86 protein-coding genes, 1 tRNA gene, 1 pseudogene and 1 riboswitch (1 of these 89 running past the window's edge) are annotated in these 115,343 nt (G+C 71.4%); of the genes and pseudogenes, 30 read left to right on the plus strand and 58 right to left on the minus strand.

Going from position 1 to position 115,343, the window contains the following annotated elements; translation table 11 throughout:
* Positions 1-366: 366 nt before the first annotated feature.
* Positions 367-1,374: a stage II sporulation protein M gene (locus tag OTB20_RS13220; RefSeq protein WP_267817358.1), complete on the minus strand. Its 1,008-nt coding sequence runs from the start codon at positions 1,372-1,374 to the stop codon at positions 367-369.
* Positions 1,375-1,489: 115 nt separating this feature from the next.
* Between OTB20_RS13220 and OTB20_RS13225 the strand changes: the two genes are divergently transcribed.
* A complete protein-coding gene (locus OTB20_RS13225) occupies positions 1,490-2,401 on the plus strand; it encodes an RDD family protein (RefSeq protein WP_267817359.1) in 912 nt (303 codons plus the stop codon).
* On the opposite strand, the gene OTB20_RS13230 is transcribed toward OTB20_RS13225, so the two are convergent.
* Positions 2,398-3,015, minus strand: a complete 618-nt coding sequence (locus tag OTB20_RS13230; protein ID WP_267817361.1) for a hypothetical protein — start codon at positions 3,013-3,015, stop codon at positions 2,398-2,400. The two genes, OTB20_RS13225 and OTB20_RS13230, sit on opposite strands and share 4 nt — an antisense overlap.
* Before the next feature lie 102 nt (positions 3,016-3,117).
* Positions 3,118-4,569 carry an adenosylhomocysteinase gene (gene ahcY, locus OTB20_RS13235; RefSeq protein ID WP_267817363.1) on the minus strand — a complete coding sequence of 484 codons (1,452 nt, stop codon included), beginning with the start codon at positions 4,567-4,569 and terminating at the stop codon, positions 3,118-3,120.
* Between the two features lie 354 nt (positions 4,570-4,923).
* Here ahcY and OTB20_RS13240 point away from each other — a divergent pair, with 354 nt between their 5' ends.
* Entirely contained in the window at positions 4,924-7,008 is a 2,085-nt protein-coding gene (locus OTB20_RS13240; RefSeq protein WP_267817365.1) for a fructose-specific PTS transporter subunit EIIC, read from the plus strand.
* A gap of 87 nt (positions 7,009-7,095) precedes the next feature.
* On the opposite strand, the gene OTB20_RS13245 is transcribed toward OTB20_RS13240, so the two are convergent.
* The 6 genes from OTB20_RS13245 to OTB20_RS13270 all read right to left on the minus strand — a co-directional run bounded on the left by OTB20_RS13245 (position 7,096) and on the right by OTB20_RS13270 (position 12,915).
* A complete protein-coding gene (locus OTB20_RS13245) occupies positions 7,096-8,061 on the minus strand; it encodes a cation diffusion facilitator family transporter (RefSeq protein ID WP_267817367.1) in 966 nt (321 codons plus the stop codon).
* A gap of 93 nt (positions 8,062-8,154) precedes the next feature.
* The gene (gene manA, locus OTB20_RS13250; protein ID WP_267817368.1) at positions 8,155-9,327 is read right to left on the minus strand and encodes a mannose-6-phosphate isomerase, class I; all 1,173 of its coding nucleotides are present in this window, start codon (positions 9,325-9,327) and stop codon (positions 8,155-8,157) included.
* Between the two features lie 39 nt (positions 9,328-9,366).
* Positions 9,367-10,500 carry an SIS domain-containing protein gene (locus tag OTB20_RS13255; RefSeq protein ID WP_267817370.1) on the minus strand — a complete coding sequence of 378 codons (1,134 nt, stop codon included), beginning with the start codon at positions 10,498-10,500 and terminating at the stop codon, positions 9,367-9,369.
* Between the two features lie 98 nt (positions 10,501-10,598).
* The gene (locus OTB20_RS13260) at positions 10,599-10,787 is read right to left on the minus strand and encodes a Trm112 family protein (protein WP_215031305.1); all 189 of its coding nucleotides are present in this window, start codon (positions 10,785-10,787) and stop codon (positions 10,599-10,601) included.
* Positions 10,788-11,087: 300 nt separating this feature from the next.
* Positions 11,088-12,458, minus strand: coding sequence for a phosphomannomutase/phosphoglucomutase (locus tag OTB20_RS13265; RefSeq protein ID WP_267817372.1), 1,371 nt, complete (start codon positions 12,456-12,458; stop codon positions 11,088-11,090).
* 79 nt (positions 12,459-12,537) lie between these two features.
* Entirely contained in the window at positions 12,538-12,915 is a 378-nt protein-coding gene (locus OTB20_RS13270) for a DUF3499 domain-containing protein (protein WP_267753781.1), read from the minus strand.
* 115 nt (positions 12,916-13,030) lie between these two features.
* Between OTB20_RS13270 and OTB20_RS13275 the strand changes: the two genes are divergently transcribed.
* On the plus strand, positions 13,031-13,525 hold the full coding sequence (locus tag OTB20_RS13275) for a metallopeptidase family protein (RefSeq protein ID WP_420716384.1): 495 nt from the start codon (positions 13,031-13,033) through the stop codon (positions 13,523-13,525).
* A 141-nt stretch (positions 13,526-13,666) separates the two neighbouring features.
* Here the strand turns inward: OTB20_RS13275 and OTB20_RS13280 are convergent, their stop codons facing one another.
* The 3 genes from OTB20_RS13280 to OTB20_RS13290 form a co-directional block, all read right to left on the minus strand.
* On the minus strand, positions 13,667-15,154 hold the full coding sequence (locus OTB20_RS13280) for a DUF5719 family protein (RefSeq protein WP_267817374.1): 1,488 nt from the start codon (positions 15,152-15,154) through the stop codon (positions 13,667-13,669).
* Positions 15,151-18,804: a glycosyltransferase gene (locus tag OTB20_RS13285; RefSeq protein ID WP_267817376.1), complete on the minus strand. Its 3,654-nt coding sequence runs from the start codon at positions 18,802-18,804 to the stop codon at positions 15,151-15,153. The genes OTB20_RS13280 and OTB20_RS13285 overlap by 4 nt, the downstream gene beginning before the upstream one ends.
* A 334-nt stretch (positions 18,805-19,138) precedes the next feature.
* Entirely contained in the window at positions 19,139-19,402 is a 264-nt protein-coding gene (locus OTB20_RS13290; RefSeq protein ID WP_112450237.1) for a WhiB family transcriptional regulator, read from the minus strand.
* 658 nt (positions 19,403-20,060) lie between these two features.
* Here OTB20_RS13290 and OTB20_RS13295 point away from each other — a divergent pair.
* From OTB20_RS13295 to OTB20_RS13305, 3 genes are all read left to right on the plus strand, one after another.
* The gene (locus tag OTB20_RS13295) at positions 20,061-20,612 is read left to right on the plus strand and encodes a cysteine dioxygenase (protein WP_267817377.1); all 552 of its coding nucleotides are present in this window, start codon (positions 20,061-20,063) and stop codon (positions 20,610-20,612) included.
* 83 nt (positions 20,613-20,695) lie between these two features.
* Positions 20,696-21,655, plus strand: a complete 960-nt coding sequence (cofD, locus tag OTB20_RS13300) for a 2-phospho-L-lactate transferase (RefSeq protein ID WP_267753788.1) — start codon at positions 20,696-20,698, stop codon at positions 21,653-21,655.
* Positions 21,652-22,956, plus strand: a complete 1,305-nt coding sequence (locus tag OTB20_RS13305; RefSeq protein WP_267817378.1) for a coenzyme F420-0:L-glutamate ligase — start codon at positions 21,652-21,654, stop codon at positions 22,954-22,956. Before cofD ends, OTB20_RS13305 begins: the two co-directional genes overlap by 4 nt.
* A gap of 84 nt (positions 22,957-23,040) precedes the next feature.
* On the opposite strand, the gene OTB20_RS13310 is transcribed toward OTB20_RS13305, so the two are convergent.
* Together OTB20_RS13310 and OTB20_RS13315 are read right to left on the minus strand one after the other, a co-directional pair.
* Positions 23,041-24,123 carry a DNA-3-methyladenine glycosylase family protein gene (locus OTB20_RS13310; protein WP_267817380.1) on the minus strand — a complete coding sequence of 361 codons (1,083 nt, stop codon included), beginning with the start codon at positions 24,121-24,123 and terminating at the stop codon, positions 23,041-23,043.
* 409 nt (positions 24,124-24,532) lie between these two features.
* Positions 24,533-25,960 (minus strand): peptidoglycan recognition protein, encoded by a 1,428-nt coding sequence (locus OTB20_RS13315; protein ID WP_267817382.1) that lies wholly within the window; start codon positions 25,958-25,960, stop codon positions 24,533-24,535.
* A 149-nt stretch (positions 25,961-26,109) separates the two neighbouring features.
* Between OTB20_RS13315 and OTB20_RS13320 the strand changes: the two genes are divergently transcribed.
* The 3 genes from OTB20_RS13320 (at position 26,110) to OTB20_RS13330 (ending at position 30,285) form a co-directional block, all read left to right on the plus strand.
* Entirely contained in the window at positions 26,110-26,859 is a 750-nt protein-coding gene (locus OTB20_RS13320) for a TIGR03089 family protein (protein ID WP_267817384.1), read from the plus strand.
* A 180-nt stretch (positions 26,860-27,039) separates the two neighbouring features.
* Positions 27,040-28,329, plus strand: a complete 1,290-nt coding sequence (locus OTB20_RS13325) for an LCP family protein (protein WP_267817386.1) — start codon at positions 27,040-27,042, stop codon at positions 28,327-28,329.
* A gap of 222 nt (positions 28,330-28,551) precedes the next feature.
* The gene (locus tag OTB20_RS13330) at positions 28,552-30,285 is read left to right on the plus strand and encodes an LCP family protein (RefSeq protein WP_267817388.1); all 1,734 of its coding nucleotides are present in this window, start codon (positions 28,552-28,554) and stop codon (positions 30,283-30,285) included.
* Positions 30,286-30,639: 354 nt separating this feature from the next.
* On the opposite strand, the pseudogene OTB20_RS42745 reads toward OTB20_RS13330, so the two are convergent.
* Positions 30,640-30,819, minus strand: a pseudogene (locus OTB20_RS42745) (hypothetical protein); the annotation flags it as partial.
* Positions 30,820-30,830: 11 nt separating this feature from the next.
* Between OTB20_RS42745 and OTB20_RS13335 the strand changes: the two are divergent.
* Positions 30,831-32,063, plus strand: a complete 1,233-nt coding sequence (locus OTB20_RS13335) for an LCP family protein (protein ID WP_420716390.1) — start codon at positions 30,831-30,833, stop codon at positions 32,061-32,063.
* A gap of 101 nt (positions 32,064-32,164) precedes the next feature.
* On the opposite strand, the gene OTB20_RS13340 is transcribed toward OTB20_RS13335, so the two are convergent.
* Positions 32,165-33,190, minus strand: coding sequence for a glycosyltransferase family 2 protein (locus tag OTB20_RS13340; RefSeq protein WP_267817391.1), 1,026 nt, complete (start codon positions 33,188-33,190; stop codon positions 32,165-32,167).
* A 279-nt stretch (positions 33,191-33,469) separates the two neighbouring features.
* On the opposite strand from OTB20_RS13340, the gene OTB20_RS13345 reads away from it, so the two are divergent.
* Positions 33,470-34,852, plus strand: coding sequence for an LCP family protein (locus OTB20_RS13345; RefSeq protein ID WP_267817393.1), 1,383 nt, complete (start codon positions 33,470-33,472; stop codon positions 34,850-34,852).
* Between the two features lie 21 nt (positions 34,853-34,873).
* Here the strand turns inward: OTB20_RS13345 and OTB20_RS13350 are convergent, their stop codons facing one another.
* Positions 34,874-35,413, minus strand: a complete 540-nt coding sequence (locus OTB20_RS13350; RefSeq protein WP_267753803.1) for an acyl-CoA thioesterase — start codon at positions 35,411-35,413, stop codon at positions 34,874-34,876.
* A 106-nt stretch (positions 35,414-35,519) separates the two neighbouring features.
* Between OTB20_RS13350 and OTB20_RS13355 the strand changes: the two genes are divergently transcribed.
* Positions 35,520-36,854 (plus strand): LCP family protein, encoded by a 1,335-nt coding sequence (locus tag OTB20_RS13355; RefSeq protein WP_267817395.1) that lies wholly within the window; start codon positions 35,520-35,522, stop codon positions 36,852-36,854.
* A gap of 83 nt (positions 36,855-36,937) precedes the next feature.
* Here OTB20_RS13355 and OTB20_RS13360 read toward each other — a convergent pair whose 3' ends face one another.
* Both OTB20_RS13360 and OTB20_RS13365 read right to left on the minus strand, forming a co-directional pair.
* The gene (locus OTB20_RS13360) at positions 36,938-38,020 is read right to left on the minus strand and encodes a nucleotidyltransferase family protein (RefSeq protein ID WP_267817396.1); all 1,083 of its coding nucleotides are present in this window, start codon (positions 38,018-38,020) and stop codon (positions 36,938-36,940) included.
* Between the two features lie 349 nt (positions 38,021-38,369).
* Positions 38,370-39,542, minus strand: a complete 1,173-nt coding sequence (locus OTB20_RS13365) for an acyl-CoA dehydrogenase family protein (protein WP_267753807.1) — start codon at positions 39,540-39,542, stop codon at positions 38,370-38,372.
* A 217-nt stretch (positions 39,543-39,759) separates the two neighbouring features.
* Between OTB20_RS13365 and OTB20_RS13370 the strand changes: the two genes are divergently transcribed.
* Positions 39,760-41,103, plus strand: a complete 1,344-nt coding sequence (locus tag OTB20_RS13370; protein ID WP_267817398.1) for a UDP-glucose dehydrogenase family protein — start codon at positions 39,760-39,762, stop codon at positions 41,101-41,103.
* Positions 41,104-41,249: 146 nt separating this feature from the next.
* Positions 41,250-42,530: a glycosyltransferase family 87 protein gene (locus OTB20_RS13375; RefSeq protein ID WP_267817399.1), complete on the plus strand. Its 1,281-nt coding sequence runs from the start codon at positions 41,250-41,252 to the stop codon at positions 42,528-42,530.
* A 12-nt stretch (positions 42,531-42,542) separates the two neighbouring features.
* Here OTB20_RS13375 and OTB20_RS13380 read toward each other — a convergent pair whose 3' ends face one another.
* The 4 genes from OTB20_RS13380 to OTB20_RS13395 all read right to left on the minus strand — a co-directional run bounded on the left by OTB20_RS13380 (position 42,543) and on the right by OTB20_RS13395 (position 46,663).
* Positions 42,543-43,619 carry a membrane dipeptidase gene (locus OTB20_RS13380; protein WP_267817401.1) on the minus strand — a complete coding sequence of 359 codons (1,077 nt, stop codon included), beginning with the start codon at positions 43,617-43,619 and terminating at the stop codon, positions 42,543-42,545.
* Positions 43,620-43,782: 163 nt separating this feature from the next.
* Positions 43,783-44,994: a dipeptidase gene (locus OTB20_RS13385; RefSeq protein WP_267817403.1), complete on the minus strand. Its 1,212-nt coding sequence runs from the start codon at positions 44,992-44,994 to the stop codon at positions 43,783-43,785.
* Complete coding sequence (gene purE, locus OTB20_RS13390; RefSeq protein ID WP_267817405.1) at positions 44,991-45,527, minus strand: 5-(carboxyamino)imidazole ribonucleotide mutase; 537 nt, start codon at positions 45,525-45,527, stop codon at positions 44,991-44,993. Before purE ends, OTB20_RS13385 begins: the two co-directional genes overlap by 4 nt.
* Positions 45,524-46,663 carry a 5-(carboxyamino)imidazole ribonucleotide synthase gene (locus OTB20_RS13395; protein WP_267817406.1) on the minus strand — a complete coding sequence of 380 codons (1,140 nt, stop codon included), beginning with the start codon at positions 46,661-46,663 and terminating at the stop codon, positions 45,524-45,526. The genes purE and OTB20_RS13395 overlap by 4 nt, the downstream gene beginning before the upstream one ends.
* Before the next feature lie 198 nt (positions 46,664-46,861).
* Here OTB20_RS13395 and OTB20_RS13400 point away from each other — a divergent pair, with 198 nt between their 5' ends.
* On the plus strand, positions 46,862-47,392 hold the full coding sequence (locus OTB20_RS13400) for a GtrA family protein (RefSeq protein ID WP_267817407.1): 531 nt from the start codon (positions 46,862-46,864) through the stop codon (positions 47,390-47,392).
* 19 nt (positions 47,393-47,411) lie between these two features.
* On the opposite strand, the gene OTB20_RS13405 is transcribed toward OTB20_RS13400, so the two are convergent.
* Positions 47,412-48,677: an ATP-binding protein gene (locus tag OTB20_RS13405; RefSeq protein WP_267817410.1), complete on the minus strand. Its 1,266-nt coding sequence runs from the start codon at positions 48,675-48,677 to the stop codon at positions 47,412-47,414.
* Positions 48,678-48,715: 38 nt separating this feature from the next.
* Positions 48,716-49,393, minus strand: coding sequence for a response regulator transcription factor (locus tag OTB20_RS13410; protein WP_267753822.1), 678 nt, complete (start codon positions 49,391-49,393; stop codon positions 48,716-48,718).
* A gap of 492 nt (positions 49,394-49,885) precedes the next feature.
* On the opposite strand from OTB20_RS13410, the gene OTB20_RS13415 reads away from it, so the two are divergent.
* On the plus strand, positions 49,886-51,403 hold the full coding sequence (locus OTB20_RS13415; RefSeq protein WP_267817412.1) for a peptide MFS transporter: 1,518 nt from the start codon (positions 49,886-49,888) through the stop codon (positions 51,401-51,403).
* 66 nt (positions 51,404-51,469) lie between these two features.
* On the opposite strand, the gene OTB20_RS13420 is transcribed toward OTB20_RS13415, so the two are convergent.
* From OTB20_RS13420 to hutU, 8 genes are all read right to left on the minus strand, one after another.
* On the minus strand, positions 51,470-52,741 hold the full coding sequence (locus OTB20_RS13420) for a hypothetical protein (RefSeq protein WP_267817414.1): 1,272 nt from the start codon (positions 52,739-52,741) through the stop codon (positions 51,470-51,472).
* On the minus strand, positions 52,738-53,850 hold the full coding sequence (locus tag OTB20_RS13425) for a hypothetical protein (RefSeq protein ID WP_267817585.1): 1,113 nt from the start codon (positions 53,848-53,850) through the stop codon (positions 52,738-52,740). Before OTB20_RS13425 ends, OTB20_RS13420 begins: the two co-directional genes overlap by 4 nt.
* Positions 53,851-53,930: 80 nt before the next feature.
* Complete coding sequence (locus OTB20_RS13430; protein ID WP_267817415.1) at positions 53,931-54,950, minus strand: hypothetical protein; 1,020 nt, start codon at positions 54,948-54,950, stop codon at positions 53,931-53,933.
* Positions 54,951-54,967: 17 nt separating this feature from the next.
* Positions 54,968-55,645, minus strand: coding sequence for an LPXTG cell wall anchor domain-containing protein (locus OTB20_RS13435; protein ID WP_267753831.1), 678 nt, complete (start codon positions 55,643-55,645; stop codon positions 54,968-54,970).
* Positions 55,646-55,832: 187 nt separating this feature from the next.
* Complete coding sequence (hutI, locus tag OTB20_RS13440) at positions 55,833-57,020, minus strand: imidazolonepropionase (RefSeq protein WP_267817416.1); 1,188 nt, start codon at positions 57,018-57,020, stop codon at positions 55,833-55,835.
* Between the two features lie 121 nt (positions 57,021-57,141).
* Positions 57,142-58,506: a formimidoylglutamate deiminase gene (locus OTB20_RS13445; protein WP_267817418.1), complete on the minus strand. Its 1,365-nt coding sequence runs from the start codon at positions 58,504-58,506 to the stop codon at positions 57,142-57,144.
* Positions 58,497-59,687: an allantoate amidohydrolase gene (locus OTB20_RS13450; RefSeq protein ID WP_267817587.1), complete on the minus strand. Its 1,191-nt coding sequence runs from the start codon at positions 59,685-59,687 to the stop codon at positions 58,497-58,499. Before OTB20_RS13450 ends, OTB20_RS13445 begins: the two co-directional genes overlap by 10 nt.
* 35 nt (positions 59,688-59,722) lie before the next feature.
* The gene (hutU, locus tag OTB20_RS13455) at positions 59,723-61,387 is read right to left on the minus strand and encodes a urocanate hydratase (RefSeq protein ID WP_267817420.1); all 1,665 of its coding nucleotides are present in this window, start codon (positions 61,385-61,387) and stop codon (positions 59,723-59,725) included.
* A 104-nt stretch (positions 61,388-61,491) separates the two neighbouring features.
* Here hutU and OTB20_RS13460 point away from each other — a divergent pair, with 104 nt between their 5' ends.
* The gene (locus tag OTB20_RS13460) at positions 61,492-62,910 is read left to right on the plus strand and encodes a diaminopimelate decarboxylase (RefSeq protein ID WP_267817421.1); all 1,419 of its coding nucleotides are present in this window, start codon (positions 61,492-61,494) and stop codon (positions 62,908-62,910) included.
* A gap of 321 nt (positions 62,911-63,231) precedes the next feature.
* On the opposite strand, the gene OTB20_RS13465 is transcribed toward OTB20_RS13460, so the two are convergent.
* On the minus strand, positions 63,232-63,828 hold the full coding sequence (locus OTB20_RS13465; protein WP_267817422.1) for a TetR family transcriptional regulator: 597 nt from the start codon (positions 63,826-63,828) through the stop codon (positions 63,232-63,234).
* A 153-nt stretch (positions 63,829-63,981) separates the two neighbouring features.
* Between OTB20_RS13465 and OTB20_RS13470 the strand changes: the two genes are divergently transcribed.
* The gene (locus OTB20_RS13470; protein ID WP_267817424.1) at positions 63,982-65,121 is read left to right on the plus strand and encodes an FAD-dependent oxidoreductase; all 1,140 of its coding nucleotides are present in this window, start codon (positions 63,982-63,984) and stop codon (positions 65,119-65,121) included.
* Between the two features lie 50 nt (positions 65,122-65,171).
* On the opposite strand, the gene OTB20_RS13475 is transcribed toward OTB20_RS13470, so the two are convergent.
* A complete protein-coding gene (locus OTB20_RS13475) occupies positions 65,172-66,014 on the minus strand; it encodes a MurR/RpiR family transcriptional regulator (RefSeq protein ID WP_267753843.1) in 843 nt (280 codons plus the stop codon).
* Between the two features lie 387 nt (positions 66,015-66,401).
* Between OTB20_RS13475 and OTB20_RS13480 the strand changes: the two genes are divergently transcribed.
* Together OTB20_RS13480 and OTB20_RS13485 are read left to right on the plus strand one after the other, a co-directional pair.
* Positions 66,402-67,664, plus strand: a complete 1,263-nt coding sequence (locus OTB20_RS13480; RefSeq protein WP_267817426.1) for an MFS transporter — start codon at positions 66,402-66,404, stop codon at positions 67,662-67,664.
* A 9-nt stretch (positions 67,665-67,673) separates the two neighbouring features.
* Positions 67,674-68,057, plus strand: coding sequence for a hypothetical protein (locus OTB20_RS13485; RefSeq protein WP_267817428.1), 384 nt, complete (start codon positions 67,674-67,676; stop codon positions 68,055-68,057).
* 348 nt (positions 68,058-68,405) lie between these two features.
* Here the strand turns inward: OTB20_RS13485 and OTB20_RS13490 are convergent, their stop codons facing one another.
* Positions 68,406-69,791 carry a cystathionine beta-synthase gene (locus OTB20_RS13490; RefSeq protein WP_267753930.1) on the minus strand — a complete coding sequence of 462 codons (1,386 nt, stop codon included), beginning with the start codon at positions 69,789-69,791 and terminating at the stop codon, positions 68,406-68,408.
* A 167-nt stretch (positions 69,792-69,958) separates the two neighbouring features.
* On the opposite strand from OTB20_RS13490, the gene OTB20_RS13495 reads away from it, so the two are divergent.
* The 3 genes from OTB20_RS13495 to OTB20_RS13505 all read left to right on the plus strand — a co-directional run bounded on the left by OTB20_RS13495 (position 69,959) and on the right by OTB20_RS13505 (position 73,428).
* Positions 69,959-71,017 carry an SGNH/GDSL hydrolase family protein gene (locus OTB20_RS13495; protein ID WP_267817430.1) on the plus strand — a complete coding sequence of 353 codons (1,059 nt, stop codon included), beginning with the start codon at positions 69,959-69,961 and terminating at the stop codon, positions 71,015-71,017.
* A gap of 67 nt (positions 71,018-71,084) precedes the next feature.
* Positions 71,085-72,305 carry an acetyl-CoA C-acetyltransferase gene (locus OTB20_RS13500; RefSeq protein WP_267753848.1) on the plus strand — a complete coding sequence of 407 codons (1,221 nt, stop codon included), beginning with the start codon at positions 71,085-71,087 and terminating at the stop codon, positions 72,303-72,305.
* A 316-nt stretch (positions 72,306-72,621) separates the two neighbouring features.
* Complete coding sequence (locus tag OTB20_RS13505; protein WP_267817589.1) at positions 72,622-73,428, plus strand: hypothetical protein; 807 nt, start codon at positions 72,622-72,624, stop codon at positions 73,426-73,428.
* Here OTB20_RS13505 and OTB20_RS13510 read toward each other — a convergent pair.
* Positions 73,412-73,828: a hypothetical protein gene (locus OTB20_RS13510; RefSeq protein WP_267817431.1), complete on the minus strand. Its 417-nt coding sequence runs from the start codon at positions 73,826-73,828 to the stop codon at positions 73,412-73,414. The two genes, OTB20_RS13505 and OTB20_RS13510, sit on opposite strands and share 17 nt — an antisense overlap.
* Before the next feature lie 101 nt (positions 73,829-73,929).
* On the opposite strand from OTB20_RS13510, the gene OTB20_RS13515 reads away from it, so the two are divergent.
* Positions 73,930-74,160 carry a DUF4287 domain-containing protein gene (locus OTB20_RS13515; RefSeq protein WP_267753851.1) on the plus strand — a complete coding sequence of 77 codons (231 nt, stop codon included), beginning with the start codon at positions 73,930-73,932 and terminating at the stop codon, positions 74,158-74,160.
* A 152-nt stretch (positions 74,161-74,312) separates the two neighbouring features.
* On the opposite strand, the gene OTB20_RS13520 is transcribed toward OTB20_RS13515, so the two are convergent.
* On the minus strand, positions 74,313-75,170 hold the full coding sequence (locus OTB20_RS13520; RefSeq protein WP_267817432.1) for a Bax inhibitor-1/YccA family protein: 858 nt from the start codon (positions 75,168-75,170) through the stop codon (positions 74,313-74,315).
* Positions 75,171-75,348: 178 nt separating this feature from the next.
* Positions 75,349-75,430, minus strand: a tRNA-Leu gene (locus OTB20_RS13525).
* A 489-nt stretch (positions 75,431-75,919) separates the two neighbouring features.
* Here OTB20_RS13525 and OTB20_RS13530 point away from each other — a divergent pair.
* Both OTB20_RS13530 and OTB20_RS13535 read left to right on the plus strand, forming a co-directional pair.
* Positions 75,920-76,693 carry an ABC transporter ATP-binding protein gene (locus OTB20_RS13530; protein WP_267817434.1) on the plus strand — a complete coding sequence of 258 codons (774 nt, stop codon included), beginning with the start codon at positions 75,920-75,922 and terminating at the stop codon, positions 76,691-76,693.
* 64 nt (positions 76,694-76,757) lie between these two features.
* Positions 76,758-79,310 (plus strand): ABC transporter permease, encoded by a 2,553-nt coding sequence (locus OTB20_RS13535; protein WP_267817436.1) that lies wholly within the window; start codon positions 76,758-76,760, stop codon positions 79,308-79,310.
* Positions 79,311-79,408: 98 nt separating this feature from the next.
* Here the strand turns inward: OTB20_RS13535 and OTB20_RS13540 are convergent, their stop codons facing one another.
* Positions 79,409-80,725: an SAM-dependent methyltransferase gene (locus OTB20_RS13540; RefSeq protein ID WP_267817437.1), complete on the minus strand. Its 1,317-nt coding sequence runs from the start codon at positions 80,723-80,725 to the stop codon at positions 79,409-79,411.
* A 222-nt stretch (positions 80,726-80,947) separates the two neighbouring features.
* On the minus strand, positions 80,948-82,336 hold the full coding sequence (locus OTB20_RS13545; RefSeq protein ID WP_267817438.1) for an NAD(P)/FAD-dependent oxidoreductase: 1,389 nt from the start codon (positions 82,334-82,336) through the stop codon (positions 80,948-80,950).
* A 452-nt stretch (positions 82,337-82,788) separates the two neighbouring features.
* On the opposite strand from OTB20_RS13545, the gene OTB20_RS13550 reads away from it, so the two are divergent.
* Positions 82,789-83,880, plus strand: coding sequence for a MerR family transcriptional regulator (locus OTB20_RS13550; RefSeq protein ID WP_267817440.1), 1,092 nt, complete (start codon positions 82,789-82,791; stop codon positions 83,878-83,880).
* Positions 83,881-84,019: 139 nt separating this feature from the next.
* Here OTB20_RS13550 and OTB20_RS13555 read toward each other — a convergent pair whose 3' ends face one another.
* The 7 genes from OTB20_RS13555 to OTB20_RS13585 form a co-directional block, all read right to left on the minus strand.
* Complete coding sequence (locus OTB20_RS13555) at positions 84,020-84,961, minus strand: Ppx/GppA phosphatase family protein (RefSeq protein WP_267817442.1); 942 nt, start codon at positions 84,959-84,961, stop codon at positions 84,020-84,022.
* Positions 84,958-85,533 carry a DUF501 domain-containing protein gene (locus OTB20_RS13560; RefSeq protein WP_267817443.1) on the minus strand — a complete coding sequence of 192 codons (576 nt, stop codon included), beginning with the start codon at positions 85,531-85,533 and terminating at the stop codon, positions 84,958-84,960. Before OTB20_RS13560 ends, OTB20_RS13555 begins: the two co-directional genes overlap by 4 nt.
* A 40-nt stretch (positions 85,534-85,573) precedes the next feature.
* Positions 85,574-86,062: an FtsB family cell division protein gene (locus OTB20_RS13565; RefSeq protein ID WP_267817444.1), complete on the minus strand. Its 489-nt coding sequence runs from the start codon at positions 86,060-86,062 to the stop codon at positions 85,574-85,576.
* Positions 86,063-86,178: 116 nt separating this feature from the next.
* Complete coding sequence (eno, locus tag OTB20_RS13570; RefSeq protein ID WP_267817445.1) at positions 86,179-87,474, minus strand: phosphopyruvate hydratase; 1,296 nt, start codon at positions 87,472-87,474, stop codon at positions 86,179-86,181.
* A 309-nt stretch (positions 87,475-87,783) separates the two neighbouring features.
* On the minus strand, positions 87,784-88,470 hold the full coding sequence (locus tag OTB20_RS13575) for a transglycosylase family protein (protein ID WP_267817446.1): 687 nt from the start codon (positions 88,468-88,470) through the stop codon (positions 87,784-87,786).
* 2 nt (positions 88,471-88,472) lie between these two features.
* A riboswitch (cyclic di-AMP (ydaO/yuaA leader) is annotated at positions 88,473-88,644 on the minus strand.
* A 275-nt stretch (positions 88,645-88,919) separates the two neighbouring features.
* Entirely contained in the window at positions 88,920-90,050 is a 1,131-nt protein-coding gene (locus OTB20_RS13580) for a transglycosylase family protein (protein WP_324290364.1), read from the minus strand.
* Positions 90,051-90,192: 142 nt separating this feature from the next.
* The gene (locus OTB20_RS13585; protein WP_267817590.1) at positions 90,193-91,437 is read right to left on the minus strand and encodes a cytochrome P450 family protein; all 1,245 of its coding nucleotides are present in this window, start codon (positions 91,435-91,437) and stop codon (positions 90,193-90,195) included.
* A 199-nt stretch (positions 91,438-91,636) separates the two neighbouring features.
* Between OTB20_RS13585 and OTB20_RS13590 the strand changes: the two genes are divergently transcribed.
* Positions 91,637-92,821 carry a globin domain-containing protein gene (locus tag OTB20_RS13590; protein WP_324290365.1) on the plus strand — a complete coding sequence of 395 codons (1,185 nt, stop codon included), beginning with the start codon at positions 91,637-91,639 and terminating at the stop codon, positions 92,819-92,821.
* A 34-nt stretch (positions 92,822-92,855) separates the two neighbouring features.
* Here the strand turns inward: OTB20_RS13590 and OTB20_RS13595 are convergent, their stop codons facing one another.
* On the minus strand, positions 92,856-93,845 hold the full coding sequence (locus tag OTB20_RS13595) for a nucleoside triphosphate pyrophosphohydrolase (RefSeq protein ID WP_267817452.1): 990 nt from the start codon (positions 93,843-93,845) through the stop codon (positions 92,856-92,858).
* 30 nt (positions 93,846-93,875) lie between these two features.
* A complete protein-coding gene (locus OTB20_RS13600; RefSeq protein WP_267817453.1) occupies positions 93,876-94,496 on the minus strand; it encodes a SurA N-terminal domain-containing protein in 621 nt (206 codons plus the stop codon).
* Positions 94,497-94,672: 176 nt separating this feature from the next.
* Between OTB20_RS13600 and OTB20_RS13605 the strand changes: the two genes are divergently transcribed.
* A complete protein-coding gene (locus tag OTB20_RS13605; RefSeq protein ID WP_267817455.1) occupies positions 94,673-97,042 on the plus strand; it encodes a YfhO family protein in 2,370 nt (789 codons plus the stop codon).
* 176 nt (positions 97,043-97,218) lie between these two features.
* Here the strand turns inward: OTB20_RS13605 and OTB20_RS13610 are convergent, their stop codons facing one another.
* The 7 genes from OTB20_RS13610 to OTB20_RS13640 all read right to left on the minus strand — a co-directional run bounded on the left by OTB20_RS13610 (position 97,219) and on the right by OTB20_RS13640 (position 112,824).
* Positions 97,219-97,740 carry a hypothetical protein gene (locus tag OTB20_RS13610; protein WP_267817456.1) on the minus strand — a complete coding sequence of 174 codons (522 nt, stop codon included), beginning with the start codon at positions 97,738-97,740 and terminating at the stop codon, positions 97,219-97,221.
* On the minus strand, positions 97,737-108,362 hold the full coding sequence (locus OTB20_RS13615; protein WP_267817457.1) for a LamG-like jellyroll fold domain-containing protein: 10,626 nt from the start codon (positions 108,360-108,362) through the stop codon (positions 97,737-97,739). The genes OTB20_RS13610 and OTB20_RS13615 overlap by 4 nt, the downstream gene beginning before the upstream one ends.
* A gap of 234 nt (positions 108,363-108,596) precedes the next feature.
* On the minus strand, positions 108,597-109,205 hold the full coding sequence (locus OTB20_RS13620; RefSeq protein ID WP_267817458.1) for a BMP family ABC transporter substrate-binding protein: 609 nt from the start codon (positions 109,203-109,205) through the stop codon (positions 108,597-108,599).
* On the minus strand, positions 109,202-109,546 hold the full coding sequence (locus tag OTB20_RS13625) for a hypothetical protein (RefSeq protein WP_267817460.1): 345 nt from the start codon (positions 109,544-109,546) through the stop codon (positions 109,202-109,204). Before OTB20_RS13625 ends, OTB20_RS13620 begins: the two co-directional genes overlap by 4 nt.
* A gap of 116 nt (positions 109,547-109,662) precedes the next feature.
* On the minus strand, positions 109,663-111,198 hold the full coding sequence (locus OTB20_RS13630) for a serine/threonine-protein kinase (RefSeq protein ID WP_267817462.1): 1,536 nt from the start codon (positions 111,196-111,198) through the stop codon (positions 109,663-109,665).
* A complete protein-coding gene (locus tag OTB20_RS13635) occupies positions 111,195-111,785 on the minus strand; it encodes a hypothetical protein (RefSeq protein ID WP_267817464.1) in 591 nt (196 codons plus the stop codon). Before OTB20_RS13635 ends, OTB20_RS13630 begins: the two co-directional genes overlap by 4 nt.
* Positions 111,786-112,098: 313 nt before the next feature.
* Positions 112,099-112,824, minus strand: a complete 726-nt coding sequence (locus OTB20_RS13640; protein WP_267817466.1) for a 2-phosphosulfolactate phosphatase — start codon at positions 112,822-112,824, stop codon at positions 112,099-112,101.
* A gap of 238 nt (positions 112,825-113,062) precedes the next feature.
* Here OTB20_RS13640 and OTB20_RS13645 point away from each other — a divergent pair, with 238 nt between their 5' ends.
* A complete protein-coding gene (locus tag OTB20_RS13645; protein WP_267817468.1) occupies positions 113,063-113,236 on the plus strand; it encodes an Rv0909 family putative TA system antitoxin in 174 nt (57 codons plus the stop codon).
* Between the two features lie 93 nt (positions 113,237-113,329).
* Here OTB20_RS13645 and mfd read toward each other — a convergent pair whose 3' ends face one another.
* On the minus strand, positions 113,330-115,343 hold the 3' portion of the coding sequence (mfd, locus tag OTB20_RS13650) for a transcription-repair coupling factor (RefSeq protein ID WP_267817471.1). Its footprint extends 1,523 nt past the window's final position; only the last 2,014 of its 3,537 coding nucleotides appear in the window; the start codon falls outside the window, past its right edge; it ends in the stop codon at positions 113,330-113,332.

The following is a 115,343-nucleotide window of genomic DNA, read 5'->3' on the forward strand; positions in this document are numbered from 1 at the left end:
CCCTCTCGGGCTTTCCTCCGGGCGCTTCCTTCGTTCTTGTGTCTCCGACTCTATCAGACTCTTTCGTGTCCGATTCCCAGTCAGCGGGTTTCGCTTTCCAGTTCTTCGCTTTCGCGTTTCCCTTTCCAGCGAGTCCGACTCTATCAGAAGTTTTCCACCGGATTTCCCGGCTTCAGATTCCTGAATGAGGAGTCGAATGTGCCCACGTGGAATTCAATTCCTGGGGGGCGAGAAAGACTTTAAACCATCGCTGCCGAACTTGTCCAGTTCGAGGCAACCGTTCGAATCTACCTCCCCGCAGCCACTGTGTCAACAGCGTTTGCGGGACGACGAGGAGACTAGCAGCTCAGCATGCTCGTGCGCACATCAAGCGGCGGTAGGGAGCGTCGCCGTCTGGTCGGCCTGCTCCACGTCGCCGGTGTCTCCTGCCCGGGCAGCGCGGCCGCCCAGGACGTAGACGTAGATCAGGAAGGCCGCCTCGGCGGCGACGCCGATGGTGATGCGGGCCCACGTGGGCAGGCCGGAGGGGGTGACGAAGCCTTCGATCAGGCCCGAGAGGAAGAGGACCGCCGCCAGGCCGATGGCCATGCCGAGGGCGGCGCGGCCCTGTTCGGCCAGGGCTACTCGGCGGGTGCGGTGGCCGGGGTCGATGACCGTCCAGCCCAGGCGGAGGCCCGTACCGGCGGCTACGAAGACGGCGGTCAGCTCCAGCAGGCCGTGCGGGAGGATCAGGCCGAGGAAGACGTCGAGGCGGTCGGCCGAGGACATCAGGCCGATGCCGACGCCCAGGTTCAGCATGTTCTGCCACAGGATGTACAGGACCGGCAGGCCCAGGAAGCCGCCCAGGACGAGGCAGATCGCGGCCGCCTGGGCGTTGTTCGTCCAGACCTGGGCCGCGAAGGAGGCCGCGGGGTGGCTGGAGTAGTACGTCTCGTACTCGCCGCCCGGCTTCGTCATCGCCTTCAGGTCCTCCGGAGCGCCGAGGGCCCCCTGGATCTCCGGGTGCGTCGCGATCCACCAGCCGACGAGCACGCCGACGGCGGTCGAGATCAGTGCCGTGGGTATCCACCAGCGGCGGCTCAGGTAGACGGCGGCCGGGAAGCCGGACGTGAAGAAGCGGGCCGCGTCGCGCCAGCCGGCCCGGCGGGTGCCCGTCACCGTGGCGCGGGCGCGCGCGACGAGCTGGGTCAGGCGGCCCGTGAGCATCGGGTCGGGAGTGCTGGACTGGACGAGGGAGAGGTGGGTGGCCGTGCGCTGGTAGAGCGCGACGAGCTCGTCGGCCTCGGCTCCGGTGAGGCGGCGGCCCCGGGCGAGGAGCTGTTCCAAGCGCGCCCACTGCGCCTGGTGGGCCGCAACGAAGACGTCGAGATCCATGCGGTTGGCGCTCCCCTGCCCCTGGTCAACCCCTGATTTTCCTGACTCCTGCCTCGTCAGCTTGGCAGACTGGAGGTCAAAGGGGCGGGGCAGGTCACGTGAAGGGTGTGCAGCAGTGAGCGATCTGGTGACGGGGGACGCGGTAGTCCTGGGCCTACGGCCGGCGAGGCTGCCGAGCCGGGCGCTGGCGATCCTGCTCGACCTGCTCGTGTACGTCGCCGGGTACCTGCTCATTTCGGTCGGGCTGGTCCTGGCCACCGCCTCGCTGGACGGGGCGGCCCGGGCCGCCGTGTCGGTGGCCTCGTTCGTGCTCATCCTGGTCGGTGTGCCGATCGCGGTGGAGACGCTGAGCCACGGGCGGTCGTTGGGCAAGCTCGCCTGCGGGCTGCGCGTGGTGCGCGACGACGGCGGGCCGATCCGGTTCCGGCACGCTCTGGTGCGCGGGGCTTTCGGGGTCTTCGAACTGCTGATGACCTTCGGGTCCGTGGCGTGCATCGCTTCGCTGTTCTCCGAGCGGGGGCGGCGGCTCGGGGACGTGTTCGCGGGGACGCTGGTCGTCCGGGAGCGGGTGCCGGGAGCTCGGGTGATGCCGGTGCCGCCGCCGCCACCGTGGCTGGCCGGGCGGTTCGGGGGGCTGGACCTGTCCGCGGTGCCGGACGGGCTGTGGCTGGCGGTACGGCAGTACCTGACGCGCATGGACCAGCTGGATCCGCAGGTGGGCGCCTCGATGGCGGCTCGGCTCGCGGACGATCTGGTGGCGCGTACGGGGGCTCCGCCGCCGGTCGGGGTGCCCGCCGCGGCGTTCCTGATGGCAGTGGTGCACGAGCGGCAGTCGCGGGACGCGGCTCGGGCCTTCCGGCAGCCGGCTCCCGGGGCGCAACCGGTCCCCTACGGGCCGCCCGGGCCCGTGGTCATGCCTGCCGTGGTGCCCGTCGCACCGCCGGTGGTTCCGGTCGCGCCGGTGGTTCCCGCGCACGGGACGCCAGTACAGCCGCCGAAGGCGACCGGGTTCGCTCCGCCCGCCTAGGCGAAGGCGGACGGCGGGGTTTCCAGGTGCTCCAGTTCGATGCCGGGGGCCGAGAGGACCACGTCGCCGGCGATGTGGACCGTGTGGACCTCGCCGGTGTCCAGGGCGGTGACCCGGTATTCGTCGACGCGGAGCGGGCCGCTGTCCGTGGGGTGTTCCGCGCGGCGCAGCAGGGCCCAGGCCTGGTCGGTCGTGCGGGCCGCCAGCACCGGGTCGGTCAGGGCCACGAGGCGTACCCGGGTGGCAGGTGCGCCGGGGGCCAGGCGCAGCAGCCGGGCCGTGGCGATGAGGAAGGCCGGGGAGGTGCCGGTGAAGCCGGCGGCCCCGGGGACGTTGCCCTCGGTGGCTTCGGCTCCGGCGGGGTCGGTGCGGACCCAGGTGACGCCGTCGATGGCGGCGCCGCGGACCTGCCAGCTGGAGGCGTTGACCTCGAGCCGGATGGGGCGGCCCAGTTCGTCGACGGCCAGGTCCACGGAGCCGCGGTGTGCGCCGTCGGGCGCGGTGAACTGGGAGACGTAGCGCCAGCCGGAGGGGCCCGGGGCGCAGTGGAAGTGCTCCTCGCCGAGGGGGGTGTGGTCGTGCGGGTCGTGGAGCGCGTAGCGGCCGCGGGGCATGGGGCGTCTTCCTGGGTTTCGGGCGGGTACGGGGCAGGCCCCCGGCACGGATGCCGGGGGCCTGACGCGTGAGTGCTGCGGATCCGCGGGGATCGGGAGAGATCAGTAGCGGTAGTGGTCCGCCTTGTACGGGCCCTCGACCGGGACGCCGATGTAGTCGGCCTGCTCCTGGCGGAGGGTGGTGAGGCGGACGCCGAGGGCGTCGAGGTGCAGGCGCGCCACCTTCTCGTCCAGGTGCTTGGGAAGCACGTAGACCCCGGTGGGGTACTCCTCCGGCTTGGTGAAGAGCTCGATCTGGGCCAGCGTCTGATCCGCGAAGGAGTTCGACATCACGAAGGACGGGTGACCCGTCGCGTTGCCCAGGTTCAGCAGACGACCCTCGGACAGCACGATGAGGACCTTGCCGTCGGGGAACTTCCAGGTGTGGACCTGGGGCTTGACCTCGTCCTTGACGATGCCCTCGATCTTCGCCAGACCGGCCATGTCGATCTCGTTGTCGAAGTGGCCGATGTTGCCCACGATCGCCTGGTGCTTCATCTTGGCCATGTCCGCGGCCATGATGATGTCCTTGTTGCCCGTGGTCGTGATGAAGATGTCGGCGATCTCCACGACATCGTCCAGCGTCGCGACCTGGTAGCCGTCCATCGCCGCCTGGAGCGCGCAGATCGGGTCGATCTCAGTGATGATCACACGCGCACCCTGGCCACGCAGGGACTCCGCGGAACCCTTGCCGACGTCGCCGTAACCGCAGACCACCGCGACCTTGCCGCCGATCAGGACATCGGTGGCGCGGTTGATGCCATCGATGAGGGAGTGACGGCAGCCGTACTTGTTGTCGAACTTCGACTTGGTGACGGCATCGTTCACATTGATCGCCGGGAACAGCAGGGTGCCTTCGGCCATCATCTCGTAGAGACGGTGGACGCCGGTGGTGGTCTCCTCGGTGACGCCGCGGATCTCGGACGCGAGCTGCGTCCACTTCTGCGGGGACTCGCCCAGGGTGCGGTTGAGGAGCGTCAGGATGTACGCGTACTCCTCGGCGTCCGCGGTGGACGGGTCCGGAGCGGCGCCGGCCTTCTCGAACTCGACGCCCTTGTGGACCAGGAGGGTGGCGTCGCCGCCGTCGTCCAGGATCATGTTCGGGCCGCCGGTGGGGGTGTTCGGCCAGGTCAGCGCCTGCTCGGTGCACCACCAGTACTCTCCCAGCGTCTCGCCCTTCCAGGCGAAGACGGGGACGCCCTGCGGGTTGTCGACGGTGCCGTTGGGGCCGACGGCGATGGCGGCGGCCGCGTGGTCCTGCGTGGAGAAGATGTTGCAGGAGGCCCAGCGGACATCGGCGCCGAGGGCGACGAGGGTCTCGATGAGAACGGCGGTCTGCACGGTCATGTGCAGCGAGCCGGTGATCCGGGCGCCGGCCAGCGGCTGGGTGGCCGCGTACTCCCGGCGGATCGACATCAGACCCGGCATCTCGTGCTCGGCCAGGGTGATCTCCTTGCGCCCGAAGACGGCGAGGGAGAGGTCCGCGACCTTGAAGTCGGTGAATGCGGCAGTCATGTGGTGCTGCTCCTCGTGACGTAGAGAGGTGGGTACGGCTGAGCCGCGCACCGTTCGTGGGAACGGCGCACATGGCGCTCAGTCCGTCGGGGGTCCTCTCTCCCCTCGGCCGGTCTCTGGGACCGCCCGACCGCCATCAGCAGCGACGCCTGACACTCATGACGAATCTACACCGATCGGCGGAGCGGGGCCCAGGCGACCTGAAAGCAAGCCTCGGCTGAACTTCGGGGCCTCTGGCGGAGGATTGGGGGCCTTTCGGACTTTTGATCCGCCCCTTACATGTTGGAGGATGCCGTTGGGTCGGGTTGTACGCGCGATCCCGCAGGACAACGCACGTGTCGTGAGGAGATTCCAGTGACCAGTCCGGCAGGCCCTCCCGCAGGCGGGGACACGAGCGGGCGGAAGCCCGTGAAGGTTGTCGCCGTTACCGCGTGCCCCACCGGTATCGCGCACACGTACATGGCCGCGGAGAAGCTCCAGCAGGCCGCCGACCGCCTCGGCGTCTCGATCAAGGTGGAGACCCAGGGTTCCATCGGGGCCGAGAACGTACTCTCTGACAACGATGTCAGGGAGGCGGACGCGGTCATCATCGCCGCGGACAAGGAAGTCGACCTCGAGCGGTTCGCGGGCAAGCGGGTCCTGTCCACGGGCGTCGCGGACGGCATCCACAAGCCGGAGGAGCTGATCCGGCGCGCGCAGAGCGCGCCGGTGCAGGCCGGGACCGCGGCGGCCGCGGGCAGCGGTGGTGGCGGCAAGCAGCGCAGTCAGGCGTACAAGGCGCTGATGAACGGCGTCTCGCACATGATCCCGTTCGTGGTGGTGGGCGGTCTGCTGCTGGCCGTTTCGCTGTCGCTGGGCGGGCACGCGGACGCCAAGGGCGGGCTGGTCATTCCCGATGGGACCTTCTGGTTCTACGTCAACAAGCTCGGCGTGACCGGCTTCTCGCTGATGCTGCCGATCTTCTCCGGCTACATCGCCTACGCACTGGGCGACCGCCCGGCCCTCGTACCCGGCATGATCGGCGGATTCCTCGCCGCCGACGCCGTGCACATCTACGGGGCCGACGCGAACGCCGGCTTCCTGGGTGCCATCGTGACGGGCTTCCTCGCCGGCTATCTGGTCGTGTGGATCAAGAAGGTCAAGGTCCCCAAGGTCATCCAGCCGATCATGCCGATCATCGTGATCCCGATCGCGTCGACATTGGCCCTGGGGCTGTTCTACATCTATGTGATCGGGCAACCGATCTCCTGGGTCTTCACGAACCTCACCAACTGGCTGAACGGGATGACCGGCTCCAGCGCGATCGTGCTGGGCACCCTGATCGGTCTGATGATCGCCTTCGACATGGGCGGCCCGGTCAACAAGACGGCCTTCCTCGTCGCCGTAGGCCTCATCGGCACCAACAACCACGTCATGGGCATGGCCGCGGCGGCCATCCCCGTCATGCCGCTCGGCCAGGGTCTCGCGACGCTGCTGCGCCGCAAGCTCTACAGCGACGAGGAGCGGGAGACCGGCCTCGCCGCCCTGTTCATGGGCTTCTTCGGCATCTCCGAAGGAGCGATCCCCTTCGCCGCCGCCCGGCCCGCCCAGGTCATCCCCGCGAACATGCTCGGTGGCGCGGTGGCCGGTGCGATCGCCGGTGTCGCCGGAGTCCAGGACTCGGTGCCGCACGGCGGTCCGATCGTCTCGCTGTTCGGTGCGATCAGCGGGGTCGCGATGTTCTTCGTGGCCATCGCGGCCGGTGCGGTCGTGACGGCGCTGACGACGAACGCCCTGATCGAGTTCAAGCAGCGCCGGGACGGCGTGGCCGCCGGCTCCGCGGTCCTCGCGCCGCAGCCGGTCCTCGTCGGCGCGGGTGCCCCCGTAGGCGCCGGTGGCGGTGGCCGCACGGGCTCCGTCGCGGCGGCCGCCGGCGCGGGAGCGGGGACGGCCGTACGGGCTCAGCCCGCTGCCGCGGCTCCGGTGGCCACGGGCGGGCCTGCGGAGGTGCTGTCCGGGTACCTCACCGAGCAGACCGTGAAGACGGAGCTCGCCTCGGGTTCCAAGGAGGCGGCGATCCGCGAAATGGCCGAGATGCTGGCCTCCACCGGCAACGTCACCGACGTAAACGAGCTCGTACGGGTCGCCCTGGCCCGGGAGGCGCAGGGGACGACGGGTCTCGGCGAGTCCATCGCCATCCCGCACGCCAAGACGGACGCGGTGACCCGCCCGACGGTGGGCTTCGCCCGGTCCGACGAGGGCATCGAGTGGGGTGCGCTGGACGGGACGAAGGCCCGGCTGGTCTTCATGATCTCCGTACCGGAGGCCGCGGCCGGGGACGAGCACCTGCGGATCCTGGCGCTGCTGTCGCGCAAGCTGATGGACACCGGTTTCCGGGAGCGGCTGCAGGCCGCACCGGGCAGGGCCGAGATCCTGGACGTGCTGCGCGAGATCCGGTAACCGCTGCAGGACGACTCCGGACCCTCCACGACGAGGCCCCCCTGCGCCGGCGCAGGGGGGCCTCGTCGTGGAGTGGGTGCGGTGCGGTCAGTGGTCTTCGCCGCCCGGGGACGTGGCCGGGTTGGTGCCCGCCGCGGCGGCCTCGGCGCTGTAGATGTCCGGCTCCAGGTAGATGACCCGGGCGATCGGGACCGCCTCGCGGATGCGGGCCTCGGCGGCGTTGATGGCGCGGGCCACCTCCGATGCCGTGTCGTCGCTCTGGACGGCGATCTTCGCGGCGACCAGGAGCTCCTCCGGGCCGAGGTGCAGGGTCCGCATGTGGATGACGCCGGTCACCACGTCCCCGTCGACGAGGGCGGCCTTGATCTTCTCGACGTCCTCGGTGCCGGCGGCCTCACCGAGGAGCAGGGACTTGGTCTCGGCGGCCAGCACGAGGGCGATGATGATGAGCAGGATGCCGATGCACAGGGTGCCGATGCCGTCCCAGACCCCGTTGCCGGTCAGCAGGGCGAGGCCGACGCCCGCGAGGGCGAGGACCAGGCCGATGAGGGCGCCGAAGTCTTCCAGGAGGACCACGGGCAGCTCGGGGGCCTTGGCGCGCTTGATGAACTGGCTCCACGACAGGTTGCCGCGGATCTCGTTGGACTCCTTGATCGCGGTGCGGAAGGAGAAGGACTCCGCGACGATCGCGAAGATGAGGACGCCGACCGGCCAGTACCAGTGCGAGATCGCGTGCGGCTCGTGGATCTTCTCGTAGCCCTCGTAGATGGCGAACATGCCACCGACGGTGAACAGCACGATGGAGACGAGGAAGGCGTAGATGTAGCGCTCGCGCCCGTATCCGAAGGGGTGTTGGGGGGTCGCCTCGCGCTGGGCCTTCTTGCCGCCCAGGAGGAGCAGGCCCTGGTTTCCGGAGTCCGCCAGCGAGTGGACGCTCTCCGCGAGCATCGACGACGAGCCGCTGAAGACGAAGGCCACGAACTTGGCTACCGCAATGGCCAGATTGGCGGCGAGTGCCGCCACGATCGCCTTGGTACCGCCCGACGCGCTCATGGTTGCGAAGTGTCCCTTCCTCGGTGCGGCGCCCCGGGCCGGGGAGCCGCGCTACGGCCGCAGATTCTCACAGCCACCGAGAAGGACGGTACGTCAGAGCACCATGGTGGCGCGGAAGACGGTGCCGGTCCCGGACAGTTCGACCTTCTCGCCGGCCGGTACGAAGACCGACTCACCGGGGGCCAGGGTCAGTTCGCCGGACTTCACGGAGGCCGCCTTCGGGGAGCCCGCCGTGCACAGCAGGATCTGCGCGGTGGTGTCGGGGACCGTCCGGGGGGCACCGCCGGGGGCCAGGACGAAGCGGGAGAGCCGGAACTCGTCGATGGGGGTCTCGTAGACCTCCTCGCCGTTGCCCTCCGGGCGCAGGATGCCGGGGTCGCCGGGTTCGAAGACGACGACCTTCAGCAGCTCCGGCACGTCCACGTGCTTGGGGGTGAGCCCGCAGCGCAGCACGTTGTCGGAGTTGGCCATGAGCTCGACGCCGAGGCCGTCGAGGTAGGCGTGCGGAATGCCGGCGCCGAGGAACATTCCCTCCCCGGGCTGGAGTCGTACGTGGTTGAGCAGCATCGCGGCGATGACGCCCGGGTCGCCCGGGTAGTGGTGGACGAGTCCGGCGTACGGGGCGTACGGGCCCCCGAGACGCTCGGCGGCGGCCGCGGCCTCGGTGACCGTACGGGCCATCTCGGCGCGGTCGGCGGTCAGGACGGCGGTGAGCACCTCGCGCAGGGCCGCCTCCTCGGGGTGTGCCCGCAGGAGGTCGGCGTAGGGCTTCAGCGAGTTGACGCCGAGGCCCTCCAGGAGGGCGGCGGCCTCCAGCGGTGGGCGGAATCCGGACAGGCCCTCGAAGGGGGTGAGGGCGCAGACCAGCTCGGGCTTGTGGTTGGCGTCCTTGTAGTTGCGGTGCGGTGCGTCGATCGGGACGCCGCGGTTCTCCTCGTCCTCGAACCCGCTCTTCGCCTGGGCGAGGTCGGGGTGGACCTGAAGGGAGAGCGGGGCGCCGGCGGCGAGGAGCTTGAAGAGAAAGGGGAGTTGGGGACCGAACTTGCGGACCGACGCGGCTCCCAGCTCGCCTTCGGGGTCGGCCGCGATGACGTCCGAGAGGGCCCTCTCGCCGGCTCCGCGGTCGAGGCGGGAGGGGGCGCCGGGGTGGGCGCCCATCCACAGCTCGGCCTGGGGTTCGCCGGTGGCAGCGACTCCGATGAGTTCGGGGATCGCGGTGGTCGATCCCCAGGCGTAGGGGCGGATCGTGTTCGTGAGGCGGTCCATCGGTCGTCTTCCTGGGTGAGAGAGGCGCGGGTACGCGCCTCAGCTGTATCCCCCGGAGGCCAACGCCAGGTAGGCGGTGGCGAAATCCGTGACGGCGAGGAGCTCGGCGAGCTGTTCCAGCTCGGTGCCCTCCTCGGGTTCGAGCTCGCTGATGGCCGTGTCGTGGCTGTTGGCGAGCTCTCGTGCGGCAGGGGCGGCTGTCAGTCCGCCTGCGGGCCTGTCGCGCAACAGGACGATGCGTGCGCGAAGGGCCTGCGGTTCTTCCACTCGGTCGCGGAAGAAGTCGTCGGGGTCGGCGCCGGCGGCGAAATCGCCGGAGAGCAGGACCCCGTGGGCCGGTAGTGCCTCGGGAAGGTCGGCGGCGAGTGCGGGTCGCCCGGCGAGTTCGGCGAGGGTGGCGGCGAAGCGGCGCCCGGCGGGTCCGGCGCCGGCGCCCTCGCTCCAGATGAGCGGGAGGGAGTCGGCGAGCTCGGAGGCGAGGGTCTTGGCCGGGTTGGAGTAGGTGGCGACGGCGGGTCCGCAGCGTTCGGCCGTGCGGTCGAGGCGGTCGGCGACGAGCTGCAGGGTGTGCGGGGCGGCGGCGATCAGCCCGACCCGGTCGAGGAGCACCAGCAGCGGGGTCAGCAGGGCCCAGAGGGCGCCGGGGCCGGCCGCGGCCGACTCGTCGTACTCCTGGTACGGGGCCTTGGCCATCGGTACGAGGAGCCCGTGCGCGCCGTCCACCGCCTCACTCAGCGGCGAGCGCTCGGGGGCGACGGCCACCACGGTGCAGCCGCGTCGGTAGGCCTGCTCGGAGAGGGCGGCGAGGCCCGGCTCGGTCCCGTCGGTGGTGGCGATGAGCAGCAGGTCGACGGGGCCGGCCCAGCCGGGCAGCGCCCAGCGCAGGGCCCCGGCGGCGTGCGCGACGCCGGTCGGGTGCAGCCGGATGACGGGCGCGGAGGCTCCGGCGAGGGCGCCGAGCAGGTCGGCGACCCCGGTCGCGGCGGTGCCGGGCCCGGCGATGAGGACCGCGCGGGGGCGGCCGTCGGGCTGCAGGTCCGCGAGGCCGGCCTCGGCGGCGTGCCGGGCCGCGGTGCGCACCCGGGCGCCGGCGTCGGCGGCACCCCGGAGCAGGCCGCGGCGGTCGGCGCGGGCGAGAGCATCAGGTGCGTCGAGGAGTGACTCGTCGAGCAAAGCGGCCTCCGGCTATGTCCATGACGTGTCCAGTGGTGACGGAACCTCTGTGGTGACGGAACCAGTCTCAGCTGTTGCGCGGGATGGCGGTAGGAGGCTCAGGCGGGACGGCGTGCCTCGTCCACGAGGAGCACCGGGATGCCGTCGCGGACCGGGTAGGCGAGACCGCAGTCCTGGCCTCCGGTGCAGATCAGCTCGGGGGCCTCCGCGTCGGCCGACTTGTCCTCGAGGGGCGAGTGGCAGGCGGGGCAGGCGAGGATCTCCAGCAGGCCGGCTTCGAGCGGCATGGGGTGGGTCCCTTCGGGGGTGTGGATCGGGCCAGGTCAGCCTACCGCCGAGTGCCCTCCGGTGCGGAGTGGAGGGGGACCTCCTGGACGGAGGGGAGGTGGTGGTCCCGTCCGGAGGGAGCGGGGGCTCGGCGGTACGGCCGTGGTCACGTGCGGCGGCGCTCCTGGGGCTCCGCCCCGGACCCCGCGCCTCAAACTCCCCCGGCTACCGCTGGGAGGGACTCCCGGGCGGGGCTGGATTTGCGCCGGTGGGACTGAGGAGGCACCCGCGGGGCTGGGGGCGGCGGAAAGGCTGGACTGTCAGGCGCGGATGAGGGCCAGGACCTCGTCGCGGACCTTGGCCAGGGTGGCGGGGTCCCGGGCTTCGACGTTCAGGCGCAGGAGGGGCTCGGTGTTGGAGGCGCGGACGTTGAACCACCAGTCCGCGCTGGTCGCGGTGAGGCCGTCCAGTTCGTCCAGGGTGACGCCCTCGGCGGAGCCGTACTCGGCCTTGACGGCGGCGAGGCGGGCCGCCTGGTCGGCGACGGTCGAGTTGATCTCGCCGGAGCCCGCGTAGCGGTCGTAGGACGAGACCAGGGCCGAGAGGGGGCCGTCCTGGCCGCCGAGGGCCGCCAGGACGTGGAGGGCGGCGAGCATGCCGGTGTCCGCGTTCCAGAAGTCCTTGAAGTAGTAGTGCGCCGAGTGCTCGCCGCCGAAGATGGCGCCGGACTTGGCCATCTCCTCCTTGATGAAGGAGTGGCCGACGCGGGTGCGGACCGGGGTGCCGCCGTTCTCGCGGACGACCTCGGGGACGGACCAGGAGGTGATCAGGTTGTGGATCACGGTGCCGGTGCCGCCGTTGCGGGCCAGTTCGCGGGCTGCGACCAGGGCGGTGATGGCGGAGGGGGAGACGCCCTCGCCACGCTCGTCGACGATGAAGCAGCGGTCGGCGTCACCGTCGAAGGCGATGCCGAGGTCGGCGCCCTCGGACTTCACGCGGGCCTGCAGGTCGACGATGTTCTTCGGGTCGAGGGGGTTGGCCTCGTGGTTGGGGAAGGTCCCGTCCAGCTCGAAGTACATGGGGACGAGGTCCAGCGGGAGGCCCTCGAAGACGGTGGGGACGGTGTGCCCGCCCATGCCGTTGCCCGCGTCGACGACGACCTTGAGGGGGCGGATGGCGGCGAGGTCGACCAGGCCCTTGAGGTGGTCGGCGTAGCCGGTGAGGGTGTCCTGCTCGGTGACGGTGCCCGGGACGGTGCCGGCGGGGATCTCCGGGGCGCCGTCGTCGTTCCACTTCTCGGCGAGCTCGCGGACGGTGGACAGACCGGTGTCCTGGCCGACCGGGGCGGCGCCGGCCCGGCAGAGCTTGATGCCGTTGTACTTGGCCGGGTTGTGCGAGGCCGTGAACATCGCGCCGGGCAGGTTCAGCTTGCCCGAGGCGTAGTACAGCTGGTCGGTGGAGCACAGGCCGATGAGGGTGACGTCCACGCCGCGGGCGGCCGCGCCGCGGGCGAAGGCGCCGGACAGGGCCGGGGAGGACGGGCGCATGTCGTGGCCGATGACGATGGCCGACGCACCGGTCACCTCGACGAAGGCGGCACCGAACAGTTCGGCCAGGTGCTCGTCCCACTCGTCCGGTACGACGCCTCGTACGTCGTACGCCTTGACGATGTTCGAAAGATCGGTGGCCACTGCGTGCCCTCCTGAGGGGTGATGTGCGGTGAGGCAAACCTACCGTGCACGCTGTGCGACTTTTCGGATCATCCGAATGTCAGGAGTCCGGTGATCGCAGGACGCGCAGGTGTCCGCGGCGGGTCTCCCCGGTGTTCGGGCCGCCCTGGCCGTTGCCGCCGCCGGCCCCGGCCGCGCGTTCCGGCGGACGGGCCGCCTCGCGTACGGCGTTGGCGAGGGCTTCGAGGTCGTCCCCGGTGGGACGGGAGGGCGACGAACCGCCGGTGAGGCGTACGACGTCCCAGCCGCGCGGGGCGGTCAGGCGCTCCGAGTGCTCGGCGCAGAGGTCGTAGCAATGGGGTTCGGCGTAGGTGGCGAGCGGGCCGAGAACTGCGGTCGAATCGGCGTAGACGTACGTCAGAGTCGCGACGGCAGGGCGGCCGCACGCGGTGCGCGAACAGCGACGTACAAGGCTCACGACGTTGGACCGTACCGCACTCTTGACCGGGCCGCGACGAGGCTCCCCCCGGCCGCTCGCCCGTGTCGTGCGATCTTCCCCGCCCCGGTGGGGACGTGCGGGCTACCCTGCGGGGGTGACGGACAGCACTCTGCCTCCCCCTCCCGCGCCCCCTGCCGCCTCCCTGCCCGGCGACTCCCCCGCCGGTGAGCCACGGGTGCGGCGGCGCGATCGGCACGGACGGGGGATGCGCGGGCCGGTGGCACCGCCGCAGGTGCCGCTGTCCGCCAGCCGGGGGGAGCTCTTCGGCGACCTCGTACGGGACTCCGTGGAGCGGCTGGAACGGCGCTTTCCGCAGCTGGCGGAGGTGGAGTTCATGGTCGGCGACGTGCCTGGTCCGCCGGGCGGGGTGGACGCCGGGTGGAACGACGAGGCGGTGCCGCTGGGGGTGATGGTGGAGGCCGTGGACGGGCGGGCCGCGCGGATCGTGGTGTTCCGGCGGCCGGTGGAGATTCGGGCGAAGTCCCGGGACGAGCGGGCGATGCTGGTGCACGAGATCGTGGTGGAGCAGGTCGCGGAGCTGCTGGGGCTGTCGCCGGAGACCGTGGACCCCCGGTACGGGTCGGACTAGGCACGCGGAGCGGCCCCGTTCCCCGGGCGCTGCCCGGACCCGGTCCTCAAACGCCGGCGAGGCTGAATCTGGCCGCCCGGGCTGGGAGCGGCAGACGGGCTGCACTGCCCCGGGGCCCCGGGCGGGGCCGGATCGGGCGGGTTACTGGGTGAGGACCGAGAGGTCTTGGCGTGCCTTGGGGACCGAGACCGTGGAGTGGTCGTCCGCAAGGGTTTGGATGGTGAACATGGGGATTCCGTCGCGCGGGACCGACAGGGTGCGGGACGCGTGGACGGGACCGCCGGAGAGGGTTTCCACCGTGAGGGCGTAGGCGCCCTTGCCGCCTGCCGGGGCCAGGGTCAGGGTCTGCGTGGTGCCGCCCTTGACCGTGACCTCCTGGGAGGCGGGTTCGCCACCGTCCGTGCCGGGCGAGGCCGTCACCTTGACCTTCGCGTCGGCTCCGGCCGGGGCCGTCAGCGACAGCAGCGTGGCCTTGTCCTCGGGGCGGTTGTCGGCCACGGTCGCGCGCGCGCCGACGGGGGCGGACGCCGGGATGAAGCCGGTCTCCTGCTTGGTGCCGCTGCCGCGGACCACCCGTAGCGCCGCGACCACCGGGACGGGCTTCTTGCCGTCGGCCGGGGACAGGACCAGGGAGCCCGGTTCGCCGCGGGTGACGTCCTTGAGGTCGAGGCTCGCGGTCATGCCGGCCTTGACGTGGAGCTGCTCGCTGCCCGCCGGGCTGATCGAGCCGGACGGTCCGGCCAGCTTCACCTTGAGGTCCGCGTCCTCCTCGCCGGGGGCGAAGGCGACCAGCCGTACCGAGGTGGCGTCCGCCGGGATGCCGGGCAGGACCAGGGTCCCGGCCGGGTCCACGGAGGCGGGCAGCCAGTCGGAGCCGATGCCTTCCTCGCCCGCCTGGGCGGTGGCCCCGACCCGGCCCGCGCGGGTGGTCACATGGGCGGTGACGTCCGCGAGCTGCGCGCCGGGGGCGAGGGAGGCCAGGGAGATGGCCTTGGTGGACTTCGGGTCGATGCGGATGTTCTCGCTGGTGCCCGCTTCGGCCTTGATCGCGCCGTCCGGGCCGAACAGCTTGATGTCCACCACGGCCGCGGTGTCATCGGGGTTGGTGAGGTGGACGTAGTCCTCGCGGCCCTTGGCGGTGCTCACGCCGGGGAACCAGAAGTCGGTGCCGGGCGCGGTGCAGCCGACGCCGAGCAGGCCGCGATTACGGCCGACCGAGACCATGGTGGTCTGCTGCGCGCTCCAGCCGGGGGCGAGGAATCCGTCGGCGACGCCGGTGAGTGCGGGGGCCTCGGCCCCGGAGGCCTTGGCTCCGACCGGCTTGCCGGGCTCCTTGAGTTCCAGGACGGGCTTGGCTTCCTTGGTCGCGCCCAGCAGCCGGGCGGTGCCCTTGCCGCCCGCGGCGGCCGCGCCCGGGGTGATCGCCGTGTACAGGGTCTCGGCGATGTCGGAGGTGCTGGGTGCGGGGCACACCAGCAGGGACCGCTCCACCGGCATCCGGGCCGCCGGCTTGCCCTCGGCGGCCGCGGAGGCCCCGTCGGCAGCGGGCGCGGTGAGGGTGGCGAGGCCGGTGACGGCGGCCAGGGCGGCCGTGACCGCGGCGAGCGTCAGGGGTACGCGCTGCTTCACTGCTGGGGGCTCCCGTCCGGACGCGGGGCGTCGTGCTGCCCGTCCTGCTGTCCGTCGTACGGTCCGTCGTGCCGGCCGTAGGTGTCGTAGGGCTCGTGCGGCTGCTGGTAGGGCGGGTACGGCGGCTCGTAGGGCGGGTACTGCTCGTACTGCGCGCCCTGGTTCTCGGTGTACTGCTGCTGCGGCTGCTGTTCGTACGCCGGGTACTGCTCGTACGACTGCGGCTGCTGCGGCTGGTGTGCCTCCTGCCCGCCGTAGGCGTAGCCGCCCTGGTCCTCGTAGGCCGCCTGCTGGTAGGCGTAGGCGTCCTCCCCGTACACCGGCTGCGCCGGGATCTGCGCGTACGGGTCGGCCACCACGGCCGCCTCGGCGGGGGCTTCGGTCTCCGTCTCGGACTGCTCGCGCAGCCGGCGGGCCCGGCGGCCCTCGCCGGCCTCCTCGGCGGCGGGGGCGTCCTCCTCGGGGAGGTCGTCGTCGAGGCGGGCGCGGCGGCCCGGCAGGGCCATCACGAGGAGCACCAGGGCGAGGAGGCCCTGGGCCCAGTGCCAGGCGGTCAGGGTGAGGGCGTCCTCGTGGACGAGATCGAGCTCGCCGGCGTCCGCGGGGAGTTCGAAGCCCTGCGCCCAGCCGTCGAGCGTCTTGGCCTTGAGCGGCTTGCCGTCGAGGGTGGCCTGCCAGCCGGGGTCCGCCTTGTCCGCGATGCGCAGGACGCGTCCGGATTCGCCCGCCGGGACCTTGGTGTGGGCCTCGACGGGGCCGGAGGCGACGGGGATGGACGCGTCGCCGGGCTTGCCGGGGACGATGACGGCGCGGGCGACCTGCCGGTCCACGCGCCACAGGGCGCTGCCTTCGAGCTTGCTGAGGCGGCTGAGGCCGGGGGTGGCGTCGAGGACGCGGCCGATCTCCTGCGGGGCGCCGTCGCGGACCAGGACGTAGCGGATGGCGAAGCCGCCGAGCTGGTCGGTCTGGTCGGCGCCGGAGCCGGCGACGAGGCTGGAGACGACCTTGTCGAGGCGGGTGTCGCTGCCGGCCCGGGTGGCGAGTTCGGCGTCGCCGAGGCGGCCGCCGGAGCCGCGGACCAGGCTGTATGAGAGGGCGGACGGGGAGTCCGCGCCGATGACGAGGGTGCGGGCCTGGTCGCGGGTGCCGCTCTCCTCGGCGACGAAGGCGGGGACCTGTACGGGGTCGCGGCGCTCCAGCGGTCCGGCGGCTCCGCTGAGCATCCAGCCGGCCGCGCCGGCGACGGGGCCGACGGCGGCGGCGAGCGCGATCAGGGCGGCGAGGGGCTGGCGCCAGCCGAAGCTGCGGGCGGCCACGCGGTCCTTGGCTCCGTCGGCGCCGATGGCGGCGGCGGCCAGCAGGGCGAGTCCGTAGACGAGGGTGGCGGGGCCGGCCCAGGTGGTGCGGTTGACGAGGCCCCCGAGAGCGAGCGCGGCGAGCGCGGCGGCCCAGGCGGTGCGGACGGCGAACTGCCGGTCGGCGCGCAGCAGGGCGGCCAGGGCGGCGAGGACGACGCCGATGAGGATCAGCCCGCCGGCGGTACGGGGTCCGCCGGGGCTGATGCCGAGCAGGTCGAGGCCGGTGGCCGAGCCGGCTCCGTAGGGCAGTCCGGCCTCGCGCAGGAAGTTCGCGGGGTGGGTGAGCAGGCTCAGCGACCAGGGTGCGAGGACGAGGAGCGGGACCCCGAGCGTCGCGAGGAAGCGCGGTGCGTACGTCTTCCAGTGCGCGCGGCGCAGGACCAGCGCGGCGGCTCCGAGGACGGCGGCGAGCGGCCAGACGATGGGGGTGAAGGCGGCGGCCAGGGTGAGCAGGAGCGTGTAGGTCCAGGCGGAGCGCCAGCTCGCCGCGGTGCCTTCGGGGCCGCCGAACCCGAAGGCGGCGACGGCCGAGCGGGCGATGAGCGGGAGCAGGATCGCGAGGACCGCGGTGCCGAGGCGGCCGCCGGCCAGGGCTCCGGTGACGGCGGGGAGGAAGGCGTAGGCGACGGCGGCCCAGGCGCGCAGCAGCCGGGATTCCACCAGGGGCCGGGAGGCGAAGTAGGCGGTGAGTCCGGCGAGCGGGACCGAGCAGACGAGCAGCAGGGTCAGGGCGGCGTTGGTGGATCCGAGGAGCAGGGTGGAGAGGGCGCCGAGGACGGCGATGTAGGGCGGTGCTCCCGCGGTGGTGCCGGTGCCGACGGGCTGCCAGTCGTCGGCGTAGACGCGCCAGAGGTCGAGTCCGCCGTCGGGGGCGGGGAGCAGGGCTCCGCCCATGAGGGAGCCGCCGCCGAGGAGGGAGCGGCAGCCGATGAGGGAGACGAGCAGGAGGAGGCCGAAGAGGACGGGCGCGGGTTTGCGGGCGATCCGCTTGAGGCGTGCGAACTGTTCGATGTCCAGGTAGTCGGCGTCGTCTCCGCCGGGTCCCGATTCGACGGCGCCGCCGTGCCGGCCGGCGGCGCTCTCGGTGTCGCCGTCGGCGCCGAAGTAGCCGGCGAGCTGTTCGGCGTTGGCGCGCAGGCTGGCGCCGGGCGGCGGGAAGAGGGGGCGCAGTTCCTTGGCGGGGACGGCCGCGCGGCCTCGTCTGCGGCGGGCTCCGAGGATCCGGCCGGGGCGGAGCAGGGCGGCGAGGAGGCCGGTGACCTCGTCGACGGCCTGTCCGGGGGCCTTGCCGACGAGGTAGGCGAGGGTGCGCAGCACGGTGCCGAAGAGGATGCGCAGCAGGACGTACGGGAGGGCGCGGACGGAGCTGTTGGCCAGCATCGTGTAGACGGCGCCGGCCTTGTCCACGCGGTGCGGGCTGGCGGCGGAGCGGCCGACGCAGTCGACGGTACGGCGTTCGCGGGCGGAGGCCTCGGCGTGCCGCAGGACGGCGTCGGGGGCGATGAGGACGGTGTGGCCGGCGCTCTGGACGCGCCAGCACAGGTCGACGTCGTCGCGCATGAGGGGCAGGCGGCGGTCGAAGCCGCCCAGTGCGTCGTACACGTCGCGGCGGATCAGCATGCCGGCGCTTGAGACGGAGAGGACGGGCTGGACCTGGTCGTGCTGGCCCTGGTCCTGTTCGCGCCGGTCGAGGCCGGTCCAGCGGCGGCCGCTGCGGGCGATGGTGACGCCGACTTCGAGGAGCTGCTTCTTGTCGTACCAGCCGCGCAGCTTGGGGCCGATGACGGCGGCGTCGGGGTTCTCGTCGGCTACGCGCAGCAGTTCGGCGAGGGCGTCGGGCTCGGGTGCGCAGTCGTCGTGGAGCAGCCAGAGCCACTGGACGGGTTCGCCGTGGGGCAGGTCGGGGAGGTCGTAGGTGTCATCGCGCCAGGTGCGGCTGACGGGGTCCCAGCCGGAGGGGCGCTTGAGGTACGGGAGTTCCTCGGGGGTCAGGGTGCCGGCGTTGCGGGCGGCTTCGTCGACGGCCGCGCCGAAGCCGGTGCGGCGGGCGAGGTGCAGGACCCGGTCCTCGCCCAGGGCTTCGCCGAGGAGGCGCGCGGAGTCGTCTGCGCTGCCGGTGTCGGCGGCGATGTGGCTCTGGGCGGGGCGTTCCTGGCCGAGGAGACCGGCGAGGGTCCGGGGCAGCCAGCGGGATCCGTCATGGGCGACGAGGACCGCGGTGACGACGTGCCGGGGGAACTCTGGGGCGGCGGCAGCCTGGTGGGAGGCGCTCGACTGGCTGTGCAGGGACATCGCGGTACGGGCCCTCCGGCCGGGGGTCCGGGGGTGGTGTGCCCTCGGAGGCTGCTGGACAGCGCCCCACACTAACGGCTGGGAACACAGCGGTCCGCCTCCTGCGGGGAAGGTGCGGGAGGCGGACCGTTTGCTCTGCTCGTCGTGCTGCTCTCGATGCCGTTCGCTGTACTGCGGTTTGTGCCGTTGCGTGCAGTTCGGCCACTGCCGTGCGTGAGGCCTGGTGCACGGGCGGCTATGCCTTCGGGTGGGCCGCCGGATATGTCTCGGGCCGTACCGCGGGCCGTACCGCGGGCCCTGCCGTGGGCGCCGTTCGGTGCGCGCCTCCGGCGCTTCAGACGGCGGCCTTCTTCAGGCGTCGCCGCTCGCGCTCGGACAAGCCGCCCCAGATGCCGAATCGCTCATCGTTGGCGAGGGCGTACTCGAGGCATTCGGAGCGGACCTCGCATGCGAGGCAGACCTTCTTGGCCTCGCGGGTCGAGCCGCCCTTCTCGGGAAAGAAGGACTCGGGGTCGGTCTGGGCGCAGAGAGCTCGCTCCTGCCATCCGAGCTCTTCGTCCGCCTCCTCGACCAGCAGTTCCTGAACCAGCTCGGTCATGTGCGCCCCTCGCTCTGTCTGTGCGTCCCCGTGGTCATGCCGTCACTCTTCGCTACGTAACGACACGAGTGAAAGTACAAGTGCGGGGCTCCGGCGCAGTCAAGCCAAGATCTGCTATTGGGCCCCTTATTCACTCTGCGGAACCAAGCCTATGCAGAAAGTGTTCATATCGCCAAAAATCGTGACACATGCCACACGTGTCACATGTGGGGCCCCCTACCCCGTAATCGACGACTCAAGCTGTGGCGCGGTTCCGATCCGGCCGAAGCGGCGGCACAGATCACATTTCAGCCACGGAGGGAGATCGCACAGCTTTACGGGTTTGAGAGCCGCCACAGCGGTCTGCAGCGCGACTCGAAGCGCCACATCCCCTGGTGCCGACTGCACAAACCTTTCTCCGGGCACGGTAACCGGATGAGGTGAAACTTTTCCACCAAATCGGACATTGGGTTGACAGTCCGGCCCCCACCGGGTCTTCTTGTAGCCATGTCAGCGCCTTCAGCCGCCACCCGGACCCCCATTCGTGGGTTCCTGTGCGCTGGCCAGGTTCGCTGTTGCTGTTGCAGCTGTTGATGCCTCGGGAGCTCCGGCTCCTCAGAGCTCCAGCTCGCCCCCACAGCAACCGCCGCACGACTGACATCCGTCGAGGAACCCCCCGATGAACAGCACCAGCACCCTGAACGCCACCCCCGCCACCGCCGCAGCCACCGCGTCGGCGAGTGTCGAGAGCGACCTCCAGATCGCCGGCGACATCCTCTCCGTCCAGCACCTCCTGCAGCCCGCCCGCGAGCACCCGGCCACCATCGCCGAGTTCGTGGGCCTCGCGCGTTCCATCGCCGCCGACCGCTCCGAATGGGAGCACCTGGTCCAGTACGACACCACCACCCGCTGGTACCACCGGCTGCGCACCGGCCCCGGCTACGAGGTCTGGCTGCTCAGCTGGGTCCCCGGCCAGGGCAGCGGCCTGCACGACCACGGCGCCTCCTCCGGCGTGCTGACCGTCCTGGACGGCGAGCTCACCGAGCACACCGCCCGCGGCCCGCTCGCCCTCGGTGCCGGCTCCCAGCGCGTCTTCGCCCCCGGCTACGCCCACGAGGTGCAGAACGACAGCCTGGACGGGGCCGTCAGCCTGCACGTGTACTTCCCCGGCCTGACCCAGATGCCGATGCACAGCTGCTCCCCGGCCCGGCCCGAGGCCCTCTCCGTCTGACCCGGACGCCGCCCCGCAGTCCCGCCCGTCGCCCGACCGCCACCCCCCAACGACAGCCCGCGGCCGACTGACAGACTGGCCGCATGCGCATTGTTGTTCTGGCCGGCGGCATCGGCGGCGCCCGTTTCCTCCGTGGTCTCCAGGCCGCGGCTCCCGACGCGGACATCACGGTCATCGGCAACACCGGTGACGACATTCACCTGTTCGGGCTCAAGGTCTGCCCCGACCTGGACACCGTGATGTACACCCTCGGCGGTGGCATCAACGAGGACCAGGGCTGGGGCCGTACCGACGAGTCCTTCACCGTCAAGGAGGAACTCGCGGCGTACGGGGTCGGACCCACCTGGTTCGGTCTCGGCGACCGCGACTTCGCCACCCACATCGTCCGTACCCAGATGCTCGGTGCGGGCTACCCGCTCAGCGCCGTCACCGAGGCCCTCTGCGACCGCTGGCAGCCCGGGGTCCGGCTGCTCCCCATGTCCGACGACCGGGTCGAGACGCACGTCGCGATCACCGACCCCGAGACCGGCGAGCGCCGCGTCATCCACTTCCAGGAGTACTGGGTCCGGATGCGTGCCGCGGTGGACGCCGAGGCCGTCGTCCCCGTGGGCGCAGAGCGGGCCAAGCCCGCGCCCGGCGTACTGGAGGCCATCGCTGCCGCCGACGTGATCCTCTTCCCGCCCTCGAACCCCGTGGTGTCGGTGGGGACCATCCTCGCCGTACCCGGCATCCGCGAGGCCGTGGCCGCCGCCGGGGCGCCCGTCGTGGGGCTCTCCCCCATCGTCGGAGGAGCTCCCGTGCGGGGCATGGCCGACAAGGTGCTGGCCGCCGTGGGCGTCGAGTCCACCGCCGCGGCCGTCGCCCGGCACTACGGCACCGAACTGCTCGACGGCTGGCTCGTCGACACCGCCGACGCCGACGCCGTCGCCGAGGTGGAGGCCGCCGGCATCACCTGCCGGGCGGTGCCGCTGATGATGACCGACCTGGCCGCCACGGCGGAGATGGCGCGGGCCGCGCTGGAACTGGCGGAGGCCTCCCGGTGACCGCCCCGCGCGGGGCCTCGTACGAGGTCCGGGCCGTCGGCGGGATGCCGGAGGTGCGGCCCGGCGACGACCTGGCGGCGCTGATCGCGGCCGCCGGGCCCGAACTGCGGGACGGCGACGTCCTGCTCGTCACTTCGAAGATCGTCTCCAAGGCGGAGGGCCGGATCGTCCGCGCCGATTCGCGCGAGGCCGCGATAGACGCGGAGACCGTACGGGTCGTCGCACGCCGGGGCACGCTGCGGATCGTGGAGAACCGGCAGGGGCTGGTCATGGCGGCGGCCGGGGTCGATGCCTCGAACACCGAGGCCGGCACCGTCCTGCTGCTGCCCGAGGACCCCGACGCCTCGGCCGCCGCCATCCGGGCCGGGCTGCGGACGCTGCTGTCCGTGGACGTGGGCGTGATCGTGACGGACACCTTCGGGCGGCCGTGGCGCACCGGCCTCACCGACGTGGCGATCGGGGCGGCCGGCGTACGGGTCCTCGACGATCTGCGCGGCGGCGCCGACGCCCACGGGAACCCGCTGAGCGCCACGATCGTCGCGACCGCCGACGAACTGGCCGCCGCCGGCGACCTGGTCAAGGGCAAGGCCGAGGGCCTGCCCGTAGCGGTGGTGCGCGGGCTGGCACACGTACTGGGCGAGGGCTCCACGGCGGCGGACCTGGTGCGCTCGCCGGCCGACGACATGTTCCGGCTGGGCACCTCGGAGGCGGTACGGGAAGCCGTGACGCAGCGACGTACCGTACGGGCCTTCACCTCCGCCCGGGTCGACCCGGGCGCGGTCCGGCGCGCGGTGGCGGCGGCCGTGACTGCCCCGGCCCCGCACCACACGACGCCCTGGCGGTTCGTCCTGCTGGAGTCGGCGGGCGCGCGGCTGGAGCTGCTGGACGCGATGCGCGACGCCTGGACCGAGGACCTGCGGCGGGACGGGAAGTCCGAGGAGTCCATCGCGAAGCGGGTCCGGCGGGGCGACGTCCTGCGAGGCGCGCCCTACCTGGTGGTGCCCTGCCTGGTCACCGACGGCGCGCACGACTACGGGCACGCGCGGCGGGACGCCGCCGAGCGGGAGATGTTCGTCGTCGCGATGGGCGCCGGCGTGCAGAACTTCCTGGTCGCGCTGGCCGGGGAACGGCTGGGCTCGGCATGGGTGTCCTCGACCATGTTCTGCCGCGACGTGGTGCGCAAGGTGCTCGGGCTTCCGGAGGACTGGGATCCGATGGGAGCGGTGGCCGTGGGGCACGCCGCGGTCGCTCCGGCGGAGCGGGCCTTGCGGGCGGCGGAGGAGTTCATCGAGGTGCGGTGACCCTCTGGGGCGGGCAGGGCGGGGAATCCTGGGCTGTGGCCGGAGGAGAGGCTCTTACAACGCCGCGAGGTGCCGGTCACAGCCCTAGAGCCTGCCGATGTCTCCCCGGGGCATCCGGGGGGCCCGGCGGGGCGGGGCGGCGCCGGCCAGGAGGACGAGGCGGGCCGCGCGGTGGCGCTGGCCGGCGTACGGGGTGAGGAGCTCCAGCATGGCCGCGTCGTCGGCGTCCCGGTCACCTGCCAGGGCGTAGCCGATGATGCCGGGCAGGTGGAGATCGCCGGTGGTGACCGCGTCGGCAGCGCCGTTGCTGCGCTGGAGGGTTTCCGCGGAGGTCCACGGGCCGATGCCGGGAACCGCCTCCAGACGGGCGGCGGCCGCCGGCAGGTCCATGGCGGCGGCCTCTTCCAGGCGGGCGGCCAGGCGGGCGGCGCGGACGATGGTGGCGGAGCGTTTGGCGTCCACTCCGGCCTTGTGCCAGTCCCAGGAGGGGATGAGGGCCCAGGTGCGAGGGTCGGGCATGACGTAGAGGCCCTGGTCCCTGCCGTGGCCCGGGCCGGGAGTGGGGCCGGGGGCGGGCTCGCCGTACTGCCGTACGAGGCGGCGCCAGGCGCGGTAGGCCTCGTCGGTGGTGACCTTCTGCTCCAGGACCGTGGGGATCAAGGACTCCAGGACCAGGCCGGTACGGGTCAGGCGCAGACCCGGCCGGCGGCGGTGGCTGGCGTGCAGCAGCCGGTGGCGAGGGACGAAGGCGGCCGGGTCGTCGACGGAGCCGAGCAGTTCGGGCAGGCCGTCGAGAATCCAGGCCGCGCCGGGGCCCCAGGCGGTGGCGATCACCTCGGTCCCCTGCAGCGTGACACGGAGCGTGGCCGGGCCGGCGGGGGTCCGGGTGGCCCGCCAGACCGCTCCCGCGGCGGCGCGGAAGGTGGGGTCTGCGGGGCCTCGACGGAGGGGGCCCAGGGTGAGGCCGAGGTTCAGGGGGCCGGGTGGGGTCCACGTGCGGGTGTGGGGGGCGGGGGGTGTTTGGGTGGCGTTGCCGCTGCCGTCGCCGTTGCCGTTGCCGGGGGGTGTGGGGGTGGTCTTGCCGGTGCCGTCGGCCGCGGGTGGGGGCACGGGGGTGCGGCCGCCGCGGATCGCGGTGCGGGTGAGGGAGTCGTGGGGGCCGGCCATGCCCTTGAGCGTAGCCCTGCGGGGCGAAGTCCCCTCCCCGCCCTTCCACCGTTCCCAGGGCCCGGCCCTGACCCGGTCCTCAAACGCCGGACGGGCTGAACAGACCCTGGGGCTCCGCCCCGGACCCCGCGCCTCAAACGCCGGACGGCTGGGTTCGCTGGGGCGGCCCCAGAACCAGGTCCAGAAACGGCGGACGGGCTCAATACAGCCCCGCCGGCGTTTGGGGGGCGGGGTCTGGGGCGGAGTTCCAGGGTTTCTCAGCCCCGCCGGCGTTTGAGGGCGAGGTCTGGGGCAGAGCCCCAGGGTTTTCAACCGCGGGGGCTGGGGCGGCGTCCCGGGGGGCTGCTGCGGCGCTGGAGGCGCAGGAGTGGGCGGCCCGGGACGGCCCCCCTTTTTCAGGCCGGCCAGGTCACGGGCGGCCCTGGAGTTTGGCGGAGCTGGTTCGGGTGGGGGGGAGTTTGCCGTAGAGAAGGCGGCCCGGGCATTCTGTGGCGAAGCCGTCGCGGTGGCCGGAGATGACGTTCAGGCGGACGTTGCTGCCCTTCTTGTAGAGGTTGCCGCCGCCCGAGCGGAGGGTGGTCTTGGCGCGGGGGTCCGCTCCGAAGAGGCCCAGTTTCCAGGCCGTGAGGCGGGCCACCGAGTCGACCGCGGCCTTCGGCGGGGCGGTCGAGCTGAACGTGCCGATGAGGGCCACGCCCATGCTGTCGGTGTTGAAGCCCATGGTGTGCGCGCCGAGCACCGCCTTGGCGACTCCGCCCGCCCGGCCCTCGTAGACCGTGCCGCACTTGTCGATGGCGAAGTTGTAGCCGATGTCCCGCCAGCCGCTGCTGACCACGTGGTAGCGGTACAGGCTGCGCAGCACCGCCGGAGCGTCCTTGCACGCGTAGTTGTTGCCCGAGGCGGTGTGGTGGACGAAGGCGGCCTTGACCGTGCTCGTGTAGACGAAGCCCTTCTCCCGGAGGTTTTCGTCCGCGCCCCATCCCATCCGGGTGACGATCCGCGGGCGCGGGCCGATGTACGGGCGGGCGGCGGCTTCGAGTGAGCCGTCGGCGAGGACCGCGTCGGCCGTGGAGTCGGCCTTGTTGAGGGCGCCGATCTCCTGCGCGCCCATGGGGGCCATCGGGGCGTTGGCGGAGGAGGACTCCGCCATCTCCATCGTCATGCCGGGGAGCAGGGCCAGGTCGCCCTTGTCGTCATCGTCCGCCGGGGAGTTGTCGGGGGCCGCGTCGGGGGTGCCGTTCTTCGCGTCCGTTTGGGGGTGGGGCGCCTCGCCCGGGTCGACGAGTTCGATGCGCAGGCCCGTCGGGAGTCCGCCGCTCGCCGCACGGCCCCCCGGTTCGGCCTGGACGCGGATCTCGATGCCGTCGGACTGCCCGACCCACAGGGGGGCGGTGCTGCCGCGGACCCGGCCGGAGCCGCGTTCGGCCGTGTCGAGGTCGGCGGCGTGTTCGCTGTCGTGGGTTTCGACGTCCTGCCACTCGGACCAGGCCGAGGTGTCGACGGAGCGGGTACGGACCTGGACGCGGCCGGCGAGCTGGGTGCCCGCGTCGTCCCAGACGACGCCGACCAGGGAGAAGGTCTTGACGTCGCGCGCCGACAGGCCCCGTGTCTCGGGCAGCCGGGGCGAGGTGCTCATGCCGGGGACCCCGGGGGTGCGGTCCGCCGCGGGCCCGACGGGTTCGAGCGGCAGGGACTGGGTGGATCCGGCGGGGGCCGCGGGGGTGGCTGACCCCGTGACCGCTGCCGGGTGTGCGAGGGCCGGGGAGGTGAGTGCGAGCGGCAGGGCCAGTGCGGCAGCCGTCGCGACGCCGATCGAGGAAGCAAGGAATGCACGCATGGAAAGGATGCTGAGGACTCCCGGGAGCCGGCGCCATCCGAGAACTGACGTACCGTCCGGCCGAGCGGTCACACCCCTCCCCCGTACGGAGGACCGTGCTGCCGCCGAACGGAGCAGGGGCGCATGTGCTCCCGCGTAGGCTCTGGTGCGTGAACGCCACTGACCGCACCCCAGCCGACCTGCTGCGATCCGCGCTCGCCGCCGATCCCGGCCGCCCGCTCGTCACCTTCTACGACGACGCCACGGGCGAGCGCGTCGAATTGTCCGTCGCCACCTTCGCCAATTGGGTGGCCAAGACCGCCAATCTGCTCCAGGGCGACCTGGGCGCCGAGCCCGGCGACCGGCTCGCCCTGCTGCTCCCCGCGCACTGGCAGAGCGCCGTGTGGCTGCTCGCCTGCGCCTCGGTCGGGGTCGTCGCCGAGGTCGGCGGGGATCCGGCCGGTGCGGACCTGGTGGTGAGCGGGCCGGACACCCTCGATGAGGCCGCCGCGTGCTCCGGTGAGCGGATGGCGCTCGCGCTGCGGCCGCTGGGCGGGCGGTTCCCCCAGCCGCCGGCCGGCTTCGCCGACTACGCCGTGGAGGTGCCGGGGCAGGGCGACCGGTTCGCGCCCTTCCAGCCCGTGGACGCGGACGGCCCGGGCCTGGTGGTCGGCGGCGAGGAGCTCTCGTACGCGGGGATCTGCGAGCGGGCCCGTGAGGACGCGGCGAAGCTCGGCCTCGGCGAGGGTGCGCGGGTGCTGTCCCGGCTGGGCTACGACAGCTGGGAGGGGCTCTCGGCCGGGCTCTACGCGGCGCTGGCGACGGGCGGCTCCGTCGTGCTGTGCCGCAACGCCCGGGAGCTCGACGAGACGGCGCTGGCCCAGCGGGTCGAGAGCGAGCGGGTCACCCACACCGTCTGAGTCCGCCTCCACCCCGCCGTCACCCAGACCACCCAACGCCGGATCTGGGCGATTTGTCACCCACATGGCCCTATACACGGCCGTGCCCCCGGGCCGCATCGATCACCCGGGGGCAGGATCGGCACAGGCCGTACTCACCCGTACGGCCCGTACCTCGACGGGTGAGGGGACGGACCTCCAGTGACGGACAGCGCCGGCATACCGGGCGGCACCGATGCGGCCGGAGGCACCGAGAAGCCTCCGAGCGGCCGCAGGCGGCGCCGGCTGCTGCGCTGGGCCGGGCTCGGAACCGGCATGCTGGTCGTCGCGGGCACGGCCGCGGGCTGGTGGGTCTACTCCAAGCTCGACGGGAACATCGCCGAGGACACCTCCGCCGCCGCCGAGCTGCGGCGCTACGACAAGGAGCGCCCGGCCCACCTGGCGGGCGGCGCGCAGAACATCCTGCTGATCGGTTCGGACTCCCGCACCGGGAAGGGCAATGCCCGCTACGGGCAGGACAAGGGCACGCAGCGCTCCGACACCACGATCCTGCTGCACCTGCCGGCGGACCGGAAGAGCGCGACGGCGGTGTCGATACCGCGGGACCTCATGACCGAGATACCCGCATGCCTGAAGCAGGACGGCAGCCGCTCCAGTGAACAGTTCGCCCAGTTCAACTGGGCCTTCGAGTGGGGCGGCACCGCCTGCACGGTCCGTACGGTGGAGGCACTGACCGGGATCCGGGTCGATCACCACATGGTGCTGGACTTCAGCGGCTTCAAGAAGATGGTGGACGCGGTCGGCGGGGTTGAGGTGTGCCTGCGGCAGCCGGTGTCCGACACCGAGGCCAAGCTGAAGCTGCCGGCCGGCCGGCAGACCTTGCAGGGCGAGCAGGCGCTGGGCTTCGTACGGGCCCGCCACAGCCTGGGCAACGGCAGTGACACCGAGCGGATGGAGCGCCAGCAGGCGTTCCTCGGGTCGCTCGTGAAGAAGGTGCAGAGCAACGGGGTGCTGCTCAATCCGGCACGGCTCTACCCGCTGCTGGACGCGGCGACCTCCTCGGTGACCACCGACCCGGGGCTGTCCTCGCTGCGGGGGCTGTACGAACTCGTAAGGGGCGTACGCGACATACCGACCGACCAGATCAAGTTCCTCACGGTTCCGCGCCGGCCGTACGCCGCCAACCTCAACCGGGACGAACTGCGGGAGCCGGACGCGAGCCAGCTCTTCCGGCGGCTGCGGGCGGACGAGCCGCTCACGATCGCCCCGCCCGAGGCCACGGCCACGCCCGCTCCGGCCTCCCGGCCGGGCGAGGACCGGGAAGAAGCGGCGGCGGACGACAACGGGGCGGACGACAAGGCGGACGGCGCTACGGACAGCGCCACGGACGGCACGGCGAGCGACACCGGGGACGTCCCGGGAACCGCGGAGCCCTCCACTCCCGTCCCCACCTTCACCGGCACCACGGCCGGTGTGGCCGATTGCCGGTAAAGCAATCCCAAAAGCCGGTGCCCAGGCCGAGCTTGTTGGGGCGATTGCCCCGTTGTAAGGGCGTGGAATTCATCACCAGCATGGTTTACGGCGAACCTGTCCGGATAAGGTGAGCGATCCGGCGCCCGGCCAGCACAGAGGCCGTGTGCCAGCAGCCGGATCGTTGACCGTGCGCCTGGGGGAGGCGCGTCGCGAAGCACCGACGGAGGATTCGAGTAAACCGTGGATGCGCAAAGCCGTGGACGGGCCGACGAGATCGACCCCGCAGACCAGTGGGTACTCAACCCCCGCACCGGCAACTACGAACTGCGACTGGAAGATTCCGCTGCGCAAGCACCGCCGCAGCGGTCCGCTCCTCGCACGGCCCCTCGCAGGGCCCCCGTTCCTCCCCGCTCCCCCGCGGCCCCGTCCCCCGCGGTCCCCGGGCCGCGCCGCGGTGACGGCCCTCCGCCCGGCGGCCGGCGCGGCGGGCGCTCGCGCAAGGTCGGCGGTGGGGGACGCAAGAGGGCGCTGACCATCACCGGCGGGACCCTGGCGGTGCTGCTGGTCGGCGGCTCGGTGGCGGGGTACCTCTACTACGACCACCTGAACGGCAACCTCAGGGTCACCGACATCGGTGACGCGGGCACGAGCGGCGGCTTCAAGAAGGACCAGGCGATCAACATCCTGGTGATCGGCACGGACAAGCGCAGCGGCACCGGCAACGAGGGCTACGGGGACGCCGGCAGCGTCGGCCACGCCGACACCACGATCCTCTTCCACGTGTCCAAGGACCGCTCCAACGCCACGGCGCTGTCCATCCCGCGCGACCTGATCACCAATGTGCCGGACTGCCCGACGAAGCAGCCGGACGGCTCGACGAAGACCGTCGGCGCCGAGCGCGGGGTCCGCTTCAACACCAGCCTCGGCCAGGGGGGCCGGGACCCGGGCTGCACGATGCGCACGGTCAAGGAGCTCACCGGGGTCCAGGTCGACCACTTCATGATGGCCGACTTCAACGCGGTGAAGAACCTGAGTACGGCGGTCGGCGGAGTGCCGGTCTGCGTGGACAAGAACGTCGACGACAAGGATTCCAAGCTCAAGCTGACGGCGGGCGAGCACCGGCTGCAGGGAGAGCAGGCGCTGGCCTTCGTACGGACCCGGCACGCCTTCGGCAATGAGAGCGACCTCGACCGCATCAAGACCCAGCAGCAGTTCCTCAGCTCGATGATGCGCGAGATGAAGTCGAAGGAAACGCTGACGAGCCCGCAGAAGTTCCTCTCCCTCGCGGAAGCCGCCACGAAGTCGTTGAGCGTGGACTCGGGGATAGGGTCGATCGGGAAACTCACCGATCTTGCCAGTGAGTTGAAGAGCATAGACCTCAAGAACATCACCTTCACCACGCTTCCGGTGCTCGACAATCCGGCGGAGAAGGTCAAGGCCACCGTGGTGGTCAACCAGGCGCAGGCCGAACCGCTGTTGCAGATGATCCGCGGGGACGTCTCCCTCACCGAGGTCGAGCAGAAGGAGCAGGCCGCCAAGGAGGCGGCGAGCGCCGATGCGAAGGCCCAGCTGGACGCCCTACTGCAGGGCAGCCGCGCACCGGCCAAGGACGTCCGGGTGGACGTCTACAACGGCGGCGGCCCGGCCGGATCCGCTTCCGGCACCCTGAGCTGGCTGCAGAACACCAAGGGCGTGCCGAAGTCCAGCAACCTGGGCAACGCGTCCGCCAAGGTGGACGCCACACAGCTTGAGTACGCACCCAACCAGGCCGACCAGGCCAGGGCGTTGGCGGACATGATGGGGCTGCCGGCGACAGCTCTGAAGGTGGGCACGGCCGACGCCGCGCCCAAGACGCCGATGAAGCTCACGCTCGGCGCGGACTTCAAGGGGGCGGGGGTCTCCATGACGGCGCCGCAGCAGGCGCCCGAGGGCGTCCAGCGGGTCGAAGCGGACAAGTCCGTCTGCGCCAAGTGACCGACAGGGGGGCCGACCGGCCCTCCGCGGTCGCGCAATGACGTGCCGGAATGCGTCGGACCGGCACAGTACCGACACAGAGTGATCGTGATGGGGGACGCGTGAGGCACAAAAACGTGCAAGGGGAGGGGGCGGGGGGCCGGGCCGGCAGCGGCATATCCGGGCCCGGCACCCGTCCGACGGCGACCAGCGCCGTACCCGCGCCGAGGTCCGGCTCCGGCCGCCGCGGCGAGGGCGGGGGCAAGCGCCCGACCGGGCGGGGGCGGCGGCGGCGCGCTCTGCGCTGGACGGCCTCCATCGTGGCGCTGCTCATACTCGGGACGGCGGCCGCCGGTTACCTCTACTACCGCCACCTCAACGCCAACATCCGCAGCGGCCAGCGCCTGAGCGGCGACAGCGGGGTCGCCAAGAGCGATGCCGACGCCGCGGGCCGGCGTCCGCTGAACATCCTGATGCTCGGCTCCGACAGCCGCAACAAGCCGGAGAACGTGGCGCTCGGCGGCAACTGGGACAGTGTCGGCTCAGACCCGCTGGCCGACGTGCAGATGCTGATCCACATCTCGGCCGACCGGAAGAACGCCTCGGTCACCTCCGTTCCGCGCGACACCATCGTGGAGATCCCGGAGTGCACCGAGCCCAAGACCGGTAAGAAGTTCAAAGCCACCAAGGCGACGATCAACCGGACCCTCGGGCGCGGGGGGGCCGGCTGCACCCTGGCCACCTGGGAGAAGCTGACCAACATCTACATCGACCACTGGATGACGATCGACTTCTCCGGTGTCGTGAAGATGGCCGACGCGATCGGCGGCGTCGACGTCTGCGTCAACCAGGACGTCTACGACGGTCCGAAGCCCGGGGTGGGCGGCGGCTCCGGCCTCAAGCTGAGGGCGGGCACCACCAAGGTCCAGGGTGAGCAGGCGCTCCAGTGGCTGCGTACCCGGCACGCCTTCGGCAGTGACCTCGGTCGGGCCAAGGCGCAGCACATGTACATGAACTCGATGATCCGCGGGCTCAAGAGCCAGAACGCCTTCACCGACATCCCCCGCCTCACGAACCTGGCGGAGGCGGCGACGAAGTCGCTGGAGGTGTCGGAGGAGATCGGGTCGGTCAAGAAGCTCCTCGACCTCGCTCTGCTGCTCAAGGACGTACCGGTCAACCGCATCACGATGGCCACGATCCCCGTGCTGGAAGCTCCGTCGGACCGCAACCGGGTGGTCATCGACACCGCGGACGCCGAGAAGATGTGGACGATGCTCCGCAAGGACGTCGCCCTGGACGCCAACGGCGACCCGGCACCGGCCGGCAGCGGATCGCCCTCGGCGCCCGCTCCCGGGCCGACTCCGGAAACGTCCCCGCCGCCGGCCTCCGACCCCGCGAAGACCACCGTGCAGGTGGTCAACGGCACGGGCGTGGGGGCTCCGCCCGTGAGCAAGCGGGCCACCGCCATCGCGGGCCAGCTGGTCTCCAAGGGGTTCGCACTGGCCAAGGCGGACAGCACGCTCACTCCGGAGAAGACGACGCTCGTCCGCTACGCCACGGACACCCAGGCCGCCGACGCACAGGCCGTGGCCGCGGCGCTCGGGATTCCGGCCGGCGCCGTACAGAAGTCGGCCGCGATATCCAAGATCACGGTCGTGGTGGGCGCGGACTGGCGCGAGGGCAACGCCTACCCGCAGCAGCCGGCGCCCGAGGCCGGGGCGGTCCCGGAGACGGCCGAGGTGCTCAACGGCACGGACACCAGCTGCATGGACGTGTACGGGCCGTACCAGAAGTGGTGACCTGACCGCCCGCGAGGCGCGTACGAAAGGGGTGACCCGGTCCGAGGACCGGGTCACCCCTTTCGGTTGTGTACGGGTACGGGGCTGCGCGCCCCGAGGGCTCAGAGCCCTGCCGGGTCCCGGCGCACCGACGGGCGGCGGCTCGCGATGACCTTGGCGGCGAGGGAGCGGGGGCTGGTCAGGAAGCCGTAGCCCCAGCACAGGTGCATGGTCGCCAAGGCGACGGGAATCCGCAGCCGGGCCTTCGGCGACAGCCCCTTGCCGGCCGGGACGGACCCGACGGCGATCGCCGCGAGGTAGCCCGCCGGGACCACGAAGGCCCACGGGGTGACGGCCGCTCCGAGGACGACACCGGCGGCGATCGCGCAGACGGCGGCCGGCGGGGCGAGGTAGCGCAGGTTGATGGAGCCCGCGTGGTAGCGGGCCACCACGTGGCGCCAGCGCCCGTAGTCCTTGTACTGCTTGGCGAGTGCCCGTACCGAGGGCCGCGGACGGTACTGGACCTTCAGCTCCGGCGAGAACCAGATCAGGCCGCCGGCCTCGCGGATGCGGAAGTTCAGCTCCCAGTCCTGGGCGCGGATGAACTCCACGTTGTAGCCGCCGGCGGCCTCCAGGGCCTCGCGGCGGAACACCCCGAGGTAAACGGTGTCGGCCGGGCCGGCCTTGCCGCCGGTGTGGAAGGCTGCGTTGCCGACACCGATCCGCGAGGTCATCGCCGCGGCGACGGCGTCCTCCCAGGCGTTCTCGCCCTCGGCGTGCATGATGCCGCCGACGTTCTGCGCGCCGGTCTCCTCCAGGAGGCGGACCGCGGTGGCGATGTAGTTCGGGGAAAGCATTCCGTGGCCGTCCACGCGCACCACGATGGGATGGCGGGAGGCCTGGATGGCCGCGTTGAGAGCGGCGGGGGTCCGGCCGGTGGGGTTCGGTACGGTGACGACCCGGGGGTCTTCCCGTACGAGCTCTGCGGCGATCTCGTCGGTACGGTCCGTGGACGGCCCGAGCGCGATCACCACCTCCATCTCACCCCCGTACTCCTGTCCGAGGATGTGGCGGACCGAGTCGCGCAGATGGCGCTCCTCGTCGAGTACCGGCATGATCACCGAAACTGCGGGCTGCTGGGCGGGCATGTGGTCCTTCAAGGTCGGGTATCGGTGTCACGTTACCGCGTACGGGGGACCCGGGTGCGCGCCGGATGAGCAGTACGGACAGAGGCTGATCGTATGGACCTACTGTTCTGACGAATCAGCCGAACGTGCGAGGTGTCCTCCGTGCCCCAGCCGCACCGTCCCACCCGACCCGCCCTGCCTGCCCGGCCCGCCCGGCCGTCGCAGCGCGCGCCGCGGCCCGGCGGTGCGGGCGGCCCACGGACGGGCGGCCCACGCCCGGCGGACAGACCCCGCTGGGGGGTGCGGCTCGCGGCCGGGCTGTCGGTGGTGGTCCTGGGTTCGGGGGCCCTCGGGCACGCCGTGATGACCGGGCTGGACACCGGTATCCAGCGCGTGGACCCCTTCAAGGATATGAAGAACCGCCCGCAGGCCGGGCACGGGGTGAACTTCCTGCTCGTCGGCACCGACGGCCGCGACAAGATCACCGCCGAGCAGAGGCGCGAGTACCGCCTGGGCGGCGCGCCCTGCCACTGCACCGACACCGTCATGCTGGTCCACCTCTCGGCGGACCGGACGCGGGCCAGTGTGGTCAGCCTTCCCCGCGACAGCTACGCGGAACTGCCCGCGCACGTGGACGGGTCCAGCGGCAAACAGCACGGGGCGCACCCCGTGAAGCTGAACGCCGCCTACGCCGAGGGCGGCCCCCACCTGACCGTGCGCACCGTCGAGAACATGACCCGCGTGAAGATCGACCACTACCTGGAAGTCGACTTCACCAGCTTCATGAAGACGGTCGACGCGATGGGCGGCGTGGAGATCTGCACCGCCAAGACCATGCACGACCCCAACACCGGCCTCGACCTGCTCCCCGGCACCCACCGGCTGAGCGGCGGCCAGTCCTTGCAGTACGTGCGCTCGCGCCATGTGGACGGGGCCTCGGACCTGGGCCGGATGCAGCGCCAGCAGCGGTTCGTCGCCGCCCTCATCAAGCAGGCCACGGGCGGCGGGGTGCTGCTCAACCCAGTCAAGTTCAAGGAGGTCAGCTCCACCCTGCTGGGTTCGGTCCGGGCCGACAAGGGCTTCGGCTCGGAGCAGATGCTGGCCCTCGGGCAGGCGATGCGCGATTTCACCCCGTCCTCCTCGGAGTTCGCCTCCGTGCCCGTCGGCAACCCCTCCTTCCCGGTCAAGGGCATCGGCTCCACCGTGAAATGGGACCAGGGCAAGGCCGCGAAGCTCTTCGAGGCGCTGCGCAACGACCGTCCGCTGGCCCCGGCACCCGCCCCCGGCAAGCCGGTGCGCCGGCAGCAGGCCGTGCCGGTGGACGTGGCCCCGCAGCAGGTCCGGGTCCAGGTGGAGAACGGCACCCGGATCGACGGGCTGGGCACCCGGGTGGACTCGGCGCTGCGCGCCACCGGCTTCGACACCACCCGGGCTCCGGGGAACGGCGCGAGCCGGGACGTCAAGCGCACGGTGATCACGTACGACCCGCGCTGGGACCGGTCGGCCCGTACGGTGTCCACCGCGCTGCCCGGCAGTGAGCTGCGGGCCGTGCCGGGGCAGGGGCGGACCGTCGTGGTGATCGCGGGCGCCGACTACCGCAAGGTGGTGGCGGTGCGCCCGGAGGACCCGCAGCACGGCGAATTCGGTGTGGTCACCGGTGACCAGGTGGTCTGCGGGAAGTAGGACCGGCCCGCCGGGAGCCGCTCAGAGCTCGTCGAAGCCCTGGGCGGCGCGCTGCTCGCGCAGTTCCGTGATCGCCTGGCGGCGGGCCAGCCGGTGGGTGCGCCGGATCTGGGCCTCCTGGTAGCGCCGCTCGTCCTGCTCCGTCTCCGGGAGGACCGCGGGGACCTGGCGGGGCTTGCCCTCGGCGTCGACCGCGGTGAAGACGAGGTAGGCGCTGCCGACCTGGGTGGCGGGGGTGGATTCGTTCCACCGCTCCGCGAGGACGCGTACGCCGATCTCCATGGAGGAGCGGCCGGTCCAGTTGCACTGGGCCTTGACGTGGACGAGATCGCCGACGCGGACCGGGGCGAGGAAGGCCATCTCGTCCATTGAGGCGGTGACCGCCGGGCCGCCGGAGTGGCGGCCGGCCACGGCGCCGGCCGCGTCGTCCACCAGCTTCATGATCACGCCGCCGTGCACGGTGCCGAGGAGATTGGTGTCGTTGGCGGTCATGATGTGGCTCAGGGTGGTGCGGGATGCCGAGATCGGCTTTCCCGGCAGCTCGCCCGGTATTTCTGTCATGGAGACAGCTTAAGTGCGGTGCGCGGGCATCAGCTCTGCAACAGCACCGGTACGAATGCACCCCCGGGCTGTTCCGCGACACGCCCGGCCAGGCATTCTTGGGCGCATGAGTGACTGGGACGGGTTGAGCGGCGAGCAGGACCAGCGCGGCCGCCGCGATGACGGGTACGGCCAAGGCAGCGGCCAGGCGCAGCCGGAGGGCGCACGGCGGATGAGGCACGTCCAGCGGCCCGGCCCCCAAGCGTCCCGGCAGCAGCCGCAGCAGCCCCCGCACCGCCCGGCCCAGGCCCCGGCCGTGGCGCCTTACGTGCCTCCGCAGCAGGACGGCTCGTACAACCCCGCGGGCGGCTACGACAGCGGCTACAACACCGGCCAGGTCTACGGCGGCGGCCAGCCGCCCACCGGGCCGCACGGACGCGGACCGGGCGGCCCCGGCGGCCCGGCCCGACCGGCGGGACCGGCCCCGGACTGGCGCAAGCGGATCAAGATCGGCTCGATCGTGCTGGTCTCGGGCCTGCTCGTGACGGGCATCGGCACCTACTTCTGGGCCGACTCCAACGTGCGCCGCGAGGTCGACCTCTCCAAGGTCATCGAGCGCCCGAAGGAGGGCGACTGCACGACCTACCTGATCGTGGGCTCCGACAGCCGCGAGGGCATGTCCGCCGAGGAGAAGAAGAAGCTCCACACCGGCTCGGCCGAGGGCAAGCGCACCGACTCGATGATGATCCTCGCCAAGTGCTCCAGCGGGAACACGATGATCTCCCTGCCGCGTGACTCCGACGTGGAGATCCCCTCCTTCATCGGCTCCGAGTCGGGCACGAAGTTCGCGGGCAAGGGCAAGCGGACCAAGCTGAACGCGGCGTACGCGCAGGACGGCCCGGAGCTGCTGGTGCGGACGGTGGAGTTCAACACCGGCCTGCGCATCGACCACTACGCCGAGATCGGCTTCGCCGGCTTCGCGAACATCGTGGACGCGCTGGGCGGGGTGGAGCTGAACATCGAGAAGGGGTTCAAGGACGAGAAGTCCGGGGCCGACTTCAAGGAGGGCACCCAGACGCTGAACGGCGAGCAGTCGCTGGCCTACGTACGGACCCGCTACGCCTTCGCCGAGTCGGACCTGCAGCGGACCAAGAACCAGCAGAAGTTCCTGTCGGCGCTGGCGAGCCAGGCGGCGACGCCCTCGACGATCCTGAACCCGTTCTCCCTGTACCCGATGCTGGGCGCGGGGCTGGACACACTGATCGTGGACAAGGACATGTCGCTGTGGGACATGGGCCAGATGTTCTTCGCGATGAAGGGCATCAACGGCGGTGACGGCCTGTCCATGAACATGCCGATCTCCGGGCAGCGCGGCGGCAACCTCGTCTGGGACAAGACGAAGGTTCGCCAGCTGGTCCAGCAGATCCAGAAGGACGAGAAGGTCACCGTCCGCGGGAACTGATCACGCGGCGGGCCGGGCCGCTCCCCCGCGCGGGGAGGGTCCGGCGCCGGCCCGGCACCGGCCCGGACCCGGTCAGGCGTCGCTCAGGCGTCGGAGGAGAAGCGGATCGCCGCGTCGGGCAGCTGCGCCCCGCACCAGACCCGGGCGCCGGCGCGCAGCTCGTTGTCGGCCCCCACGACGGCTCCGTCACCGATGACGGCGGCGTCCAGTACGGTCCGTGCGCCCACCGAGGCGCCGGCGCCGATCAGGCTGGCGGCCACCTGTGCGTCGGGGCCCACGACCGCGCCGTCCAGCAGGATGGAGCCCTGGACGACCGCCCCCGCCTCGACGCGGGCGCCGGCGCCCACGACGGTGCCCCCCGACAGCTTGGCCCCGGCCGCGACGTGGGCTCCGGGCAGTACGAGGGACTCACCGCGGCGTCCGGGGACGGCCGGGGAGGGGACGACGCCGCGGACCAGGTCGGCGGAGGCCTGGATGATCGCCTCCGGCTTGCCGAGGTCCATCCAGTAGGTGTTCTCGGTGACCCCGTGCAGGGTGGCTCCGGAGGCGAGCAGGCCGGGGAAGGTCTCGCGCTCGACGGAAACGGACCGGCCGGCCGGGATGGTGTCGATCACGCTGCGCCGGAAGACGTAGCAGCCGGCGTTGATCTGGTCGGTGATGATCTCCTCGGGCGTCTGCGGCTTCTCGGTGAAGGCCAGCACCCGCCCGTGGGCGTCGGTGGGGACCAGGCCGAAGGCGCGCGGGTCGTCGACCCGTACCAGGTGCAGGGAGACGTCGGCGTCGGCCGCCTTGTGCGATTCGACGAGGCCGGCGATGTCCAGGCCGGTGAGGATGTCGCCGTTGAAGACGAGCACGGAGGAGTCGGGGCCGCCGGTGAGCAGCCGTGCCGCGTTGCGGATGGCGCCGCCGGTGCCGAGGGGTTCGTCCTCGACCACGTACTCCAGGTGGACGCCGAAGGCGGATCCGTCGCCGAAGTAGGGCTCGAAGACCTCGGCGAGGTAGCAGGTGGCCATCACGATGTGCGTGACGCCGGCGGCGGCGGCCCGGGCGATCTGGTGGGCGAGGAAGGGAACGCCTGCCGTGTGGACCATCGGCTTCGGTGTGTTCACCGTGACGGGACGCAGCCGCGTCCCTTGTCCGCCGACCAGCAGGATCGCTTCCGTCATTGCGTTCTCCCCAACCGATTCCGGCGTACGAAGGTCCAAATTTAGCCCATCCGGGTCGTCCCCAGAGGCCGGTGCCGATGTGTGCGTGCGCCTGCGCCGCTGCTCAGGGCGGTGCGGAGGCGAACGGGGCGTCGTGGCCGGGTGGCTGCCGGCCGGGGCGCGGGAAGCGCCTGCTCCCGCGCTCGTCCCGCACCCGTGAGGTGCCGGCGCTCGTCCGCCGCCGAGTGCGTGGCGTCGGACAGGATCGGCGACCGGTCGGGCGCACAGCCTAACCACGCGGCGCGCAGTACACGAGGCGCCCCCGGGCATGTCCCGGGGGCGCCTCATGTTCGTGCAGGTCAGGGGCCTGCTAGGGCAGGTTGCGGGCCATGACGATGCGCTGGACCTGGTTCGTGCCCTCGTAGATCTGGGTGATCTTCGCGTCGCGCATCATGCGCTCCACCGGGTAGTCCCGGGTGTAGCCGTAGCCGCCGAGGAGCTGGACCGCGTCCGTGGTGACCTCCATGGCCACGTCCGAGGCGAAGCACTTGGCCGCGGCGCCGAAGAAGGTGAGGTCCTCCTTGTCGCCACCGGCGGAGACGCGCTCCGACTTGGCGGCGGCCGAGTACGTCAGCTGGCGGGCGGCCTCGATCTTCATGGCCATGTCCGCGAGCATGAACTGCACGCCCTGGAAGTCGCCGATCGGCTTGCCGAACTGCTTGCGCTCCTGGACGTAGCCCTTGGCGTAGTCCAGGGCGCCCTGGGCGATGCCGAGGGCCTGGGCGGCGATGGTGATGCGGGTGTGGTCGAGGGTCTTCATCGCGGTGGCGAATCCGGTGCCCTCGGCGCCGATCATGCGGTCGGCGGGGATGCGGACGTTGTCGAGGTAGACCTCGCGCGTCGGAGAGCCCTTGATGCCGAGCTTCTTCTCCGGGGCGCCGAAGGAGACGCCCTCGTCGGACTTCTCGACCACGAAGGCGGAGATCCCCTTGGAGCGCTTCTCGGGGTCGGTGACGGCCATGACCGTGTAGTACTCGGAGACGCCGGCGTTGGTGATCCAGCGCTTGACGCCGTTGAGCACCCAGAAGTCGCCGTCGCGGACCGCGCGGGTCTTCATGCCCGCGGCGTCCGAGCCCGCGTCGGGCTCGGAGAGGGCGTACGAGAACATCGCGTCGCCCTTGGCCAGCGGGCCGAGGTACTTGGCCTTGAGCTCCTCGGATCCGGAGAGGATCACCGGGAGCGAGCCGAGCTTGTTCACGGCCGGGATGAGGGAGGAGGACGCGCAGACGCGGGCCACCTCCTCGATCACGATCACCGTGGCGAGGGCGTCGGCGCCCGCGCCGCCGTAGCTCTCGGGCACATGGACTGCGTGCAGGTCGCTGGCGACGAGGGCGTCCAGGGCCTCCTGCGGGAAACGGGACTCCTCGTCGACCGCGGCGGCGAAGGGCATGATCTTCGCCTCGGCGAGCGCGCGGACGGACTCGCGGAGCATGTCGTGCTCCTCGGCCGGGCGGTACAGGTCGAAGTCGGCAGAACCCGCCAAGATCTCTCACTCCCCAGGTGGTGCGTGATGCTAACTACCGTTAAGTAACCCAAGCTTAGTGTCCGGCCGCCGACCGCGACATGGGCGTCCTACGTGAGTTGCGTGACAACGGGGCCGTACGGGCGACGGCCGGGCAGCCATAGCCGGAATGCAACCCCGGCCACCGGCCCGACTATGCTCGGTTGCCGCGAACGGCCCAGCACCTCCAGGAGCACTCATGGCCCCCCTCAAGATCACTGTGATCGGCACCGGATACCTCGGCGCCACTCATGCCGCGGCAATGGCAGAGCTGGGGTTCGAGGTGCTCGGACTGGACGTCGTGCCCGAGAAGATCGCCATGCTGGCCGCCGGGCGCGTGCCCATGTACGAGCCGGGGCTGGAGGAACTGCTGGCCACGCACGTGGCCGGACTGCCGGGCTCCTCGGGCCGGCTGCGCTTCACCACCTCCTGGGAGGAGGTCGGCGCCTTCGGCGACATCCACTTCGTCTGCGTGAACACCCCGCAGAAGCACGGCGAGTACGCCTGCGACATGAGCTACGTCGACTCCGCCATGGAATCGCTCGCCCCGCACCTGACCCGGGCCGCCCTGGTCGTCGGCAAGTCCACCGTGCCCGTCGGCTCCGCCGAGCGCCTCGCCACGAAGCTCACCGCGCTCGCCCCGGCCGGCGAGGACGTGGAACTCGCCTGGAACCCGGAGTTCCTGCGCGAGGGCTTCGCCGTCCAGGACACCCTGCACCCGGACCGGATCGTCATCGGAGTCGACGGCGAACGCGCCGAGAAGCTCCTGCGGGAGGTCTACGCGACCCCCATGGGCGAGGGCACCCCGCTCGTCGTCACCGACTTCCCCACCGCCGAACTCGTCAAGACCGCCGCCAACTCCTTCCTCGCCACGAAGATCTCCTTCATCAACGCCATGGCCGAGGTCTGCGAGGCCGCCGGCGGCGACGTGGCGAAGCTGGCCGAGGCCATCGGCCACGACGAGCGCATCGGGAAGAAGTTCCTGCGCGCCGGCATCGGTTTCGGCGGCGGCTGCCTGCCCAAGGACATCCGCGCCTTCATGGCCCGGGCCGGCGAGCTCGGCGCCGACCAGGCCCTGACCTTCCTGCGCGAGGTCGACTCCATCAACATGCGCCGCCGCGGCCACATGGTCGAGCTGGCCCGCGACGCCGTCGGCGGCTCCTTCCTCGGCAAGCGCGTCGCCGTACTGGGCGCCACCTTCAAGCCGGACTCCGACGACGTCCGCGACTCCCCCGCACTGAACGTCGCCGGCCAGATCCACCTCCAGGGCGGCCAGGTCACCGTCTACGACCCCAAGGGCATGGACAACGCCCGCCGCGTCTTCCCCACCCTCGGGTACGCCGACACCGCCATCGACGCCGCCCGGGGCGCCGAGGTCGTCCTGCACCTCACCGAGTGGCGGGAGTTCCGCGACCTGGACCCCGCCGCCCTCGGCGAGGTCGTCACCGACCGCCTCGTCCTCGACGGACGCAACGCCCTGGACCCCGCCCTGTGGCGCGCCGCCGGCTGGACCTACCGCGCGATGGGCCGCCCGCACGCCTGATCCCGCCCTCCCCGGCGACCCCTCTCCCGCCACCCCCGCCACCGCTTGATCCACTTCGTTGCGGAATGCGCGGTTTCGCATCTCGTCACCGGATCGTTGGAGCGACCACCGGGGCCGCGCGCCATGGATCGCTAGACTCACGGCCGATGACCAGTACGAGCAGGACCATCGACTCCGCACTGCGGGGGCGCGCCGGCCGCCTGGCCATGGCGGGCTTCTGGCTGGCCACCCGGACGCTGATGGTGGTCCTCCTGGTGGTGAACCTCCACGGCACCTCCTCGGTGCGCGTGGAGATCACCCAGACCTACAACAACTGGTACGACGTCCTCGTCACCGGGACCATGCCGCACGACGACGTCATGTGGCAGTACCCGCCGGCCGCGGCGGCGATCTTCCTGTCGCCCGACCTGCTCCCCTTCCTCAGCTACTTCCAGGCCTTCGTCGCCCTGACCGTGATCTGCGACGCTCTGATCACCGTCGGCCTGGTCCGCGCCGCCCGCCGCAGCGACGGCAGCCTGGCCGGCGCGGTGCTGTGGCTGACCACGCTGCCGCTGCTGCTCTCGCTGCCCTTCGGCCGCTACGACCTCCAGGTCACCCTGCTCGCCGTCGGCTCGCTGCTGTGCCTGCGCTTCCGCCGCAAGCTCGGCGGCGTCCTCGCCGGAATCGGCGCCCTGGTCAAGGTCTGGCCGCTGCTCACGCTGATCGGCACCCCGCGCGGCCGGACCACCCGCGACGCCATCGTCTCGGCGCTGGCGGCCGGGGCCGTCCTGCTCGCCGTTCTCGCACTGTTCTTCCGCGACACCCTCGGCTTCCTGGGCAACCAGGGCAACCGCGGCATCCAGGTCGAATCCCTCGGCGGCTCGGCCCTCATGCTCGGCAAGCTCGTCGGCGCCTGGTCCGGGAAGATCGAAGTCCGCTACGGCGCCTACGAGTACCTCGGCCCGTACGTCTCCAGCGTCGCCCTGCTCTCCGTCGCCCTCACCGTCGCCGGATTCGCCTGGCTGCTGCTGTGGCGGGTCAAGGCCCGCCGCTGGTCGACCGCGACCCCGCTGGACGCCGCGCTGTGCGCCATCCTCGTGTTCACCATCACCAGCCGCGTGCTCAGCCCGCAGTACCTGATCTGGCTGGTCGGCCTCGCCGCGGTCTGCCTGACCTGCCGGCACACCACGCAGCGCCCGGTGGCCTGGCTGATCGTGGCCTCCACCGCACTCAGCACGGCGATCTACCCGCTGACCTACGGCTCGGAGATCCTCCCGGGCACCGTCTTCGGCACGTTCCTCCTCGTGCTCCGCAACGGCCTGCTGGGCTGGGCCGCCGTCCTGTCCTGCCTGCGCCTGTGGCGGGCCAGCGTGAGCCCCCTGCCCGGGACCGGACCCGCGACCGTGCCGGCGGCCACGGCCGAGCCCGGGATCCCGGCGCGCGTCTAGTCCTGTGACCGGCTAGGACGTCCTACGGTGCTGCGCCGCGCGGGCCGTGAACTCCGCGTCGCGCACCACCCGCTGAGTGTTTCCCCAGGTCAGCAGTGCCAGATCGGTCTCGGGCCAGCCCCGCTCCAGCAGTTCCGCGATCAGCCGCGGATAGCCCGAGGGATCCGCCAGGCCCGCCGGCCGGGGGATGCCCGGCTCGGCGCCGAAGCCGGCGCCCAGGCCCACGCAGTGGGGGCCCGCGACGGCTCGTACGTGGTCCACGTGGTCCGCCACCGCGTGCAGGGAGTCCCCGGTGAGCGCGGTGTCGAAGCTGACCATCGCCAGGCCGTTCGCCGCGCGCAGCGCGAGCAGCACCTCGTCGGTCACGTTGTCCGGGTGCGGATTGAGGGCGGCCGCCCCGGTGTGCGAGATGATCACGGGCGCCTTGGAGGCCGCGGCGAGCTGGCAGGCCGGCGCGGGCGGGCAGCCGGTGAGGTCCAGCAGCATCGCGAGCCGGTTCGTCTCCTTCACCACCTCGTGGCCGAAGGCGGTCAGCCCCTCCATCGCCCACGGGGCCCCGGCCGGCGCGAGGATCCGTACGCCGAGCGCGTGGAAGGCGCGCAGCGCGCCGAGGGAGTCCGTCAGGGTGCGGCCGGGCACGGGGCCGAGGAAGGAGGCGATGCGGCCCCGGTTGCGTGCGTCCGCCAGGTCGTCGGCGCTCAGCGCGAGGCAGAGGCTGTCGGGGTAGCGGCGCATCAGGGCGAGCGCCACGTCGATCTGTTCGAGGGTGTCGGACACCACCTGGTCGGTGGCCTCGGCCTCGCGCGGCGTGAGCAGCGACCAGAACTGGGCGCCCACTCCCCCGGCGCGCAGCCGCGGGATATCGGTGTCCACGCCCGCGTCCGAGGTGTCGATGTCGTGGTACGGACTTGTCCGCAGCGTCCAGACGAGGGTGTTGCAGCCATCCGCGACGGGATGGACGCAGAGCAGTGCGGCGGCCCGGTCCAGGGCGCCCGGGAGCAAGGTGCCCGGGGGATCCTCGGCTCCTAGGGAGCCGGGGCCCACGGGGGTCACCGAGTTCGTGTGCGGTTCATCCTGCAGGTCGGCCATTGGCGTGCGCTCCGGTCTCGGCGGCAGCGGGAGAGAAGCAGGGAAGTTGTTGCCACCGTGACATGTGGGACGCCGCAGGCGCCCGGCGGATGTGGCGTTCGGGTGTAAACCAGCAGGTGTTCGCTGGTCACGGCCCGTGCGCCGGATCCGCCGGGCGGGCCGGTCAGGAAGGAGCGGGCGCCGGGAGCACCGCGTTGGACGGGCCCCGGGACGCCGACTGCTCGCGCGCCACCGCTTCGGCGTCGCGCAGCGTCCGTACGGCATTGGACCAGGTCAGCTTCGCCAGATCGGCCTTCGACCAGCGGCGCGCCAGCAGCTCGGCGACCAGGTTGGGGTACCCGGCCACGTCGTCCAGACCGGCCGGGGTGAAGGCGGTGCCGTCGTAGTCCCCGCCGATGCCGATGTGGTCGACGCCGGCCACCTCGCGCATGTGGTCCAGGTGGTCGGCGACCGTGGCGGCCGTGGCCACCGGGCGCGGGCGCGCCTCTTCGAACGCCCGGTGCAGGGCCATCGCCCCGGGGGTGGTGTCGAGGTGGTGGTGGCCGTGCGCCCGCAGGTTCTCGTCGGCGGCCAGGGTCCACTCGACGGCCGCCGGGAGGATGAACTTGGGCACGAAGGTGGCCATCGCGACCCCGCCGTTGGCCGGCAGCAGCGCGAGCACGTCGTCGGGGATGTTGCGCACGTGGTCGCAGACGGCCCGCGCCGAGGAGTGCGAGAAGACCACCGGCGCGGCCGTGACCGCGAGCGCGTCGCGCATCGTGGTCGCGGCGACGTGCGAGAGGTCGACGAGCATGCCGATCCGGTTCATCTCGCGCACGACCTCGCGGCCGAAGTCGCTCAAGCCGCCGTGCCGGGGCTCGTCGGTCGCCGAATCCGCCCAGTCGATGGTGTCGTTGTGCGTGAGCGTCATGTACCGCACACCCAGCTGGTGCAGGGCGCGCAGGGTGGCGAGCGAGTTGTTGATGGAGTGCCCGCCCTCGGCTCCCATCAGCGAGGCGATCCGGCCCTGCGCGCGCGCCGCCTCCATGTCGTCGGCCGTCAGCGCCCGCACCAGGTCACCCGGGTAACGGTCGATCAGCTGGGCCACGACGTCGATCTGCTCCAGGGTGGCGCTGACCGCCTCGTCGCCCGCGTAGTCGGAGCGCACGTAGACCGACCAGAACTGCGCGCCGACCCCGCCGGCGCGCAGCCGGGGGATGTCCGTGTGCAGGTGGCCCCTCTGGTCGCTGCCGATGTCCCGCTGGTCCAGGTCGTAGCGCACGGTCTCGCGCAGCGCCCAGGGCAGGTCGTTGTGCCCGTCGACAACCGGGTGCTCGGCGAGCAGCTCGCGCGCCTGGTCCAGGTGCCGGGCCGCTTCGCCGGCGGCGGGGCTCACTTTCCGAATCCGAAGGACTCCTGGCCGGCGACCTTGTTGCGCAGCCGCTTGCCCTTCTCGGTGGCCTGGTCGTTCAGTTCCTGCAGGAAATCGTTCATCCGGGTGAGCAGCTCCGGGTCGTGCGCGGCCAGCATCCGTACGGCCAGCAGCCCGGCGTTGCGGGCTCCGGCGATCGAGACGGTGGCGACGGGAACCCCGGCGGGCATCTGGACGATCGACATCAGCGAGTCCATGCCGTCGAGGTACTTCAGCGGGACGGGCACCCCGATGACCGGCAGCGGGGTGACGGAGGCCAGCATGCCGGGCAGGTGGGCGGCCCCGCCCGCACCGGCGATGATCGCCTTGAGGCCGCGGTCCGCGGCCCGCTCCCCGTACGCGATCATCTCGCGCGGCATCCGGTGGGCGGAGACGACGTCGACCTCGTAGGGGATCTCGAACTCGTCGAGAGCCTGGGCCGCGGCCTCCATGACGGGCCAGTCGGAGTCCGAACCCATGACGATGCCGATGACGGGAGCTGTTGCGGAGGTGCTCATTCGGTGATGGTTCCTCTGAGGTAGCCGGCTGCGTGACGTGCGCGCTCCAGCACATCGTCCAGGTCGTCGCCGTAGGTGTTGACGTGGCCGACCTTGCGTCCGGGTTTCACGTCCTTGCCGTACATGTGGATCTTGAGCTGGGGGTCGTGCGCCATGCAGTGCAGGTACGCCGCGTACATGTCGGGGTAGTCCCCGCCGAGCACGTTCGCCATGACCGTCCAGCGGGCGCGGGGGCGCGGGTCGCCGAGGGGGAGGTCCAGGACGGCTCGTACGTGGTTGGCGAACTGGGAGGTGATGGCACCGTCCTGGGTCCAGTGGCCGCTGTTGTGCGGGCGCATGGCCAGTTCGTTGACCAGGATCCGGCCGTCGGTGGTCTCGAAGAGCTCCACGGCCAGGTGTCCGGTCACGTCGAGTTCCTTGGCGATCCGCAGGGCCAGGGCCTGGGCCTCGCCCGCGAGGGCCTCCGAGAGGTTCGGGGCGGGGGCGATGACCGTGTCGCAGACCCCGTCCACCTGGACGGACTCGACGACCGGGTAGGACACGGCCTGGCCGTGCGGGGAGCGGACGATGTTGGCCGCGAGCTCGCGGACGTAGTCCACCTTCTCCTCGGCCAGGACCGGGACGCCCGCCTTGAACGGGGCCTGGGCATCCTGCTGCGTGCGGACGAACCACACGCCCTTTCCGTCGTACCCGCCGCGCACCGTCTTGAGGATGACGGGGAACCCGCCGACCTCTTCGGCGAAGGCCGCCGCGTCCGCCGGATCGCTCACGATCCGGTGGCGGGGGCTGGGTGCGCCGATCTCGTCGAGCTTGGCGCGCATCACCCCCTTGTCCGCGGCGTGCACCAACGCGTCGGGCCCCGGGCGGACGGGGATGCCGTCCGCTTCCAGGGCCCGCAGGTGCGCGATGGGCACGTGCTCGTGGTCGAAGGTGATCACGTCACAGCCGCGCGCGAAGGCGCGCAGGGTCTCCAGATCGCGATAGTCGCCGATGACGACGTCGCTCACGACCTGGGCCGCCGAGTCCTGTGGTGTGTCACTGAGGATCTTGAATCTGATGCCGAGGGGGATACCCGCCTCGTGGGTCATGCGGGCGAGCTGTCCGCCGCCGACCATGCCGACTACCGGGAACGTCACTCCCCCAGAGTATCCGGCGGTATTCCGCCATCCGGACGGCCCCTGGCCGGTACCCGGCGTCGGCGGGTGCCGGGTGTGCCGTGTGTCGCACGGTGTCCGAAGGCGCAGACGTAGCACTGGGGTGACACTTAGCATGGGCGCGCAGGTAAAACGTGTGACGCCTCATACGGGGGCCCCGAAGACAGGACTGAGCCTCATATGAGCAAGCCGGAGAACGGATCCGTCCTCGGCCGCGTGCGCGGGCTCGCGCGCGAGATCGCCAGGTTCGGGGCCGTCGGCGGGCTCGGGGTCCTGGTCAACCTGGGCGTCTTCAACCTGCTCCGCAGCGTCACCGATCTCCAGGTGGTGCGCGCGAGCGTGATAGCCACTCTGGTGGCCATCACCACGAACTACCTGGGCTTCCGCTACTTCGCCTACCGGGACCGCGCCGACCGGACCGGGTCGGGCCGCACCCGTGAGCTCGGGCTGTTCGTCGCGTTCAGCGCGATCGGGCTGGTCATCGAGAACGGCATCCTGTTCACGGCCACGTACGGCTTCCACTGGGACGGTCCGCTCGCCTCGAACCTCTTCAAGTTCACCGGCATCGGCATCGCCACCGTGTTCCGCTTCTGGTCCTACCGGACCTGGGTCTTCAAGGCCCTGCCGGCCCCGCCCGCGACCTCACTGGTCGTGGAGCAGCGTGACGGCCAGACCCCGCCGGCGCGGACCCCGGAGACCGCCGCGAACTGAGGCCGTGGGCGGGCCTCCGTCAGCGGACGGTCTGCTCCGGTTCGGGGTGCTGCGGCGCGGTCCGGCTGAGGAACAGTGCGAACACCGGCGGCCGGATCTGGAGCAGCTCCAGGCGGCCGCCGTCGGCCTCCGCGAGGTCCCGGGCGACGGCGAGGCCGATGCCGGTGGAGTTGCGGCCGCTGATGGCCCGCTCGAAAATCCGGTTGCCGAGGTCCGGCGGGACTCCCGGTCCCTCGTCCGTGACCTCCAGTACGGCCTGGTTGCCGATCACGCGGGTCCGTAGGGCCACGGTGCCGCCGCCGTGCATGAGGGAGTTCTCCACCAGGGTCGCCAGGACCTGTGAGACGGCGCCCGGGGTGCCCACGGCCCGGATGCCGGTCTTTCCGGAGCGGACGACGGCCCGGCCGGCGCTGCGGTAGGCGGGGCGCCACTCCTCCAGCTGCTGTTTGACGACCTCGTCCAGGTCGAAGGGGACGGCCGAGCCCGTCCGCGGGTCCCGGGAGTTCGTCAGGAGCCGCTCGACCACGTCCGTGAGCCGTTCCACCTGGGTGAGGGCGATCGTCGCCTCCTCCCGTACGGTCTCCAGGTCGCCGGTGACGGTGATCTCCTCGAGCCGCATCGACAGGGCGGTGAGCGGGGTGCGCAGCTGGTGCGAGGCGTCGGCGGCCAGGCGCCGCTCGGCGGTGAGCATCCGGCCGATCCGTTCGGCGCTGGAGTCCAGTACGTCCGCGACCCGGTCCAGCTCGGGGACCCCGTACCGCTTGTGGCGGGGCCGCGGGTCGCCGGAGCCGAGGCGCTCGGCCGTCTCGGCGAGGTCGGTCAGCGGGGAGGCCAGCCGGTTGGCCTGGCGTACGGCGAGCAGGACGGCCGCGACGACGGCGAGCAGGGCCACGGCCCCGACCACGGCCAGGGTCCGTCCGACCTCGCGGGTGACCGTGGAGCGGGACTCCTCGACGACCACGACCTCGCCCTGCTCCCCGCGCGCGGTCCCCCGGATGACGCTCTCGGTGAGCTTCGGGCCGATCTCCACCGGCTCCCGGCCGGGGATCGTGATGCGGGCGTACCGGCCGGGGTCGAGCTGTTCGGTGAGCGCGTCGGCGTCGACCGGCTTCTTCTCCAGGACGTCGCTCTCGACGATGCCGACCAGCCGCAGTGCCTCGGACTCGATGCGGTCCTGGGCGCTGCTGGTGATGGTGCGGGTCTCGACGATGACGAGGGAGATCCCGAAGACGGCGATGACGACGAGCACCACGGCGAGCGTGGAGTTGATCAGGCGGCGGCGCATGGCGAAAAGAATGCCCTAACGGGGGCCCGGGAAGCGGCTCAGCTCTTCTCGAAGCGGAAGCCGACTCCTCGGACGGTGGCGATGTAGCGGGGGTTGGCGGCGTCGTCGCCGAGCTTCTTGCGCAGCCAGGAGATGTGCATGTCGAGGGTCTTGGTGGAGGACCACCAGGTGGTGTCCCAGACCTCGCGCATCAGCTGGTCGCGGGTGACGACCCGGCCGGCGTCGCGGACGAGGACCCGCAGCAGGTCGAACTCCTTCGCCGTGAGCTGGAGCTCTTCCTCCCCCATCCAGGCGCGGTGCGATTCGACGTCGATGCGCACGCCGTGGGTGGCGGGGGTCTGGGAGGCCTCGTTGGCGCCGCGCCGCAGCAGGGCCCGGACGCGGGCGAGCAGCTCGGCGAGCCGGAAGGGCTTGGTCACGTAGTCGTCGGCGCCCGCGTCGAGGCCCACGACCGTGTCGACCTCGTCGGCGCGGGCGGTCAGGACCAGGATCGGGAAGCCGTGGCCCTCGGCGCGCAGCCGGCGGGCGACCTCCAGGCCGTCCATGCCGGGCAGGCCCAGGTCCAGGACGACAAGATCGACGCCGCCCTGCAGTCCCGCGTCCAGGGCGGTGGGGCCGTCCTCCCGGACCTCGACCTCGTACCCTTCCCGGCGCAGGGCGCGGGCCAGGGGTTCCGAGATGGATGCGTCGTCCTCGGCGAGCAGTACACGCGTCATGTGGGTGATGGTAGTCCGCGCCGGGTGAAAGAAGAGGCCTACCTGCAGACCCCTGTGTAACTGGGCACATGAACTACTAACGGCCTTCGAATGTAGTCATTTGGTTCCACTGAAACCTGTGATCCATCTCTCAAGTGCTTTCATATGCGCCGCAGTCGTATCGTATGGTGTCGAGACGTCTGATGCACTACCTGAGAGACTTTCGAGCGAAAACCAGCCGAAAGTCTCTATTTCTGTCCTGACCGGACAGGCACTGTTGTCGCACCGCCCGTTCCGGGCCTGATGACGGTGAATGACCTATGGGCCGGGCCCTTCGCGCGAAGAAGCGCGCAGGGCGTGGATCCCGGTTACGGATGTTCCTTTCGTCTCCGCCCCCGCGGAGCGAAACCCCCGGACGTAGGGGGCCGGAACACCCGCTGCCGGTGCCGGCCACCCTCACCGGGCGCCGTTGTGCTCACGAAGCCGCGCGTCCCGAGCAAGCAAGGATCGACCATGGCTTCCAGCCTGACGAAGGACTCGGCGGACCCGTCCGCCGAGCAGACCTTCTTCGGACACCCCCGTGGCCTGGCCACTCTGTTCATGACCGAGATGTGGGAGCGGTTCTCCTACTACGGCATGCGGGCCCTCCTCGTCGTCTACCTGATCTCGGGCGGCGTCGACGCCGCGACCGACAGCCAGGGCGGCGGGCTGGCCATGACGGCCGCCACGGCCACGGCCATCTACTCCATCTACGTGGCCATGGTTTACCTCATGGCCATGCCGGGTGGCTGGTTCGGCGACCGCGTCTGGGGCGCCCGTAAGACCGTCGCCATCGCGGGCGGCGTGATCATGGCGGGCCACTTCGCACTGGCCATCCCCGGTCAGGCGATGTTCTTCGTCGGCCTCGCGCTGGTCGCGGCCGGTTCCGGTCTGCTGAAGGCCAACATCTCCACGATGGTCGGCCACCTCTACGACGGTCCGCAGGACCCGCGTCGTGACAGTGGCTTCACCCTCTTCTACGTGGGCATCAACCTCGGCGCCTTCGTCGCGCCGTTCGTCATCGGCACCGTCGGCCAGACCGTCAACTGGCACCTGGGCTTCGCCCTCGCCGGCGTCGGCATGGCGCTGGGCGTGACGCAGTTCCTGCTGGGCACCAAGCACCTCAGCCCCACCAGCAGCGTGGTCCCGAACCCGCTGTCGGCGCAGGAGCGCACCGCGATCATCACCAAGGTCGCCGCGGTCGTCGGCGTCACCGCGCTGTTCTACGCGATCATCGGCTTCACCGGTGTCTTCACCCTGAACTGGGCGCTCATTCCGCTGACCGTCGCCGGTCTGCTGATCCCGGTCGGCGTCCTGGTCCGCATCAAGCGCGACAAGGACCTCTCGGCTCCCGAGCAGTCGAAGATGAACGGGTACATCTGGTTCTTCGTCGCCGCGGCCGTCTTCTGGATGATCTACGACCAGGGTGGTTCCACGCTGGCCGCCTTCGCCGAGAAGAACACCGCCAACACGGTCTTCGGGTGGGGCTTCCCCTCCACCTGGTTCCAGTCGCTGAACCCGCTGTTCGTGATGACGCTGGCCCCGGTCTTCGCCTGGCTGTGGATCTGGCTGGCCCGCAAGAACCAGGAGCCGACGACCATCGTGAAGTTCGCGATGGCGCTGGTCCTGGTCGGCGGCTCGTTCTTCGTCTTCGTCGTCCCGATGGGCATGACGAACGGCGGCGACAAGGTCAGCCCGATGTGGCTCGTCTCGATCTACATGATCCAGACGATCGCCGAGCTCTGCCTCTCCCCGGTGGGTCTGTCCGTCACCACCAAGATGGCCCCGCAGAAGTACGCGAGCCAGATGATGGGTGTCTGGTTCCTCGCCGTCACCGCCGGTGACTGCACCACCGGCCTGCTCTCGATCGCCGGGGTGGACCTGAACGGGACCTCGATCATCGCCATGCAGGCCGCACTGGCGGCGCTCGCGGGCTTCGCGATCTACATGTACCGCAAGAAGGTCCAGACGATGATGGGCGACGTCCACTGACGCGTCCCGACTCGTGGAACGGCCCGGCACACAGTGAAGTGTGCCGGGCCGTTCTGTCGTCCGGGGCTAGCGGGTGCCGCGCAGGCGGCGCCACGGGGTGAAGGTGAAGACCGCCGCACCGAGCAGGATGACCGTGCCGGCGACCAGGCCCAGGGCCTTGATGCCGCCGTCGTCGGCCGCTCCGGTCTGGGCGAGACCGCCCGAGGTGGTGCCCGAGGTACCGGAGCTGCCCGAGGTACCGGACGATCCGGAGCCGCCCGGCTGGGCGGCGGTGTCGAGGGTGAGCGATACGGAGCTCTTGGTCGCGGCGCAGGGCACCACGATCGGATTGGCTCCCGGGGCCATGACCACGTCGATCGTGAGCTTGTCCGGGGTCAGCGTGGTCTTGCCGGTCTTGCCCGGCTTGTAGCTGCCCTTCATGTCACTGAGGCTGACCGGCGAGCCGGCCTTGACCGCCTCGGGGTTGCCCGGGCCGCTGACCTTGACGATGCCGCTGTCGGCGCCGCCGAGCTTGATGTCCAGCGAGGGCTTGAGGGCTCCCGCCGGAAGGTCCGCGGGGCTGTTCATCACGCCCTTGGCGGTCGTGGCGGTCAGGTCGAAGCTGTCGCCGTTCTTCTTCGCGTTGATCGTCACCTTGCCCTTCAGGGGGCCTTGGGGGATGAACGCCCCGCAGTCGAAGGTGACGTCCACGGTCTGCCCCGGGAAGTCGCTCTGGCCCCCGCCGGACGGGGAGGGCGTGGGGCCGCTGGTGGGCGGCCTGCTGGTGGGCGGCTGACTGGTCGGCGGCCGGCTGCTCGGCGGCGGGCTCGACGGGGGCCGGCTGGGGCCCCCGGCCGTGACGTCCAGTTCCAGGGACGGCTTGGGGCTGTTGCCCGGCGTGCACGTCGTGGTCGTACCCAGTGCCTTGATCGTCAGGACGCCGGCGGTGAAGCTGACCTTGCCGGACTTCTTGGGCGTGTACGTGCCCGAGAGATCGCTGATCTTGATGGGCGTGTTGGCGGGGATCGGAGCGGCATTGGCCGGGCCGGTGACCGCGACCGAGCCGCTGTCGGCGCCGCCCAGGTCGATGACGGCGCTCGGGGTCATCGCACCCGCGCCGAGCTCGACGGGGCTGGATGAGACGCCCTTCTGGAAGGACATCGTCAGCTTGTACCCGGCGCCCTCCTTGACGCCCTTGATGTCGATCGGCGAGACGGCCTCTTTGTCACCGATGGGCGTCTTGCACTTGTACTGGACGTCGATCACGTCCGCCTGCGCGGGCGTGGCCCCCATGGCGATGCCCGCGCCGCCGAGCAGCAGCGCGACCGCGGCCGCGCTCGCCCTCCGTTGGGTGTTCACTGAAGTCCCTTCGTCGTCGGACTGTTCTCAGACGGTGCGGACGTCTGTGGTGCGCTGGTCTGTGGTGCGCTGGTCCCCGGCGCGCTGTCCGGGGTGAACCACGGCAGTACCGCCGTGGTGGTCTGTGGTGGTTCGTCCGCCGGGTCGGAGCGGACCGGCCCGGGACCTCTCAGCGGTCCTCGTACGGGGCCCCGCGCGGGCCCCCGTACCGCCGGGATCCGCGGCAGCCGGGTGGTCACCGCCGCCGCCGGGTCGGGCTGCGGCCGGGCACCGCGGTGGCGGCCGCCGGATTCGCGCGGACGGACCTTGTCGACGACGGCCATGCCGATCCGGAAGATCCCGGCCGGGATCACCAGCAGGAGCAGGCCCCAGAACAGCAGCACCCCGTACGGGCGGGCCACGCCCCAGGGCTGCGCGGCCATGACGGTCTCCCCGTACTTGAGGGAGAGGGTGTAGTCCCCGTGGGCGCCGGCCGACAGGGTGGCGTCGAGGGAGACCTCCGCCTTGCCCCCGGGCGGGATGGTGCCCTTCCAGCGGACCTCTTCCCAGGTCGGCGCGAACACCCCGTGGGCGGTGCCGAGCTGGAAGACCGGGTCCTTGACCGGGGCGGAGCCGAGGTTGCCCACGGTGACCGTGAACTTCCGGCCGGGCGGGGCCCCGAACCAGGTCAGCACCCCGTCCTCGCCCTTGAGCCGGACCGCGGTGAGCAGGGCGAGCCGGGCGGTGCCGCCCTCGGCGGGCAGGTCGGCCACCGGGTGATCGGTGATCTTCAGCGGGGCCCCGACGGTGGACTGGTCCCCGTTGACGGAGGTCACGTTGACCACGCAGGGGCAGGGTTTGGGCGGGGCGACCACCGGGAGCTGGGCGGAGAAGTGCCCGTCGTCGGCGACCGAGACGGCGACGCCGTCGGCGTTGGCGCAGCTGTTGGTGCCGCCGATCATGTTCTGCCCGCAGACCAGCAGCATCACCATGGTCTTGGCCCGCCAGCCCGTTCCGGTGACGGCTATCTCCGTCCCCTTGGCGGCCTCCTTGAGCGAGAGGGCCACGGCGGGCTCGGCCCCCTCGTCCGCTGCGGCCAGGGCCGCCGGGAACAGCGCCAGCGCGCACATCACCAGCCCCGCCAGTCCCGCGCATCCCGCGGCGGCCAGGGCCCTGACTTTGCCGCGGTGTCTCCCACCGGCCTTGGCGCTCACCTGGGTGCTCCCGTCAACTCGTGTTCCGGCGCTGGGGCTTCTTCGGGTACGGCGCTCCCGTGCGGCGACGGCCCGGGCCCGTCGCCGGCCCGGATCCGCCGCTTGCGGACGAGGAGCAGCGCGGTCGCGGCGACGGCGCCGAGGCAGAGCAGCCCGAGGCCGGTCGCGCCGGCGATCCCCCAGGGCACGAACCAGGCCGAGGCTCTCGCCGTGGCGCGGGCGCCGCCGGGGGCCGTGACGGTGAGGGTCAGGGCGACCCGGTCGAACACGGGCGCGCCGGGCCAGGGTTCGGTCAGCTCGACCCGCTGGCCGGGCAGCACCTCGACCGGCACGGTGCGGGTGCTGCGGCCCGCGACTTTGCCGAGGGTGCCCTCGGCACTGATGGCGAGCTCGGGGACGAGTGCCACGTTGCCGCGGTTGACCAGGGAGTACGTGACGCTCGCGGCCGCGCCCTTGCCCCGTACGGAGACGTCCTCGACCGTGAGCGCCGCCAGTGCGGGGCCGCCGACCCGCAGGTGGACCCGTACGCCCACCTCACGGCCGGCCTCGGTGGCGACGACGGCGGCCGGGTGGTCGCCGGGCGGGGAGCCGGGCGGCACGGTGACGGTGAAGGGGACCACGGCGCGGGTGCGCGGCGGGACCTTGACCGTGGCGCCCTTGCCGAAGCTGATCCAGACGCCCGCACCGGTGGACTCCTCGGCGGAGCGCACCGCGAAGGCGCCGGCCGCCGTGTTGTAGGCGTCGGCTCCGCGCAGGGTGATGGTGTGCTCCCGGTCGCTGGTGTTGGCCAGGGCGAGGCGGTCCTCCAACACCGTGCCGGAGGTGCCCGCGAGGTAGAAGTACGGGCGGGTCCCGGCCTTCACGGCCGCCGGCGCGCTGCCCGCGACGGGCTCGGCGGTCCAGCCCGGCTCGTCGGCGGCCGCCGGGGCCGCCGCCCCGCAGGTGAGCACGGTGGCGACGGTGGCGGCGGCGAGGAGGAGCGCACCGGACCTTCGGGGCGAGGGGAGCACGGGCATGACCGGGTGTGCTCCGTTCAGGACCGGGCCCGCTGGCCGCGCCGGGTCAGCCAGAGCACACCGGCGCCGCCGGAGAGCAGCACGGTGGCGCCGAGGGTTCCGAGCGCGATCGCGGAGTCCTCGGGGCCGGTCTGCGGGAGGCTGTCCCCGGTGGATCCGGTGGTGGCGGGCGGGGCGGCGCCCCCGGCGGCCGTCACGTCCATTTCGAGGGACGGCTTGGGGCTGTTGCCCGGGGTGCAGGTGGTGGTCGTACCCATCGCCTTGATCGTGAGCACGCCCGCGGTGAAGGTGACCTTGCCGGACTTCTTGGGCGTGTACGTGCCCGCGAGATCGGTGATCTTGATGGGGGTGTTGGCCGGAATGGCCTCGGGGTTGGGCGGGCCGGAGACCGGCACCGACGCCTTCTCCGCACCGTCGACCACGATCACGGCACTGGGGGTCATCGCCCCTTTGCCGAGCTCGATGGGGCTGGAGGAGACACCCTTCTGGAAGGACATCGTCAGCTTGTACCCGCTGCCCTCCTTGACTCCCTTGATCTCGATCGGCGAGACCGCCGACTTGTCCCCGATGGGGGTCTTGCAGTCGTACTTGACGTCGATCGCGGCCGCGTGGGCCGCGGGGGCGGCCAGCAGTACCGCCGTCCCCGCCAGCGCGGAGGCCAGCGCGAGCGCGGTGGAGCGTTTCCGGTCGGACACCTTCGTCTTCCCCTCGAACCTTGGGCCACAAATTACTGACGGCGCATCAGATTGGTGGCTCAAGGTACGCCGGGGGCCTTACGGAGGGAAGACAAAGGACGGCGCGGTATCAACAGCCCGTCCACAGGCCGCGAGGCCCGCCCGCGGGCGGCCGGGCACGTCCGAAAGCGTCCGGATTCCGGCTGTTTCAGGCCGTCTTGCGGCCCTTCTGCCAGACGGCCGAGACCAGCGGAACACCCGGCCGGTAGGCGAGGTGGACGTGGCTGGGGGCGTCGAGCAGGGCCAGGTCCGCGCGGGCGCCGGGGGTGACGGCGCCGATGTCGGTGCGGCGCAGGGCGCGGGCGCCGCCCGCGGTGGCGGACCACAGGGCCTCGTCCGGGGTCATCCGCATGTCGCGGACGGCCAGGGCGATGCAGAACGGCATCGAACTCGTGTAGGAGGAGCCCGGGTTGCAGTCCGTCGACAGCGCTACGGTGACCCCCGCGTCGAGGAGCCGGCGGGCATCGGGCCACTGCGCGCGGGTGGAGAACTCCGCGCCCGGCAGCAGCGTGGCAACGGTCGTACCGGCCGCCTGGGCGAGGGCGTCCACATCCGCGTCGGTGAGGTGGGTGCAGTGGTCGGCGGAGGCCGCTTCGAGCTCGACGGCGAGCTGCACACCGGGGCCGTGGGAGAGCTGGTTGGCGTGGACGCGCGGGATCAGCCCGGCGGCGGCGCCGGCGGTGAGGATCGCACGGGCCTGGTCGCCGTCGAAGGCGCCCTTCTCGCAGAACACGTCCACCCAGCGGGCGTACGGGGCGCAGGCGGTCAGCATCTCGCCGGTGACCAGGGCCACGTAGGCCGCCGGGTCGTCGGCGTAGTCGGGGGAGACGATGTGCGCGCCGAGGTAGGTGACCTCCTCGGTGTGCGCGGCGGCGATGCGCAGGGCGCGGGCCTCGTCGGCGACGGTGAGGCCGTAGCCGGACTTGGTCTCGAAGGTGGTCGTGCCCTGGCGGCGGGCCTCGTGGAGGTGGCGCAGCAGGTTCGCCTCGAGCTCGGCGTCGGAGGCGGCGCGGGTGGCGGCGACGGTCGTACGGATGCCTCCGGCGGAGTAGCTGTGGCCGGACATGCGGGCGTTGAACTCGGCGGTGCGGTCGCCTGCGAAGACGAGGTGGGAGTGGGAGTCGACGAATCCGGGGATGACGGCGCGGCCGGTCGCGTCGAACGCGGTGTCGGCGGCGGGGGCCTGTGCCGTGGGGCCCACCCAGGCGATGGTCTCGCCGTCGATGACGACGGCGGCGTCCTGGATGAGGCCGAGGGGGGTGCTGCCGTCGCCCAGGGCGGGGTCGTTGGTGACGAGGCTGCCGATGTTGGTGATGACGGTGGTGGTGGTTGTCATGGTTCCTCGGGTGGTCGAGTGATGTGTTCCCCCGCCCCGCCCCTTCCCGGAACCGGGGGCTCCGCCCCCGGACCCCAGGGCCTCAAACGCCGGCGAGGCTTGATCTGCCGGGGCCGGGTGGTCAGGAGCGGAGGGCTGCGATGGTCGCGGCCAGGGCGGACGGGACGTCGGGGACCAGGGTGTGGGCGCCGTCGCGGACGATGTGGCGGCCGCCGACGACGGTGTGGCGGACGTCCGCGGCCGAAGCCGCGAAGACCGCCGTCTCCGCGCCCAGCCGGGGCAGCGGACCCGCCGTGCGGACGGAGTCCAGCGCGATGGTGGTGAAGTCCGCGAGCGCGCCCGCCTCCAGGCGGCCCGCCTGCGACCAGCCCAGGGCCGCGTGCCCGTCCTCGGTGGCTGCCGTGAGCAGGGCGTTGGCCGTCCAGTGGCCGCGGGTACGGCTGCTCAGCCGCTCGTTCAGCTCCATCGCGCGGGCCTCTTCGAGCAGGTCGATCACCGCGTGGCTGTCGCTGCCGAGCGAGAGCGGGCTGCCCGCGCGCTGGAGGCGTACGGCCGGGCCGATGCCGTCGGCGAGGTCGCGTTCGGTGGTGGGGCACATGCAGGTGCCGGTGGTGGTGGAGCCCAGGAGGGCGATGTCCGCGTCGGTGAGGTGCGTGTTGTGCACCCCGGTGGTGCGCGGGCCGAGCACCCCGTGGTCGGCGAGCAGTTGGGTGGGGGTGCGGCCGTGGGCCGCCAGGCAGGCGTCGTTCTCGGCGGTCTGCTCCGAGAGGTGCACGTGCAGCGGGGCCCGCCGCTGCGCGGCCCAGGCGGCGACGGTGGCGAGCTGTCCGGCCGGTACCGCGCGGACCGAGTGGATCGCCGCGCCGATCAGGGCGTGTTCACGGGGCTTGAGCGCGGAGACCCGCTCGGCCCAGGCGTCCGCGGTGGTGTCGGAGAAGCGCAGCTGGTGGGTGCCGGGGGCCTGGCCGAAGCCCGCGGCCAGGTAGGCCGTGTCCAGCAGGGTGATCCGGATGCCGGCTTCCGCGGCGGCCTCGATCAGGGCCTCGCCCATGGCGTTGGGGTCGGCGTACGGGGCTCCGCCGGGGGCGTGGTGGACGTAGTGGAACTCGCCCACCGCGGTGATGCCGGCCAGCGCCATCTCGGCGTAGACGGCGCGGGCGAGCGCGAAGTAGCTGTCGGGGGTGAGGTTCTGGGCGACCTTGTACATGAAGTCGCGCCAGGTCCAGAACGTGCCCGAGCCGACCTGGACGGTCCCGCGCAGGGCCCGGTGGAAGGCGTGGCTGTGCGCGTTGGCGAGACCGGGGACGGTCAGTCCGCGCAGGACCTCGGCGCCCGGGGGCGGGGTGGCCGCCTCGGTGCGGACGGCGGCGATGTGCCCGTCGTCCGCCACGTCCAGGGCGACGCCCGGCTCGACATGGGTGCCGAGCCAGGCGTGCTCCAGCCAGTACGTCTTGTGCGCGGTCAGCACGTGCCCCTTCAACGGCATGCGAGGCCTTCCAGTACGTCGGCGAGGGCGAGGACGCCTGCCACGCAGTCGTCCTCGGCGGCGAACTCCCGCGGGGAGTGCGAGACGCCCGTGGGGTTGCGCACGAACAGCATGGCGGTCGGGACGGCCGCCGAGAGGATTCCGGCGTCGTGTCCCGCGCCCGTGCCGAGCACGGGGACGGCCCCGCCGAGGATCCGGTTCAGTTCTTCGCGCAGGGCGTGCTCGAACTCGACGACCGGGGTGAAGGACTCCCGGACGACGTCCAGATCGATCCCGTCCTGGTCCGCCCGCTCCCGGGCGGCCTTCTCGATCGCGGTCACGACCGTGTCGAGGGTGGCCTGGTCGGCGGCCCTGGAATCGAGCCAGCCGCGTACGAGGGAGGGGATGGCGTTGACCCCGTTGGGCTCGACGGCGATCTTCCCGAAGGTGGCCACGGCCCCGGCGAGGGCAGCCTCGGCGCGGGCCGCGAGCACGGTCTGCGCGTAGGTGAGCATCGGGTCGCGGCGGTCGGCCAGCCGAGTGGTGCCGGCGTGGTTGGCCTCACCGCGGAAGTCGAAGCGCCAGCGGCCGTGCGGCCAGATCGCGGAGGCGATGCCGACCCGGTCCCCGGACAGGTCCAGGGCCCGGCCCTGTTCCACGTGCAGTTCGACGAAGGCTCCGATGCGGGCGAGGCGTTCGGGGTCGGCCCCGATGGTCTCGGGGTCGTAGCCGGCCGCCTCCATGGCGCGGGGCAGGCTGACGCCGTCCGCGTCGCGGAGCTCGTACGCCTTCTCCCGGGTCAGCTGCCCGGCGCTGAGGCGGGAGCCGACGCAGGCGAGTCCGAAGCGGGCCCCTTCCTCGTCGCCGAAGTTGGTGATGGCCAGGGGCCTGGAGAACTCCGCTCCCCTCCTGCGGAGTTCGTCCAGGGCCGCGAAGGAGGACACCACCCCGAGGGGGCCGTCGAAGGCCCCGCCGTCGGGGACGGAGTCCAGGTGGGAGCCGGTGACGACGGCGTCGCCGGCCAGCGGGTCGCCGAGCCAGGCCCACTGGTTGCCGTTGCGGTCGGTCTCGTAGGCGAGCCCGCGCGCCTCGGCCTGTGCCTGGAACCAGGTCCGGCAGTCGGCGTCGGCGCCGGTCCACGCGTAGCGGCGGTAGCCACTGCTGCCCTGGTCCCGGCCGATGGGCCGGAGCTCGGCCCACATCTCGTGGAACGAGGCTCCGGCGGCGGCTTCCTGGGTCACGCGGAGTCACCCTCGCGCATCGGGATGCGGACGTCGCGCTCGTCGGCCACCGACTCGGCGATGTCGTAGCCGGCGTCGACGTGGCGGATGACGCCCATGCCCGGGTCGTTGGTCAGGACGCGGCGGATCTTCTCCCCCGCGAGCTTCGTGCCGTCGGCGACGGTGACCTGCCCCGCGTGGATGGAGCGGCCCATGCCGACGCCGCCGCCGTGGTGGATGGAGACCCAGGAGGCGCCGGAGGCCACGTTGACCATGGCGTTGAGCAGCGGCCAGTCGGCGATCGCGTCGGAGCCGTCGAGCATGGCCTCGGTCTCGCGGTACGGGGAGGCCACCGAGCCGCAGTCCAGGTGGTCGCGGCCGATGACCAGGGGCGCGGCCAGGGTGCCGTCGGCGACCATCTCGTTGAAGCGCTCGCCGGCCTTGTCGCGCTCGCCGTAGCCGAGCCAGCAGATGCGGGCGGGCAGGCCCTGGAAGTGGACGCGCTCGCCGGCCATCTTGATCCAGCGGTGCAGGGACTCGTTCTCGGGGAAGAGCTCCAGCATCGCCTTGTCGGTCTTGTGGATGTCCGAGGCCTCGCCGGACAGGGCCGCCCAGCGGAAGGGGCCCTTGCCCTCGCAGAACAGCGGTCGGATGTAGGCGGGGACGAAGCCGGGGAAGGCGAACGCGCGGTCGTAGCCCGCGAGCTGGGCCTCGCCGCGGATGGAGTTGCCGTAGTCGAAGACCTCGGCGCCCGCGTCCATGAAGCCGACCATGGCCTCGACGTGCTTCGCCATGGACTCGCGGGCGCGGGTGGTGAAGCCCGCCGGGTCCTTGGCGGCGTAGGCGGCCATGTCGTCGAGGTCGACGCCCGTCGGCAGGTAGGCGAGGGGGTCGTGGGCGGAGGTCTGGTCCGTCACGATGTCCATCGGCGCGCCCTCGGCGAGCATCTGCGGGAGCAGCTCGGCGGCGTTGCCGAGCAGGCCGATGGAGAGCGGCTTGCGGGCGTCGCGGGCCTCGACGGCCAGCTGGAGGGCGTGGCGCAGGTTGTCGGCCTTGACGTCCAGGTAGCGGTGCTCGATGCGGCGGTCGATGGCGCGCGGGTCCACGTCGATGCAGATGGCGACGCCGTCGTTCATCGTCACCGCGAGGGGCTGGGCGCCGCCCATGCCGCCGAGGCCGGCGGTGAGGGTGATGGTGCCGGCGAGGGTGCCGCCGAACTTCTTGGCGGCGACGGCGGCGAAGGTCTCGTAGGTGCCCTGGAGGATGCCCTGGGTGCCGATGTAGATCCACGAGCCGGCCGTCATCTGGCCGTACATGGTCAGGCCCAGGTTCTCCAGGCGGCGGAACTCCTCCCAGTTGGCCCAGTCGCCGACCAGGTTGGAGTTGGCGAGGAGCACGCGCGGCGCCCACTCGTGCGTCTGCATCACGCCGACCGGACGGCCGGACTGGACGAGCATCGTCTCGTCCTGCTTGAGGGTCTGCAGGGTCCGGACCATCGCGTCGTACGAGCGCCAGTCGCGGGCGGCCTTGCCGGTGCCGCCGTAGACGACGAGCTTGTCGGGGTGCTCGGCGACCTCGGGGTCGAGGTTGTTCTGGAGCATCCGCAGCGCGGCCTCCTGCTGCCATCCCAGGGTGCTCAGCTCGGTACCTCGTGCGGCACGTACGGGGCGGGGTCCTGACATGGCGGTGCCTCCTCCGGTGTTGGTCAATCCATTCACATCCTCGCGGTATGAATAGGTTCAGTCAACCGCTGCGGGGGGACTCGCCGGATGATGGGATGGCGGACATGGCAGTCGACGCACACGTGCACGCCGACGGGGGCACCGACGGGGGTGCCGACGGGGGTGCCGACGAGGGCGCCGCCGAAGCCGCCGCAGAAGCCGCCGCCGGGCGGCGCGACCTGGCCGTACGGGCCGTCGTGGAGCAGGGGCTGATCGACGAGGACACCCCGCTCGTCTGCCTGCTCGACACGGCCGGCATCCGCGCCTCCGCCGCCGCCCTGACCGGCGCCTTCGCGGCGGCCCTCGCCCCCGGCACCCCCGTCCTGCACGCCTTCGCCGTCAAAGCCGCCCCGCTCGTCCCGGTCCTGCGGCTGCTCGCCGACGCCGGGCTCGGCTGCGAGGTGGCCAGCCCCGGCGAGCTGGCCCTGGCTCTAGCGGCCGGGGTCGCGCCGGCGCGCATCGTCCTCGACTCCCCCGCGAAAACGGCCGCCGAACTGCGGGAGGCCCTCGCCCTGGGCGTCGCACTGAACGCAGACAACCGCCAGGAGCTGGAGCGGCTCGACGCCCTCGTCCCGTCGGCCCCGGCGCCCGGCGCTTCCCCGATCGGCGTACGGATCAACCCACAGACCGGCGCGGGCAGCATCGACGCCCTCTCCACCGCCACGGCCACCTCGAAGTTCGGCATCGCGCTACGCGATCCGGGAGCGCGCGAGTGGCTCGTACGGGCCTACCTGGACCGGCCCTGGCTCACCCGGCTGCACACCCACTCGGGCTCCCAGGGCGTTCCGCTGGCGCTGATCGCCGAAGGGGTGCGGGAGCTGTACGAGCTGGCCGAGGAGATCAACGCGGCGGCCGGGCGGCGGCAGGTCGACACCCTGGACATCGGCGGCGGGCTGCCGGTGAACTTCACCTCGGACACGGCCACCCCGACGTACGCGGAGTACGTGAGCGCGCTGCGCTCGGCCGTCCCCGGGCTCTTCTCGGGGGCGTACGGCCTGGTCACGGAGTTCGGGCGGTCCCTGACGGCCAAGCACGGGCTGGTGGTGTCGCGCGTCGAGTACACGAAGAGCAGCGGCGGACGGGCGATCGCGCTCACGCACGCCGGGGTCCAGCTGGCCACCCGTACCGTGTACGCCCCGGCGGCCTGGCCGCTGCGGATCCTGCCGTACGACGCGCGGGGGGCTCCGCTGACCGGGCCCGTGGCCGCCCAGGACATCGCCGGGCCGGCCTGCTTCGCGGGCGATCTGCTGGCGGCGGCGCGGGAGCTGCCGCTGCTGTCCCCGGGGGACCTGATCGTCGTGCCCGACACGGGCGCGTACGCCTTCACCGCGCACTATGGCTACAACAGCCTGCCCCGCCCGGCGGTGCACGGCTTCGCCGTGGGAGCCGCGGGCGAGGTCCGCTTCGCCCTGGCCCGCGCGGGCCAGCCCCTGGCCGCCATCCCCGCGGAGGCCGGCGCCACCACCCCCGACGCCCTCCTCTGACCGGGCACCCACCCCGCGGGCCCGACGGCCCCCTCGCCCGGGGAGCACCGGCCCCGGCGGCCTGCCCACCAGGCGCCCCACGCCTGCCCGGGCGCGGCCCGCCCTCCCGGGACCGCGCCCCAAGAACCCGCTGCGCGGGGCGAAGTCCCCTCCCCGCCCTTCCACCGTTCCCAGGGCCCGGCCCTGACCCGGTCCTCAAACGCCGGACGGGCTGAACAGACCCTGGGGCTCCGCCCCAGACCCCGCGCCTCAAACGCCGGCGGGGCTATTTATGGCCCCGCCGGCGATTGAGGCGCACCCCCCGTACCGGGGCGCCCGCCGTCAGGGGGTCGACCACAGGGTCGCCGCCAGGGCCGGGGTCAGGGTCGTGATCACCGCCTCCGGCGGGAGTGCCGCCACCGCGGGGAGGCGTAGGAGGTAGCGGGTCAGGGCCAGCCCCAGGAGGTGGGTGGAGACCAGGCCCGCCACCCGGGGCCCCCGCTCGGGGCCGAGCGCCGCCGCCAGCGCCGGTGCGACCTGGGTCGCGAAGACCTCCCGCATCCGCGCCGCCGCCGCCTCGTTGGTCACCGCGGAGCGCAACAGCACCAGCAGCGCGTCATCCGCCGGATCGCCTTCCCACCGCTCCACGAAGTGCCGTACGAGTACCTGGGCCAGCTCCCCCTCCGGGACCGCTGACAGGTCCGGGAGCCGCAGGTCGACGGTGAGGGCCGCGTCGAAGAGGCGCTCCTTGTTGCCGAAGTAGCGCATGACCATCGAGGGGTCGATCCCCGCGTCGGCCGCGACTGCGCGGATCGTCGTCCGTTCGTACCCCTGCGCGGCGAACCGCTCCCGCGCCGCCCGCAGGATCGCCGCCTTGGTCTGCCCGCCCCGGGTTTCCCCGGCCGTTTCGGCCGCTCCGGTCACTCCGTCTCGCGTCATGCCAACGAGCGTAGGCCAACATCCGTAGGCCAACAACTGTTGACATGTGTTCGCGACCGCAGCATTCTGAAGTCAACAGCCGTTGGCCAACAACCGTTGGCATCCGTATCTCGTTCCTGTATTCCGTAGCCCGCATCCCGGAGGAGAACCGCCGTGCCGCTCCCCGCCACCACCCACGTCGCCATCGTCGGCGCCGGCCCCACCGGCCTCGCCCTCGCCCTGACCATCGCCGGGGCGGGCATCGACTTCGTCCTCCTGGACCGGCAGGCCGAGGGCGCCAACACCTCCCGCGCCGCCGTGGTCCACGCCCGCACCCTGGAGGTCCTCGACGAGCTCGACCCGGCCACCGGCGCCGAGCTGGTCCGGCGGGGCACGACCGTCACCCGGTTCCGGATCCGCGACGGCGCCCGCCCCCTCGCCGCCGTCCGCTTCGACGGCCTGCCCACGGCTCACCCGTACGCCCTGATGGTTCCCCAGGACCAGACGGAGGCCGTGCTCCTCGACCGGCTGCGCGCCCTCGGCGGCGACGTCCACCGCCCGTACGAGGTCACCGCCGTCACCCAGGACGGGACCGGGGTCACCCTCACCACCGCCACCGGCGAAACCCTCCGCGCCGCCTACGCCGTCGGCGCCGACGGGATGCACAGCACGGTCCGGGAGGCCGCCGGGATCGGCTTCACCGGCAGCCCCTACGAGGAGTCCTTCGTCCTCGCCGACGTGACGATGGACTGGACCCCGGGCCCCCGGGAGGTCTCCCTCACCTTCGGCGCGGCCGGTCTGACCGTGGTGGCCCCGCTCCCCGGCGGCCGCTACCGCCTGGTCGCCACCGTCGACGAGGCCCCCGCCGAACCGGACCTCCCCTTCGTCCAGGCGCTGCTGGACGCCCGCGCCCCCGGCCAGGCAACCGTGACCGGCGTCGTCTGGTCCTCGCGGTTCCGGGTCCACCACCGGGTCGCGGACCGCTACCGCGCGGGCCGCCTCCTGCTCGCCGGCGACGCCGCGCACGTACACAGCCCGGCCGGCGGCCAGGGCATGAACACCGGCATCCAGGACGGCCACGCACTCGGCCGGGCCCTCGCCGCCGGCACGAGCGAGGCCCTCGACGCCTACGAGGCCCGCCGCCGCCCCGTCGCCCTGCGCGTGGTGGCGCTGACCGACCGGATGACCCGGATCGCCACCACCCGCAACCCCGCCCTGCGTGCCGTACGCAACACCCTGCTGCCGGTCCTCGCCCGCGTCCCGGCACTGAACAGGCGCCTCGCCACCGAGCTGGCGGAGCTGAACTACCGCTAGTACCGCTCCGCCCCTCGACCACTCGGCTACTCGGCTGCTCGGCTGCTCGGCTACTCCACGAACAGCCCGCGCGCCGCGGCCCGCGCGTCGAAGGCCTCCAGCCGCGCCTGCGCATCCGGCAGCGCGTCCGCCATGGCCTCCAGCAGCACCCGCCCCAGCAGCATCGGCGCGCACGCCGTGTCGAAGGCCAAGCCGGTGCCGACCGGCGCCGGGATCAGCAGATCGCAGTGGCGGGCCACCGGCGCGAAGGCCGAGTCGGCGACCGTCACCACGGTCAGCCCGGCCCCCCGGGCATACTCCAGGGCCTCCGCGACCTCCTTCGGATGGCGGGGCAGTGCGAAGCACAGCAGGGCCGAGGCCCCGGCGCCCGCCGCCGCGTCGATCCGGTCGGCGAGCATCGAGCCGCCCTCGTCGAGCAGCCGTACGTCCGGATGGACCTTCGCGGCGAAGTACGCGAACCCGCGCGCCTGCGAGGACGCCGCGCGCAGCCCCAGTACGGGCAGCGGGCTCGACCCGGCCAGCAGCCGGCCCGCCTCCTGCACCGGCGCCGGGTCGGCGAGCATCGCGGACAGCCGGCGCAGGTTCTCGATCTCACCCTGCACGGCCTGCTGGTACTCGTTGTACGCATCCTCGTCCGCGGCCCCGGCCCGCTCGGCGGGAGCCATCTCGCGCAGGTGCCGGCGCAGCGCGGGATAGCCGTCGAAGCCCAGCGCCACGGCGAACCGGGTCACCGACGGCTGGCTCACGCCGGCCAGCTCGGCGAGCTCCACGCTCGACAGGAACGGCACCTCCGCCGCCCCGCGCACCATGCAGTGCGCGATGCGCCGCTGGGTCGGCGTCAGCCGGTGGCCCTCGAACAGCTTCTGCAGCCGGGCCGCAGGGCTCTCGCCCATCCCGATCCCCTCCGTCCCGTCCGCCGGTCGGCCAGTCGGCCGCCGACGGGATATTCACTCACCGAGCACTCTGCATGCGCTTATGCAGGACGGCAACCCACGCCCGCGATCCGAGACCCCAGCCACCCCGGAAATCAGCGGGCCGGGCACCATCAGGAGCCCTACCGCGCGTGGACGCGTTCGTGGGGGGAATGCGGGCCGTCCAGTACGGCTTCCTGTCGCGCTCCCCCACTGACACGAGGCATCGGTGACGGCCGGCTCCCGCGCCGCCCGGGGCCAGGCTCAATTCGCTTGACCGGCCGGTATCCCGCCCTTGATCCTCAAGGCCCGACCACCGGGATCCGCCGGTCAACACCCCCCACATTCAAGTGAATTGGCTGCCCCATTATGGTGTCGTCGCCCGCCTTCGCCCCGCCCCGGCCCAGTTCCCGCCTCTGGACCAGGAACTTCGGCCTGTACTTCACCGCCCGCATCGTCTCGAGGCTGGGCGACACGATGATGCACGTGGCCCTGGCCGTGGCCATGCTCTCGCTCGGCTACGGGGTGAGCGGCATCGGGTACGCGCTCGGTGCGTGGATGGGCGCCTTCGCCCTCTTCGTGGTGTTCGGCGGGGTTTTCGCGGACCGCTTCCACCCCCTGCCGCAGATGATCGGCGCGGACGCGGTCCGGTGCGCTGCCCAGGGCTCCCTGGCCCTGTACCTCTGGCTCGGCCACCCGACGCTGTGGTTCGTCATCTGCGGATCGGTGCTCGGCGGCATAGCGACCGCGATGTTCCAGCCGGGCACCGCCAGCCTCGTACCGCAGGTCTCCGCCGACCCCACGCAGGCCAACGGCGTGCTGCGGGTGAGCGAGGGGGCTTCCACCATGGCCGGGCCGGCCATCGCGGGCGTGCTCGTCGCCACCACCTCCACGGCCTGGATCTTCGCGGTCGACGCGGCCACCTTCGTGGTCAGCGGGTTCTGCCTGCTGGCGCTGCGGCTGCCCCGGTTCACCTCCGGCCGCTCGGAGTCGATGCTCGCGAACCTGCGGGAGGGCTGGCAGGAGTTCCGTTCCAGGTCCTGGCTGTGGGCGGTCATCCTCATCTGGTGGGTCCTCGGGGTCTGTGTCTGGGGTCCGCTCACCCCGCTCGGCGCGGCCTCGGTCATCGCCGAGCACGGCAAGGCGGCCTTCGGTTACGCGGAGGGGGCCTTCGGAGTCGGCTGCGTCCTCGGCGGCCTCGTCGCGATCCGCATCCGCCCGGCCCGTCCGCTGCTCGGCGGCGCCGTCGCGATGTTCGCGTTCCCGATGATGCCGCTGGTGGCGGCCCTGGTCCCCGATCTGCCGCTGCTGATGCTCGGCTACGCGGTCAGCGGCGTGGGGTGGGCGTTCTGGGGCGTCCAGTGGTCCACCACGGTCCAGACCCAGATCCCGCAGGACCGGCTCAACCGGGTGACCGCGTACGAGGTCGGCGGCTCGATCCTCGCCGTCCCCTTCGGGCAGGTCCTCTCGGGCCCCGCCAGCGGGGTCTTCGGCGTCCGCCCGCTCCTGCTGGCCGGCGCCGCGATCGGCCTCGGCTGCGCCCTCGCGCTCATCCTCGTCCGCCCCGTCCGCACCCTGGTCCGGCGCGATACGGGGGCTAGCCCCAGTGCCGGCGCCAAGGGCGAATCCTAGGGTGGTGGGATGGAGTCCCAAGAGCTGAAGAAGGAACTCTCCGCCACGCTCGACGCCCGGCGGGAGCTGGGGGCGGAGTACGAGGCCGAGCTGGTCGACTCGTTCGTGGATAAGGTCGACACACAGGTCCGCCGGCGCCTGGCGGAGGAGCGGCTGGCCGCGGCCCGCGGCACCCACCGCGGCGCGGCGGACTTCCCGGACGGCAACTTCGGCGAACGCTTCGGCTTCGCGATCATCACCCTGGTGCTGGCGATCCCGCTTTCCGCGATCGGCGCCGCCCAGGCCCGTCTCAGCGGCCTGGTCGTCGCCTGGATCGGCATCCTGGGCGTCAACTACGTCCACGCGGCGAAGTACCGCCGCCGCCACGACCGGAGCCCCGGCCAACTGGACTGACCCGCGCCGGAAAAGGATTGAGCGCGGGGACCGCCGCACCCCGGTTTCCCGGGGGCGGGACGACGGCGGTCCCCGCGCAGGACACGGGCCGGGTCAGGGCCGTCCGCGCGTCCGTGGCGTCCAACGCGGTCCGGGAGCCGCTCCGGAAGTGCGCCGACGCCGTTCGTGGTGCCGGCCGGGTCCCGGTTTCCCGGGCTTCCCTGCCGACAACCACCACTGTGCCGGAGCCGTGTTAAGCGGGTGCTGCCGTCACGTGACGGGCCCGTACCGTTTGCGCGTCGTCCGCGCGCGGACCCGTAACGGGCCCGTAGCGGGCGCGCACGGCCCCGTACGGACCCGTACGGACTCCTACTTGGCGCCCTTGGCCAGGAACGCCAGCAGGTCCTGACGGCTCACCACACCGGTCGGCTTGCCCTCGACCAGCACGATCGCCGCGTCGGCCTCGCCGAGCACCGCCATCAGCTCGGAGACCGGCTCGCCCGAGCCGACCTGCGGCAGTGGCGCACTCATGTGCTTCTCCAACGGGTCGCCGAGGGAGGCGCGCTGCGCGAACAGCGCCGCGAGGAGCTCCTTCTCGACGACGGAGCCGATGACCTCGGCCGCCATCACGTCGGGGTGGCCGGCGCCCGGCTTGACGATCGGCATCTGCGAGACGCCGTACTCGCGCAGCACCTCGATGGCCTCGCCGACGGTCTCCTCGGGGTGCATGTGGACCAGCGAGGGGATGGCGCCCGCCTTGTCCGCGAGCACGTCCCGGATGCGGGCCGACGGGCCCGCGTCCTCCAGGAAGCCGTGCCCGGCCATCCACTCGTCGTTGAAGATCTTGCTGATGTAGCCGCGCCCACTGTCCGGGAGCAGGACGACGACCACGTCGTCCGGGCCGAGGCCCTCGGCCGCCCGCAGTGCGGCGACGACCGCCATGCCGCAGGAGCCGCCGACGAGCAGGCCCTCTTCCTTGGCGAGGCGGCGGGTCATCTGGAAGGAGTCCTTGTCGGACACCGCGATGATCTCGTCGGTCACATCGGGGTCGTAGGCCGTGGGCCAGAAGTCCTCGCCGACGCCCTCGACGAGGTACGGACGGCCCGAGCCGCCGGAGTAGACCGAGCCCTCGGGGTCCGCGCCGACGATCTTCACGCGGCCGCCGGAGGCCTCCTTGAGGTACCGGCCGGTGCCCGAGATCGTGCCGCCGGTGCCGACGCCCGCCACGAAGTGGGTGATCTTCCCGGCCGTCTGCTCCCAGAGCTCGGGACCGGTGGTCTCGTAGTGCGAGCGCGAGTTGTTCGGGTTGCTGTACTGGTCGGGCTTCCAGGCGCCCGGGGTCTCGCGCACGAGGCGGTCGGACACGTTGTAGTACGAGTCCGGGTGCTCGGGGTCGACGGCGGTCGGGCAGACCACGACCTCGGCGCCGTAGGCGCGCATGACGTTGATCTTGTCCATCGAGACCTTGTCAGGGCAGACGAAGATGCACTTGTAACCCTTCTGCTGGGCCACGATGGCGAGTCCTACACCCGTGTTGCCGCTCGTGGGCTCCACGATGGTGCCGCCGGGCTTGAGGGCTCCGCTCTGTTCGGCGGCCTCGATCATCCGTACGGCGATCCGGTCCTTCACGGATCCACCGGGATTGAAGTACTCGACCTTGGCCAGGACGGTGGCCTGGAGGCCTTCGGTCACACGGTTGAGCTTCACCAGCGGGGTGTTGCCGACGAGGCTGATCATCGAGTCGTGGAATTGCACCATGTTCTCCAAGGAGGGGACTCCACGGGTTCTCCGGGAGGCACCGCCAGACTATGCGGAAAGGGATTGGCCGACCGGCAGTACGGGGCAGGTAGGTCAACGGGACGACAGGCACGGCAGGAGCAGTGCAGGGATCCGGCCGAGGGACCGAGGAGGTGGCTTGAAAGGTGTCCAGGGCGAGGACGGCCCGCCGCATCGCGGCGGGCGCGGCGTACGGCGGAGGCGGGCTCGGGCTCGTCGGAGCCGCCGCGGTGGGGCTTGTGGTGGCGGAGATGCAGTTCGCGAAGCGGACGGTCGGCACCGGTCTGCCGGATCCGCCGCGCGCGGACGGGCTGTACGGGAGCGAGTTCAGCGGTCCGGAGCTGAGCCCGGGCCCGCTGCGCCTGGGCATGCTGGGCGATTCCACGGCCGCCGGGCTGGGAGTGCGGCGGGCCAGGCAGACCCCGGGCGCCCTGCTGGCCTCGGGGCTGGCGGCGGTGTCCGAGCGGCCGGTGGAGCTGCGCAACGTGGCACTGTCCGGTGCGATGTCGGACGACCTGGACCGCCAGACGGGGCTGCTGCTGGACGGTGACGGGCCGGACCCCGACGTGTGCGTGATCATGATCGGCGCCAATGACGTGACCCACCGGATGCCGCCCACCCAGTCGGTGCGGCTGCTGACCTCGGCCGTACGCAGACTGCGGCTCGCGGGCTCCGAGGTGGTGGTCGCCACCTGCCCGGACCTCGGAACCATCGAGCCGGTGTACCAGCCGCTGCGGTGGCTGGCCCGCCGGGTCTCGCGCCAGCTCGCGGCGGCCCAGACGATCGGGGTGCTCGCGCTGGGGGCCCGTACCGTCTCGATGGGCGACCTGCTCGGCCCGGAGTTCGCGGCGAACCCGCGCGAGATGTTCGGCCCGGACTCCTACCACCCGTCCGCGGAGGGGTACGCGACCGCCGCGATGGCCGTCCTGCCGACCCTGTGCGCGGCGCTGGGCGTATGGCCCGAGTCGGACCGGCTGGACGTATCGCGCAACGAGGACATGCTCCCGGTCGCCAAGGCCGCCTCGGCGGCGGCGGGACAGGGCGGCACCGAGGTCACCGGAGCCCGCGGCCCGTGGGCCCTGCTCAAGTACCGGCGCAGGCGCCGGCTGCCGGGCGAGGACCTCGCGGAGCAGACTGGAGGAGCCGCGCGGGGCGGCGCGTCGGATGCGGCCAGAGCGACCGGAGTCACATCCAAAGGGCAGTGACCTCGACGGTACGGGGCGGTAACTTCGCATGCGGTCCCGGTACGACACCACCTCCCTTGGAGCCCCGATGCCCGAAGCCGTCATCGTTTCCACCGCCCGTTCGCCGATCGGTCGCGCATTCAAGGGATCCCTCAAGGACGTCCGCCCGGACGATCTGACCGCCACGGTCATCCAGGCCGCCCTGGCCAAGGTCCCCGGGCTGGACCCGCGCGAGATCGACGACCTGATGCTGGGCTGCGGCCTGCCGGGCGGCGAGCAGGGCCACAACCTGGGCCGGATCGTCGCCGTGCAGATGGGCATGGACCACCTGCCGGCCACCACGATCACCCGCTACTGCGCCTCCTCCCTGCAGACCTCCCGGATGGCGCTGCACGCCATCAAGGCGGGCGAGGGCGACGTCTTCATCTCCGCGGGCGTCGAGATGGTCTCGCGGTCCGTGAAGGGCTCCTCGGACGGCCTGCCGGACACCCACAACCCGCTCTTCGCCGACTCCGAGGCCCACACCGCCTCGGTGGCCCAGAGCACCGGCTCCACCTGGCACGACCCGCGCGAGGACGGCCGGACGCCCGACGCCTACATCCAGATGGGGCAGACCGCCGAGAACCTGGCGCGGCTCAAGGGCGTGACCCGCGCCGACATGGACGAGTTCGGCGTGCGCTCGCAGAACCTGGCCGAGGAAGCCATCAAGAACGGCTTCTGGGCCCGCGAGATCACCCCGGTCACCACCCCGGACGGCACGGTCGTCTCACAGGACGACGGCCCGCGCGCCGGGGTCACCCTGGAGGCCGTCCAGGGCCTCAAGCCGGTCTTCCGCCCCGACGGCCTGGTCACCGCCGGCAACTGCTGTCCGCTGAACGACGGCGCCGCGGCGCTGGTCGTCATGAGCGACACCAAGGCGCGCGAGCTGGGCCTGACCCCGCTGGCCCGGATCGTCTCCACCGGCGTCACCGGCCTCTCCCCCGAGATCATGGGCCTGGGCCCGGTCGAGGCCTCCAGGCAGGCACTGAAGCGGGCGGGCCTGACCGTCGGCGACATCGACCTGTTCGAGATCAACGAGGCCTTCGCGGCCCAGGTGATCCCCTCCTACCGGGATCTGGAGATCCCGCTGGAGAAGCTGAACGTCAACGGCGGGGCCATCGCCATCGGTCACCCCTTCGGGATGACCGGCGCGCGCATCACGGGCACGCTGATCAACAGCCTGCAGTTCCACGACAAGCAGTTCGGTCTCGAAACCATGTGCGTCGGCGGCGGCCAGGGCATGGCGATGGTCATCGAGCGCCTGAGCTGACCCCTGAGCGGCCGGCGGCCACCGGGATCAAGAGCCGAGGCCAGGCGCCGTAAGGGATCTGCTTGATCCCCTACGGCGTACTGACACCGAATCTAATCCTGTCGCGGCCATTCTGTAACCAAATGTCCCCCAGGATGTGACATAGGTCCTGGGGGATCATTGTTTTCGCAGGTCAGACCGCGTCCGGAGAGCGACGTCGGGACGAAAGGCCTGTCCAATTCATGACGTAATGCACTGCAAGCCATTCCCAGGGCGGGACAAGCTGATGTAGGAAGTCGGGGGATCGAAATCAATCAGGAGTTAGTCAGTGAGCGCCATGTCTCTTGCCCTACTGCTGACCACGGCCGCTGCCACGGCCGTGGGCGCTGCTGCGCTGCACGCCGTCCACGGCCTGCGCAAGCAGGTCACGGCCCTGCGCGGTGAGCTGTCGGTGACGCACCCCCGCGGTGCCACCGTCCCGCACGCCCGCAGCGCCGTGGAGTCGCCCGCCGCCGAGATACGGGCCGCCGTCGCCGAGGCCCTCGCCGAGGAGCGTGAGCGCGAGCTCGCCGAGGCGCGTGCCTTCTGGGCCGCCCAGGAGGCGCGTGACGCCGCCGACGCCCCCTCGCTGCTGGGCGGCCTGTCCGGCCTCGTCGAGGAGAGCCCCGTCTTCCTGCCCCGGCAGGCGGACATGGTCGGCCTGGAGCCGCTCCTGGGCGACGACGCCGAGGACTACGGCTACCCGGAGGAGTCGGCCGAGCTGGCCGCCGCCCGCCGGCGCCACCCCTCGCACCCCGACTTCGTCCCCGTGCAGGCCTCGCACCCCGGCGCGGACCACGAGCGCACGGTCAGCCGCCTGGAGGAGCTCGCGGAGTCCCGTACGGCCCTCGCGGACGTCCGACCCGGCCCGCTGGGCACCCTGGACGTGTACGTCTTCACGGACGGCACCACGCTCTGCATGACCCCGGGCCACCGGGAGACCGCCGAGCGGCTCGCCGACGCCCTGCGCTCGGGCAGCGCGCCGGTCCTGCTGGGCGGCTCGGGGATCTCCGGCGCCTACGCCCTGACTTTCTCCTGCGGGGACTCCGAGGACCCGGACAGCAACGTCTACATCCTGGCCGACCGCGTCATCGCATCGCTCTGACTTCCGCCTGATCCACCAGCCGAACGGCCTCGTCCAGCATCTCGGACGGGGCCTTCGCCGCGTCCGGACCCGCCGGATGCGTGGGACCCGTCGCAGACGGCACGGAGGCCGCCACGACCGCCGCGCCGTGCAGGGCCTCCGCGAGGTCCAGCCCGGCCACGGCCAGCTGGTCGCCGACGACGAAGATGCCGGCGTCCTCCATCGTCCGCGCCGGAGCCGCCCCCACACCCTCCCCGGCGCCCCCGGCGGCCTCCTCCAGCCGCTGCGCCCGCAGCGAGAGCTCCCGGGCCAGGTCCAGCGCCACCTCGGCGGCGCCCCGTTGGAGCCGGCTCTGCGGCGCCGCCCGCAGCCGGTCGGCGAAACGTTCCACGGCGGCGGTCAAGGGTGAGGTATCGAGCACCCGGCCGACCTTACGCGCCGCCCCGGCGCCATTGCCAACGGCCGAACTCTCCGGCACGGTGGCCTGAAGAGAGCAGCACGGCGATACCTCCGGAGGCGCCCATGTCCGTCGAGTTCTCCGAGCAGACACACCGCAACATGATCGACAGAATCCCCCAGAGCACCGGTCGTGAACTCGCCGACTGGCTACGGACCGTGGACGACGGCCCCTCCCTTTTCCGGTTCGAGGAGAAGGTCAGCTGGCTTCTCGGCGCGCACGAGCTGTCGTACGGCCAGGCCAAGGCGATCATCCACGAGTACGACCTGCGCAGGGCCGCCCGCAAGTTCGGCTGAGCCGGCCCCTGCCCCTGTCCGAAGCCATCGACCGACCCCCCGATCCCCTGACCCCCGACATGCGGGAAGGCCCCGCGAGCGTGTGCTCGCGGGGCCTTCCCGTGCTCGGTGGAGCGGTACCTCAGGTACTAGGTGGAGCGGTACCTCAGGTACTAGTCGCCCTTGAGGATGGAGATCAGGCGCAGCATCTCCATGTAGATCCACACCAGGGTCATGGTGAGGCCGAAGGCCGCCAGCCAGGACTCCTCGCGCGGGGCGCCGTAGGTCACGCCGTCCTCGACCTGCTTGAAGTCCAGGGCGAGGAAGCAGGCGCCGAGGAGGATGCCGATGACGCCGAAGAGGATGCCGAGGCCGCCGCTGCGGAAGCCGAGGCCGTCGCCGCCCCCGAAGACGGAGAACAGCAGGTTGACGACCATCAGGAGCATGAAGCCCATGGCGGCGGCCATCACGAAGCCGTAGAAGCGCCGGTTCACGTTGATCCAGCGCATCTTGTACGCGATCAGTACGCCGGCGAAGACGCACATCGTGCCCATCACGGCCTGGACGACCGTGCCCGGGCCGATGTAGGTGCTGGTGGCCGAGCTGATGACGCCGAGGAAGACACCCTCGAACGCCGCGTACGCCAGGATCAGGGCCGGGACGGGCTTGGCCTTGAACGACTGGATCATCGCGAAGACGAACGCGATGAGCGCGGCGCCGATCGCGATGCCGTACGACTTGTTGATGTTGGCCGGGTCGACCGGAAGCACGAGCCAGGAGATGGCCGCCGTCAGGATGACCGTGCCGAGCGTCAGAGCCGTACGGCTCACGACGTCGTCGATGGTCATCGCATTGCCGCGAACCGGCGCCTGCGGCATACCCGTGGCCGGGTCGGTCGCGTAGGGGTTGGTCGCGTACGGGTTGGTGGCGGTCCCGGCCTGGGCCTGGGGCTGCTGCGTGCCGAAGCCCGCATAAGCACCGTTGTCGCGGCTGAATCCCCGTCGCGAGAAGACCGGGTTGCTGCTCCTCATCTCACTCCTCCATGGCCACCGGGCGCGGCCTTGGAATCAAGAGTAATGCGAACGCAAAGGAATCGCCCTACTGCTGGAGGAGGATCTTTCCCCGGTGTACGGGCGCCGCGCGCGTGAGGCGGGGGAACCGGTGGTGCCCCCGCCGTCCGCACGTTCCGGCCTGAACGGAACGTCTTCGTGCCCGAAGCCGGACTTGAACCGGCACGACCCGAGGGTCAGCGAGGTTTAAGCTCGCCGTGTCTGCATTCCACCATCCGGGCAGGGCGTAGCGGCCCCTGTAGGAAAAGCCTTGAACGCTATGCCGAGCCTATCCGGAACGCTTGGCCCCCGACCTGGGCGTCTCACCGATGTTGTCTGATTTTATTGATGATTGATGGGCCGTCAGTCGGCAGAAGGCGCGGTCGGCCCGTTCCGGGCGTCAATCACGGCCGCCGCGGGATTGACGGGATTTCGACGGCCCGCGCCACCCCGCACGCCACCCCGTGCGCCACCCCTTCGGCCGCGCTCCGCCTCGGCCCCCTCCGCGGCCCCCGGCTCGGCCCGTCCGGCGGCCTCCGGGCACTTCGGCCGCGCGGGGTGTCATCCCAAAGGAGGAGGCGAACACCTCCGTGGTCAGACTCCGGTGGGCCGGAGAACGGGCACCACGGCTGATCCGGAGCGGGGGTGGGCGCCGCGACCATGGGAAAGTCCCGCCAACCGCGGACCGTGAGCCCGGTCCGCAGGTCCCGCCCCTGACAGGAGCCGCTCCCGTGACCACCACGAACTACGCCCAGCACACCTCCCAGGCCGTCGCCGCGCGCGCCACCGGCCTCTCCAAGGTGTACGGCCAGGGCGAGACCCAGGTGGTCGCCCTGGACAACGTCTCCGTGGACTTCGGGCAGGGCAGGTTCACCGCGATCATGGGCCCGTCCGGCTCCGGCAAGTCCACGCTGATGCACTGCGTCGCCGGCCTGGACACCTTCTCCGCCGGGTCCGTGCGCATCGGGGAGACCGAGCTGTCCACCCTGAAGGACAAGCAGCTCACGCAGTTGCGCCGGGACAAGATCGGCTTCATCTTCCAGGCGTTCAACCTGCTGCCGACCCTGACCGCCCTGGAGAACATCACGCTCCCCATGGACATCGCCGGCCGCAAGCCCGACCAGCAGTGGCTGAACTCGGTGATCTCCATGGTCGGCCTCTCCGACCGCCTCTCCCACCGCCCCACCGAGCTCTCCGGCGGCCAGCAGCAGCGCGTGGCCGTGGCCCGCGCCCTGGCCTCCCGGCCCGAGATCATCTTCGGAGACGAGCCCACCGGAAACCTCGACTCCCGCTCCGGCGCCGAGGTCCTCGGGTTCCTGCGCAACTCCGTGCGCGAACTCGGCCAGACCGTCGTCATGGTCACCCACGACGCGGTCGCCGCCTCCTACGCCGACCGCGTCATCTTCCTCGCCGACGGCCGCATCGTCGACGAGATGCACGGGCCCACCGCCGACGGCGTCCTCGACCGCATGAAGGCCTTCGACGCCAAGGGCCGCACCAGCTGAGGGACGCCCCCTCGCCGTCCTCGCCGTCCTCGCCGGCCCCCTTCACCCCCTGGACTCCTCCACCATGTTCCGTACCGCCCTGCGCAACGTGCTCGCGCACAAGGCCAGGCTCCTGATGACGGTCCTCGCCGTCGTCCTCGGCGTCGCCTTCGTCTCCGGCACCCTCGTCTTCACCGACACCGTCGGCAAGGCGATGTCGAACCAGTCCGCCAAGAGCTTCGAGGGCGTGGCCGTCTCGGTCACCTCCCACGGCCCCTCCCGCAACGACGAGGGCGTCAAGCAGGGCGAGCCCGGCATCAGCCAGCGGACCCTCGACAAGGTCAAGGCGCTGAACGGCGTCGACTCCGCCTCCGGCCGCGTGCACGGATTCGCCGCCGTCGGCGACCAGGACGGCAAGCTGATCGGCAACGGCTGGTCCAACACCGGCGCCAACTTCGTGCCCCTCAAGGGCGGCAAGGACCCCCGCTACACCTTCACCGAGGGCAGCGGCCCGGCCACGGCCGGGCAGATCGCCCTCGACGAGGAGACGGCGAAGCGCGGCAAGTACCAGGTCGGCGACAAGGTCCGGGTGGCCGGCAACGGCCCGGCCCAGGAGTACACCCTCGCCGGCGTCTTCAGCACCGAGGACGGCGCGGTCAACGCGGGCGGCTCCCTCGTCCTGTTCGACACCCCGACCGCCCAGCAGCTCTACCTGAAGCCCGGCTTCTACGACGAGCTCTCGGTCGGCGCCAAGGCCGGCACCGGCGCCGACCAGCTGCTCACCGCGATCAAGCCGATCGTCGGCAAGGACGCCACGGCCCAGACCGGCGCCCAGCTCGCCGCCGAACAGGCCAAGTCCATCAGCAACCAGATGAGCAGCATGAACCAGATGCTGCTGGTGTTCGCGCTCATCTCGCTCTTCGTCGGCGTCTTCCTGATCTACAACACCTTCACCATGCTGGTCGCCCAGCGCACGAAGGAGCTGGCCCTGCTGCGCGCCGTCGGCGCCAACCGCGGCCAGGTCAAGCGCTCGGTCCTGGCCGAGGCCCTGGTCGTCGGCGTGATCTCCTCCGCCATCGGGCTGGTCGCCGGTATCGGCCTCGCCGTCGGCATGCGGTCCGCGATGGGCGCCATCGGCGCCAAGATCCCGGCCGGTCCGCTGGTCGTCGCCCCGGTCACCATCGCCGCCGCGATCGGCATCGGCGTCGTCGTCACGGTGCTCGCCGCCTGGCTGCCCGCCCGCCGCACCGCCAAGATCTCCCCGGTCGCCGCCATGGGCAGCGCCCACCTGCCGGCCACGGCGAAGTCCCTGGTGCTGCGCAACAGCATCGGCGGCGCGACCACCCTGCTCGGTCTGCTCGGCATCCTGGGCGGCGCGATGGCCGGCAAGGACGGCAAGGTGCTCATCGGCGCCGGCGCCTTCTTCACCATGATCGGCATCATCATCCTGCTGCCGGCCCTCTCCCGCCCGGTCATCGCGGCCGTCCGCCCCCTGCTGGAGAAGGTGTTCGGCGTCGCCGGCAAGCTGGCCGCGCAGAACGCGGTCCGCAACCCGCGCCGCACCGCCGTCACCGCCGCCTCGCTGGCCATCGGCCTGACCCTGGTGACCGCCCTGTCCGTGCTCGGCATCACGATGGGCAAGGCCATCGACCGGATGACGACGGACAACCTCAAGGCCGACTACAAGGTGTCCATGGGCGACACCTTCGGCAGCCTGGACCCCTCGGTGCTCCCGGCTCTGGCGAAGGCCCCGGGCGTCAAGGCGGTCTCCCCGCAGCAGGAGGGCTACTTCCGCGTCGGCAACGGCGACGACTTCCGCTCCGTCTCCGGGGTCAACCCGGCCGCCATCGGCCAGCTCCTCAACTTCGAGGTGCTCCACGGCACGCTGGACAGCCTCTCCAAGGGCGAGGTGGCGGTCGCCGAGAAGACCGCCAAGGAGAACGGCCTGTCGGTCGGCTCCACCCTGAAGGCCACCTTCGAGGACAACAAGAAGGCGGACCTCAAGGTCGGCGCGGTCTACAAGGACATGGAGGGCATGCTCTCCCCCTACGTGATCGACTACAACGTCATCGGCAAGCACACCGACGAGCCGACCATGCGCGAGGTCTACGTCAAGATGGACGGCGGCGCCTCCGAGAAGGCCGAGAAGTCCCTCGTCGACGCCCTCGGCAAGAACCCGGCGATCACCTTCGCCACCCAGCAGGACATCCGCAACGAGATGGGCGGCATGATCAACACCGCCCTGAACATCATGTACGGCCTGCTCGCCATGGCGCTGATCATCTCGGTCCTCGGCGTCGTCAACACCCTGGCGATGTCCGTCTACGAGCGGACCCAGGAGATCGGCATGCTGCGGGCGATCGGCCTGGACCGCGGCAGGGTCAAGAACATGATCCGCCTGGAGGCCATCGTGATCTCGCTCTTCGGCGCGGTGATCGGCGTGGTCCTCGGCACCTTCATCGCCTGGGCCGTCGGCGAGACCATCAAGGGCTCGATCCCGAACTACGCCCTGGTGATCCCCTTCGACCGGATCGCGATCTTCATGCTGCTGGCCGGCATCGTCGGCGCCCTGGCCGCCATGTGGCCCGCCCGCAGCGCGGCCCGGCTGAACATGCTGACCGCGATCAAGACCGAGTAACCGGCAGGTGCCGTCCGGCACCCCTCTCCCGTACGAGGCCCGAGGGCCCCGCGACCTCTCCCGTCGCGGGGCCCTCGGCCGTTCCCGTAACCCTGTCCCTACGGCTGCGCCGGCCACTCCCGGGCACGCAGCGGCATCCCCGAGGCCGCACGGGTCCCGGTGCGCACCGCGAGCACCTGGTTGACCCCGAGGCGGTTGTGCTCGAAGGCGAGCGCGGAGGCGGCCATGTACAGCTGCCAGACCCGGGCCCGCCCGGGCGAGGTCAGCCGTACCGCCTCCTCCCAGTGCTCCTCCAGCCCGGCCACCCAGGCCCGCAGGGTGAGCGCGTAGTGCTCGCGCAGCGCCTCCACGTCGCGGACCTCGAAGCCGGCCCGTTCCAGCTCGCCGACGGTGGTGCCGAGCGGGGACAGCTCCCCGTCGGGAAAGACGTAGGCGTCTATGAACTCGTCGATCCGGTACGCCTCCTCGTCCGGTTCGGGCCGCCGCGCGATCTGGTGGTTCAGCAGCCTCCCTCCCGGCCGCAGCAGTCCGTGCAGGCTCCGGGCGTACGTGCGGTAGCGCTCGGCGCCGACGTGCTCGGCCATCCCGATGGAGGAAATGGCGTCGTACGGCCCGTCCTTGACGTCCCGGTAGTCCTGCACCCTGATCTCTACGAGATCGGCCAGGCCCGCCTCGGCGACCCGCTTGCGGGCGTAGGCGGCCTGTTCGCGCGAGAGCGTGATGCCGGTGACCTTGGCTCCGTACTCCCGGGCCGCGTGCAGGGCCATCGAGCCCCAGCCGCAGCCGACCTCGAGGAGCCGCTCCCCGGGGCGCAGGGCGAGCTTGCGGCAGACCAGGTCGAGCTTGTCCCGCTGGGCGTCCTCCAGACTCCCGCCGGGGCTCCAGTAGGCGCAGGAGTACACCATCGACGGGCCGAGCACCCGCTCGTAGAACGCGTTGCCCACGTCGTAGTGGTGGCTGATGGCCTGCCGGTCGCTGCCCTTGGTGTGCCGGGGGCCGCCGCGGCGGACGGCCTCCTCGGGCGGCGGGGCCGGCGCGGTCCACGGCCGCGCCAGGCCCACGAGGCTCCGTACGGCCGCCCGTGCGCGCGGATCGCGCAGCAGGGCGGCGGGCCCCTTGTCCCCGGCGGCCCGACCGGGCGCGGGGTCCCGCTCCCAGAGCAGCCCGCCGACCCGGTCCAGTAGCTCGAACAGGTCTCCGTCGACAGTGAGGTCCCCGGCCACCCAGGCGCGTGCCAGGCCCAGCTCGCCCGGCTTCCACAGGATCCGGCGCAGGGCGCGCCGGTTGTGCAGGACCAGGATGGGACCGCCGAGCGGGCCGCCCTCGCTGCCGTCCCAGGCCCGGATCCGGACGGGGAGGGGGGCTCCCAGCAGGGTTTCCGCCAAAGCTGCCAGCCGCGGCGCGGCGTCGTTCATCCAGACACCTCCGATAAGTTCCGACCGGACGGCATACCCCGGTCGGATCCCGAATATGCCCTCTTGACGCGGCCGACGGCGTGCGACCGGGCCGGAGCGCGCGGGAACGCCGAAGGGGCCGCCCGCACCACGGATGGCGGGCGGCCCCTTCGGGGTCACGCTGGGTCCTGCTGGGTCGTGCTCGTCCTGCTGGTCCTGCCGGTCCTGCTGGTCCCTACGGGGTCAGGAGGCCTTGGCCTTCTGGGCCGGGGCCGCGGCCACGGCTGCCGGAGCCGGCGCGGGCTTGGCGGCCTCGTAGAACTCCTCGCGGGGAGTCTCCAGGGCGCCGAGGGAGACGACCTCGCGCTTGAGGAACATCGCGAGGGTCCAGTCGGCGAAGACGCGGATCTTGCGGTTCCAGGTCGGCATGGCCATGCCGTGGTAGCCGCGGTGCATGTACCAGGCGAGACGGCCCTTGAGCTTGATCTTCACCTTGCCCATGACGATCATCGCGACACCCTTGTGGAGGCCGAGGCCCGCCACCGCACCCTTGTTGGAGTGCGAGTAGGGCGCCTGCGGGAAGCCGCGCATGCCCGAGATGACGTTGTCGCCGAGGACCTTGGCCTGGCGCAGCGCGTGCTGGGCGTTCGGCGGGCACCAGGCGTTCTCCACGCCGGCCTTGCGGGCGGCGAGGTCCGGCACCTGGGCGTTGTCGCCGGCGGTCCAGATGTAGTCCGTGCCCTTGACCTGGAGGGTCGGCTCGGCGTCCACGTGGCCGCGCGGGCCCAGCGGCAGGCCGTAGCGGGCCAGCACCGGGTTGGGCTTGACGCCGGCGGTCCACACGAGGGTGCTGGAGTCGACCTCGAGGCCGTTCTTCAGCACCACGTGGCCGTCCACGCAGGAGTCCATGGAGGTGTTCAGGTAGATCTCGATGCCGCGCGACTCGAGGTGCTCCTTGCCCCAGGTGCCGAGCTTGGGCCCGACCTCGGGAAGGATCTTGTCGGCCGCGTCGACCAGGATGAAGCGCATGTCCTCGCGCTTGATGCTGGAGTAGTACTTCGCGGCGTCGCGGGCCATGTCCTCGACCTCACCGATGGTCTCCGCACCGGCGAAGCCGCCGCCGACGAAGACGAAGGTGAGGGCCTTGCGGCGGACGTCCTCGTCCGTCGTGGACTCGGCCTTGTCGAGCTGCTCGAGTACGTGGTTGCGCAGGCCGATGCCCTCTTCCACGCCCTTCATACCGATGCCCTGTTCGGCGAGGCCGGGGATCGGGAAGGTGCGGGAGATGGCGCCGAGCGCGATCACCAGGTAGTCGAAGGGCAGCTCGTACGCCTCGCCGACCAGCGGCGTGACGACGGCGACCTTGCGGTCCTGGTCGATGTTCGTGACCCGGCCGGTGAGAACCTCAGCCTTGGGCAGCACGCGTCGCAGCGGTACGACGACGTGCCGAGGCGAGATGCTGCCTGCGGCCACTTCGGGGAGGAAGGGCTGGTAGGTCATGTACGAGCGCGGGTCGACGACCGTGACGGTCGCCTCGCCGTAACGCATCTTCTTCATGATGCGCTTGGCTGCGTACAGGCCTACGTACCCACCTCCTACAACGAGGATCCTGGGACGCTCCGTGGTGCTCATGGAACGAGTATCCAGCACCCCAAGGAGTGACGCTCGTGAGCCCCTTCACAAGGACCTCGGGCCCCTCTGCTACACTCCGCCGCCCACGTGACCGAGGTCATGGCGCGAAGCGGGAACCAGGGTGTAACGGGAGTCGTTGAACACCAGTCCTGAACTGGCCTCCAGCCCCCTAAGCGGAGTAGACCACCGGCTTCGTGGATACCTACCGCCGGAGCCCCGCGAGGTCCGTCATTCGCACGAACGCGAGCGAAAAGAAGGCTCCAGGGGCTCCCCGGTCACCCAAAAGGCTCTTCCAGAGCCCTCACAGGCATCTTTTCCTTGTGAAGAACTTCACGAAGTTCATGTGGACGAGGGGACCTAAGGCCCCCGAACGACCCCTGAACGACCCCTACAGGGCCTCTGTTGACCCTCGACATGGTGGAGGGCCCAGAGTTCCCGGTGTGGAGAGCGAGATGCGCAGTATCGGCGAGATGGCCCGGGACAGCGGCCTGAGCGTGAGTTCCCTGAGGTTCTACGACGGGGCCGGCGTGCTGGTTCCCGTATGGGTGGATCCGATCAGCGGATACCGCTGGTACGGACCCGAGCAGCTGGCGGAGTCCAGGCTGCTGGCCCGGCTGCGGCGGGCCGGCATGCCGCTGGCGGACATCCGGCTGGTCCTGGCCGGCTGGACCGGCGCCGACACCGATCTGGTCCGCAGCCTGCTCCAGGCTCATCTGCTCCGGCTCGAGCTGGGACTGTCCGATGCCCGCAGCGAGTTCTCCGCGGTCCGCGCACTTCTCGAACGCAGGGAGAACCCCATGAGCGTGTCCAGCACCGCCACCGACACCACCGCCGTCCTGTTCACCGTGGCCGCGCCCGAGCTGGCCGCCGCGCTGGACTCGGTCCGGTTCGCGGTCGGCTCGGACCCGGAGCTGCCGATGCTCGGCGGCGTCCTCTTCGACATCGAGGGCGAGGAGCTGCGGGTCGTGGCCACCGACCGGTACCGCCTGGCCGTCGCACGGGCCGGTACCGGCGGCTACGCCGGGCCCCGTACGCAGGTCATCGTGCCCGCCCCGCTCGCCGACGCGATGCGGGCGCTGCTGAGCGAGGACGCGCCGGCCCGGTTCGCCCTGGACGGCGACCGCCTGAGCCTGGAGTCCGGGGACCGCCAGGCGGCCGGCCAGTGCCTCGACCACGAGTTCCCCGACTACCGGCGGCTCGTCCGGCTGCCCGCCGGCCGCCGTGTCCTCGTCGAGGTGCCGGCCTTCCGCGAGGCCGTGGAAAGCGGCCCCTCCCGCCAGGCCGAGCGCGGCCGGGACGGCGTGGTCTGCGAGCTCAGCGTCCTGACCGTGACGGAAGGGGGCACGGTGGCCGTCTGCGGGGACGGCGACGAAGGCCAGGGCGCCGTGGCCGTCAACCGCGAGTTCCTGCTGCACGCCCTCGCGGCCGGCGCCCGGGACCGGCTCGTCCTGGAACTCGGCGCCCCGACGGCGCCCGTGGCGATCCGCCGCCCCGGGGACGAGGACACCTTCTCGCTGCTGATGCCGGTCCGGCTCGACGGCTGACCCGCCGGGCCCCTGCCTGACGGAGACGACGCCTGCCGCAGGTCCGGCCCGCAAGGGCCCGGTCTGCCGGAGGCCCGGGACACGGCGGTGCCCCCGGCGGATCCGCCGGGGGCACCGTGTCGCGCGTTCGAGCCGTCCGTCAGGCGACGGACCAGGCGATTCCGTCGAGGATGTCGTGCTCCGAGACCACGACCTCCGAGGCGCCGACCCGCTCCATGATCGCCAGCAGGACCAGGGCGCCCGCGCCGATCACGTCGACCCGTCCCGGGTGCATGACCGGGATGGCCGCGCGCTCGGCGTGGGTGAGGGTGAGCATCCGCTCGCTGATCTCGCGGACCGTCTCGTACGGGATCCGGGAGTGGTGGATCGCCGCGGAGTCGTACTCCTCCAGTCCCAGCGCGATCGCGGCGACCGTGGTCACCGAACCCGCGAGGCCCACCAGCGTGCGCGCCCCGGCCAGCGGGACGGTCTCGGCGGCCAGGTCCAGCCCCGCTTCGATGTCGGCCCGGACCGCGGCGACCTGCGCTTCGGTCGGCGGGTCGGTGACGACCCCGTCCACCGTCAGGTGGCGCTCGGTCATCCGGACGCAGCCCACGTCGACGGAGCGGGCGGCGCGGACGTGCTCGGCGCCGACCACGAACTCCGTGGAGCCGCCGCCGATGTCCACCACCAGGAAGGGGCGCTCCAGGTCGGTGCGGCCGGTCAGCTCACCGGTGGCGCCGGTGAAGGAGAACTCCGCCTCCTGGTCGCCGGTGATCACCTCGGGCTCGACACCCAGGATGTCCAGGACGCCCCGGACGAACTCGTCCCGGTTCTCGGCGTCCCGGGAGGCCGAGGTCGCCACGAAGCGCACCCGCTCCGCGCCGAGCTCCTTGATGACCGCCGCGTACTCGCGGCAGGCCGCGAAGGTGCGCTCCAGCGCCTCCGGGGCCAGCCGGCCCGTCTTGTCGACGCCCTGGCCGAGCCGGACGACGATCATCCTGCGGTCCAGCTCGATCAGCTCACCGGTGGACGGGTCGCAGTCCGCGACGAGCAGCCGGATGGAGTTCGTACCGCAGTCGACGGCGGCGACCCTGGTCACGCGCCCGCCTCCGTCGTGCCGTCCTGCTTCGCGTCCGGCTTCTCGTCCTTCTTCTCACCGCACGGGGTGACGCAGGCGCCCTTGGCCCACCACTCGGGCAGCATCGCCAGGGCCTCGTCGCCGAACGGGTTCACGCCCGGGCCCGCGGCCAGCGAATGGCCGACCAGCACGTGCAGGCACTTGACCCGGTCCGGCATGCCGCCGGCGCTCGGGAAGCCCTGGAGCACCTCGATGGCGTCGCGGCGGGTGATGTAGTCCTCGTGCGCGGCCCGGTAGGCGGCGGCCAGCTCCGGGTCCTCGGCGAGCCTGGCCTGCATCTGCTTCATCACGCCGTTGGCTTCCAGCGTGCCGATCGCACCGGCGGCGCGCGGGCAGGTCAAGTAGTACAGCGTCGGGAAGGGCGTGCCGTCGGGGAGCCGCGGGGCGGTCTCCACCACGTCCGGCTGCCCGCAGGGGCAGCGGTGCGCGATGGCGCGCAGCCCGCGCGGCGGGCGGCCGAGCTGCTGCTGGAACGCCTCGATGTCGGCCGCGGTCGGCTCGGTCCGGTCGGTCTGGGGCGGGGGCGTCTGCATGCCTGGAGGAAGTCTTTTCGTTCTCGTGGATGGGTGGGACTCAGTCGCCCGGGCGGTCGGCCTTGTCGACGCCGTCCCAGACGTTGGAGTACCAGGGCCGGTCTGTGGCGGCCTGTCCGCCGCGGCGGTGCTCGGCGCCGCCGGCACCGGGGTCGGTCATGATGTAGCTGATCTCCCCCGGCCGGACGAAGTGCAGGTGCTTGCGCGCCTGCTGCTCGGCGTACGCGTTGTCCTGCCAGCGGGCCTTCTCGTCACGCAGCCGTTCCAGCCGGTCCCGTGCGGAGACGGCGTCCTTCTGCTGCTTCGCGATCTCCGAGCGCTGGGACACGTACTGACGCATCGGATACGCGAGGGCGACGACCAGAGTACAGAGGACGAGCACGAGGAGGGCGGCGCGGCCGGTGAGCCGGCTGCGGCGGACCTGTCTGCGGGACTGCGAGCGGTAGACGTGCGCCGCGGTCCGCTCGCCCAGCTGCTTGAGCCTGGTCGCGGTCGAGAACGTGGCGAACCGGTCCCGGTTCCCGGCCATTGATCCGCCTCCCCTATATACGCACTACGCAATACGTCCCCGCACACGGTACGGGACCGAGTGCGGGGACGTAGGGAGGCTTGCGCCCCTAAAGGACCGTTCAGCCCTTACTGTGCCTACTGGTTCGCAGAGCGAAACCGCGGGAACGCGGAGCGGCCCGCGTACACCGCGGCGTCGTCGAGGATCTCCTCGATGCGCAGCAGCTGGTTGTACTTGGCGACACGGTCCGAGCGGGCCGGGGCGCCGGTCTTGATCTGGCCGCAGTTCACGGCGACCGCGAGGTCGGCGATGGTGACGTCCTCGGTCTCACCGGAGCGGTGCGACATCATGCACTTGAAACCGTTGCGCTGGGCCATCTCGACGGCGTCCAGCGTCTCGGTCAGGGAGCCGATCTGGTTCACCTTGACGAGCAGGGCGTTCGCCGAGCCCTCTTCGATACCCCGGGCGAGACGCTCCGGGTTGGTGACGAAGAGGTCGTCGCCGACGATCTGGACCTTGGCGCCGAGACGGTCGGTGAGGGTCTTCCAGCCCGCCCAGTCGTCCTCGAACAGCGGGTCCTCGATGGAGACGAGCGGGTACGCGTCGACGAGCTCGGCGTAGTAGTCGGTCATCTCGGCGGCCGAGCGGGACTGGCCCTCGAACTCGTACTTGCCGTCCTTGTAGAACTCGGACGCGGCGACGTCGAGCGCGAGCGCGATGTCCTTGCCCGGGACGTAGCCGGCCTGCTTGATGGCCTCGACGATGAGGTCCAGCGCGGCGCGGTTCGACTCGAGGTTCGGCGCGAAGCCGCCCTCGTCGCCCAGACCGGTGGAGAGGCTCTTGGTGTGCAGAACCTTCTTGAGGGTGTGGTAGACCTCGGCGCCCCAGCGCAGCGCCTCGGAGAAGGACTCCGCGCCGATCGGGGCGATCATGAACTCCTGGATGTCGACGTTGGAGTCGGCGTGCGACCCACCGTTCAGGATGTTCATCATCGGAACGGGCAGCAGGTGCGCGTTCGGGCCGCCGAGGTAGCGGAAGAGCGGGAGGTCGGAGGCCTCGGCCGCGGCGTGCGCCACGGCGAGGGAGACACCGAGGATGGCGTTGGCGCCGAGGGAGGCCTTGTTCTCGGTGGCGTCCAGGTCGATCATCGCCTGGTCGATCAGGCGCTGCTCGGTGGCGTCGTAGCCGACGAGCTCCGGGCCGAGCTGCTCGATGACGGCGAGGACGGCCTTCTCGACACCCTTGCCCATGTAACGGTTGGGGTCACCGTCACGGAGCTCTACGGCTTCGAACGCTCCGGTGGAGGCGCCGGACGGGACTGCAGCACGGCCGGTGCTGCCATCGTCGAGGCCCACCTCGACCTCGACCGTGGGATTGCCTCGGGAGTCCAGGATTTCGCGGGCTACGACGACGTCGATGGACGGCACGAGCATCTCCTTCTGGGATGTGACGCTGGGTGTGCGGTGGCGTGTCAGGCCGTGGGATGGCCTTGCCGCTTAGAGCCTAACCGCCTCGGGGCACTCGGCCGGCCGACCGCCCGGGTCCTGGGACGAAAAAGGGCCTGAATGCCCCTCTTACAGGACATAGGGCTCTTGAACTTCGAGGATTCCGGAGGCTCCGTCAGGCCGGACGCGCCCGAACACAGCACTGCCCGGCGCGAGAGGGGTTGCGCGCCGGGCAGTGGAATTACGCGGTGGAACGCGTGCGTGCCGGCAGACCGGACGCGCCCGCTCTCACAGGTTTCAGGCGAGGTTCAGCTTCTGGCCCGGGAAGATCAGGTTCGCGTCCGAGACGATGTCCTTGTTCAGCTCGAAGAGCTTCTCCCAGCCGCCGGACACATTGTTCGCGTCGGCGATCGCACCCAGCGTGTCGCCGGACTTGACCGCGTAGGAGCCGTTGCCCGTCTTGGGGGCCTCGGTCTTCGGCGCGGCGGCCGGACGCTCGGAGCGGGTGGTCGGGGCCTCGGAGCGCTTCGTCTCCTTCTTCGGAGCGGCCTTCTCCTGCTTCGGCTGGGCCTTCGGCTTGGAGGGGGTCTCCGCCGAGCCGCCGGTGTAGGAGGAGTTCGACAGGCCCACGCCACAGGACGGCCAGGCGCCCTTGCCCTGGCCCTTGAGGACCTTCTCGGCGATGGCTATCTGCTGCGACTTGGAGGCCTGGTTGGCCTGCGCGGCGTACGCCTTGCCGCCGTACGCGGCCCACGTGGAGGACGAGAACTGCAGGCCGCCGTAGTAGCCGTTGCCCGTGTTGATGGACCAGTTGCCGCCGGCCTCGCACGAGGCGACGCGGTCCCACTCGGAAGCGGTTGCGGCGGAAGCGGTGCCCGCGGCCATCAGCGGAGCCGCGACGGCCACACCGGCGACACCGGCGAGCGTGACGATGCGGACGGCCTTGGAACCGCGACGGTGCTTGCCGTTGCCCGAAAGCAGCATGGAGATCTCCTCACCGACGCCTACGAGGTGAGCTGTCGGGTTCGGGCGAGTGAGTGCCCGGCCAAGCGACCTAGCGCTTGTCTTAACCCCTAGCCGGTTCCGTGACCGTCTCTCAACGGCCGGGTCCGGCGCCTACCTTGGTTCCCCCGCTCCTGCCTTCGGCGCTTTACGCGACGAGTGTTCCCTCCGTCCGCCGGCAGGATTCGGCGATGCGGTCGAAGGAGCCCGCGGTGGCGAGCGATTCAGAAGGTAGACAGGTCTCCCCCCGATGTTCAACGAGGAACATCGGGGGGAAACGCCCCTACTTGCGCTCCCCGGAAGGGTGTTTGCGCAGGTGAGGGCGGGGTTTGCGGAACGCTCCGGGCCTGACACGCCAGTTGACCTGAAGAGACACATGTCTCACTTACAGAAAACGGACAATCAGCTGCTTCCGGGCGCCTTAAGTGCCCTTATTGGTGCGATAGATCCAGATTCTGGCCGGGCTTGATCAGGTCGGCGTCGCCGCCGATGAGCTGCTCATTGGCCTCGTAGAGCGCGTTCCAGCCGCCCGTTACTCCGTTGGCGTCCGCGATCGCCGTCAGGCTGTCGCCCGCCCGCACGGTGTACGTGGGGTCCGACGCGGCATCAGACGCGGCGGGCGCCTCGACGGCGGCCGGGCCGCGGTGCTTCCCGCCACCCTCGGTCGCACCGGCCGCCGGAGCGGCCGGGTCGGTGGTGGCGCCGGGGGCCACCGGGGCGCCCGGGGCAGTGGACTCGCCGGGCGCGGCCGGAGTCGTCGGGGCCGTGGGATCAACCGGGTTGACCGGATGTGCCGGATTCACCGGAATGCCCGGGTTCGCCGGATCGGTGGGGTTCGCCGGGTCGGACGGGACCACCGGAGCCGTCGGGTCCGTGGATGGCGGCGTCGGGGTGCCGGGGTCCGTCGGGGCGGTGGGGTCCGTCGGGCTCGTGGGGCCTGTCGGGCTCGTGGGAGCCGTCGGGCCCGTGGGAGCCGTCGGGTCGCCCGGGAGGCCCGGAGGCGTCTCCGGGAGGTCCGGCGGGGGCATGACGGGCAGTCCGCTGGAGACGCCGATCGGATAGTCGGGCAGCGGGTCGGACGACGAGGCCGGCGGAGTCGGGGCACCGAAGTCCGTGGACGAAGAACCGGAACCGCCGTGGGGCATCGCGTCGTCAGGACGGGACGGGGTGGGGGCGAGGGCTTCGGAACCGCTGGGCAGGCCCGGGTCCACCGAAGCGGCGGGCGCCTCCCGGGTCAGACCGGCCGGCACTCCGCACAGCGGCCAGGCCTGGGGGCCCTGGGAGGCCAGTACCCGCTCGCCCACGGTTATCTGCTGGGAGCGGCTGGCGAGGTCGGCGCGCTCGGCGAAGTCGAGCCCGCCGGCGTTCTTCCACTGCTCCTGGGTGAACTGCAGCCCGCCGTACGCGCCGCTGCCGTAGTTGGCGCTCCACGCGCCGCCGCTCTCGCACTCGGCGACCTTGTCCCATGTAGAGGTCTCCGCGGCGCTCGCGCCGGTGGCGGCGAGCAGTGGCAGGGCGAGTGCGGAGCCGGTGACTCCGGCGGTGACGACAAGTGCGGGCACTTGTCGGGGGCGTCTGTGGCGGCCGTTCCCGGAACGCATGAGGCTGCACCTTTCGCATAACGGCGGGGTAACGGCAGAACCTAGCGGCCTTCGAACGCCTGTCACAAGTTTGGACGGCAACCGACTACGACTCAGCCCGGTTTCACCTATTTTGCGGCGCGAACCGGACCGGGAGCGTGCGCAGCCCCCGCATGATGAGCCCGCCGCGCCAGCGCAGCTCCTCGGGCGGCACGGCCAGTTCGAGGTCGGGCAGCCGCGTCAGCAGGGTCGCGAGCGCGGTCTGCCCTTCGAGCCGGGCCAGCGGGGCGCCGAGGCAGTAATGGATGCCGTGCCCGTATCCGAGGTGCTGGTTGTCGGTCCGGGAGAGGTCCAGGGTGTCCGGGTCGGCGAACCGTTCCGGGTCGCGGTCGGCGGCCGCCAGGACCACCAGTACCGGATCGCCGGCCGCGATGTCCCGGCCGCCGAAGGTGAAGGACTCGGTGGCGAACCGCCAGGTGGCCAGCTCCACGGGGCCGTCGTAGCGCAGCAGCTCCTCCACCCCGGTGGCCAGCAGTCCGCTCTCGCCGGCCGCGAGGGAGAGCTGGAGGCGTTCGCGCTGCTCCGGGTTCATGAAGAGCGAGTGGACCCCGTTGCCGATGAGGTTGACCGTGGTCTCGAATCCCGCGAACAACAGGATGAAGGCCATCGCGGTGGCCTCGGCCTCCGTCAGGTGGTCGCCGTGGTCGCTGGCCCGGATCAGATCGGAGATCAGGTCGTCGCCGAGATCGTCGCGCTTGCGGTGGATGAGCTCGCCGAGATAGGTGCGCATCTGCTTCACCGACCGGGCCACTCCGCCGCGCGGGCCGCCGCCGTGCCGGATCATCATGCCCGCCCAGTCGCGGAAGTCGTCCTGGTCCTCTCGCGGTACACCGAGCATCTCGCAGATGGCGTAGATGGGGAGCGGGAAGGCGAACTCGTGGATGAGGTCGGCCTCGCCCTTCTCGCAGAACCCGTCGATGAGGTGGTCGGTGAGCTCCTGCACCCTCGGGGTGAACTCGGCGACCCTGCGCGGGGTGAACGCCTTCGACACCAGGCGCCGCAACCGGGTGTGGTCCGGCGGGTCGATGTTGAGGAGGTGCGTCATCAGCTCCGCCTTGCGCTCCCCGGGGATCCCGGTGCGGCCCTTGGCGTGCGCCGATCCCTCGTGGTTGGCCGGGTTCTTGCTGAGCCGCTGGTCGGCGAGGGCCTGGCGGGCGTCCGCGTACCGGGTGACGAGCCAGGCCTCGACCCCGCTGGGGAGCGTGGTGCGGTGCACGGGCGCGTGCTCGCGCAGCCAGGCGTACGCCGGGTACGGGTCGGTCGCGAACTCCCAGTCGAACAGGGTCGGCGGCGCGGCGGACCCGTCCACGGACTGGTCGGCGGCGGTCTCTTCGGGGGCTGCGGGGGTCTGCTCGTGCACCCGGAGACCGTATCCCGCCCTCTGCCCCTCACCCCATATAGGTCCTTTGCCGCGGCTGTCCGTAGATCGGCTCTGGCTTGACCTGACGTTCCCCGGCATTCCTACTTTCGGTTTTGTGGATGTGAGGATCTTGAAAAGCAGTTTCGCGGTGGTGGAGAGACGGGCCGAGCACGCGGTCAAGTTCTTCTACTCCCACCTGTTCTGGCACAACCCCGGAGTCCGTGAGCTCTTCCCGGCCTCCCTCGAGGACATGGAGCGACAGCGGGACCGGCTCTTCGCCGCGCTCACACATGTGATCGCCCACCTGGAGAACGAGACGCTCGTCCCCTATCTCCGCGACCTCGGACGCGACCACCGCAAGTTCATGGTGGGGCCCGAGCACTACGCGGCCGTGGGCACCAGCCTCATCGCCGCCCTCGCCGAGACGTCCGGGAGCGCCTGGCACCCCCAGGCGGAAAAGGCCTGGTCAGAGGCGTACCAGTTCATCGCTGACGCGATGATGGACGGCGCCGCACTCAGCGAGGAACCGCCCTGGTGGGACGCGGAAGTGGTACGCCACCTGCTGTACGGGCAGGACATCGCCGTCCTCACCCTCCGCCCGCGAGCCGCCTTCGTCCATCTCCCCGGCCAGTACGCGAGCGTGAGCAGCGACCGGGTGCCGACGACCTGGCGGACGTACTCCCTGGGGAACGCGCCCCGCGCCGACGGGACGCTCGACCTGCACGTCAGCCGGATCGAGGGCGGCCGCCTCAGCACGGCCCTGGTCCGCGATACGCAGCCGGGGGACGTGCTGCGGCTCGGCGCGGCCGGCGGGCAGATGACCTTCCGCCGCGAGGACCGCCCGGTCAGCCTCATAGCCGCCGGCACGGGCTGGGCCCCGGTCCGCGCCATGCTGGAGGACCTGGCGGAACACCCTCCCGATCAGGACGTACGGCTCTTCGTGGTCGCGCGGGACGCCGCCCACCTCTACGACCGCCCGCTCATCGACCAGTGCGCGGCCGCCTTCGACTGGCTGAGCGTCACCTACATCACCCCCGCCCCCGGTCAGCACCGCAACGAGGCCACCGGCCGGCTGGCGACCGCGCTCAGCAACCGCGGGCTCTGGCCCGACCAGGACGTCTACCTCAGCGGTCCGCCGCAGTTCATCCAGGAGACCTCGCACCTCCTGGAGGGACTCGGCGCGCGCCCCGACCGGATCTTCTACGACTCCGTACCTGCCGGCGGCAGGGGCCAGGACGACGGAGAGCGGCCGATGGGCTTCGGCGAGTGGTTCCTGAACCGGCCGGCCCCGCACTGGCACAACCCGTCGGGCCGCGCGCCCCGGGAGTTGTGAAGCGGAAGCCGTGGCGGCCTCCCGCTGCCGGAGGCTACTCGCCGACGCCCTCGGCCGCACGGATCGCGTCCCGGTAGGAGCGGGCCGCCGCGCGCAGCGCGGTCTCGGGGTCGGTCCCCGCCGCCTCGGCACGCGCCGCCAGTTCCAGCAGTTCGTACCCGACCCCGTCCCCGCGGGGCAGTTCCACGGGCACCGCCCCCGCACGGGCGCGGCCCGCCAGCTTGGCCGCGAGTGCGAGACCGGGCTGGCCGAGCGGGATCCCGTCGGTCACCGATTCCCGCTGCTTCTCCACCTGCTTGGTGCGCTGCCAGTGCTCGTTCACGTCCTCGGGGGTCTTCGCCGTGGCGTCGCCGAAGACGTGCGGGTGCCGGTGGATCAGCTTCTCGACGAGGGCTCCGGCCACGTCGTCGATGGAGAACGGCTCGTCCTCTTCACCGGGGCCGCCCTCCTGTGCGATGCGCGCGTGGAAGACCACTTGGAGCAGGACGTCCCCGAGTTCCTCGCGCAGTTCTTCGCGGTCCCCGTCCTCGATGGCCTCGACCAGTTCGTACGCCTCCTCGATGGCGTACTTCACCAGCCCCTCGTGCGTCTGCTCCGAGGTCCAGGGGCATTCGCGCCGGACCCGGTCCATGACCTGGACGAGGTCGATCAGGCGTGCGCCCGGCAGATCGTACGAACCGGGCAGCAGCTCCAGGTCCGGCACGGCGACCCGGCCCGATCCGGCGAAGCGGGACAGCCCGTCGGTGAGCCGCCGGTCGCCCTCCCCGCTCAGCAGGACGACGACCGTGCGCCCGCCGGCGCACTCCTCGATCAGCGACTGCGCGTCCGGGGCCTCCAGTGCCACGTCGACACCCGCCTCACGCAGGTATGGGAGCTGGGCGTGGCCGGGGTCGGCGCACAGCACCCGGTCCGCGGCGTGCAGGGTCTGCCAGGCCGGCCAGGACAGCACGCCGGGGGCTACCCGGTGGCTCGTGGTCAGCAGCACGATGCGGCCGGTGGGCTCGGAGGACACGTCGTCAGTCACCCTCCGAACCTACCTCCCCGCAGAACCGTGTCAGGCGCCGGCCGGAGGCTGCTCGGGCCGGGTGACCTGGGTGATCCAGGGGGTCGCGTGCTCGCCGAGGGTGACTCGCTGGGCGTCCCAGACGCCGTAGCGCGGGTTGACCTGGATGCCGAGCTTGGACGCGGCCTTCGACGCGGGCTCGGCGAGCTTGCCCTCGCCGTACTTGGCGTTCAGTTTTTCGAAGAGCACCTGATCACGGACCCAGCGGTCGATCTGGTCGGGGGCGACGGCCGCCTTCTGCAGGATCGCCTCCTCGAAGGCCGCAGCCCCGCGGTTGCCCTCGTCGTACGCCTTGCGGGCGTCCTGGAGCTCCTTGGGGGTGACGGTGATCCCGGCGTCCTCGGCCATCCGGTCGAGGATCCGGCTCTGCAGCATCGTGCTGAGTTTGACCCGGTCGAGCTGGGGGACGGCCGCGATGAGTTCGGCCGCGTGTTCGGAACGGTTCTGCGCGGTGCGGACGTCCTTCACCTGGGCCTGGAGCGCGGAGGTGGTGATCCGTTCGCCGCCGATCACTGCCGCGGTGCCGGGGCGGGCTTCGCCCGAGCACGCGGACAGGAGAGGGGCCGCCAGGAGCAGGGCGGCGGAGACGGAGAGCGCTGTGCGACGGTGCAAAGGAGCCTCCAGGGCCGGGAGATTGTGCTTCGGTGCACAAGGGCCGTGCGGTGATCGATGTTATGCAGTCGAAGTGATCGGAGCCACTGGTTCGACCAACGATTCCGGGGGTGTTGGGGTTCGCGTCCACCGATGGCCACCCTTCGGCCCATCGGCGCTGCCAGGGTCGGCCCACCATGTCGACACCACACCGCTCCCCGCGCCGCCCCGCTCTGCCCGGCCCGGCGCTCGCCGCCCTGGTCACGGTGGTGGCCGTGTGCGCCGGAGACGCCGTGGCGCGCGTCTTCCCCTACGGGCCGCGCCACCGCAGCATCAACGACCTCGGCAATCAGTTCGTGCCCTTCCACGCACACCTGTGGGACCTGCTGCACGGGCGCGCCCGGGGCGGACTCGTGCTGAACTGGCAGTCCGGGTACGGGAGCAGCTTCCTGCCCGACTTCGGGACCTATCTGACCAGCCCGTTCGCGCTCTTGGTGGGGCTGTTCCCGCGCCAGGACATCGACCTCGCGGTGTACGTGGTCACCGTGCTCAAGACGGCGGCCGCCGGGGCGGCGATGGCCTGGCTGCTGCGCACCCAGCGGCCCGGGCCCGCATGGGCGGCGGGGCTGCTCGGGGCCTCGTACGCGCTGTGCGGCTGGTCGGTGATCGAGGCCTCCTACAACCCGATGTGGCTCGACGGGCTGATCGCCTTCCCGCTCCTGTGTCTGACGGGTGAGTGGGCGCTGCGCTCGCGCCGGCCGGCGGCGGCCGCGGTGGTGGTGGCGCTCTGCTGGACGGCGAACTTCTACACCGCCTACATGGCGACGCTGGGCGCGGTCCTGGTACTGCTGGTCCGGTTGTTCCTCGCCCGGGAGGGCGCGGCGCAGCGGGTACGGGTCCTCGCGCGGGCGGCCCTGACCACCGTGCTGGGCGTCGCCCTGTCGATGCCGGTGCTCCTGCCGCTCTTCCTCAGCTCGAAGCAGGCCTACCCGGGGTGGTTCAAGCCGTTCGAGCCGGTGGCGACCCAGGACCTGCTGGCCCGGCTGCTGCCCGCCACGTACTCCTTCTCCTCCCCCGCCCTGTTCATCGGCACCGGGACCCTGCTGCTGGCGGCGGCCCTGCCCTTCCACCGGGCCGTGCCGGGGCGGGAGCGGCTGCTGTGGACCGGGCTCGTCCTGCTGGTGGCGCTGTCCTTGCAGTGGATGCCGACGCACCTGGCCTGGCACCTCTTCGCGACTCCCAACGGCAGCCCGTACCGGCAGACCTTCGTGCTGGCCGGGATCGTGGTGATGGCCGCCTGGGCGGGGCTGTCGGCGGGGCCGCCGGGGGCGCGGGCGCTGGCGGGCGGGGCGGCGGCCCTGGCGGTCGTCCTGCTCGCGGCGAGCCGGAGCCCGCTGGCGACTCCGTGGGCCCTCGGCCTCTTCGGCGGCGGCCTGGCCCTGGCGGGCGCCGCCTGGTGGGCGCTGCGCCACCGGCGCCTGGTCCTGCCGGCGGTGGGCGTGCTGGCGCTGGTCCTGCTGGCCCAGGCTGCGGCGACCACCGCCCACGGGCATCGGGGCAAGCTGGCGGGGCTGGACGACTACCCCGTCTGGGGCGCGGCCCACGCGGCGCGCGCCCGTGCCCTGGCGGGCGCCGAGGGCTGGCCCGCGTACCGCACGGACGCCGGGCGGCCGGCGCTGACCGGCAACGACCCGATGCTGCTGGGCGGGGAGGGCGGCGCGTACTACAGCAGCCACACCCCGGACCTGTTCACGCGGACCATGGCGGCCCTCGGGGCGGGCTGGACCTCGCGCGGCCGCAATGTGCAGAGCCTCGACAACCCGGTGACGGACGCCGTCTTCTCGGTCGGCGCCCGCCTGCGCCCCGACGGCACGGTCGCCCGCACCGAGGTCCCCCCGCTGGTCACGGTCCGTGCGGCGGGCCCGAAGCCGGTCTACGGGGCTTCGCCCTTCGCCAACCAGGAACTCCTGCTGGGGGCCAAGGTCTACGAGGACCCGGTCTCCCCCGGCGTCTGCCGCGCGGGTACGGAGGCCTTCCTGTGGGCCCCGGAGTACAACGCGACGGCCCGCCGTGCGGACGGCCCGTCCTTCCGCCTGAACGCCAACCCCCCGCGCAACAGGGCGGCCCTGCAGCCCCTGGGCGTCTCGCACGGCCAGCCCTCGCAGCTGGTCTTCGACGCCGCCGCCCCGGCGCACTGGGAACTCTCCTGCCTGGACCGCCCCCGCCTGACGGCGGCGGTCGCACAGCTCCGCGCCACGGCGGCGGTGTCGTTCCGGGTCGACTCCTCGGGGATCCGCGCCACCCTCCCGCCGGGCAGCCGGGGCACGGCGGTCCTCTCGGCCCCGGCGATCGCAGGCTGGACCTGCAACGGGCGCCCGGCCGCCACCCGTCTGGGCCTGGTGTCGATCCCCTTGGATGGCCGCACCACGACACTCACGTGCACGTTCCGCCCGCCGGGGCTGGCGGCGGGGCTGGCGGTGGCGGGGGTGGCTCTGCTGGGCCTCCTGGTCTTCTGGCGGACGAGGTGCCCGGGACCCGGCGGTCGCCGATCTCCGTTGCGGTCCTGAGACCCGTACGGGGCGGAGCGGCAAGGTGTGCGGACTCGTTGACTATTCCCCGGGAGCGCGGCAATTGCCGTCACTGCTGCCGTCAGACACCGAAGAGGCCCCACCGGAAGCACATCCGGTGGGGCCTCTGCATTCATCAAGGTTCGGGCGAGTGGATTACGAATGGAGTCCGGGAATCACGGCGAGACCTCGTTGGCAAGACTCGCCGACTGCTCCCACTCCCCCTTCTCCTTCAACAAAGGCCCGACCAGTGACCGCGCACCAGCCGCGTAGGTCATCCACCGCAGTTCCTCGCAGCCGTAGACCGCCTCCTCCTTCGAATCGATCCACATACACACGATATTTCCGGCTACCAGCGTCACGTCCCACCAGGACCAAGTCCGCTGACTCGGATCGAATGAGTACAGGAGGTCCTGAACCGTCCACTCCTCATCCCCCCGATGCGCCGCATACCTCGGAGCCGCCTCAGCCCAAGCCTCGGCAGCCCAAGCGGGCACGTCGGCCTCCGAGAGCGTCTCGGCCTCGAAGTCAGCCTCCAAGCCGGCCTTGACGCCGGCCCCGACCAACTCCCGCAGCCGCCGTCCGAAGGCCTCCGCCTCGTCCCACGCCTCCACCTCGATGTAGAACGCCGACAACAGCCCGTCCGGGGATGTGTCGGGGCGGTTGGCGATCCTGGCAAATTCAGGTGATGACGTCATCGGACCACTCTCCCAGAACCAGGGACCACAGCCTTCTCGAAGGCAGAGAAGTTCTTCCCGCGGAACATGTCCGCCGGAATGCCGTAGAGGTCCTTCGCAACCTTCGGATCATCGATCTGCGGTCTGCCCACGGAGTCGATGTTCCACTCTCGCCGACTCATGCTCTTCGGCCTACGCTGGCGCATGGCCGCAGCGCGGACCTCGTCGACGAACGACTGAGGAACGTCGAAGGCGACGATCTGGCTCGACGCGCCGCGGAAAGTTTCGGTGTGCGCGATGTTGCCGCTCATGTTGACGTGGATCATCGAGTCACCGCTCATCGTGACGTTTCCGTCGGTATCTATGTGCACCCGCTCACTGAACCCCCCGGCGCGCTGGGCCCGGTAGACCGTGACGTTGCAGTTGTGGACCAGTACCGACGTGGACGTGGTACCGGCGACGACGTAGTACGTGTGCAGGCCCTCGACGCTCAGGTCGTAGGTGACGCGGTCCGCCGTGTAGGACTTGACCTCGACGATGGCTGTGAGCTCGCCGTCGCCGTTCTGGAGCTGCTGGCCGGCCTTCAGGTCTCCGGCCTGGGTCCAGGCGTTCCGGGTGGACTCGTAGAACTGGTGGTGCTTGGTGGTCTGGATCGTCTTCGGACCGTCCTTCGTGGCTACGACGACATCGACGTAGTCACGGTCGGTCTTGGTGACGATCACCTCCTTGACCCGGTGCTTCTCCTTCTTCTTCTTGCCGGGCTCAGCCGTGAGGACGTAGTCACCGGCCTTGACGTCCGCGATCGGCTTCGCCGAGCCGTTGGCCAGTACCACGAGCGTCGTGCCGGTGAAGCTGTGAGGAGTACCCACCCTGCAGCTGGTCGGAGCGTCCGCTCCCTGACCCGCCTTCGACTTCGGGCCGCGTACGCTTCCCGCCGCGCCGAAAATGCCGCCCATCGCCGCGCCGATCACCGTGGCCTTCGCCACGCCGCCGACGCTGCAGCCCTCCCTGCTGTTGATGCAGGACGTGCCGTATTCGACCGCGCCGGTCGCCGCGCCTTCCGTCGCGCCGCTGGCCGCACCGGAGAGGATCCGGCCGGCCGTGCCCGAGAGCAGACGCCCGGCCGCACCGGCGGCGAAGCCGCCTGCGACACCGCCGACGGCTCCGGTCAGAGCACCGACACCGACCGCCATGGCGAAGCCGCCCAGCGTCTTGGGGCCGTCGCTCATCATGTAGCCGACGCCGTTGGCCACCGCGCCCGCGAGGGCCGCGCAGCCGATCGCACCGACGCCCGCCGTGATGGCGGTGCAGCCCGCGAAGACCGCGATACCGACGGCCACCGATGCGATGGTCGAGGCGTGTTGCTTGACGAAGTTGGCTGTGGCCTTGGCCGCCTTCTTGACGGCTCTGCCGACTTTCTTGGCTGCCTTGACCACCTTCTTCGCCACGTGCTTGACGGCCTTGGCGACCTTACGGACCTGCTTCTTTACGTGCTTGACGACCTTGTGGGCGACCTTCTTTACGGCCCTGTAGGTCCGTTTGACGTATCTCTTGACCTTCCGGACGCTGTCGTTGACGTAGCGCACGGTCTTCTTGACCGCCCGGTACGTCCGATACACGGTCTTCTTGACGGCCTGCTTGACCTGCCGCGCGGCCTGCTTGACCACCACGGCGGCCTTGTGGACGGTCGCGACCGTCGCGTGCCAGGCAGTCGAGACGGTGTGCGTGACCTTCTGCGTGACCTTCTTGGCGATCTTCTTGAACCAGTCACCCCAGTGACCCGTCGGGTCGGTGACGGTCATCGGGTTGGCGTTGGCGTACGCGTAGCCATTCGCCGTCACCGAAGCAGGGAGCGGGTTCTGGGCGACCGTGTCACGGCTGTTGAACTGGCCCGTCTGCGGCGAGTACCACCGCGCGGCCATGTTGACCTTGGCCGTCTCCGGGTCCGTCCAGCCCGACTGGTAGCCCAGCTGGCCGGCCATGCCCTGGGTCGAGACGACCTTGCCGAACGGCGAGTACGTCGTCGAACCGGTCAGTGCCTCGCCCGTGGCGGTGAACTGCCCCACCACATCGGTGTGGAGGTCCGTCAGTGCCAGCACCGACGCGACGCCCGTCTTGACTCCGACCAGCGACCCGTCCGTGTCACGGCTATAGGTCGCCATGCCGTCCGATGCGACGTCGTTGCCGGCGCCGCTGTACTGGAACGAGAACAGCGGACCCGAGGTCGGAGTGCTCGCGCTCAGCACCCGGTCGAGGCCGTCGTACGCGTACGTACGGTCGCCCTCGTTGATCACGCGGTTGAAGGCGTCGGCCTTGATCGAGGTCGTCCTGCCGCCCTCGTCCGTGACCGAGCTCATCGTGCCGCGCGTGGTGTACGCATACGAACTGTGCCCGTCCGAGGTGAGACGGTTGCGGGCGTCGTAGGTGTACGTGTCACCACCGACGCGCGTGCGGTTGCCCGCCCCGTCGTAGCCGTAGGCCTCCGTCGTGGTCCCGTTGTTCCACGACGACAGACGGTTCGCCCAGTCGTACGTGTACGTGTTCGCGGACGAACCCGCGAGACCCGACGTCGTCTTCGACGTCTCGTTGCCGTTCTCGTCCCAGCCGTAGGTGAGGGACGACATCTGCGCGCCCGAAGGCGAGGTCAGCTTGTCGTTCGTGACCCGCTGCAGGGCGTCGTACGTGTACGAGCGCTTCGCCTTGCCGGTGCCGTAGTCGATCGACGTGACGTCACTGTTGACGTTGTAGCCGTAGGTCAGCGTGCTACCGGTGACGGCGTCGTCGACCGTCTTCAGACGGCCGGCCGTGTCGTAGCCGAAGCTCGACGTGCCGGATGCGTCCGTCCTCGAGGTCATCGCCCCGTCGCCGTTCCAGGCGAAGGAGGAGGCACCCGAAGGCCCTGCCGCGGACAACAGCAGACCGCGGTCGTCATACGAGAAGGTGTTCTTGTCCGTACCCGTTCCCGCGACGGCCGTGACCCGGTCGTCGGCGTCGTAGTCGTACGTGCGGGAGATCGTGGCGACTTCCGCGCCCGTACCGGCCTGCGTGATCAGCCGGCCCTTGACGTCGTACTCATTGGTGGCGACCACACCACCCGGGGAGCGCTGCTCCTTGGGTCGTCCCGCACCGTCGTACACCGTGGTGAAGGTGCGGTCCGCCGCGTTCGGGTGGGTCGGAGTGGAGGGCTCGATGACCGATTCCGGCATCCCCCACGTGTTGTAGGTCGTCAGGAAGGGGTTACCCCGGCCGTCGGTGAAGCGCGTCCGATTGCCCGCCGCGTCGTAGCCGAAGGTCGTGGTGATCGACTCCGTCGCGGAGACCGGCTGGACCGCCTTGGTGATCAGGCCGGTCGCATCGTTCGTGAAGGTGGTGGTGTGTCCCCGGGCGTCGGTGAGAGTCACCGGGTTGCCCGCCCGGTCGTACGAGGAGCTGCTGCTGCGCAGCACCGTTCCGTTCGTGTCCAGGTCGCTCGTGGTGGTGGCCTGACCGAAGCCGTCGTACGTGTTCTTGGTGCTGGTGCCGTCCGGGTCCGTCGCGGTGAGGACCTGGCCGTCCATGTTGTAGGTGAAGGTGGACTTGCTGCCCGCAGAGTCGGTCGCCTCGGTGACCTCGCCCACGTTGTTGTACTTGTAGGACTGCGTGATACCGGTCGGGCTCACGGTCCGGGACAGGTTGCCGCCCGGGGCGTCGTACTCGTTGATCGCCGTGAACGCGCGCTGCGTCGGCTGGCGCACGATGTCCGTGCTGGTGAGCGGGCGTTCCAGGTAGTCCCAGGTGGTCTCTTCGCGGGCGCCGTTCGGCCGGGTGGCCGACAGCTGGTCGCCGTTGGTGTCGTAGACGTACTTCGTCGTACCGCCGCCGGGGTCCGTGACCGAGGCCAGGTCGCCGAGCTGGGTGTACGTGTAGGTCCTGCGGGCGCCCAGCGGGTCGACCTCCGCCGTGACCTGGCCGAGCTTGTTGTACTCGTTCCAGCTCGTGGCGGTGATCGGGGTCGAGGCTCCCGGCGCCGTGTAGTTCGGCGAGGCCGTCGAGGACTCCTGGCCCTCGGCGTCGTACGCGGTGACCGCGACGTTGCCGAGCGGGTCCGAGGACTCGGTCGGCTCGCCGAAGGTGTTGTAGCCGGTCATCGACACGGGGCGGACGGAGACCGGGGTCCCGCCGTTCTGCTCCGCGTTGACGGTCGGCTCGGTGACCGTGGTCTGCTGGCCCGCCTCGTCGTAGCCGTAGTCGGTGGTGCTGCCGTTGGCATCCGTCATCGCCAGCGGCAGACCGCGCTGGTCCAGCCTCCAGGAGTTGGTGCGCACGGAACTGCCCGCTGCCGGGAGTGTGCCGCCCTTGACCGCGGTGACCTGCGCCGCGGTCAGTGCCTCGCCGTAGACCTGGACGTCGCTGAGGGCGCCCTTGTGGTACTCGCCGTAGGAGCCGGCCACCTTGCGGCGTCCGATCTGCAGCGGCCCCGTGGCCTCCCAGGGTTCGGTGAACGCGGTCTCCTGGGCGAGCGTCCCGTTGACGTAGAGACGGATCTTGCCCGCCTCCGCGTCGTACATGCCGAAGAGGTGGGTCCAGGCTCCTGCCGTCACCGCGGCGGTGCCGGAGACGGCCCGGGTCAGGGTCAGTCCGGCCTCGTCCTTGTTCGGCCTGTTGAACGTCCAGCCGAACGCGGTGGAGTAGTAGAGCTGGAAGCCGTTGCCGTACACGGCGTCCTGGGACAGGAAGGTGTGGTTCGCGGTGGTGTCGTCCAGGCGTACCCACGCCCCGACGGAGAAGCCGCCGTTGGTGTTCACGACGGGGCCGGACGTCTTGCCGTAGCTGCTCGACGTGCCGCCGAAGACCGCGGAGCCACCGTGCTCGGTGGAACGGGTCACTCCACTGGTCAGAGTGACCTTGTTGGTGCCGCCGGAGGAGTCCTCGGCGGTCGTGCCTGCGCTCTCGTCGAGCTTCCACCTGCCGACCGGCGCCGTCGTCCCGTCGTGGACGGTCTTGCCCGTGACGTTGCCGAGCTGGTCGTAGCGGGTGTCCGACGTGGAGACGTCACCCGTCGCCGGGTCCGTCTCCGTCTCGGTCACGACGTTGTCGTCCGGGTCGTAGGAGACCTTCGTCGTCCGGGCGAGCCCGGACGGGTCGAGTACCGACTTCGTCGTGCGGTCGGCCGCGTCCACCGTGAAGGCGGTCGTGGTCCGGCCGTCGTTGGTCACCTGCTGGAGCAGGTTCCCGGCGGCGTCGTAGGTGTTGGCCTGCTGGGTGAAGGACTTGCCGGTCTGCGGGTCCTTGCGGACCACGCCGGCAGACAGGCCGTCGTCGGTGTAGGTGTACGCCGTCACCCAGCCCATCGAGTCGGTGATCGACGCGAGGCGGCCGGCGGGGTCGTAGGCCCGCGACTCCTGGACCAGGGTGGCCGGCGCCGACGGGTTGTTCGGGTCGCCGGTGTGGTTCAGGAGGCTGGTGGTGAGCGGGCGGTTCTCGCCGTCGAAGGTGTAGGTGTTGACGTTCCCCGCGGGGTCCGTCTCCTTGACCTTGTTGCCGTAGCCGTCGTACTCGAACGACGTGGTGTCGCCGCCCGGGTCGGTGCGGCCCGCGAGACGGTTGTACGGGTCGTACGTCATGGTCGTCGTACGCGCGGCGTCGCCGCCGGTCACGTCCGAGACCGTCTGGGAAAGGATGTTGCCGTCCGCGTCGAACCCGGTGGTCGTCCTGGCCTGGTGCGCCGCGCCGGTGACCCGGTTGGTGACCGTGGGGCCGGTCTCGGTGACGACCTGGTCGTTCTTGTCGTACGTCTGGGACGTGACGAGACCGGCCGGGTTGGCGTCGGATATCTCGGTCCGGGTCAGTTGCCGGCCGAGGTTGTCGTACGTGACCTTCGCCTTGGCGCCGTTGGCGTCGGTGATCTCCGCGAGGTCACCGTTGGCGAAGTAGCTGTACGTGGTCTTCTTGCCGCCGGCCGTCGTCACCTGGTTGACCAGGCCGGCCGGTGTCACGGCGGTGCCGCCCTCGGCCGCCGGGGTGGTGGCCGTGGTGTAGGTGGTGCTGGCGGTGCGGCCGTTCGGGAAGCCGGGCACCGGCGGCGTGGTCACCGCGGTGAGCTTGCCGCCCGTGTCATAGGCGTAGCTGGTCAGGTACGTGTTGTCCGTCGGGCCCGAGGAACGGCCGTCGCGCTCGGTGAGGAGCAGGTCGTTGCGCAGGTCCATCGGCGGGAACGCCGTGGTGGCGTCCGGGTAGTAGCTGTAGTACGCCGTGGAGCACTTGTTGGCGGCCGTGTCCTGGCAGACGGACTGGGAGACCGTGTTGCCGCGGATGTCGTGGCCGGTGACGCTGCGGTTGCCGTTGGCGTCGGTCACGGTGTGCAGGAAGCCCGCCGTGTCGTAGCCGTAGGTCGTCCGCTTGCCGTCGGTGCCGACCGTCGCGAGCATGCGGTTGCCCAGCTCCGCGTCGTACACGTACGTCAGCGTCTTGTTGGTGGGGTCGGTGAGCGTGACCGTCCGCACGGGTGCGACACCGGAGGACGCCTTGTACGCGGACCAGTGCTGCCCGACCTCGGCGTCGCTCAGGCCCTTGGAGTGGACGGCGACCTCGGCGATGGAGCCGGTGAAGAAGCTGACGTCACCCGGTGAGCTGTACCACTTGCTGAAGCCGGCGCCGACGAAGGTCCGGGTCGTCGCCTGGTCGTTGGCCGCGCCGGTGCAGCTACCCTGCTTGGTGCCGTCGAGGTAGAGCGTCTGCGTGGTGCCGGCGGCCGAGAGGACCGCGTGGTGCCAGGCGTTGTCGGTGACGGCCGCCGTGGAGGAGACGTTCGCGTTGCCGTTGCAGGTGCTGCTCCACCAGTGGCCGTGCAGCTTGTTGTCCGCGCCGACGTAGAGCAGATCGCTCCAGTCGCCGCTCACGCCCGCCGGGTCGTTCGGTGCCTTGGACTGGTCGCTCATGATGACGCCGGGCTTGGCGGTCTTGAACCACAGCTCGACCGAGCGGTCCGCCTTCGTGTGCAGCGGCCCGTAGGGCACTTCCACGAAGGAACTGGTCCCGTTGAACTGCGCCGCACTCACGTCACCGGTACCGAACGGACCCGCCACGCCCTGCGTGACGGTGTTGTACGTGCCGAAGCCGGTGTGCAGCTCATTGGCCGCCTGCGCCGCGCCCTGCGTGTCGTCCAGGCGCCAGTAGCCGGACGGGGCGGAGCCCATCACGGCCGAGCGGTAGACCTGCGAGGAGCCGGTGACGGTGGCCGGGTTGAGCTTCCAGGTGCCGCCGTTGCCGTCGGTGGCCTGCAGGACCAGGTCGTCGGTGGTGCCGTAGGTGAGCGACGCCTGGGTCTTGCCGCCCGGCGTGGTGATCTTCTGCAGCAGACCGGCGGACCGCTTGGCGGCCTGGTACTGCGCCCCGATGACCTCGGGGGTGAGCGGCTCGGTGTAGATCGCGGCCTCGGCCAGCTGGCCGGAGAAGTGGCCGAGCTGGTCGCTCGCGTTCATCGCGGGCCAGCCGCGGTTGTTCACGCCCGCGCCCAGTGCGATGTACGGGGTGTTCCAGTCCTTGATCTGGCCGGTCTTGGTGCCCTGCGCGGCGCCGTCCAGGTAAAGGGTCTGGGTGGTGCCCGCGCCGGTGAGGGTCGCCTGGTGCCACTGGCCGTCGGTGACGGTGGCGGCGGAGGTGATCGTCGTGCCGCAGCTGCCGGTCGCCAGGCAGCCGCGCAGCTTGCCGTCGGTGCCCACGTACAGCGCCGGGGTGTTGTAGGAGGTGTTGACGACCGGGTCGGCGATGCTCAGCGGCTTGTCACCGTAGTAGAAGAGGACGCCGCCGGCCTGGGTGGTCTTGAACCACAGCGAGATCGTCGTGTACGAGGGCGTGGCGCCCGGGGCGCTCGGCATCTCGACGTACGACGTGGTGCCGTTGAAGGTGGCCGTCTTCTGGGTGGAGCCGGCCAGCAGACCGCTGCTGCCCAGGGTCACGTTGCGGTAGAGGGCGTTGTACTTGCCCTGGTTGGTGTCGACCGTGTCCTTGGTGACGGTCGCGCCGGCGGCCTCGCCGAGCCGCCAGTACGCGTACGGGTCGGCGTCCAGCACCGTCGTGCGGTAGTGGTTGCCGGTGGTGTACGTGTACTGCGTGCACTTGGACCAGTCCTCGGGCGCGCACACCGTGGCGAGCTGGTCGCCGGTGTAGGTGTACTGCCACGTCTGGGCGCTGTTCGGGTCGATCAGCACCGACGGGTCGGTGTACACGGTCGCCACGTGGGGGACGGTGGCGCCGGCCGGAGTGGCCCACGTCAGCCCGAGCGAGCGGCCGGCCGTGGTGTTGGTGATCTTCGTCAGCTGCTTGGACGCGTTGTACGTGAACGTCTCGGCCCGGCCCGCGAAGTCCACGATGCCGGATATCGCGTAGACGCCGGTCTTCGTGGTCGACTGCGTGAAGGAGTAGGCCGTGAAGTCCTTGTCGGTCAGCTTGTAGCCGCCGCTGACCGTTTCCAGGCGGGCGTAGCGGCCCAGCGGGGGCACGAAGCTGCCGTCGGTGTTGCGGCCGAAGGCGACCTGCTCACCGCCCGGGTAGGTGATCGCGACGCTGGTGACCGTACCGGCGCCGTCCTTGGTCTCGGCCGCCTTCATGTCGACGACCGTGGACCAGCCGGCACCGAAGGCGCTGTCGATCCGCGGGTCGATGCTGTTGTACGAGCGGTCGATCTGGAGCGACGGGCCGACGACGGGTACGTCCGCGTCGGTGTCGTCGGTGGTGTAGTTGCCGTCCGACGGGTCGAACTCGTGGCCGTCGTTGTTCTGGGCCAGGCGCGAGGTGACGGGCGGCTGCGGCACCGTGGTGGAGAAGCGGCTCGCCGAGTACAGCACCGAGTCGTATCCGTCGGTGACGCTCACGTACCAGTTGTAGTTCTTGCTCCAGCTGAGCTTGCTGGCAGGGACCTTCCAGGCGCGGTCGGCGATGAGGCCGGACGTGGCGACGGGGGTCGTGCTCGTGCTGTCGGCGTCGTACACCTCGAAGGAGTACGTCAGCGCCCCGGGCCAGTTGTCGGCGTCGCTCGCGTTGACGAGCAGCTCCGGCTGGAGGGTGTTGGCCTGGAAGTTCTCCGGCGGGTACTGGGCGTCGACCTGCGGCTTGGTGTTGGGCGAGTAGGTCAGCTCCAGGGCGGGACGCCAGGCGGAGGTCGCCGAGTTGTCCGAGTGGAACTTCTTCCAGTGCAGCGCGTCGCCGGTCGGCGCGGTCAGGGCGAGACCGAAGTTGGAGCCGCCGAGGGCCACCTGGTCGAACCAGGCGGTCTGGAGTGTCACCGGCATCTTCACGCCGACGTTGGTGGCGCCGGAGCTGTTGCTGCAGGACGCGCCCGGCGCGGGCGTGGTCGACCCGATGGCCGTGCCGAAGCTCGGACCCGGGTAGCTGGTGACGCCCGAGGGGGTCCACGCCTGCGTGATGTGGTTGACGGAGAACGACTCCGGGGTGCAGGTCGAGGACCAGAGCGCGTACACGTTCAGGGTGGCGGCGGTGACCCGCTGCCCCGCGAGCGTGCTGCCCAGCGAGGAGAACTGCAGGAAGGAGTTCGCCTTGTTGGTGCCGGAGTCGTACGAGCCGACCTTGATCTGGTTCTCGGTGGAGTGGTCACCGGAGATCGTGCTCTGGCTGTACGTGGAGTTGCTGGAGGTGACGGTCGGGTCGACGGTCACCGGGTAGACCCGCTCGGGGGCGTCCAGCCAGGCACGGTCCGCGGTCATCCGCAGCGCCGGCTTCCCGTCCACGCTGATCAGCTCGTAGGTGACGGCGCGGGACTGCGCGGCGTCACCGGAGCGCGGGTCGATCTTGGAGTCTTCCATGAACGCGTGCGGGATGGTGGCGGTCACCTTGCCGGCGGCGTCGGTGAACTCCACGTCGCCGTCGGCCGCGATCCGCGGCGTCAGCCCCTTGCCGTCCAGGAGGAAGGTCCAGGAGTTCGCCGCCTTCGCGGAGCGCAGGACGAGGTTCTCCTTGAAGCCCTCGGCGAGCGGCACGAGCTGCACGTCGGTGTCGGGCAGTACTCCGGCGTAGGTCGCGGTGCCGTTGTCGGCCACGGTGGGCGCGGCCTTCGCGGCGCCGCTCAACGCGTACGCGAGGGAGCGGCCGGAGCCGAAGTCGATGGAGGCCAGCCGCTGGTCGGCGGCGTTCGGAGCGAACTCGACGTCGAGCGAGTTGGAGCGCTCCTGGAGCCGGCCGTCCGTGTCCGCGACCAGACCGGTGTCGATCTGCTTCCAGGTTCCGTCGCCGGCCTTGAAGTTGGTGCGGCCGGCGAAGTGACGGACGGTGGTGGAGCCGTCGGCGTTGACGTAGAGGTCCGACGTCGCCGTGGACTTCTTGGCGTCCCGCTTGCTGGTCCGGGCGTCGAAGCTCTGCGCCGTTCCCTTGGCCCGGCCGGTCGTGGCCGTGCCGGGCTCGTCGGTGAACCGCTTGTACGAATCGAGTTCGCCCTTGCCCTTGCCGGGCGCGCGGCCGGCGCCGCCCTCGGCACTGGTGTCGTCGGCGGAGGCCTTGTGGCCCTTGCCGCGGGCGGTGCCGCCCTGCTGGTCGGGGGTGTCCAGCGGGGACTTGCCGGCCCAGTCCATCAGGCCGGAGAGGGAGAATCGGGGCATGCTCAGCGCCGGCAACGTGGCGCCATTGGCTGCCGCCGTCTCGGTGGTGAGCATGCAGGAGAAGGAAATCAGGACGGATAGAGCGGTAGCCCTCGCTCTTCGCCTACCGGTACGACCCGGTGGGAAGAGGCGAGAGCTCCGGACCCTACGAACACGCATGGGCGAGCCTTTACTTACGCGAAGTTTATGAAATCCTCGCGAGACTGCCCGACCAGCGAACGTACGTTTGAGCCGGGGTAGGTCCTTTTACTAGGCCTTTACCCGCCACTCGAGACCGGCGCTTGACCGCTATGCGCCGGACGACGCCTTGACGGCTCGCCTGACGGCCTCCGCCACGGCCTCCTTGAGTCCGTCACCGGACTTCACCACGGTGATGTTCCCGGCCGCCTCCGGGCCGTCCACCACGACGAAGCGCGCCTTCGGATGCTCCGTCGCCCCTGCCCGCGTGGCCTCCACCTGGGGAGCGCCGACGGCAAGCACCACGTCGCACTTGCGCTGCATCAGGCTGTTGAAGAACGGCCGGGCGTTCTCGGTGGACGGCTCTCCCACGACCGGAACGTAGGTGACGCGCGCACGCGTCTCCTGCGAGGCCGCCTGCATCCCCTCCCACACCGGAGCGGCGGGCGCACCGGTCACGATGCCCTTTTCGTCCGTCAGCAGGCAGGCGTCGAACTCCTTGTACTGGCGCGCCCTCGGGTCGGGCGGGCCGCCCGGCTCGCCTCCGGCGAACACCCACACGCCCACCAGGGCGAGCACCGACACGACCGCGCCGCCCAGCGTCCACCCCGAACGACCGCGCAGCGCGCCGCTCACCCGTGCCAGCACCCGGCCGAGGAGCGTACCGCTCCTGGCTTCGGGGCGATCTGCCCCGTTCCTCCACGTACGTCGCGTCTTCATCGGGGCTCCGCCGCCAGTCTCTTGGCGAACACGCAGTGCAGGGCGGCGCCCGCCGTGGAGAGGAACAGCAGCAGGGCGTCGGCGCCGAACTGCCAGCCGTGGGTCTCCTCCGGCGTGAGCGCTATCTGGAACCACCAGGCGACGGTGGTGCAGCCGAAGAGGAGGGCTGCCCACCAGTCGGCGCGCGCACCCCGGCGCCGTGCGATGACCAGCGAGGGCACCGCACCCAGGACTCCGAGGCTCAGCACCGGTACGGCCGCCAGGAGGGCCCTGGGAAGAAGCCCGGGAAGGGTCCTCTCGCGCGGCGGGGCCACACTCTCGACGGCGACGGTGTCCTTCACGATCGACTACCTCTCGGGAACGCATTGACACATACGGATGCGGACAGGACGCCGTACGGTACACCGCTGACCGGAAGCACCCGTTCCCGGGTCCGTGATCGCGAAAGCCCGCTCCGTCAGCGCACCCGACCCAGCCATTGGAGGGTCCGCCGAACCTCCGCCGAGAAGGGGTGGGCCGGGCCGTGCAGGCGTTCCGCGTCGAAGAGGAGGCGGGCCAGGGTGTCGTGGGCGGCCGCGCGGTCGCCGAGGGAGAGCAGCAGGTGCGCTATGCGGCGGCGGACCTCCAGGGGCAGGCCGGGGTCCGGGTTCGCGTAGTGGTTCTCGAAGAGCGGCAGCAGCGCGCGGTACTCGGCGAGGGCGGCCCCCGGTTCGCCGAGCTGTTCCAGGCACTGGGCCGCGTCGTAGCGAAAGCGCAGGGCGCTCGGGTCGCCGGCCGGGAACTCCTCCGCGAGGCGATGTAGTTCGGGCAGGGCGCGGCGGTACTGGCCGTCGTCCATCAGCGTGGCCGCGTACTGCTTGCGCAGGGAGCGGACCACCGGCGAGTGCACGCCGTGCTGCTCGGCCGCCGCCGGGAGGATGCCGCCGAGGATGTCCACGGCCTGGGTGAGCATGCCCTGGTCCAGGAGCTTCTTGGCCTCCTCAACGGCCGCCGGGACGTCCGGCCTCGGCGGCGCGGGCGGGGTGGCGGGCCGGGGAGGGATCACGGTGACCCGGTCGGGCCAGGGGGCCTGCGGGCGCAGGAAGGGCCGGGTCGGGTCGAGCGGGCCAATCCCCCGGACTCCGTCCGGGGGGACCCCCAGAGCGCCCGAGCCCCGGTGGGGCAGCAGAGGCGCGAGGGCCGCGTACACCGCCTGCGCGGAGGCGGGCCGCTCCTGCGGGTCCTTCGCCAGCAGTTGCAGGAGTACGGCTTCCAGCTGCTGCGGGACCTCCGGGCGCAACTGGCGCACCGGGACCGGGGCTTCGTACAGGTGGCGGTGGAGCACCCCGAGCGCCGTGGATCCGGCGAAGGGGACGTTGCCGGACAGGAGCTCGTAGAGCACCACGCCGAGCGCGTACAGGTCGGTGTGCGGACCGACGGCCCCGCCCATGGCCTGCTCGGGCGCCATGTACGCGGGACTGCCGATCGGCGAACCGGTGCTGGTGAGGCGGGTGGTGTCGGTGTCCATCACCGAGGCGACGCCGAGGTCCAGGACCAGCACGGTCCCGTCGGGGCGGACCATCACATTGCGCGGCTTCAGGTCCCGGTGCACGATCGGCACGGCGTGCACGGCCGACAGCACCGAGCACAACTGCGCGATCACCGAGACCGCCCAGGGCCACGGGTAGGGATCGTGCTCGGCGAGGTGGTCGGCGAGGTCGGCGCCCTCGACGTACTGCATGACGAGGTACAGCTCGTCGCCGTCGTTGCCCGCGTCGTGCACGGTGACCAGCCCGGGGTGGTCCACCTGCGCGGTGACCCGGCATTCGCGCACGAAGCGGCGGCGCAGCTCCTCGGCGACGGAGCCGGGGCCGGCCACCTTGTCGGGGCGCAGCAGCTTGACCGCGACGCGGCGGTCCAGCCGCCGGTCGTACGCCGTCCAGACCTGGCCCATGCCGCCCTGGCCCAGGATGGTGGCGAGCTGGTAGCGGTCCCCGATGAGCCGGTCCGTCACGGGCGGGGGCCCTCGTTGTGGGGCGGCTGCTGCTTGCGCAGGAGCTCGCTGAGCTCGTCGAGTTCGGCGCGGACCTGCCCGATGCGCGGGGGCGGCGTCGGGGCGGGCGCGGGCTCGGGGGCCTGCCGCGGAGTGGGCGCGGGCGTCTGGTGCGGGACGGGCGGGTACCCGTAGGAGGGCGGCCGCTGGGTCGGTGTGTACGGGGAGGCGGCCGGCGGGTACCACCCGAGGGCGGGCGCCGCCTGGCGCGCCTGGTGGTACCGGATGTCGGTGACGAGGTAGTACACGGTGATCGACAGGCCGGTCAGGACCGTGCCGATCGCGCCGGTGTTGGCCTGCCAGCCGGTGTTGTCGGGGGTCGGGTCGGAGCCGGACAGCACCGTCCAGACCACCGCGAGCACGCCGGACGCCGCCAGCAGCCACCAGTCCCGGCGCTGACGGGTGACCAGCGCGAGCCGCAGCATCGTCCCCCAGGCGAGGAGACCGCAGCTCAGGATGGGCAGCAGCGCGAACAGCACGCGGAGCGCCACCACGCCCCCGGTGCTGGGCTGGTGACCGTGGGGCGGCGGAGTGCCGGGGCCGTGCATCGCTGCTCCTGACGGGCCGTGCGAAGGAAGGACGGGGAGGAGGGAAGGGCTGGAAGGGCGGGGAAGTGCGCGGGAAGTTCCGGGTCTGAGCGTATACAGCGTTTCCGGCCGGGAGTGAGGGGATGTGCTCAACCGTTGTACGGTCGCGGCCCGGCCGGGCCGCCGCCCCCGCCCGCGCGCTCAGTGCGGCCTGACCGTACCGTCCGACAGCCCGTCGTGCAGACCCTGTACGAGCTGCTCCCCGAGCCGGGCGGCCGGCCTCAGGCCAGGCCAGGCCAGGCCATCGTGACGATCGAGGCCAAGGACGGCTTCTTCACGACCGTCGACCGCCAGGACCGGAAGGAGGCCCGACGCCGCTCGGCGCAGGCACGGCGCGCGGACGCAGGACCATGAGCGGGCCCTCCAGGGCCGCCACCATGGCGAAGGGGAACCGGTCGAGCTCGAGACAGAGTTCGACGTCATCGGGATGAACTCCCTGACGCACACCCTCCGCCAGCTCGGTGGCGGCGCGCGACGCGGCGGCGCGACGGAGGAACTCGGCGGCATCCGTGCCGGTCCCGGCGGCTCGCCGGGCGATGTACTGAGCGCACGCCAGATCCTCGTCGGCCCGCCCGTCCTCGCCGGTGACGACGAAGGTGACACCGTCGCCGCCGCGCGTCTCCAGGAGCCGAGCCGTCGCCTCCGCCACCACGAAGCTCGCGCACAGCACGAGCGGCGCGTCCTTGACCGCCAGGGCGCCGACCGTCCCCGCCGTGGTCTTCTGCACGACGGTCCGTCCGCCGAGGTCGACGGAGCGCAGCAGGCCCGGCGAGTTGACGGCGTCGAACCCGGGCGCGGGCGGACCGTCCTTGAGCGCCACCCAATCCGGGTGGCGGGCCTTGAGCGCCAGGGCCTCGTCCAGCGACCCGGCGAGAACGATCTTCTCCGCCCCTCGGGCGAAGGCCCAGGCGGCCACGGTGAAAGCGCGCATGACGTCAACGAGCACCGCCACGGACGGGGTTTCGGCCAGCTCGGCGCTACCAAGGAAACGGGAGTCCATTCCGGTCATGATCACGCCCCCCGACCCGGGGCACCGGGAGGGTGACGCGCCTCACGCGACTACGGCGTCCCGGCCTCCTTCAGCCGCCGCACCGGCGCGGCATCGCGCTCTTGTCGGCCGCCGTCACGGACAGCGAACCGGAGACCGGCAGGCTTTACGGGACGTTCCAACACTCCGGCGAGCGAATCGACCCAAAGCCGCGTAGCGTCGCAAAAGGGATTACGGAAGGAGCCCGAGCATGGGGATCTTTGACAGGTTCAAGGGTCAGGCCAAGGACAAGGCCAAGGACATCTCCGACAACGTCGAAGCCGAGGCCAACGAGAAGACCGGCAACAAGTACGCCGACCGGATCGACAAGGCCCAGCAGCAGATGGAAGGCAGGCTCGGCATCGACGACGACCCGACGAAGTAGCCCCAGCGGGAACGCGAACGGCCGCGGCCGGGGACCGGGAAGGCCCCCACCGCGGCCGTCGCCACGTCCGGGTACGAGTGCCGGGCTACCCGCCTACGAGCCGAGGATCGTGGCGAGGAACTCCCCGGTCCAACCCAGCAGTTCCCGCCCGACCAGCGGCTTCCCGCCCACCCGGGCCGTCTTCGGCCGCGGCACCAGCACCTGCGAAGCGGCCGACTTGATCAGCGAACCCGGGTAGAGCCGCTTCAGCCGCAGTTCCTGCGATTCGCGCAACTCCACCGGCCCGAAGCGGATGTTGGGGCCCTGGAGGGTGATGTCGCCGACCCCACAGGCGCGCGCGAGCATCCGCAGTCCGGCCACCAGCAGCAGGTTCTCCACCGGCTCCGGCAGCTTGCCGTAGCGGTCGGTGAGCTCCTCGCGGACCGCCTTGACGTCCTCCTCGGAGTTGGCCGACGCGATGGACCTGTACGCCTGGAGGCGGAGCCGCTCGCCCGGCACGTAGTCGTGCGGGACGTGCGCGTCGACCGGCAGCTCGATCTTGACCTCCAGCGGCGGCTCCTCCTCCACCCCGCCGTCCACAGCGGCCCGGTAGTCGGCCACGGCCTCGCCGACCATCCGGATGTAGAGGTCGAAGCCCACACCCGCGATGTGGCCGGACTGCTCGCCGCCGAGCAGGTTGCCGGCGCCGCGGATCTCCAGGTCCTTCATCGCCACGTACATGCCGGCGCCCATCTCGGTGTGCTGGGCGATCGTCGCGAGCCGCTCGTGCGCGGTCTCGGTCAGCGGCTTCTCCGGCGGGTAGAGGAAGTACGCGTACCCCCGCTCGCGGCCACGGCCCACCCGGCCGCGCAGCTGGTGGAGCTGGGAGAGGCCGAAGTTGTCGCCGCGCTCGACGATGAGGGTGTTGGCGTTGGAGATGTCGATGCCGGATTCGACGATCGTCGTCGAGACGAGGACGTCGAACTTCTTCTCCCAGAAGTCCACCACGACCTGTTCCAGGGCCTGTTCCGACATCTGCCCGTGCGCCGTCGCGATGCGCGCCTCGGGCACGATCTCGCGGAGTTTGGCGGCGGCCCGGTCGATGGACTCGACGCGGTTGTGGATGTAGAAGCACTGGCCCTCGCGGAGCAGCTCTCGGCGGATCGCGGCGCCGATCTGCTTCTCCTCGTAGGGGCCGACGAAGGTGAGGACCGGGTGGCGCTCCTCGGGCGGGGTGGTGATCGTGGACATCTCGCGAATGCCGGTCACCGCCATCTCCAGGGTGCGCGGGATGGGGGTGGCGGACATCGTCAGTACGTCGACGTTGGCGCGCAGCTTCTTCAGCTGCTCCTTGTGCTCGACGCCGAACCGCTGCTCCTCGTCGACGATGACCAGGCCCAGGTCCTTGAACTTGGTCTCCTGCGAGAACAGCCGGTGCGTGCCGATGACGATGTCGACGGAGCCCTCGCGCAGGCCCTCCAGGGTCACCTTCGACTCGCTCTCGCTCTGGAACCGGGACAGCGCCTTCACCTTGACCGGGAACTGCGCGTACCGCTCGGAGAAGGTCCCGAAGTGCTGCTGCACCAGCAGCGTGGTCGGTACGAGGACGGCGACCTGCTTGCCGTCCTGGACCGCCTTGAAGGCCGCGCGGACCGCGATCTCGGTCTTTCCGTAGCCGACGTCCCCGCAGATCAGGCGGTCCATGGGGACCGACTTCTCCATGTCCTCCTTGACCTCGGCGATGGTGGTGAGCTGGTCGGGCGTCTCCACGTACGGGAAGGCGTCCTCCAGCTCGCGCTGCCAGGGGGTGTCGGGGCCGAAGGTGTGGCCGGGGGCGGCCATGCGGGCGCTGTAGAGCTTGATCAGGTCGGCGGCGATCTCCTTGACCGCCTTCTTCGCGCGCGCCTTGGTCTTGGTCCAGTCGGCGCCGCCGAGCCGGTGCAGGGTCGGGGACTCGCCGCCGACGTACTTGGTGACCTGCTCGAGCTGGTCGGTGGGGATGTAGAGGCGGTCGCCGGGCTGCCCGCGCTTGGCCGGCGCGTACTCGACGAGCAGGTACTCGCGGGTGGCGCCCTGCACGGTGCGCTGCACCATCTCGATGTAGCGGCCGACGCCGTGCTGCTCGTGG

The sequence above is a fragment of the Streptomyces sp. H27-H1 genome (assembly GCF_026627445.1).
Classification (GTDB): domain Bacteria; phylum Actinomycetota; class Actinomycetes; order Streptomycetales; family Streptomycetaceae; genus Streptomyces.

Bases quoted from the DNA above. Each gene is read 5' to 3' on its own strand.
- OTB20_RS13640 (WP_267817466.1), bottom strand. From the start codon at position 112,824: ATGGACTCCCGTTTCCTTGGTAGCGCCGAGCTGGCCGAAACCCCGTCC.
- hutI (WP_267817416.1), bottom strand. From the start codon at position 57,020: ATGACAACCACCACCACCGTCATCACCAACATCGGCAGCCTCGTCACC.
- OTB20_RS13315 (WP_267817382.1), bottom strand. From the start codon at position 25,960: ATGCGTGCATTCCTTGCTTCCTCGATCGGCGTCGCGACGGCTGCCGCA.
- hutU (WP_267817420.1), bottom strand. From the start codon at position 61,387: ATGTCAGGACCCCGCCCCGTACGTGCCGCACGAGGTACCGAGCTGAGC.
- OTB20_RS13410 (WP_267753822.1), bottom strand. From the start codon at position 49,393: ATGACGCGTGTACTGCTCGCCGAGGACGACGCATCCATCTCGGAACCC.
- OTB20_RS13360 (WP_267817396.1), bottom strand. From the start codon at position 38,020: ATGACGGAAGCGATCCTGCTGGTCGGCGGACAAGGGACGCGGCTGCGT.
- OTB20_RS13545 (WP_267817438.1), bottom strand. From the start codon at position 82,336: ATGAGCACCACGGAGCGTCCCAGGATCCTCGTTGTAGGAGGTGGGTAC.
- OTB20_RS13450 (WP_267817587.1), bottom strand. From the start codon at position 59,687: ATGTGGGCCGAGCTCCGGCCCATCGGCCGGGACCAGGGCAGCAGTGGC.
- OTB20_RS13220 (WP_267817358.1), bottom strand. From the start codon at position 1,374: ATGGATCTCGACGTCTTCGTTGCGGCCCACCAGGCGCAGTGGGCGCGC.
- OTB20_RS13515 (WP_267753851.1), top strand. From the start codon at position 73,930: ATGTCCGTCGAGTTCTCCGAGCAGACACACCGCAACATGATCGACAGA.
- OTB20_RS13615 (WP_267817457.1), bottom strand. From the start codon at position 108,362: ATGCTCACCACCGAGACGGCGGCAGCCAATGGCGCCACGTTGCCGGCG.
- OTB20_RS13415 (WP_267817412.1), top strand. From the start codon at position 49,886: ATGGCTTCCAGCCTGACGAAGGACTCGGCGGACCCGTCCGCCGAGCAG.
- OTB20_RS13535 (WP_267817436.1), top strand. From the start codon at position 76,758: ATGTTCCGTACCGCCCTGCGCAACGTGCTCGCGCACAAGGCCAGGCTC.
- manA (WP_267817368.1), bottom strand. From the start codon at position 9,327: ATGGACCGCCTCACGAACACGATCCGCCCCTACGCCTGGGGATCGACC.
- OTB20_RS13310 (WP_267817380.1), bottom strand. From the start codon at position 24,123: ATGGCCGGCCCCCACGACTCCCTCACCCGCACCGCGATCCGCGGCGGC.
- OTB20_RS13505 (WP_267817589.1), top strand. From the start codon at position 72,622: ATGTCTCTTGCCCTACTGCTGACCACGGCCGCTGCCACGGCCGTGGGC.
- OTB20_RS13560 (WP_267817443.1), bottom strand. From the start codon at position 85,533: ATGCAGACGCCCCCGCCCCAGACCGACCGGACCGAGCCGACCGCGGCC.
- OTB20_RS13295 (WP_267817377.1), top strand. From the start codon at position 20,061: ATGAACAGCACCAGCACCCTGAACGCCACCCCCGCCACCGCCGCAGCC.
- OTB20_RS13350 (WP_267753803.1), bottom strand. From the start codon at position 35,413: ATGACAGAAATACCGGGCGAGCTGCCGGGAAAGCCGATCTCGGCATCC.
- OTB20_RS13460 (WP_267817421.1), top strand. From the start codon at position 61,492: ATGGCAGTCGACGCACACGTGCACGCCGACGGGGGCACCGACGGGGGT.
- eno (WP_267817445.1), bottom strand. From the start codon at position 87,474: ATGCTCGTGCCGTCCATCGACGTCGTCGTAGCCCGCGAAATCCTGGAC.
- OTB20_RS13290 (WP_112450237.1), bottom strand. From the start codon at position 19,402: ATGACCGAGCTGGTTCAGGAACTGCTGGTCGAGGAGGCGGACGAAGAG.
- OTB20_RS13260 (WP_215031305.1), bottom strand. From the start codon at position 10,787: ATGCCGCTCGAAGCCGGCCTGCTGGAGATCCTCGCCTGCCCCGCCTGC.
- OTB20_RS13540 (WP_267817437.1), bottom strand. From the start codon at position 80,725: ATGAACGACGCCGCGCCGCGGCTGGCAGCTTTGGCGGAAACCCTGCTG.
- ahcY (WP_267817363.1), bottom strand. From the start codon at position 4,569: ATGACTGCCGCATTCACCGACTTCAAGGTCGCGGACCTCTCCCTCGCC.
- OTB20_RS13565 (WP_267817444.1), bottom strand. From the start codon at position 86,062: ATGGCCGGGAACCGGGACCGGTTCGCCACGTTCTCGACCGCGACCAGG.
- OTB20_RS13610 (WP_267817456.1), bottom strand. From the start codon at position 97,740: ATGACGTCATCACCTGAATTTGCCAGGATCGCCAACCGCCCCGACACA.
- OTB20_RS13605 (WP_267817455.1), top strand. From the start codon at position 94,673: ATGTCGACACCACACCGCTCCCCGCGCCGCCCCGCTCTGCCCGGCCCG.
- OTB20_RS13520 (WP_267817432.1), bottom strand. From the start codon at position 75,170: ATGAGGAGCAGCAACCCGGTCTTCTCGCGACGGGGATTCAGCCGCGAC.
- OTB20_RS13425 (WP_267817585.1), bottom strand. From the start codon at position 53,850: ATGTGCGCGCTGGCGCTGTTCCCGGCGGCCCTGGCCGCAGCGGACGAG.
- OTB20_RS13370 (WP_267817398.1), top strand. From the start codon at position 39,760: ATGGCCCCCCTCAAGATCACTGTGATCGGCACCGGATACCTCGGCGCC.
- OTB20_RS13480 (WP_267817426.1), top strand. From the start codon at position 66,402: ATGGTGTCGTCGCCCGCCTTCGCCCCGCCCCGGCCCAGTTCCCGCCTC.
- OTB20_RS13380 (WP_267817401.1), bottom strand. From the start codon at position 43,619: ATGGCCGACCTGCAGGATGAACCGCACACGAACTCGGTGACCCCCGTG.
- OTB20_RS13400 (WP_267817407.1), top strand. From the start codon at position 46,862: ATGAGCAAGCCGGAGAACGGATCCGTCCTCGGCCGCGTGCGCGGGCTC.
- OTB20_RS13485 (WP_267817428.1), top strand. From the start codon at position 67,674: ATGGAGTCCCAAGAGCTGAAGAAGGAACTCTCCGCCACGCTCGACGCC.
- OTB20_RS13500 (WP_267753848.1), top strand. From the start codon at position 71,085: ATGCCCGAAGCCGTCATCGTTTCCACCGCCCGTTCGCCGATCGGTCGC.
- OTB20_RS13340 (WP_267817391.1), bottom strand. From the start codon at position 33,190: ATGCCCGCCCAGCAGCCCGCAGTTTCGGTGATCATGCCGGTACTCGAC.
- OTB20_RS13465 (WP_267817422.1), bottom strand. From the start codon at position 63,828: ATGACGCGAGACGGAGTGACCGGAGCGGCCGAAACGGCCGGGGAAACC.
- OTB20_RS13405 (WP_267817410.1), bottom strand. From the start codon at position 48,677: ATGCGCCGCCGCCTGATCAACTCCACGCTCGCCGTGGTGCTCGTCGTC.
- cofD (WP_267753788.1), top strand. From the start codon at position 20,696: ATGCGCATTGTTGTTCTGGCCGGCGGCATCGGCGGCGCCCGTTTCCTC.
- OTB20_RS13375 (WP_267817399.1), top strand. From the start codon at position 41,250: ATGACCAGTACGAGCAGGACCATCGACTCCGCACTGCGGGGGCGCGCC.
- OTB20_RS13335 (WP_420716390.1), top strand. From the start codon at position 30,831: ATGCTGATCCACATCTCGGCCGACCGGAAGAACGCCTCGGTCACCTCC.
- OTB20_RS13285 (WP_267817376.1), bottom strand. From the start codon at position 18,804: ATGTCCCTGCACAGCCAGTCGAGCGCCTCCCACCAGGCTGCCGCCGCC.
- OTB20_RS13645 (WP_267817468.1), top strand. From the start codon at position 113,063: ATGGGGATCTTTGACAGGTTCAAGGGTCAGGCCAAGGACAAGGCCAAG.
- OTB20_RS13635 (WP_267817464.1), bottom strand. From the start codon at position 111,785: ATGCACGGCCCCGGCACTCCGCCGCCCCACGGTCACCAGCCCAGCACC.
- OTB20_RS13355 (WP_267817395.1), top strand. From the start codon at position 35,520: ATGAGTGACTGGGACGGGTTGAGCGGCGAGCAGGACCAGCGCGGCCGC.
- OTB20_RS13475 (WP_267753843.1), bottom strand. From the start codon at position 66,014: ATGGGCGAGAGCCCTGCGGCCCGGCTGCAGAAGCTGTTCGAGGGCCAC.
- purE (WP_267817405.1), bottom strand. From the start codon at position 45,527: ATGAGCACCTCCGCAACAGCTCCCGTCATCGGCATCGTCATGGGTTCG.
- OTB20_RS13230 (WP_267817361.1), bottom strand. From the start codon at position 3,015: ATGCCCCGCGGCCGCTACGCGCTCCACGACCCGCACGACCACACCCCC.
- OTB20_RS13430 (WP_267817415.1), bottom strand. From the start codon at position 54,950: ATGCCCGTGCTCCCCTCGCCCCGAAGGTCCGGTGCGCTCCTCCTCGCC.
- OTB20_RS13445 (WP_267817418.1), bottom strand. From the start codon at position 58,506: ATGCCGTTGAAGGGGCACGTGCTGACCGCGCACAAGACGTACTGGCTG.
- OTB20_RS13620 (WP_267817458.1), bottom strand. From the start codon at position 109,205: ATGAAGACGCGACGTACGTGGAGGAACGGGGCAGATCGCCCCGAAGCC.
- OTB20_RS13550 (WP_267817440.1), top strand. From the start codon at position 82,789: ATGCGCAGTATCGGCGAGATGGCCCGGGACAGCGGCCTGAGCGTGAGT.
- OTB20_RS13575 (WP_267817446.1), bottom strand. From the start codon at position 88,470: ATGCTGCTTTCGGGCAACGGCAAGCACCGTCGCGGTTCCAAGGCCGTC.
- OTB20_RS13245 (WP_267817367.1), bottom strand. From the start codon at position 8,061: ATGAGCGCGTCGGGCGGTACCAAGGCGATCGTGGCGGCACTCGCCGCC.